Source organism: Actinophytocola xinjiangensis (assembly GCF_001921215.1).
GTDB classification, from domain to species: Bacteria; Actinomycetota; Actinomycetes; order Mycobacteriales; family Pseudonocardiaceae; genus Actinophytocola; species Actinophytocola xinjiangensis.
Window position 1 is genome coordinate 57,672 of the sequence record NZ_MSIF01000016.1, and the last position, 115,343, is coordinate 173,014.

Genomic DNA, 115,343 nt, shown 5'->3' on the forward strand with positions numbered 1-115,343 from the left:
CGACGACGACCGCCCGGTGCTCCATCGAGGTCCGGCCGGCGAGCGAGAACGCCACGTCCGCGACCTCGTCGGGCGAGTCGCGCAACCGGTCGCGCAGTTGGGCCGCCCGCGCACGCAACGCATCCTCGGTGTGGCCGGACAACACGAAGGGCACCGCGGCCGGCGTCGGCGGGCCGTCCTGGGGGAGTTCGTCGGTTTGGGCAGGCTCCTCGGCCTGTTCGAGGATGACGTGGGCGTTGGTACCACTCACCCCGAACGCCGACACCGCACCCCGCCTCGGCCGATCCACCACCGGCCACTCCCGCGACTCCGCCAACAACGACACCGCACCCGACGACCAGTCCACATGCGACGACGGCTCGTCCACATGCAGAGTCCGCGGCATAACTCCGTGCCGCAACGCCATCACCGTCTTGATCACCCCACCAACACCAGCAGCCGCCTGCGCATGTCCAATATTCGACTTCAACGACCCCAGCCACACCGGCCCAACCCGATCCTGCCCATACGTCGCCAACAACGCCTGCGCCTCAATCGGATCACCCAACGACGTACCGGTACCGTGCCCCTCCAACAAATCAACATCCACTGTGGACAACCGAGCGTTCGCCAACGCGCGCAGCACGAGTCGTTGCTGGGACGGCCCGTTCGGCGCGGTCAGACCGTTCGACGCGCCATCCTGGTTGACCGCCGACCCCCGCACCACCGCCAACACCCGATGACCGTTGCGCCGCGCGTCCGACAGCCGCTCCAACACCAGCATCCCGACACCCTCGGACCACCCCGTGCCATCCGCACCCGCCCCAAAAGCCTTGCAACGACCATCAACCGACAACCCTCGCTGCCGCGAGAACTCCACAAAGACATCCGGTGTCGACATCACCGTCACCCCACCGGCCAACGCCAAACCACAATCACCCGACCGCAACGACTGCGCCGCCAGATGCAGCGTCACCAACGACGACGAACACGCCGTGTCCACGGTGACGGCCGGTCCTTCGAAGCCGAAGGTGTAGGCGAGCCGGCCGGTGGCGACGCTGCCCGCGCTGCCGCTGCCGAGATATCCCTCCAGCTCGGCGGGAATGGTGGGGAGCCGTCCGGCGTAGTCGTGGTACATCACCCCGGCGAACACCCCGGTCCGCGAGCCCTTCAACGCCAACGGATCCAGACCGGCGTCCTCCAACGCCTCCCACGACGACTCCAACAACAACCGCTGCTGCGGATCCATCGCCAACGCCTCACGACGACTGATCCCGAACAGGTCGGCGTCGAAGTCGAGGGCGTCCGCGAGGAACCCGCCGTTGCGCGTGTAGCAGGTACCCGCCCGATCCGGATCCGGGTCGTAGAGCGCGTCGAGATCCCAACCCCGGTCGGTCGGGAACTCACCGATCGCGTCCGTCTCCTCCATGACCAACCGCCACAGGTCCTCCGGCGAACGCACCCCACCCGGGTACCGGCACGCCATGCCCACGATCGCGATCGGCTCGGTGTAGTGCTCCTCGACGTCGTGCAGCCGCCGACGGGCCTCCTGTGCCTCGCCGATCGCGCGCCTCAGGTACTCGCGCAGCTTGTCGTGGTCACTCATGTCGGTCCACTTCCCCCTCGTACCGCTCCGATGCCCACGTTCGTTCTCACTCCGCGCCCAGGTTCTCGACAAGGTCGAACAGCTCGTCGTCGGAGGCCGAGCCGAGGTCGCCGGCCGGTGCGTCGCCGCCGCTGTCGGTGTGGTGGAGCGACAGCAGAGTTCGTAACCGGGACACCAGGCGCCCCCTGGTGATCTCGTCCAGTTCGTCGCGTCGCAGTTCCGCCTCCACGCGGTCGACGGCGTCGAACACCGACGGCTGCGCGCCGTCCACCGCGAGCTCGCCGAGCAGGTGACGGGCCAGTATCCGGGGGGTCGGGTGGTCGAACACCGCGGTCGCCGGGAGGCGAAGACCGGTCGCGCGCTTCAGCGTGTTGCGCAGCTCGACCGCCAGCAACGAGTCGAACCCGAGCAGGCGGAACGCCCGCTCCGGCTCGACGGCCGACGGCCCCGGCGCGCCGAGCACGGCCGCCACGTGGCCGCGGACGAACTCCACGACCGCTTCCTCGCGAGCGGTCTCCGGAAGTGCGGCCAGTCGCGCACGAATGTCGACCTCCGCCTCCTGGTCGGCGCTCCCGCGGCGCGGCGACTGGCGCAGCAGCGCCGGCACCAGCACCGGGTCGGCGTCGGCGGGCACCACACCGATCCCCAGCGCCGCGTCGAACAGCGAGAGCCCCTGCTCCGCGGACAACGGCACCACGCCGGCGCGGGAGATCCGGTGGCGGTCGGCGTCGGTGAGGTGTCCGGTCATGTCACCGGACTGCTCCCACAGACCCCACGCCAGCGACAGCCCCGGCAACCCGGCCGCCGCCCGTCGGCGCGCCAGGGCGTCCAGCACGGCGTTGGCCGAGGCGTAGTTGGCCTGGCCGGCCGACCCCAGTGTCCCGGCGAGCGACGAGAACAGCACGAACGCGGACAGACCGCTGTCGCGGGTCAGCTCGTCGAGGTGCGTCGCGGCGTCGACCTTGACGCGGAACACCGCGCGCAGCCGTTGCGGGGTGAGCGCGGTGAGCACGCCGTCGTCGAGCACCCCGGCCGCGTGCACGACCGCGCCGATGTCGTGCCGGGACAGCAGGTCGGCGAGCGCGGCGCGGTCGGCGACATCACACGAGGCGATCGTGACGTCCGCGCCGAGCCCGGTGAGCTCCGCGTGCAGTTCGCGGGCGCCTGGCGCGTCCAGGCCGCGACGGCTCACCAGCAGCAGGCTGCGGGCGCCGTGCTCGCGCACGAGGTGACCGGCGAGCAGGGTGCCCAGAGCGCCGGTCGCACCGGTGATCAGCACTGTTCTGTCCGGCTTCCACCCGGCCGGGCCGCCCGGCGTGACCGGGGTCAGGCGCGGAACCAGGACAGCGCCGGCGCGCAGCACGAGCCGGGACTCACCGGTGGCCAGCGCGGCGGGCAGCGCCGCGAGGGACTCGGCGCGACCATCGAGCTCGACCAGCACGAAACGATCGGGGTGTTCGACCTGCGCGGCGCGGACCAACCCGGCCACGGCGGCGTCGGCCGGCTCGTACGGGGCTGTCGCGGCGTCCCGCACGAGGAACACCAGCCGTGTCTCGTCCTGGCGGTCCTCGGCCAGCCAGTCCTGGGTCAGGCGCAGCGCCCGCGACGCCGACTCCACCGCCGCGTCGTGCGCGGTGCCCTCGCGCACCGCCGGCGCGGTGAGCACGACATCGCTGCCGGCGGTACCGGCGAGGTCCTCGTGAGCGGGCAGGCCGAGGCCGAACTCGTCGGCGCCGAGGATGGCCCACGCCCCACGCGCCGCCGTGGTCACCGCCAACTCGGTCCAGTCAGGACGGAACAGCGCGTCGGGGGTCAACCGTGCCGCCGCCAACGGGCGTACGACCAACTCGTCCACCGACGCGACCAGCCGATCGGCCTGGTCGGTCACGGTGATCGCGATGGTGTTCTCGGCGACCACACGCAGCCGCACCCGCAGCACGTCAGCGGTGGACGCGGTCGTGGACGCGGTCACCGTGGCGCCGCGCCAGCTGAACGGCAACCGACTCTGGCTGACCAGCCCGAGCGGGTGCAGTGCGGCGTCGAGTATCGCGGGGTGCACGGCGAACCCGCCGGCGGCCAGCCCGTCCGGTCGAGCCAGTTCGGCGAACAGCTCGTCGCCGTTGCGCCACAGCGCGCGCACCCCACGGTAGGCCGGTCCGTAGTCGATGCCCTGCTCGGCGAACCGGTCATACAGGTCGGCAACCGACTCCTGCCGGGCGCCCGCCGGTGGCCACTGGCCCTCGGGCACCGGCCCGGCCGGGGCGAGTGGAGCGAGCACGCCGTCGGCGTTGAGGGTCCAGCCGCCGTCGGTGGACGAACGCAGGCGCACGGCGCACCGGCCGTCCGGGTCGGGCGCGGCCACGATCAACTGGATCGCCACCCCACCCCGCTCCGGCAGCACGAGCGGGCTGTGCATGGTCAGCTCCTCGACCAGCGCGCGGCCGACCCGTGCTCCGGCGTGCGCGGCCAACTCCACCATGCCGGTCCCGGGCACCAGTACCGTGCCGAGGACGGCGTGGTCGGCCAGCCACGGGTGGGTGGCCACCGAGATCCTGCCGGTGAACAGCAGCGCGTCGGTGCCGTCCAACTCGACGCCGGCGCCGAGCAGCGGGTGGTGCGTCTCGTCCATGCCGAACGCGGTGACGTCGCCGGTGCGGCCGGGGACCGACTCCGGCCAGTACCGGCGGTGTTCGAAGGGATAGGTCGGCAGATCGACCGGACGAGGCGTGACCGTGGCGAACAGCCGGGACCAGTCGACCGGCACGCCCCTGGTGTGCAGTTCGGCGGCGGAGAGCAGGAACCGCGCCAGACCACCGTCGTCCCGGCGCGACGTACCCGTCACCACCACCGTGTCGTGACCGACCGCGGCGACCGTCTCCTCCACACCCATCACCAACACCGGATGCGGACTCACCTCGACGAACACCTCATGTCCGGCGCCCAACAACGCCCGAGTCGCGGCCTCGAACTCGACCGGCTCCCGAACGTTGCGGAACCAGTAACCGGCGTCCATCAACCCACCATCGAGAACGTCACCGGTCACCGTCGAGTACAACGGCACCCGCGACGCCACCGGCCGCAGCCCGGCAAGCCTGTCCGACAGCGGACCCTCGATCACATCCACCGCCTGCGAGTGAGCGACGAAGTTGGCGCCAGGAACCCACCACCGCATCACGCCCGCCCGCGACAACGCCCGCTCCAGCCCCTCCAACGCCTCGACCCCACCAGCCACCGCGACCGAACGCGGCCCGTTCACCGCCGCGACGGACAACCCCTCGAAACCCGCGATCCGCTCCCGAACGGACTCCACACCATCAACAACGGACAACATCCCCCCGTCCGCACCATCGAGACAGTCGGCCAACAACCGCGACCGCACCACCACGACCCGTGCCGCGTCCTCGAGCGACAACGCCCCAGCGACACACGCGGCGGCGATCTCGCCCTGCGAATGCCCCACCACCGCGGCCGGCACAACCCCCAACGACCGCCACAACTCCGCCAACGACACCATCATCGCGAACAACACCGGCTGCAACACGTCAACACGAGAAACATCCGGCGCGCCCGAATCTCCCCGCAGCACCCCCAACACCGACCAGCCGGTCAACCCCGCCACCACCACATCACACTCACCCATCCGCTCCGCGAAGACCGCCGACTCGGACAGCAGGTCCCGACCCATCCCCACCCACTGCGAACCCTGCCCAGGAAAGACAAGAACGACCTTGCCGTCGGTCCGACGACCGTCGCCGAGCACGACGTTCGGCGAGGCGACGTCGTTGGCGAGCACGTCGAGTCCGGACCGGACCGCGTCCGGGTCGCGCGCCACGATCACCGCGCGGTGGTCCAACGCGGCGCGCGAGGTGACCAGCGCCCGCGCGACGTCGGCGGTGGCCACGTCCGGATGGGCCAGCAGCCGCCGAGCCTGCTCGCGCAGCGCCGCCGCGCTCGCGGCGGACACCAGCCACGGCAACGGCCCGGCGACCTCGGCGCGACCGTCCTGTTCGGACTGGTCGCCTTGTTCGAGGATGACGTGGGCGTTGGTACCACTCACCCCGAACGCCGACACCGCACCCCGCCGAGGCCGACCCACCACCGGCCACTCCCGCGACTCCGCCAACAACGACACCGCACCCAACGACCAATCAACATGACCCGACACCTCACCAACATGCAACGTCCTCGGCATCACCCCATACCGCAACGCCTGCACAACCTTGATCACCCCACCAACACCAGCAGCCGCCTGCGCATGACCAATATTCGACTTCAACGAACCCAACCACACCGACCCCACCCGATCCTGCCCATACGTCGCCAACAACGCCTGCGCCTCAATCGGATCACCCAACGACGTACCAGTACCATGCCCCTCCACCAAATCAACATCCCCCGTGGACAGACGCGCGTTCGCCAGCGCCTGGCGGATGACCTCCTGTTGGGCGAGCCCGTTCGGCGCGGTCAGGCCGTTCGACGCGCCGTCGGAGTTCATCGCGGAGCCACGGACCACGGCCAACACCCGGTGCCCGTTGCGCCGCGCGTCCGACAACCGCTCCAACACCAGCATCCCGACGCCCTCGGACCATCCCGTGCCATCCGCGTCGGCCGAGAACGACCGGCACCGACCGTCGACCGACAACGCCCGCTGCCGCGAGAACTCCACGAAGGTGTCCGGTGTCGACATCACCGTCACCCCACCGGCCAACGCCAACCCACAGTCACCCGACCGCAACGACTGCGCCGCCAGATGCAGCGTCACCAACGACGACGAACACGCCGTGTCCACGGTCATCGCCGGACCTCGGGTGCCGAACACGTAGGCGATCCGTCCTGAGTGGACGCTTCCGCTGTTGGCGATCCCCCGCATGCCCTCCAGCTCCGCCGCTCCGGACAGCAGCGGGGCGTAGTCGTGGTACATCACCCCGGTGAACACCCCGGTCCGCGAACCCTTCAACGCCAACGGATCCAACCCCGCGTGCTCCAACGCCTCCCACGACGACTCCAACAACAACCGCTGCTGCGGATCCATCGCCAACGCCTCACGCGGCGACACCCCGAAAAACTCGGCATCGAACTCCGCCGCCCCGTACAGGAACCCACCCGACCGGGTGTAGGTCCTGCCAGGACGCTCCGGATCCGGGTCGTAGATCCCCTCGACGTCCCAACCACGATCCGTCGGGAAATCACCGATCGCGTCGGTCCCGTCCATGACCAACCGCCACAGGTCCTCCGGCGAACGCACCCCACCCGGATACCGGCACGCCATGCCCACGATCGCGATCGGCTCGTCCGAGCCGACCGCCGTCCCGGTCGCCACCGCCCGCGTCCGGCCCTGCCGCAGGTCGCCGAGGTGCTCGGCCAGCGCCACCACCGACGGGTGCTCGAACACGACCGTGGCCGACAGCCGCAGGCCGGTCGCCGCGCCGAGCCGGTTGCGCAGCTCCAGCGCGGTCAGCGAGTCGAAACCCAGCTCGCGCAGTGCCCGACCGGTACCGACCTCCCTCGGCGAGGCCAGCCCCAGCACACTGGCGACCTCCGCGCGGACCAGGTCGAGCAGATCCGCCTGCCCGGCGACGACCATGGCCGGCGCGGCCGCCCTGGCGGTGACCGCGACCGGCGGCGCGGTGAGCGCACGGCGGGCCGGCGCGGTCAGCCGGACCGGCACCACGGCCGCCGCGTCGCCGCGCAGCGCGGCGTCGAACAGCCCCAGCGCCCGGTCGGCCGGCAACGGCAGGATGCCCTGGTCCTGGATCCTCCGATCGTCGAGCCCAGCGGTCATGCCGGTCGCCGGCTCCCACAGGCCCCAGGCCAGCGACACCGCGGGCCGCCCGGCCCGCACCCGCTCGTGGGCCACCGCGTCGAGCGCGGCGTTCGCCGCGGCGTAGTTGGCCTGACCGGGATTGCCCAACACGCCGGAGACCGACGAGAACAGGACCAGCGGGACAGCGCCGAGCAGCTCGTCCAGATTCCGCGCGCCACGGACCTTCGGCGCCAGCACCGCCTCGACGTCGGCGGCCGACAGCGAGGTGGCCATGCCGTCGGCGAGGACGCCGGCGGCGTGCACGGCCGCGGTCACCGGGTGCGCGTCGAGCACCGAGGCCAGCGCGTCGCGGTCGGCCACGTCGCAGGCCACCACGTGCACCCGCGCTCCGGCGGCGGTCAGGTCGGCGACCAGCGGCGCCGCGCCGTCCGGTCCGGTCCGGTTCACCAGCACCAGCTCGCGCACGCCGTGGGCGTCGACCAGGTGCCGGGCCAGCAGCGCGCCGAGGCCGCCGGTGCCGCCGGTGACCAGCACGGTCTCGCCGAGGTGCAACGGCTCTCCACCCGGGTCCGCCGGCCGCAGCCGGGGCGCGAACAGCGCACCGTCGCGGACGGCGACGCCCGGCAGACCGGTCGCGACGGCCGAGGCGACACCGGCGCCGGCCGGGTCGTCGGTGTCGATCAGCGTGATCCGGTCGGGATGCTCGGCCTGCGCCGTGCGGAGCAGCCCCCACAACGCGGCCGAGGCCGGGGAGACCTCCTCGTCGGGTGCCACGGCCACCCCCCGCCGGGTGAGCAGCACCAACGGCTCGTCGGAGTCGAGCCGCTCGCGCAGCACCGCGAGGGCGTGGTGCACCGCCTCGGCCACGTCGCCGTCGGCCGGCAGCTCGATCGGCCGGGCACCGGGCGGCTCGGTGGCCGCCGGCACCGCGTCGGCGGCCGGCACCGGGGACCACGCGACGCGGTACAGGTCGGCCGTGCCGACCGGTGCCGGCCGCAGCGTCACCGAGTCCACCGACAGCACCGGTCGACCGACCTCGTCGGTGACGAACAGGGCGAGCGACTCGTCGGCGAGCCGCCGCACCCGCGCCCGCAGCGTCGCGGCACCGCGCGCGTGCCAGGTGACCCCGGTGAACACGAACGGCATGACCGCGCGCTCGACGCCGAACACGTGCATCGCCGCGTCGAGCAGGGCCGGGTGCAGGCCGTGGCGCGCGGCGTCGGCGCGGTGCTCGGCGGGCAGCTCGACCTCGGCGAACAGGTCGTCGCCACGACGCCACGCCGCGGTCAGGCCGCGGAAGGCGGGGCCGTACTCGATGCCGACCTCGGCGAAGGCCGCGTAGGTGCCCGCCAGGTCGACGGGTTCGGCGGCGGCCGGCGGCCACTCGGTCATCGCGTCGGGTGCCGGCCCGGCGGGCGCCAGCGTGGCGGTGGCGTGCCGGGTCCACGCACCACCGGTGCGGGCGTGCACCTCGACCCGCTCCCCCGCCACGGTCACCCGCAGCACCGCGGTGCTCTCGACCGCCAACGGCTCCTCGATGGCCAGCTCGGCGACGGCGGCACCACCGGCGGCACCACCGGCGGCCCGACCGACCAGCTCGACGAACCCTGTGCCGGGGAACATCACCCGGCCGGCGACGACGTGGTCAGCGAGCCAGGGCTGGGTCTCGGTGGAGAGCCGGCCGGTCAGCACGAGGCCGTCCGAGCCGGGCAGGGCGACCGCGGCGCGCAGCAGCGGGTGGTCCACCGACTCGATCCCGGCGGCGCCGAGGTCCTTGGCCCATTCTCCTGGCCGCAGCCAGAACCTCTTGCCCTGGAACGGATAGGTCGGGAGGTCGACCCGGTGCGCGCCGCTGCCGGCGAACACCGCCGGCCAGTCGACCGTGGCGCCCGCCGCGTGCAGCTGGGCGACCGCGCGCACGGCGAGGTCCGCCTCGTCGAGGCGGGCGTCCCGGCCGACGAGTGGCACGGCGTCCGCGACCAGCGGGGACAGCGCCGCGCTCGGCCCCAGTTCGAGGAACGTGGTCGCGCCCCGGTCGAGCAGGGTGCGAACGCCGTCGTGGAACCGCACCGTGCGCCGCACGTGCTCCACCCAGTAGTCCGGCGAGGTGAGTTCGGTGGCGGCGAGCCGGCCGGTCACGTTCGACACCACGGGCAGCGCCGGCGACTGGTAGGTCAGCGACCCGGCGACGGTCCGGAACTCGGCCAGCATGGCGTCCATGTGCCGGGAGTGGAACGCGTGGCTGACCCGCAGCCGACGGGTGCCCCGCCGGTCCGCCGACCACCGCCGCTCGAACCGGTCCACGGCCGCGGTGTCCCCGGACACCACCACCGACTCCGGGCCGTTCACCGCGGCGATGTCCAGCTCCGGGTCCGGGCCGAGCGCGGCACGAACCTCCTGCTCGGTGCCGGACACGGCGAGCATGGCGCCGCCCGGCAGCGCCTGCATCAGCCGCGCCCGCGCCGCGACCAGCGCGGCGGCGTCCGCGAGGGACAGCACCCCGGCCACGTGGGCCGCGACCAACTCGCCGATCGAGTGGCCGGCCAGCAGCGCCGGGGTGACACCCCAGGAACGGACGAGGTGGTACATCGCGACCTCGACGGCGAACAGCGCCACCTGGGCGTTGCCGGTGCGGTTCAGCTCGTCGGCCGGGCCGTCCACGACGGCGCGGACAGGTCTGTCCAGCAGCGGGTCCAGCTCGGCGCACACCGCGTCGAACGCCTCGGCGAAGGCGGGGAACCTGGCGGCCAGCCGGGTGCCCATGCCGGTGCGCTGGGCGCCCTGCCCGGAGAACAGGAACGCGACACGGCCGTCGCGGGCGACCTGGCCGCCGGGCAACTCGCGCAGCAGCCGGACGACCTCGGCACGATCGGCGCCGAGGACCACGGCCCGGTGGTCGAGCGCGGCGCGGCCGGTCGCAACCGAGTACGCCACGTCCGGCACACCGAGCTCGGCACGCTCGGCCACGTGGTCGGCCAGCCGCGCGGCCTGCGCGCGCAGCGCCGCGTCACTCTTGCCGGACACCAGGATCGGGACCGGCCAGAACGGGGTCGGCCTGACCGGCTCCGGCTCGTCGGCCTGCGCGAGGATGACGTGCGCGTTGGTGCCGCTGATGCCGAACGCCGACACTCCCGCCCGCCGTGGCCGGTCCCCGACGACCGGCCACGGCACGGGCTCGGTCAGCAACTCGACGGCGCCGGCCGCCCAGTCGATGCGCGAGGACGGTCGGTCGGCGTGCAGGGTGGCGGGGAGCACGCCATGGCGCATCGCCTGCACGGTCTTGATCAGGCCGGCCACCCCGGACGCGGCGAGCGTGTGGCCGATGTTGGACTTCACCGCGCCCAGGTACAGCGGGCGCTCCCGCCGCCGCCCGTAGGTGGCCAGCAGGGCGTGCGCCTCGATGGGGTCGCCGAGCGCGGTGCCGGTGCCGTGCGCCTCGACCGCGTCGACCTCCGCCGCGGACAGTCCGGCGTTGGTCAGCGCCGCCTCGATCACCCGCTGTTGGGCCGGCCCGTTCGGGGCGGTCAGACCGTTGGACGCACCGTCGGAGTTGATCGCGGACCCGACGACGAGGGCGTGCACCGGGTAGCCGAGCCGGCGGGCGTCGGACAGGCGGGCCAGCAGCACGACGCCGACGCCCTCGGCCATGCCCATGCCGTCCGCGCCGTCGGCGAACGCCTTGCACCGGCCGTCCGGGGCGAGCACCCGCTGCCGGGAGAACTCGACGAACGTGCCGGGCGTCGCCAGCACGGTCACGCCACCGGCGACGGCCAGCTCGCAGTCGCCGGCACGCAGCGACTGGGCCGCGAGGTGCACCGCGACCAGCGAGGTGGAGCACGCGGTGTCCAGCGTGACGGCGGGTCCTTCGAGGCCGAGCGAGTACGCGATCCGGCCGGAGGCGATGCTGGGCACCACGCCGGTGACGAGGTGTCCCTCGATGGTGGTCGGCGCGTGCTCGAACGCGGGACCGTACTGCTGGAAGTTGTGCCCGACGTAGACGCCGGTGCGGCTGCCGCGCAGGGCCAGCGGGTCGATCCCGGCGCGCTCGACGGCCTCCCAGCTCGTCTCCAGCAGCAGGCGCTGCTGGGGATCCATGGCCAACGCCTCGCGCGGCGAGATGCCGAACAGGTCGGCGTCGAAGGACTGCGCGTCGGCGAGGAAGCCGCCGCGGCGCACGTAGGACGTGCCGGAGCGGGTCGGTTCCGGGTCGTAGAGCGCCTCGATGTCCCAGCCTCGGTCGGTGGGGAACTCCGAGGTCACGTCGCGGCCCGCGGTGACGACGTCCCACAGGTCCTCGGGACTCGCGATGTCGCCGGGGTAGCGGCAGGCCATCCCGACGACCGCGATCGGCTCGTCGGCGTGCTCCTCCAGCTCCCGCAGCCGCCGAGTGGTCCAGCGCAGGTCCGTGGTGACCCGTCGGAGATACTCGCGGAGCTTGTCCTCGTCCGTCACGGACGCCACCTCTCTGTCAGGTCTCCCCGAACTCGCGTTCGATCAGGTCGAAAATCTCTTCGTCGGTGGCCCCGCCGAGATCGTCGTCGACGTCGGTGTCAGTGCCGGTCGGGCCGGCCCGACCTGGCCGCAGCTCGGCGAGCATCTCCGTCAACCGCCGCGCCGCCTCGGCGCGTTCGGCGTCGGTGATCCGTGCGAGCGTGGCGTGCAGCCGGTCGAGCTCGACATCGACCTGGTCGGCCTCCTCGGTCAGCTCGCCGACCAGGAACCCCGCCACCGCGGTCACCGTGGGGTAGTCGAACACCACACTCGCCGGCAGCCGCAGACCCGTGGCGGCGGCGAGCCGGTTGCGCAGCTCGACGGCCAGCAGCGAGTCGAACCCGAGCTCCGTGAACGCCCGGCCGACGCCGACCAGCTCGGCCGAGCCGTGGCCGAGCACCGCCGCGGTCTGCTGGCGAACCAGGTCGGCCACCGACTGCTCACGCTCGACCGGGGAGAGCCCGGCGAGCCGCTCGGACAGCGACGCCCCCGCCGATCCGTCCGCCGGTCCGTCAGCGCCGACCGCGTCGGTGTCCTCGACCAACTCGGCGAACAGCGGCCGGGACCGGGCGGAGGCGAACAGCTCGATGAACGTCGACCAGTCCACGTCGGCCACCGACACCGCGCCCTCGCCGTGGTCGAGCACCTGGCCAAGCGCGGTGAGCGCCGTGGTGGGGTCGATCAGCGGCAGCCCCTGCCGGCGCAGCAGGTCCTCGTCGATCGCGTCGGGCAGCACGTCGCTGCCCCACACGCCCCACGACACCGACGTCGCGCGCCGACCCTGCCCGCGCCAGTGCTCGGCGGTGGTGTCGAGGAAGGCGTTCGCCGCGGCGTAGGCACCGTGGTTGGCCGGGCCCCACACCGCCGCGATGGAGGAGAAGAACACCACCGCGTCCAGCGAGTCGTGATCGAGCAGTTCGTCCAGGTGCGCGGTGCCGAGCACCTTGGCCGCCACCACGTCGGCGAACTCGTCGAGGGTCGTGTCCCGCAGCGCGGACAGCTCCATCAGCGCCGCCGCGTGGATCACGGTGCGCACCTCGTGGCCGTCGGCCCGCAACCCGTCGAGCAGGCCGGCCACCGCGGCGCGGTCGGCGACGTCGCAGGCCGCCACGGTCACCGTGACGCCACGGGCGCGGAGCCGTTCGGCGTGCTCGGCGATGCCCGGCGTGTCCAGGCCACGCCGGCCGGTCAGCACCAGGTGCTCGGCGCCGGCGTCGGCCAGCCACTCGGCGATGTGCGGGCCGACCGCCCCGGTGCCGCCGGTGATCAGCACCGTCCCCCTGGCCCGCCACTGGCCGCCAGGACCGGCGGCGGCCAGCGGCGCGCGCACGAGCCGGCGCACGTACACGCCGGACTCGCGGATCGCCAGCTGGTCCTCGACACCGACGCCGGCGAGCACCGCCCGCAACCGGGTGCCGCCGGGCTCGTCGAGGTGCGCCGGCAGGTCGACCAGCCCGCCCCACTCGCCGGGGTGCTCAAGGGCGGCGACCCTGGCCAGCCCCGAGGTCTGGGCCTGCACCGGGTTGGGCGGCTCGCCGGCCACCGACACCGCGCCGCGGGTCACCGTCCACACCGGAATCCCGGCCTGGAGGTCACCCAACGCCTGCCACAGCAGCACGCTCGCGGCGAGCCCGTCCACCAGTGCCGGGTGCGTCCTGCTCGGTGTCTCGTCCAGCGCCAGCAGCGACAGCACGCCGGTCATCGGCCGGTCGGCCAACGCCGCGCGCAACCGGGCGGCGACGGTGGCCCGGTCCTGCGTGGGGTCGAGCACGAAGGGCACCACCGGCCCGACGTCGGGTACCGGCTCGTCGGCCAGGCCCGGGGTGGTGACGACCAGCCAGGTGCCCCGCGCCGGCACCGGGTCGGTGTCCACCTGGCGCCACTGGACCCGGTACCGCCACGAGTCCGCGGTGCCGGCGGTGGCCCGGCGCCGCCGCCACGCCGACAGCGCCGGCAGCAGGTCGGTCAGCGACGTGCCGCCGTCCACGCGCAGGCTGGCCGCCAGCTCGTTCGGGTCGGCGCGCTCGACGAGGTTCCAGAACTCCGCGTCGTCGCCGCCGGTCGACGGCGGCGCGTCCAGCCAGTAGCGGGTGCGCTGGAACGGGTAGGTCGGCAGGTCGAGGAGCCGGCCGTCGACCGCCAGGCGCACCGGCACGCCCTGGGTCCACGCGGTGGCCGCGGAACGCAGGAACCGGCGCGCACCGCCGTCGTCGCGGCGCAGCGTGCCGATTCCGACGGCCTCGGCCACGCTGTCCACCACGCCGGGGGCGAGCACCGCGTGCGGGCTGGCCTCGACGAAGGTGCGGGCGCCGAGGGCGCCGACGACGTCGTGGAACAGCACGGGCTCCCGCAGGTTGCGGTACCAGTAGGTCGCGTCGAGGGTGGCCGTGTCGATCGGGCCGCCGCTGACCGTGGACCACATGGTGGCGCCCGTGGCGGACCGCGGTTCGATGCCGGCGAGTCCGGCGAGCAGCGGCTCCCGGATCCGCTCCACCACCGGGGAGTGCGAGGCGTAGTCCACCGCGATCCGGCGCGCCCACACGCCGTCGCGATCGCAGGTCGCGACCAGGTCGGCGACGGCCTCCGCCGGTCCGGAGACCACCGTGGTGGCCGGCCCGTTGTGCGCGGCGACCCAGACGCCCGGGAAGCGGGTGGCGACCGCCTCGGCCGGGAGCCCGACCGAGGCCATCCCGCCCGTGCCGGCCATCGACTCCGCGACCAGGCGGCTGCGGGTGACGACGACCAGCGCGGCGTCGGCGAGCGAGAGTCCGCCGGCGACCACGGCGGCGGCGACCTCCCCCTGCGAGTGGCCGACCACCACGTCCGGCACCACCCCGACCGACTCCCACACCGCGGCCAGCGACACCATCACCGCCCAGGACGCCGGCTGAACCACGTCCACCCGCGCCAACGCCGCGTCATCGGTCAGCACGTCGACCAGGTTCCATGGCACGAGGCCGGACAGGGCGTCCGCGCACTCCCCCATCCGCGCGGCGAACACCGGTGACTCGTCGAGCAGTTCCTTGGCCATCCCGACCCACTGCGCGCCCTGGCCGGGGAAGACGAACACCGCGCCCCGACTCGCCGCCGCTCGCACCTGCCCGAACACCACGTCCGCGGTCTCGGTGCCGGCGACGACGGCGCGCAGCCCGTCCCGCAGCCCGTCGACATCGTCGGCCAGCAGCACCGCGCGGTGGTCGAACGCGGAGCGCGTGGCGAGCGTGGCGGCCACGTCGACGACGCGTTCGGTGCCGTCCAGGGTGGTGAGCAGCCGGGCGGCGTGGTCGGCCAACGCCCGGGGCGAGCGCGCCGACAGCGTTACCGGCACCGGGGTGGCGGGCGGCTCGACGCCGGTCGGGTCGGTGCCCGGTCCCTGTTCGAGGATGATGTGCGCGTTGGTGCCGCTGATGCCGAACGCCGACACCGCCGCCCGGCGGGGTCCCCGCGCCGGCCAGGGCCGCGACTCGGTCAGCAGCCGTACCGCGCCGTCCGCCCAGTCCACGTTCGATGTCGGCTCGTCCACGTGCAGCGTGCGCGGCAACACCCCGTGCCGCATCGCCTGCACCATCTTGATCACCCCGGCCACCCCGGCCGCCGCCTGCGTGTGACCGATGTTCGACTTCACCGAACCGAGCCACAACGGCGTCTCCCGGTCCCGACCGTAGGTCGCCAGCAGCGCCTGCGCCTCGATCGGGTCACCGAGCCTGGTCCCGGTGCCGTGCGCCTCGACCAGCTCGACGTCCGTTGTGGACAGTCCGGCGTCGCGCAGCGCCGCGCGGATCACCCGCTGCTGGGACGGACCGTTCGGCGCGGTCAACCCGTTCGACGCGCCGTCGGAGTTGACCGCGGAGCCGCGCACCACGGCCAACACCCGGTGCCCGTTGCGCCGCGCGTCGGACAGCCGCTCCAGCACCAGCATCCCGACGCCCTCGGACCACCCGGTGCCGTCCGCCGCCTCGGCGAACGGCTTGCAGCGGCCGTCGACGGCCAGACCCTGCTGGCGGGAGAACTCGACGAAGGTGTCCGGAGTGGACATCACGGTCGCGCCGCCGGCGAGCGCGTAGTCGCACTCCCCGTCCCGCAACGACTTCGCCGCCAGATGCACCGTCACCAACGACGACGAGCACGCCGTGTCCACGGTCAGCGCCGGGCCCTCGACGCCCAGCGCGTAGGCGACGCGGCCGGAGACCACACTGGAGAGGTTGCCGGTCAACACGAAGCCCGCCACCTCGTCGGGTACCGCGGCGAGCCGGGCGGCGTAGTCGCGGTACATCACCCCGGTGAACACCCCGGTCCGCGAACCCTTCAACGCCAACGGATCCAACCCCGCGTGCTCCAACGCCTCCCACGACGACTCCAACAACAACCGCTGCTGCGGATCCATCGCCAACGCCTCACGCGGCGACACCCCGAAAAACTCGGCGTCGAACTCCGCCGCCCCGTACAGGAACCCACCCGACCGGGTGACGCTGCGCGCGAGCTGGTCGGCGGTCCAGCCACGGTCGGTCGGGAACGGCGAGATGGCGTCGACCTCACCGGTCACGAGTGACCAGAGCTCGTCCGGCGTCTCGACCCCTCCCGGGTAGCGGCACGCCATGCCGACGATGGCGATCGGCTCGTCGACCGCCGTCGCGACGCCCGGGCGCTCGGGCGCCTCCGCCGGCGCGGCGGACAGCCGCTCGACCAGGAACGCGGCGACGGCCATGGGGGTGGGGTGGTCGTAGACCACGGTGGTGGGCAGTCGCAGACCGGTGGCCTCGCTGAGCCGGTTGCGCAGTGCCACGCCGGTCAGCGAGTCGAAACCGAGCTGCTGGAACGCGCGGTCCGGCTCGACGTCCTCGGCGTGGTCGAGGCCGATCACCGCCGCGGTCTCGGCGCGAACGAACTCCAGCATGCCGGCCGGCGACAGGTCCAGGCCCGGCTCGGCGGTGTCGGCGGCGGGCCGGGTCCGTGGGTCGACCAGGCCGCGCAACAACGCCGGCACCTCGGCGGCGGCCGACACGTCGAGGTCGAGCCGGACCGGCACGGTGAGCGCCGAGTCGGCCCCGACGCCGAGGTCGAACAACCGGGTGCCGTCCGCTTCGGACAGCGCGAGCATCCCGCCGCGCGCCATCCTGGCGACGTGCTCGTCGGCGAGGTGGCCGGTCAGGTCGCCGCGCGACTCCCACAGCCCCCACGCCAGCGACGTGGCCGGCAGGCCATGCTCGCGCCGGTGGCGGGCGAGCCCGTCCAGGAAGCCGTTCGCCGCCGCGTAGTTGGCCTGGCCGGCCGCGCCGAGCAGGCCGTTGACCGAGGAGAAGAGCACGAACGCCCTCAGCTCGCCGGCCAGCTCGTGCAGATGCCAGGCCGCGTCCACCTTGGGGCGCAGCACGGCCGCCAACCGCTCGGGGTCCAGCCGCTCGACCACGCCGTCGTCGAGTACCCCGGCCGCGTGCACCACGACGGTCACCGGGTGCTCGGCGAGCAGCGCGGCCACCTGGTCGCGGTCGGAGACGTCGCAGCTGACCACGGTCGCGGTGGCACCCTCGGCGGCCAGGTCCTCGACCAGCTCCGCGCCGCCGCCTCGGCGGCCGACCAGCACGAGCCGCCGCACGCCGTGCGTGGCGACCAGGTGTCTGGCCAGCGCCGCGCCGAGGGCACCGAGCCCACCGGTGATCAGCACCGTGTCCTCGGCGCCGAGCTCGACCGGGCGCGCCGAGGTGCGTGCCAGGCGGGGCACCCGCACCTCGTCGCCGCGCACGGCCACCCAGGGCTCGCCGGTCGCCACCGCGGCGTCGAGCAGTTGCCGCGAACGCGGGTCGTCGTCCAGCTCGGCGAGCACGAACCGGTTCGGGTGCTCGGTCTGCGCCGAGCGCACCAGCCCGCCGACCGCGGCGCCGGGCAGGTCCGGCCGGGTCGCGAACACGAGTCGGCCCGGTCGGTCCCGCGCCAGCCAGCTCTGGACCACGGCCAGCGCGTCCCGCACCGCGGCGTGGGTGGCCGCCACCGGGTCGTCGCCGGTCGCGGTCACGTCGTACACCTCGTACTCGACGGGCTCGCCGGCGTGCCGCGCGACCTCTCGCCACCGCAGGCCGAACAGCGCCTCGTGGGTGGCCAGCCGCTCGCCGACGGGACGCAACGTCAGGGACTCGATCGACAACACCGGGCGACCCCTGGCGTCGCTCACCTCGACGGCCACGGTGTCGGTGCCGACCGGGGTGATCCTGGCGCGCACCGCGACCGCGTCCGTGGCGTGCACCGTGATCCCGGCGAACGCGAACGGCACCACGGGCCGCCGCGCCTCGCCCGGCAGCACCGCGTGCAGTGCCGCGTGCAGCACCGAGTCGAGCAGCACGGGGTTGACGTGGAACCGACCGGGTATCGGCTCCGGCAGCGCCGCCTCGGCGTAGCGGTCCTCGCCAGCTCGTCGCAGTGCCCGCAACCCCCGGAACCGCGGCCCGTACCGGTAACCCTGCCTGGCGAGCGCGGCGTAGTGCGCCGCCACGTCGACCGGTTCGGTGTCCTCGGGTGGCGTCCAGGTGGTCGCCGGCGTCCCGGTGGTCGCGAGCGTGCCGGTGGCGTGCCTGACCCAGTCCCGCGCCTCGGTTCTCGAGTGCACCGCGAGCTCGTCGCCGGTGACCACGACACGGACCTCCACCCCGTCCCGCTCGTCGAACTCGACCGGCACGTGCAGCACCAGCTCGGCCACCCCGGGCCGGCCGACGTGGTCGGCGGCCTGGAGCGCCAGGTCGACGATGGCGGTACCGGGCAGCAGCACCGCGTCGAGCACGACGTGGTCGGCCAGCCACGGGTGGGAGCGCCGCGACAGCGTTCCGGACAGCACCGCACCGTCCGCGGTGTCCACCGTGGTGTCCAGCAGTGGTCGGGTGTCGTCGAGCCAGTAGCGCTGGCGCTGGAAGGCGTAGGTCGGCAGGTCGACCCGCCGGCCGGTGAACAGCGCGGGCCAGTCGACGTCGAGGCCGGTGGCGTACAACCGCGCCGCGGCGACCCCGAACGCCGCCAGGCCGTCCCCGTCGTCCGGCGGGCCGGTCACCACGACGTCATCGGCGGCGGTGTCCTCGACGATCGCGGTGACGCTCGCGCTCAGCACCGGCCGGGCGCCGACCTCGACGACGGTGCGGTGACCGTCGGCGAGCAGGGCGCGCACGGCGGCGGCGAAGTCGACGGTGTGCACCAGGTTGCGGTACCAGTGGTCGGCGTCCAACTCGGCGCCGTCGAGTCGCCCCCCGGTGACCGTCGAGTAGAACGGTATGTCCGATGTGGACGAACTGAGGCCGGCCAACCGGGCGGTGAGCAGCGGCCCGATCGGTGCCACGTGGGCGGAGTGCGGCGCGTGGTCGACGAGCAGGCGGCTGCCGGAGGTGACCTCGGTGAGCAGCTCGTCGAGCGCCTCGGCGTCTCCCGCCACGACCGTCGAGCGCGGGTCGTCGACGGCGGCGACGGACAGCCGCCCGTCCCAGCGCCGGATCCTCGTCCGCGTCTGTTGTTCGGTCAGCGGCAGCCGGGCCATGCCGCCGGGACCGCCGCGCTTGACCAGCTCGGCGAGGGCGCGGCCGCGCAGCACCACCACCCGCGCCGCGTCGGCGAGCGAGAGCGCACCGGCGACGCACGCGGCGGCGATCTCGCCCTGACCGTGCCCGACGACCGCCGCCGGCCGCACCCCGGCGGACCGCCACAGCTCCGCGAGCGACACCGTGACCGCGAACAGAACGGGCTGGATCACCTCGACGCGGTCGAGTGCGGCGGGGTCGGTCAGCGCCGCCAGCGGTGACCAGCCGGCGATCGACTCGACCGCCTCCGCGCACTCGCGCAGCCGACGCGCGAACACCGGCGCCGTGTCCAGCAACGCGGTCACGCTCTCGACCCACCGCTCGCCGAGGTCGCCGGGGAAGACGAACACCACGTCGCCGCCGCCACCGGCCCGCCCGGTGACCAGCCAAGGGGCCGGCCGCCCGGCGGCGAGCCCGGCGAGCCCGTCGAGCGCGCCGGCGCGGTCCGGTGCGCACACCGCCGCCCGGTGCTCCAACGCGGCGCGGGTGGTGGCCAGTGACCAGCCGACGTCGCGCAGCGCCAGGTGCTGGCGGTCGGTGAGGTGGGTGTGCAGTTGGGCAGCCGCGGCGCGCAACGCGGCGGGGGTGCGGCCGGACACCAGCAGCGGCATGACCGGCCCGGCGTCGGACGCCGCCTCGGACGGCGCGTCGGACGACGGGTCGGACCACTGCGGAACCTGCTCGACGATCACGTGCGCGTTGGTGCCGCTGACGCCGAACGAGGACACTCCGGCCCGCCTCGGCCGGTCGAGGTCCGGCCACGGGGTGTCCTCGGTCAACAGGGACACCGCGCCGGCCGACCAGTCCACATGCGACGACGGCGCGTCCACGTGCAGCGTGCGCGGCAGCACGCCGTGCCGCATCGCCATGATCATCTTGATCACGCCGGCCACGCCGGCGGCGGCCTGCGTGTGGCCGACGTTGGATTTGAGCGAGCCGAGCAACAGCGGCGTCTCGCGGTCACGCCCGTAGGTGGCCAGCAGCGCGGTCGCCTCGATGGGGTCGCCGAGCGTGGTGCCGGTGCCGTGCGCCTCCACCGCGTCGACGTCCGAAGCGGACAGTGCGGCGTCGCGGAGCGCGGCTCGGATCACCCGTTGCTGGGCCAGTCCGTTGGGCGCGGTCAGACCGTTGGAGGCGCCGTCGGAGTTGATCGCCGACCCGCGCAGGACGCCGAGCACGGGGTGCCCGTTACGGCGCGCGACCGACAGCCGCTCCAGCACCAGCACCCCGGCGCCCTCGGCCCAGCCGGTGCCGTCCGCGGCGTCGGCGAAGGCCTTGCAGCGCCCGTCCGGGGCCAGCCCGCTCTGCCTGGCGAACTCGACGAACATGCCCGGTGTGGCGTGCACGCTGACCCCGCCTGCCAGCGCGAGCCCGCACTCGCCGCGGCGCAGCGACTGGCTGGCCAGGTGCAGGGCCACCAGCGACGACGAGCAGGCGGTGTCCACCGTGACGGCCGGGCCCTCCAGGCCGAGCACGTAGGCGACCCGGCCGGAGATGATGCTCGGCGTGGTGCCGGTGAGCACGTGACCGCCGGCCTCCGACGGGTCGGCCAACCTCGGCCCGTACTCGCCGGCGGTCGCGCCGACGAACACGCCGGTGCGGCTGCCACGCAGCGAGGTCGGGTCGAGGCCGGCCCGTTCCAGCGCCTCCCACGACGTCTCGAGCAGCACCCGCTGCTGCGGGTCCATGGCCAGCGCCTCGCGGCGGCTGATCCCGAACAGCTCGGGGTCGAAGTCGGTCGCGCCGTCGATGAAGCCACCGGCCGACGGCGCGTCGGCGGCGGTGCGCCAGCCACGGTCGGTCGGGAACGGCGTGATCGCGTCCCGGCCCCGTGCGACCAGCTCCCACAGCTGTTCCGGCGAGCCGACCCCGCCGGGCAGCCGACAGCCGATCCCGACGACCGCGATCGGCTCGTCCGCGCCCGTCCCGGCCCCCGGCGCCGCGTCCGGCGACTCGGCGGCGACGACGACCCGCTCGTCGGCTCCGGCCCGGTCCGCGCGTCCCCGCAACCGGACCGAGAGGTGCTCGGCGAGCGCGGCCGGGGTCGGGTGGTCGAAGAGCAGCGTGGTGTCGAGGTCGAGCCCGGTGCTGGCCGCCAGTCGGGTCCGCAGCTCGACGGTCAGGTACGAGTCGAAACCCAGCTCCCTGAACGGCACCGTCGTCGCCGCCGGGTCCACTGTGGACCGGCCGAGCGCGACGGCGACCTCGGCGAGCACCAGACCCGTCACGTCGGCGGCGGCGAGGTCCGCCTCGCGTGGCGCCGCGGCCGGCACGTCGTCGTGCCAGTAGCGCTGGCGCTGGAAGACATAGGTCGGCAGGCCGACCCGCCGCCCGTGGGGCAGCACCGCGCGCCAGTCCGGGCCGTGGCCGTTGGCGTCCAGTTCGGCGACCGCGGCGAGCAGGGTGCGGTGGTCGTCGCGGTCGGCGCGCAGGGTGGCCAGCACCGCGACGTCGGGTGCGCACTCCCGCGCCATCGGGATGAGCGTGGTGTCCGGGCCGACCTCGAGCATGGTGCGCACACCGTGCGCGGCCAGGGTCGCGACGCCGTCGGCGAACCGGACGGTCTGCCGCACGTTGCGCACCCAGTACTCGGCGTGGCCCATGTCCGCACCGACATCGCGACCGGTGACCGTGGAGACCACCGGAAGGCGCGGGGGGTGGAAGGTCAGCCGCTCGGCGACGGCACGGAACGGCGCCAGCACCGGGTCCATGAGCGGGGAGTGCGCGGCGATGCTGACGCGCAGCCGGCGCGTTCGCCGGCCGAGCGCGGTGAAGTGCGCGGCGAACGCGGTCACCGCGGTGTCCGTGCCGGACACGACGACGGCCGCGGGCCCGTTGACCGCGGCGAGCGCGGCACCGTCGGTGAGCACGGCCGCCGCCTCGGCCTCGGTCGCCTCGACGGCGATCATCGCCCCGCCCGAGGGCAGCGCGCCCATCAGTCGTCCGCGAGCGGCGACCAGCGTGGCGGCGTCGGCCAGGTCGAGCACGCCGGCGACGTGCGCGGCGGCCACTTCACCGAAGGAGTGGCCGAGCAGGTGATCCGGCCGGATCCCCCACGCCTCCAGCTGGCGGTACAGCGCCACCTCGATCGCGAACAGGGCCGGCTGGGTGTTCTCGGTCCGGTCCAGGTCGACGCCGGCGTCGCCGAACACGGCGTCCCGGACCGAGCCGTCCAGCTGGGCGAAGACCTCGTCGATGGCGGCGGTGAACTCCGGCAACCGGCCGTACAGCCGCCGGCCCATCCCTGGCCGCTGGCCGCCCTGGCCGGGGAACAGCACCGCGAGGCCGCCGCCCCCGGCCCGGCCGCGCCGGGGGCCGGCCACCGACACCGACGGGGTGCCGGCCGACAGCGCGGCCAGCCCGTCGAGCAGTTCGGCGCGTCCGTCGGCGAGCACGGCGGCGCGCTGGGCGAGTCGGGTCCTGGTGGTCGCCGCCGACCAGGCGACGTCCACAGTGGACAAGTCGGGGTTCGCGGTCAGGTGTGCGTGCAACGCACCGGCCTGCGCCCGCAGGGCGGTCTCGGTGTGCCCGGACAACGGCACCGCGACCAGCGACTCCTGCTCGACGGCCGGCCGCGCCGCCTCGACCGGCTCCTGCTCGGCCGTGGCCAGCACGACGTGGCAGTTGGTGCCGCCCATGCCGAACGCGCTCACGCCGGCCGTCAGCGGGCCGGCGGGCAGCGCCGTCGTCGCCGTGTTGACCGCGAGACCCAGCTCGGCCAGCGGGATGTCCGGGTTGGGCGTGTCGAAGTGCAGGCTCGCCGCGAGGGCCCGGTGGTGCAGACACAGCACCGCCTTGAGCAGGCCCGTGATGCCGGCGGCGCCCTCGAGGTGGCCGACGTTGGTCTTGACCGAGCCGACCAGCAGCGGGTGCTCCGCCGGCCGGCCAGCGCCGAGCACCGAGCCAAGCGCCGCCGCCTCGATCGGGTCCCCGGCCTGCGTGGCCGCACCGTGCAGCTCGACGAAGCTGACGCCGGCCGGATCCACCCCGGACCCGGCGTAGGCACTGGCGAGGACCGCCCGCTGCGCGTCGACACTCGGCGCGGTCAGCGTGTCGCCGCCGCCGTCGTTGTTGACCGCGCTGCCGCGCACCAGGCACAGCACCTCGTCGCCGTCGCGCTCAGCGTCGGCGAGCCGCTTGAGGAGCACGAACCCGCCGCCCTCGCCGCGCACGTAGCCGTTGGCGCGGGCGTCGAACGCCCGGCAGCGGCCGTCCGGCGACAGCGCGCCGAGCTGCTCCATCATCCGGAACCCGTCCGGTGCCAGGTTCAGCTGCACACCGCCGGCGAGCGCCAGGTCGCACTCGCCGCGGCGCAGGCTCTCCCCCGCCAGGTGCACGGCGACGAGCGAGGAGGACTGGGCCGAGTCGATGGACATGCTCGGCCCGGTCAGGCCGAGCAGATAGGACACCCGGTTGGCGATGACGCCGCGGCTCAGCGCCGTCGCGGTGTGCGGACCGGTCGCCGGCCGTAATCGCGCGTAGTCGTCGGTGATGGCGCCGACGAACACGCCGGTCGGTCCACCCGGGACGATGCCGGCACGCTCCAGCGCCTCCCAGGCCAACTCGAGCGCGAGCCGCTGCTGCGGGTCCATCGCCGCGGCTTCCCGCGGCGAGATCGCGAAGAACGCCGGGTCGAACTGGTCCACGGCGGTCAGGAACCCGGCGCGGCCCCTGGTCAGGCCCGACCGGTCCGGCGGCGGCGTCGACGTCGCGTCGACGCCGCTGGCCAACAGTTCCCACAGCTGCGCCGGGTCGGCCGCGCCGGGCAGCCGGCAGGCCATCCCGATCACGGCGATGGCGTCGGCCGACCGACCAGACCTGATGTCAACCATCACTCCCCCTGGAGATGAGCGTCGAGGACTCAGCGGTCCCGCACGGTCACCGGCAACTCCGCCACGCCCCGGATGGTGATGCTCTCCCCGGCGCGCACGGCGTCCGGGACCAGCCGCAGGTCGTGCTTGACCAGCTCGCCGACCACGACGTTGGTGACCATCCTGGCCAGGGGCGCACCGATGCAGAAATGAATTCCGCCGCCGAAGCCGAGGTTGCGGCGGCCGGAGCGGGACAGGTCGAGTTCGTCCGCGTTCTCGTAGGCCGCCGGGTCGTGGTTGGCCGCGCCGAGCATCAGCAGAACCGTTTCGCCCTTGGCGATCGGCTGACCGCCCAGCTCGGTGTCCTCCAGGGCCACCCGGCCGACCAGCTGCGTCGGCCCGTCGTAGCGCAGCAGCTCCTCGATCGCGTCGTCGAGCCGGTCGGGGTTGGCGCGCAACCAGTCGAGCTGTTCGGGGTTGCGCAGCAGGGCCAGCATCCCGTTGCCGATCAGGTTCTCCGTCGTCACATAGCCGGCCGACAGCAGCAGCGTGCAGGTGACACACAGCTCGGCCATGGTCAGCTTGTCGCCGGCCTCCTCGACGGAGACGAGTTCGCTGACCAGGTCGGCGCGCGGCTCGACGCGCCGCTTCTCGGCCAGCTCACCGAAGTAGGCGATGAGCTCGTGCCGCCCGCTGTCCCGGCGGGCGATCTGCTCCGGGGTGAGGAACACCGCGAGGTCGAGGCCGCGCCCGATGTCCGCGCACAGCGACTGGAACCGCGCGACGTCCTCGTCGGCCACGCCGAGCAGCGTGCCGAGCACGAGGGCCGGGACCGGTCGGGCGATCGTCGACATCAGGTCGATCGGACCGTCGCCCGCCTCGGCGCGCGCCTTCGCGAGCAGGTCGGCCACCAGGCTCTCGGTCTGCTCGAGCAACGTCCTGACCCGCGCCGGGGTGAACGCCTTGTTGACCAGCTTGCGCAGGCGCGTGTGGTCCGGCGGGTCGAGGAAGATGAACGGGCGTACCTGGGTACCGTCGGGGTTGGTGGTGAAGCGCGTCGTGGTGGTGGTGTCCTCGTCGGGCGCGCTGTCGCCCCAGCCGAACGCGGCGTTGCGCAGCACCGACGCGCACTCGTCGTAGTGGGTCACCACCCACAGCCCGAGCGGACTGCGCACCACCGCACCGAGCTCTCGCGCCTGGCGGTACGCCGCGTGGGGATTCGCGCGGTACTCCGGGGTGGTCGGGTCGAACGTCAGCATCGCCCTGGCCACGTCCGCCGGCGATGGCGCCGCTGCCTCCGTCATGGGATGACTCTCTTCCTGATCGTGTGGTGGGACCACCAGTCCGGTCGCGACCGGCGGTGCGGCGCCGGCTTCCCGGGACGACCCCGTCCGTTTCGTTCGACGGCCGCAGGCACCGGTCGGCCGGTCATGCCGGTTCTTCGGTCAGCTCCCGTGCCGGTGTGAGCTCGACGGGCAGCCGCGTGATCACGGTGTGCTTGTTGGTCGCCGCCCACACCGGGTCGCCGACCACGGTCAACTCCGCGACGCGGTCCAGGAGCTCGTTGAGCAGCACCCGCATCTCCAGGCGCGCCAACCGCGGGCCGAGGCAGGAGTGGATGCCGTGACCGAACGCCAGGTGCGGGTTGGGGCCGCGGCGGATGTCGAACGTGTCGGGGTCGGTGAAGACCGACTCGTCGCGGTTCCCCGAGGCCCACCACAGGGTGACCTTCTGGCCGGCCTTGATCTCGGTGTCACGGAACACGATGTCCTCCGTGGCCGTCCGCCGGTTGTACGGCGTCGGCGAGGACCAGCGCAGCATCTCCTCGACCGCGCCGTCGACGAGGGAGCGGTCCGCGCGCAGCCGCGCCCACTGGTCGGGATGCTGTGTCATGGCGTGCAGACCGATCGCCATCGCGTTCCGCGCCGGCTCGCTGCCGGCGGCGATCACCAGGCAGAAGAAGGCGGCCCGCTCGTACTCGGACAGCGGCCCCTCGGTCTCGTGGTCGGCGAGGTCCTGCCGCGACACGATCGACATCAGGTCGTCGGTCGGCTCGGTCGCGCGTTTGAGGGCGATGAGCTCCAGGCTGTACTCGTACAGGGCGTAGACCGTCGCCGCGGCCACGTCGTCATGGTCACCGGACTCGCGGTTGTCCAGTCCGGCGACCGTCTGCGCCCAGTCCACCAGCCGTGGCCAGTCCCGCTCCGGCGCGCCGAGCAGCAGCGCCATCGTCTGGATCGCGAACGGCGCGGTCAGCTCCGGCTGCAGGTCCACTCGCCCCTTGGCGACGGCCGCATCGACGAACTCGCGCGCCATCGCCCGAATTCGTGGCAGTCGCGCGTCCAACACGGCCTTCGCGAGCCCCGGTGAGACCAGGTCGCGCAGCAGCCGGTGCCGGGGGTCGTCGAGCATGTTGAGCAGGACGCCGGCGTGCACTCCGGCTTCCAGGTCGTCGATGTGCGTGCCGCCACCGGCCCGACCGCCACCGCCCTTCGACGACAGCGTCGGCAGTTCGGCCGCCGCCACGAGGTCCGCGTGCCGGCTGATCACCCAGAAGCCCTCGCCGTCCTTGGTGTGCACGCCGGGGTGCCACAGCACCGGCGCCGCCTGCCGCAGCCGTGCGAAGACGTCGTAGGGAAACCCGGTGCGGAAGGCGCTCTGGTCGGTCAGGGCGAATCCGTCGAGAACTCCGGGAAGACCGGTTTCGGACATCGGTGAACTTCTCCTCTTGAGAACTATTCGCAATCCCCCGCGCCGCAGGAAAGGTTGCCCGACGACGCGACATACCCCAGTGCCCAGTGACACAACGGTCACTATGCGCGACGATTACCCACCTACTCCGATGGGGTCACGGAGCCGGGTGGCGCCATTGTGGACTCGACGCGACGACCGCCGGGTCGGCCACGGACGGTCCTCAGCGGACCAGCCGACGTGACCTGGACCACCATTCCTCACGCTGAGTGTTCCCCTGGCCACACAAGGAACCCATAGCTGCCCCCCAGTGTTCGACTCCTCACGTTGCCGTGACAGTAGCACTGCCCGAGTCGTGCGCAGACCCCTTCGAGACAAGCGCGAGGGGTGCTCGATCAGGCGCCCCATCGGCCCCGGCAGAATAACGACGACACCCACGAATTCCGCCGCCAAGCGCTACCACCATTTCGAGAGCGCACGCAATCACGGCGAGTAGCCAGATCGCCATACAGGTATACGCGGCGTGAAATTGCGGGTATTGACCACCAGTGGGCGCCGCATAGCGTACCGTACACGGTCAAAATCCCGACGAGGAGATATTCATGCCTGTAGCCACGCCGCCCGGCCCGTCGGGGTTGGAGTCACTCAAGCTCACGCAACGCTTTCAGCAGGACCCCATCTCGGTGTTCCGCGACCTCGCGGCGACCTACGGCGAGGTCGTGCGGTTCAACCTCGGCGGGCAGACGGTGTACTTCCTGTCCGGTGCCGAGACCGCCGCGCACGTACTGGTCTCGAAGCAGGAGAACTACGGGCGGGTCAACTATCCGTCGGTCGACGACATGATCGGGGTCGCGCTGTTCACCGCGAGCGGGGAGACGTGGGCCCGCAGCCGGTCGCTCGCGCAACCGATGTTCGCGGCACGGCAACTGCCGAACTACGCCGACCAGTTGGTGCAGGTCGCGGCGCGGACGGCGCAGACGTGGGCCGACGGGCCGCTGCCCCGCGAGATCGGCATGGTGCCCGCGATGCGGGAGATGGCGCTCGACGGGGTTTCGCGCGCGCTGTTCGGCCCGGACACGAGCGGCCACATGGACGCGATGACCGCGGCCATCAGGACGTCGGAGACGGTGACGGGCAAGGTGCTGCGGTCGCCGCTGGTGCTGGTCCTCAACCAGCTGCCCGGTGTCGGCCCGGCCAGGGCGTGGCGGATGCAGTTCCGCCGCCGGGCGAAGGTGCAGGGCGCCGCCCGCGAGTTCGACCGCATCATCGACGAGATCCGCGCCAAGCGAGAGGCTCAGCAGGACCCCGGCGAGGACCTGCTCGGCCAGCTGCTCACCAGCCGCGACGAGACGACCGGTGAGCCCCTGTCCCGCCAGAAGATTCGTGACGAGGCCACCGGTTACCTGTTCGCCGCACAGGACACGACGGGCCTGACGCTGTCGTGGCTGTGGTACCGGCTGGCGGCCCATCCCGAGGCGAGGGAGAAGCTGGAGGCCGAGGTCGACGAGGTGCTCGGCGACCGGATGCCGACGGCGGCCGACGCCGACCGCCTGCAGTGGACCCGGGCGGTCGTCAGCGAGACCCTGCGCCTGCACCCCATCGTGTGGGCGCTCGACCGCACGGCGATGGCTGACGACGAGGTGCAGGGCTACCGGATCCCGGCGGGCTCCCGCGTCATGGTGATCCCCCCGGTGAACCACCGGGACACGAAGTGGTGGCCGGACCCCGACCGCTTCGACCCGACACGGTTCCTGCCCGGCAACGACAAGGGCCGACCGCGCACGGCCTACCTGCCGTTCGGCGGCGGCCGACGAATCTGCATCGGCATGAGCTTCGCGATGATGGAGATCACCCTGGCGACGGCCGTCCTGGCCCGTCGGTTCCGGGCGGACCTGTTGCCGGGCGCCGAGGTGGGCACACATCTCGGCGTCGTCATGGCCCCGGCCGGCGAGCTGCCGATGACGATCTCGGCCCGGTAGGCGGCCCCGAGCAGTAGGTGCTCAGGTCTGGTCCACGCCGGTGGGCCAGCCACACCGACGCCGCGGGAGTCAGCCTCGGGGTGTGCCGGGCGGCCCGGTTTCTACCGGTTCGCCTGGCGCACAGGTGTGATCAGAAAGGGTTCTTCGGGATTGGGTCTGTAACGTCCGACCCTGCACATCGAAGGATGTAACGATCTTCTTCGATATCGATCGAAGCCGATTCCTTGTCATCACCGAAAGCAATGACCCACAGCAAGTTCGGCACACGACAGGACTGGGTAATCAGACCCCTGAGTGCGATGTCGACGTGCGTACCTTGCCCACGCGAGTCATCCAGATAAGTGACGGTTACCGGTCGGGCATCTTCGGCTACGTCGCGCGGACTCAGGGAACCCGTTGGCCAACCCGGAAAGCGGCCATCGTCGACCGGTCGCCCATCTCCAGGGTGCCGCAACTCTCGCACAGTTTCGGCGAACGCGATCTTGGCGTATCCCTCATTCCTGACATCCGTTGCCAGATCACATGAGCAAGGACCACCGCCGCGTGCGTGCGGTGAAACCGGACACGCCGGGTCTGGCACACCCACGTCCGGCACTCACCGGCCATCGGCGCGATCCAGGGCACCGCCACAATCCCGGGTACGACACCGACGGCCGAATCATGCCCTGCCCGAGACCGGAGTCGGGCTGCCGGACTGCTCACGCCGCCTCGGTCTTGCGCTCAACACCGTCAAGCGATACGCCCGCGCAACGTCACCGAAAGTGCGCCAGAGCCGCTCGTGGCTGGTTGACGACCCAGCACCACTACTATGCATTGCGTGGTACTGTTCATTGCCGGTTACCGATGAGCGGGGAACGCATGGATGTCAGTCAGCTGTTGAAAGGTGTGCTCGACCTCGCCGTTCTCGCGGTGCTGGACAAGGAGGACGGCTATGGCTACGACGTCGTCCGCCGTCTTCGGCTGGCAGGGCTGGACGGTGTCGGCGACGCTTCGGTCTACGGGACGCTGCGCCGCCTCTACAACCAGGGCGCCCTCACCTCGTACGTGGTGCCGAGCGACGAGGGCCCGCATCGCAAGTACTACGGCCTGAACGACGCCGGCCGCCGCCGGCTCGCCGAGTCCGGGGCCACCTGGCGTGGCTTCGCCGCCACGATGACCGACCTGTTGGGAGCGAACGCGTGAACACGAGCGACAGCAAGAAGGATAGCCACGATGCCTACATCGCCGAGCTGAGGCACGCGCTCGCCGATCTCCCGCGCGCCGAGGTCGACGCGATCGTCGAGGACGTCACACCGCAGCTCGCGGACGCGGCGGTGGCCGAGGAACTCGGCACCCCGGCCGAGCTGGCCGCCGAGCTGCGGGCCGCTGCGGGTTTCCCGACCGGCAGCACTCGACGGACGCTCACCGCGCGGATCGCGTTGTGGGTGCTCGTGCTCGCCACGGGCACCGCGGCATACGGCGGCTTCATCTCCAACCAGCTCCTCAGCAACGACGCACGATACTCGATGCCGGTCATCGCACTGGTCCTTGTCGCCTCCTGGTTCGTGGTCGGCCAACTCGGCCGCGACGTCGCGGCCGTCGAGGAGCTGCCCGAGGTCCGGACGGCACGGAAGCTCCTGTTCGGCGCCGCGTCGTCCCGAATGCTCGGTACCCTACGGCTGGTCGAGCTTGGCTGGCTCCTCGCACGCTTCCCACTGATCCTCATCGGCACGCTGCTGCTCGCCGTCCAGTTCGGCTGGAACTCGGGAATGGCGGGGGTGTTCGCCGTCGCCGTCGCGGTCGTGACCACCGCGGCCGGCTACCGCTCGCTCACCGACCGGCGCTGGCTGTGGCTCAGCGTCCCAGCCGGAGCCTGGGCGATCGGCGTGAGCCTGCGACTGGCGGTCTATCTGTCACTGGTCGTCGAAGGGCACATCGGCTACGTCAACGTCTGAGGCGCGAACCGCCGGATGTCAGGGGCGTTCCGGCGATTGAGGGACGAGCAACCCTCTCGGTTGAACGCCTCGGTGGCGGCGAACAGACGAAGTGCACTCACACGCCCGGGCATCGGGCGCCACGGGGTCCAGTCCTACACGCGGTCGTTCGGCAGAGCCGGCATCGCTCTCCTGCGACACCGCCTCCTGTCACCGTCCGACTGCCCGGTAACGCCAGACCGCGAGTGGCATGAAGATCACCACCAGCAGAATCGACCAGGCGACGGTCATCGCGATCGGGTGCGCCATCGGGAAGCTCGGATCGGCCGCGACCGGGCCCGTGTTGCCGAACAACTGTCGGCAGGCGGCCACCAGCGAGCTGACCGGGTTCCATTCGGTGACCGTGCGCAGCCAGTCCGGCATTCCAGTGGTCGGCACGAAACTGTTGGAGAGCATGGTGATGGGGAAGATCAGCGGCACCAGGCTGTCCGCTGTCTCCGGCTTCACCGACAGTCCGATGAGGACACCCACCCAGGTGGCCGCGAAACGCAGTAGCAGGATCAGTCCGAACGCGGCGAGCGCGGGGCCGACGCCGTTGCGAACGTGCCAGCCGACGAGCAACCCGAAGCCGGCCATGACGGCCACGCCCAGCGCGCTGGTCAGCAGGTCGGCCACCACGCGACCGAGCGGCACCGCCGAGCGGGCGGTGGGCATCGAGCGGAAGCGGTCCATGACACCTTCGCCGATGTCCTTGGAGATCAGCGCCGCGCTGGTCATCACACCGATGAGCGAGGTCATCGCGAACATGCCGGGGATGAGGTACTCGCGGTAGTTGCCGCCGGGAACGCTGATCGCGCTGCCGAACACATAGCCGAACAGCAGCACCATCAACCCGGGGAACAACAGGGCAACGGCAATCTGGGCGGGCTGTCGGCGTAACTGGCTGAGCTCGCGGCGCGTCAGGGTCCAGCCGTCGCGCAGGGTCCAACCGACACGTCCGAACACACCCGTTGGCGGGGCGGGGATTTCCAGGGCGGTGATCATGTGGCGAACTCGCTCTTGGTCTCGGTGTGGTCCTGGGAGGCGGTGTGGCCGGTGAGCCGGAGGAAGACATCGTCGAGAGTGGACCGGCGCAGTCCGATGTCGGCTGTGACGAGTCCAAGCCGGTCAAGGTCACGCAGCACAGCGGACAGGATCCGTGCGCCGTCCCGCACCGGTGCGCTGATCCGGTGCGAGGCGGACACGTGGGGCTCGGTGCCCGTGACGGCGGCGACCACGTCGACCGCCGCGGGCATCGCGGCGATGTCGCGCATCTCGACTTCGAGACGATCACCACCGGTCTGGGCCTTGAGCTCGGCCGGTGTGCCTGAGGCGATCACCCGACCGGTGTCCAGCACCACGATCTGGTCGGCGAGTTGGTCGGCCTCGTCGAGGTACTGGGTGGTCAGCAGCACGGTGGTGCCGTCGGCCACGAGCTTGCGAACCGCGTCCCAGACATCGCCGCGCGCCCTGGGGTCCAGCCCGGTGGTCGGTTCGTCGAGGAACAGAACTTCTGGCGAGATGATCAGACTTGCCGCCAGGTCGAGACGGCGGCGCATACCGCCGGAGTAGGTCTTCACCGGACGGTCAGCGGCCTCGGTCAGGTCGAACTGCTCGAGCAGTTCGACCGCCCGACGGCGCCCGACCCGTCCCGGCAGGTGGTAGAGACGGGCGAACATCCGCAGGTTGTCGCGGGCGGTGAGGATCTCGTCCACCGCCGCATACTGGCCAGTGAGGCCGATCCGGTAGCGCGCCTGTTCCGCCTGGCGCACCACGTCGTAGCCGGCGACGCTGGCGTGACCGGAATCGGGTGTGGCGAGTGTGGCGAGGATCCGCACGGCGGTCGTCTTGCCAGCGCCATTGGGACCCAGCAGTCCGCAGACCGTGCCGGGTGGGACCGTCAGATCGATGCCGCGTAAGGCCTCGGCGCGGCCGAAGCGCTTACGCAGTCCGCTCACGCGGATGCCGCCGACCATCTCAAGCTCCCTCGTCCGCGTACACTGTACTTGGCTCGCGTACAACGTACGTCTGCGCGTACAGTGTGCGCAAGACCCGCCGATCGAGGAGAGATAGAGAATGGCCAGGGAGGAAAAGGTGACGGAGGTGATCTGGTCGCGAATCGATGCGACCGGCAGGCGAGCCCAGCCCTTCCTTGACTACGGCCAGATCGTCGAGGCCGCGGTGGAGATCGCCGACGCCGACGGCATCGACGCCCTGTCCATGCGCAAGGTCGCCACACGACTCGGCACCGGCACGATGACGCTCTACCGGTACGTCTCCACGAAGGACGAGCTCATCGACCTGATGACCGACTCGGTCCTCGGCGAGGTCAACCCACCAGCAGAACCAACCTCGGACTGGCGCGGGGAGTTGGCCGACTACGCCCGCCGCACCCGCCGTATGGCCTTCCGGCATCCGTGGGCGATCTGGTGCCTCGGCCGCGCGAATCTCGGCCCCAACCTGTGCCAGCAGATCGAGCACATGATGACCTGTCTGGACGGGCTCGAGATCGACATCGACGAGATGCTGGACATGTCGTTCACCGTCAACGCGTTCACGATCGGATTCGTGCAGATCGAACTGTCCGAACAGGAAGCCCGACGACGCACCGGACTGTCCGAACAGGAATGGCGTGAACGAATGGCGCCGTACATCACAGGACTGCTGTCCACCGGTAAATACCCGTGGCTTGAGCGAATCGTCCACGACGCCGAGGACTTCCCCGACCCGGACGAGACGTTCGAACGGCGGCTGGCCCACGTCCTCGACGGACTCACATCGGGTCTTCCCACATGACACTGAGCCTTTCCACCTGGTGTACCTCCCGCGAGCCGGTCACCGGTCCACGTCGTGGACGGCCAGGTCACGGAACGGTCAGTGGCCCCGGGGAGAACTCTCCCGGGGCCCGTCGAACAACCGTCAGCACATGGTTGTCGCCATCACGTCGGTGGGGCTGGCCCACGACGCGCAACCGTTGTACGAATGCCCGTACCAGTTGTGGCCGAACTCGTGCGCGGCCAGCAACGCCGGGTCGTTGACCGCACCCGGGTACAGTTTGATCAATTGGCCCATGCCGTAGTTGCAGCCGACCACGATCAGGTTGCCGTGCACGTCCGTCGTCTCGACGCCCTCGGCGAAGAACCCGCAGTCCGTGATCGCCGAGTTCTGGCACCGCACCGGAGTGCCGCCGCCCTCACTGGCGCCGCCCCAGTAGTTGGCGCCCTGACGGATCACGCCTTCCCAACCGGCACAGGACGATTCGATCGTGTACGACCAGGCCGCCTCGAACTCGGTCTCGGCCGGCGCCTCCTGTGCGGACGCGAGCGGCACCGCGACGAAACCGAACGCGAGCGCGGCGAACAGCGCGGTCGCGACCCTCATGACAAATTTCGACATCGCATATTCCTTTTCTTGGCAGGGTGAAGAAACTCAATGCGATGGAAAACGAGATTCGAGGATTCGACTACCCCGACAAGTACTCAAACCTACTTACCCCGTGAAATACCCCACAACCTACGAAAGTAGGGGTCGCGTCGTCCGGTAACTGGCAACGGCCGCCGTGAGTGATCCCGGGAGTTTCCTGACAGATCGACACCGAACGCCCAGGACCGGGCCACTGCCCTGCCACGCCCGACGCGCACCGTCGGAGCGCTCGCGCACCCGGGCCGCACGGCGGCGAGCCATCCGATGAGCGAGATGGCATTGACCGCGCAGATTTGATCATTCATGGTGAACCCGTCGCGGGGCGTGTCGGTGACGGGCACGCGCGAAATGCTGTGCTGCTCGGCCAACCGCCCGACGCAAACAACCGCCCGGATTCGCAATTGGGCGACGATGTCATCGCAGCAGTGGCGAACCGTAGTGGACGCGGCGTTGACGGCGTTGGCGCAGGGGAGATCCGGTGGCGGCACCGCGCCGCCCGCACCAGGGCGTGCGCGCGCCGGTTAGCTGACCAGCCACACGCTCAGGGTCGCCCGCCCGCCGGCGACGCCGTCGACACCGACACCGAGCCTGTCGTTCAACGTCAGCTCGCCCTTCGGTCCGCTGCTCCACGCCGCGTTCCCGCCGAACACCGTTATCGAGCCTCCGGTCGAGTTGAACGACGAGATCTGCCCGCCGATCGCGACGGTCACCGAACCGCCACCGACGCCGGACACCAGCACCTGGTACGGACCGCCGGGACCGTTGATCGTGAGCAGGTTGCCCGGCGTGACACGGACCTGGCACCGCCCGTCGCGGCAGGCGCCGAGATTCGCGCCGTCAGCCGGCTTGCCGGCGCGTGCGATGGCCCGGTCACGGGCCTGCCTGTGCTGGATGGCGCCGACGACCTCGTCGCGTCCCTTCCTGGCGTCCTGCGCCCCCGGCTGGTCGGCATACTCGGTGAGGTACTCGTCGTACATCGTCCGGGCCTGCCCCCACGACGTCATGTCGCCCAGGGCGGCTGTCGCGTTCGCGCAGGCCAGCAACCACTCGTCGGCCAGGTCCTCGGTCGCCGCGATCGGCTCGGCCATCTCCGGCCGGGTCCAGTCGCCGGCGTGCAGCCAGGTGAACTCGTCACGGTCCGCGCAGACACGGGCCGCCGCCTCAGGATCGGCCGACCCGTACTCGTCCTCGACCGGGCGGGCGTACCCCGACTCTCCGAAGCGCTCGACATAGGCCTCCACCAGTTCACGCACCGCGGCCGACATCCCCGGGTAGGCGGCGAGCGTCTCGTTCAGCCGCTTCATCGCGCTCTTCGGATCACGCCCGACATCTCCGTCGGTGTCTCCCGCGGTGTCTCCGTCGGTGCCACCGTCGGAGTCCAGTCCGAGGAGCAGTTGGGAGAGCTCGACCCCGGCGTTCGGCCAGCGGGCACCCGGGTGGTCGACGTACTCGGCGAGCAGCCGGGGGTCGTAGCGCCCCTGCTCACCCGTCGCCTTGTCGAGCAGTCGACACGCCTGACGACCCGGCTCCGCCGAGCGAACGATGTCGCCGGCGGCAAGACGGTGGAACGATCCGAATCCGTCGAGCGTCGCGACCGATTCGGCACAGTCGCCCCGCCGGTGCGCGGCCTCGGCATCGTCGACGATTCCCGACGCCTGCAGTCGCACCGTGACCACGACAACACCGACGGCGACCAGCAGGACCGCCACGGCCGCGAGGACGACGTTCCTGCGGCGCCGGAACAGCGTCCGCACCCCCCGTCGCGGCCTGGCCCCAGCCGGTCCGCCGTCCGGCATCGGATTGGGCGCCGGCCACGCGGCTGCCGGCCCGGTCGGGAGATCCTGCGGGTCTGTCATCCGGCAAGTCGACCACCACCTGACCGGGACCCCTCCCCGACCGGCGCGGCAGCCACGGACCCACCCGGTCGGTCAGCGACGGCTACGGCTGGTTCCCGAGGTCGCACGCCAACCGGATGAGGTCGGCGTCCGTGCCGGGGCGGCCCACCAGTTGCACGGCGATCGGGGCGCCGTGTTCGGCACCGGTCGCGGCCGGGACGGTGATCGCGGGCAGGCCGGCGAAGCTGGCCACCGGCGTGTAGCCGATCCTGGACTCGTAGTCCGGCTCGCCCGGGCCGGGGATCGTCGTACCGGAGCGGACGAACGAGCCGATCGGGCGGGGGACGTCGGGATCCATGGGCAACAGCCAGAAGTCGGCGTTGTGCGCGTCGAACAACGCGGGTACGGCGGCGCGCTGGGCGACCAGCCGCGCGCTGATCTCCGCGTGCCGCTCCGCGCTGACCTCGGCGCCCGAGCGCAACGCCGCCCAGGTCGACTCGAGCAGGTCGTCGTTCACCCAGTCGCCCCACACCTGGTGACCGCGCCAGGCGTCGGCCGAGCACAGCTCCCAGGCGATCGCCCGGCAGTCCCACAGTTCCCCGAGTCGCGCGCGGCCGACCTCGTGCCCCGCGTCCTTCAGCGCCGAGGCCACCGCCTCCACCACCGCCAGGATCTCGTCGGCACAGCCACCGTCGAAGACCTCCTCCACGACCGCGATCCGGCGGCGGCCCGGCCTGGGTACCTGCCCGAGGCCCAGGTACTCCCAGGCGAAGGCGAGGTCGTCGGCGGTCCTCGCCACCCAGCCCGCGGCGTCCATCTGCGGGGACAGCGGAAAGACACCCTCGAGGGCGGCCGGGTCGTGGGTGGTGCGCAGACCCACCACCCCGCAGTGCGCGGCGGGCCAACGCACCGAGCCGAGGACGTCGGTGCCCAACGACACGTCGCAGATGTTCGCCGCGACCGACACCCCGGAGCCGGTGGACGAGCCGGCCGGGTCGATGTGCGGGAAGTTCGGGTTCACACAACCGGAGCCGACACCGATGTTCAGCTCGGTCGTGACCACCTTCGCGGTGACCTCGACGCCAACGCCCCGCAGCGGCGCTGCCGAGCGGGTCGGGTGGTGCCGGTACCGGCGCAGGCCCAGCCTGGTCGGGAAACCCGCCACGTCCACGGTGTCCTTGACGCCCAGCCGAACCGGGCCGGTCGCGGGACGCAGGTCCGCGCACGCGCGGTAACGAGCGTCGGCGGCGAAGCCCCAGTCGTTCGCGGCCGCGAGCCAGTCGGCCAGGTCCAGCTCACCACGCTCGATCAGCCGGACGCGTTCGGCCAGCGGCAGATCCAGCAACTCGTCGGACATGTGCCCTACCTCCGTTGTGCCCTGAAGTCGCGGAGCGTCTCCGCGGTGGTCGGCGGTGTGCCGGTGCCGGACCAGCGGGCCGCCTCCCAGACGAACGGGTTGGTGGTGCTCTCGGTGGCCAGGTCGCTGTCCTGCTCGTGCGCGGTGTACAGGACGGTCTCGCGTGGTTTGTCCAGCAGCGACCGCAGCGAGCGCAGGCAGTCGCCGCGGTCGCCGGTCGGCTGGTCCGTGCGGCCGATGGTGCCCGCGTAGAGCGTGTCGCCGACAAGGCAGTAGCCGGGCACGCGGAGGTCGCCCGGCAGGTTGAACATGACCGAGCCTTTGGTGTGTCCCGGGGTGTGGTCGACCCGCACGAGCACCCCGCCCAGCTCCAGCACGTCGCCGTGCGCCAACGTGTCGACATCGGACGGTTCGCGCCACGTCCAGTCCCGGCCCAGGAACTCCTCGAACTTGGGGGCGACCTCCTCCCCGAGTCCGCCGAGCGGGTCGGACAGCATCCAGTGGTCGTCGGGATGCAGGTACAGGGGAATCCCGTACCGCTCGGACACCTCGGTCACCGATCCGGTGTGGTCGAGGTGTCCGTGGGTGAGCAGCACCGCCCTGGGCCGCAGCCCGTACGCGGCCAGCGCGTCCGGCAGCTTGGCGGCCACCCCGAGACCGGGGTCCACCAGCACACAGTCACTGTCGCGTTCCTCGGCCACGAGGTAGCACTTGGTGCCGAACGCGTCGGCCTCCAGGGTCCTGACGAGCATCAGACCGTCACCGCCCCGACCGGCTCGACCGACATCGTCACCGCCGCGCGCACCCGGCGTTCCAGGTCGTCCAACTCGGTTTCGGTGTCGGCATCGATGAACACCGTCACCACCCGGTCGTCGGAGGAGGTCAGCTCGCCGAGCGGAGCGCCACGTTCCTTGAGCACCAGCACCATCCGCAGCGTGGGCGGGTCACCGGCACGGCCGGGCTCCGCGGCCGGCCACAGGTCGGTGTCGGCGAGCCAGACCGGTTCCACACCAGGCCAGTCCACCGTCACGTCGTGCAGCACGCCGGCCCCGTGGAGGTAGATCTGCCGGGCGTGGCGGCGGGGCGGCGGGTAGTCGACGTCCTCGCCGAGCGCGATCCGGACGATCTGCTCCTCGATGGGCCGGCCACAGGCGTATTCGTAGAGCAGCGTCAGGCCGTCGCCCGGCGTCCGCGACGCGATCTCCATCAGGTACGGCTCGCCATCGTCGGTCACCCGCCACTCCGAGTGCGCCACCCCGTCCGCGAAGTCCAGTGCCCGCAGCACCTCCGCGTCCACGGCCAGCAACAGCTCGACCACGTCCCGGCCCGCGGTCCTGACCGGGCCACACGGCACGCTGTGGACCAGCTCGACGAACGTGCGTCCGGTGGTGTCGGTCGTCTCCTTCCTGGTCACCGACGCGAACCGGACCTCACCGCCGCGCACCAGCGACTCGACGGAGTACTCGTGCCCGACCACCTTCTGCTCCACCAGGACGGTCTCGTGCGTGGGATAGGTCCGCAGCAGGGCGGCGACCTCCTCGGCGTCCGCACAGGCCAGGACACCCGAGCTGGCATGGCGGGTCGCCGGCTTGACGACCACCGGGTACTGCTGCGCGGTCAGGTCGACCGCGTGCCGCCGGCCGGGAGGCAGGACCACGGACCGTGGGCTGAACCGGGCGAGGTAGCCGCGCTGCAGGTACTTGCTGCGGCACACCCGACTGGCCCGCAGACCGGGAGCCGGGACGCCGAGCAGGTCGCAGACCAACCCGGTCGGCTCGACCAGCGTCTCCTCCATCGCGTAGACGCCGACGATCCGGTAACGGTCGCGCCAGTCCTGGACGACCGCCAGGACGTCGGGGGTGAACGAGCCCTCGCGGTCCAGGTCGCCGGCGGCGTAGGCCACCTCGGCGATCACCCGCAGCGGGTCGGGCAGGGCGCGCCGCATCGCCTCGACCTGTGCCCGCGACGACTCCGGGCACAGGACGAGCACGCGCAGGCCGCGCCGCGCGAGCGCGGTCAGGTACTTGTGGTTACGACACACCACCCGGAACGCGCCGGTGAGGACGAAGGCCGCGGTGCGGTGGTCGGGAGCCGGTGCGGGTGGCACGCCCCCTCCTTTCCCTACGATGTGGACGGTCACGACGCCTCGGGCATGGTCTTGAGCTTCGCGATCGGCGAGAGCACGAGCCACAGCGCGGACAGGCAGAACGCGATCGCGATGAGGAACAGCGTCGGCCGGATCCCGATCAGCGCGCCCAGCGCGCCGCCGAGCAGCGCGCCGAGCGGCTGGCTCCCCCAGGTGACCGTGCGCATCGCGGCGACGACCCGGCCCAGCTGCTCCCGGGGGATGAGCATCTGCTGGAGCGTGGCGACGTTGGTGTTGCCGATGGTCATGAACGTTCCGCCGACGAAGAACATCGACATCATGATCGCCATCGCCAGCCAGGACGGGCCCATGGCCAGGGGCAACAACAGCTGCACGGCCGACGCCACCCCGTACCCGACGACGATGACCCGGCCTGGCCCGAGTCGCACGGCCAGTCGTTTGGCCACCATCGAGCCGATCAACGCGCCGATCGCGCCGACGCCGAGCACGAATCCCAGCGCGGAGGCGCTCAGCCCGAGGGTCTGGAGGACGAACAGCGGCAGCATGGTGTTGCGGGCCAGGAAGCACAGGTTGACCAGGCCGGAGCGGATGGTGAGGAACCGCAGGTTCCGGTCGTGCGCGATGAACCGCAGCGACTCGCCGATCTCGCGCAGGGCACGGCGTTCCCTCGGTTCCGGTGGTTGCTCCTGGCGCCTGATCCCGCGCAGGCACACCAGCGAGACCAGTGCGCTGACCGCGCTCGTCAGCAGCGCGACGGGCAGCGTGACCAGTTGCACCAGGAGTCCGGCCACCGCGGGTCCGCCGGAACCGGTGACGACGATCGTCGCCTGCAGCTTGCTGTTCCCGTCGAGGAGCTGGTCCCGGTCGACCAGCGACGGCAGGTACGCCGTACCTGAGACGTCGAACAGGACGGCGCAGCACCCCAGTAGGAACGCGACGACGAACAGGTGCCACAACGCGACCGAGCCGAACAGCGCGATCAGCGGAATGACGGCCAGCACCACGACCCGGCCCAGCTCCGAGAGCACGAGCAGGCCGCGTTTGCGGCTGCGGTCGATCCACACGCCCGCCGCCAGGGTGAGCAGCAGGTAGGGGGTGAAGGCCAGCGCGTTCACCACCCCGAGCTCGACCGGGGTGGCGTCCACGAGCAAAATCGCGGCCAGCGGCAGCACGAGCTCGGCGACCTGCACGCCCAGGCGCGAGAAGCTCTGGCTCACCCAGTACCGGAGGAAGTCGCCGTGTCGCCACAGGGAGGCCGGTGTCGCCGGGGTGTCCCGGATGTCGGTGCTCATCGCCCTCGCCCCGTGCCGCTCAGGTGGGCGTCGAGCCGGCGCGCGTAGGCGCGGAACCGGCCGCCGACGATCCGGTCCACCGCGTCCCGGTCGTCGAACAGGCCGGCCACCGCACCGTCGGTCTCCAGCTCGGAGAACCACAGTCCGCCGTCGGCGGTGCGGAGCAGGTCGACGCACACGTAGGGCAGGTCGAAGCGGCGGTGCACCAAGTCGACCAGCTCGTGGACCGAAGCGTCCACTTCGGATCGCGTGTCGGCGTGGCCGCCCCGGCTGATGTTGGCGACGTGCGAGCCCGGCGAGCCCACCCGGTCGTACACCGCGACGATCTCCCCTTCGACGGCGACGACCCGGGTGTCGGCGACGACCTCACCGACCGACGGCTGCACGAGCATCGTCGCGCCACTGCCCGAGGCCAGGCCCAGCAGCGCGTCCAACGTGGGCCGGTCGGGGCAGCGCACGCCGCCAAGCCCGCGCCCCCAGGACGCCGGTTTGACGAAGGCCGGGAACCACTCGTCCGGGATCATCTCCTGGTAGGACAACAGGTTCAGGTCCCGCCCGGTGATCACCCGCACCGACGGGATCACCGGCACCGGTGAGCCGTCCAGCGCCTCGGCGGTGGCGAACTTGTCGTTGCACAGCAGCGCGGTCGACAGCGGGATCGCCAACCAGAAACCCTGTGCCGCCAACGAGTGCACCAGCGTCAGGCTCGCGAGGAGGTCGGCTTCGTGCAACGGCTCCGACCGGACGTCGTAGACCACGATGTCCCGGTCGGGCCGCAGCCGCTCGCCCTGCCAGCAGGCCGCGCCGTCGCGGAGCACCACGTGCTCGGGGACGGCGACGGCGAAGTCCAGCCCGTTGGCGTTGGCGACCCGTTCGTAGACGGGCCAGAACTCGTCCCGCTCCCAGGTCGCCAGGGTCGCCGAGGAACGATCCGGGAACAGGTAGAGGATCCGCCGGCCGGTCGCCTGGAACGCCGCCGGGATTCGGTCAGCGACCGAGGAGTGCGCCACCGTTGACTCCGATCACTTGTCCGGTCAGCCACGACGCGTCCTCGGACGCCAGGAAACGCACCACTCCGGCGATGTCGGCCGGGCGCCCGGACCGGCCGAGCAGGGTCTGCGCGACGAGGATGTCGTGCCGTGCGGAACGGCCGGTCTCGTTGAAGAACTCGGTGTCCTGGACGTAGCCGGGGGACACGACGTTGACCGTGATTCCGTCCCTGCCACCCACCTTGGCGAGGTCGAACGCCCAGCCGGTGAGGCCGGCCTTGGCCGCCCCGTAGGCGTCACCGCCACCGCGCTGGCCCGCGATCGAGCCGATGCCGACCACCCGGCCGCCCGGTCTGCGCAGCGCCGGCCACAGCGCCTCGGTCACGTTCATCGTCGTCAACAGGTTCAGCTCGACCGTCCTGCGGAAGTCCTCGAACTTCCCGGTCAGGCCGGGTGCCACGTCCTTGACCGTCCCGCCGGCGTTGTTGACCAGCACGTCCACCGTCACGCCCGCGAACAGTTCACCCAGTCGCCGGACGTCGGTGGTGTCGGTCAGGTCCGCCACATGCGGGTGGATCGCGAGGTCCGGGTTCTCCTCGACCACCCTGGCGAGGGGTTGCGCACGGCGCCCGACGATGTGCACCTGGGCGCCCTCGGCGGCCAACCGCTCCGCGACCGCGCGCCCGATTCCCGTCCCGCCGCCGGTCACGACCGCTGTCCTCCTGTCCACGGTGGTCACCGCGTGATCACCAGCAGCGGGGTCTTGGCCGTCCGGTCGTTGCTCGCCAGCTCGTCCACCACACCGACCTCGAACGCCGCCGGTGCGTCGGAAACCACGTAACCCAGCCCCAGGTGACCGGCGAGGACGTGGGAGCGCACGCGGTCGGGCAGGCCGGGCCGGGAGTCCGATGTGGACCTCACGTTGAGCACGAGCCGTTCCGCGGTGGTTCCCGGCGCGAGCAGTGCCAGCTGGGCGTCGAGGACGTCGTCGATCCCGCACGCGAGCCCGACCAGTTCCTCCGGCGAGATCAGCTGGTTGAGGAACTTGAAGTACGAGTCCACCCGGCCGAGGACCCGCAACGCCGCGGCCGGTCGGCCGCACGGGCAGTCGACGAACTCGCCGACGTCGCCGACCTGGTAGCGCAGCAACGGGTTCACGCACCTTTCGTGCGTGTTGGTGATCAGGATCGCGCCGTCGCGCAGCTCCACGTACTGGTAGGGCAGCGGGTGCACGGTGTCCGGCCGGCACAGTGGGGTGTTCCAGCCGATCACCCAGGTCTCGGTCGAGCCGTAGAGGCCCCAGACCTCGGCCTCCGGCAGGTGCTTGGCCACCAGCGCCGAGGTCGCGTCGTCGAACTTCTCCCCCACCCACAGGAGTTTGCGCAGGGCCGGCCAGGTCCGGCCGCTGTGCCCGAGGTGCAGGAGCAGGCGCTTGAGGGTGGTCGGTGTGGCCGCCAGTGCCGTGCACCCCTGGGCCTGGAAGAAGTCGATCCACGAGTCCAGCTCGTCGTCGGCGAGACCGCCGAACGGGACCACCGCCGCGCCGGAGGCCGCGGCGACGGCGTTGTAGAAGTAGTGCGCCGACCACAGCCGTCCCGGGGTGAACAGGTTGACCACCACGTCGTGCGGGTCGAGCGGCTGCCAGTGGGCGAGGATGTCCGGCACGAACATGTCGCCGGGGATGAGGCTCAGCCTCGGTTCGGAGATCGTGCCGCCGCTGGCGTACACGTAGGCACCGCCCCGCCCGTCCGGCTCGCCGGAGAGCAGCTCCTCGATCGCGGTGTTCAGCTCGTCCTTCGACAGCACCGGAACATCTGCCCATTCCGTGGCCGGGCCGTACTTGGCCCGCAGCGACGGCATCCGGGCCGCTCTGGCCAGCAGTGGGCCGGCGGCCGGCGGCGCGCTGACACTTTCGGTGGTCTCCAAGGGAATCCTCGCCTTCACAGTGGGGTCGGGGGTCACCGCCGCGAGCGCGTCCTCGACGATGTCGAGCGCGGTGTCCAGTACGTCTTCGGTCACCACCAGGGGTGGCAGCAGCCGCAGCACGGCACCCGCCCGCCCGCCGGTCTCCAGGATGAGACCCCGGTCGAGGCAGCGGCGCTGCGCCTCACGGGCCAGGTCGCCACGTGGCTCGCCGGTGCGGGGGTCGGCCAGCTCGATCCCCCACATCAGGCCGGTGCCCCGGACGTCGAACACGTGGCGGTGGCGGGCCGGCAGTCCGGACAGCCGCCGCCGCACCTGTTCCCCACGCGCGCGCACGTCGTCGAGAACCCCGTCGCGCTCGATGATCCGGATCGCCTCGACCCCGGTGGCGAACGCCAACTGGTTGCCGCGAAAGGTCCCGCTGTGCGCGCCGGGCGCCCAGACGTCGAGCCGCTCGTCGTAGATGATCACCGCGGCGGGCAGTCCCACGCCGGAGAGCGCCTTGGACGCGACCACGACGTCGGGCTCGATGCCGTACCGCTCGAAGGCGAACCAGTCGCCGGTCCGTCCGCAGCCGGTCTGCACCTCGTCGACCACCAGCGGGATGTCCAGTTCCCTGGTGAGCTCCCGGATCCTGGTCACGAACTCCGGCCGGGCGGGAATGACGCCGCCCTCGCCCTGCACCAGTTCGAGGACGACGGCCGCGGGGGTCGCGATCCCACCGTGCGTGTCGCGCAACTGGTTCTCCAGCACCGCGACACAGTTCGTCGCGCAGGTGTCCGGGTCCAGGCTCAGCGGGCACCGTGCGCAGTAGGAGTAGGGGAAGAAGTGCACGCCCGGCATGGGATTGGCGATGCGCTCCTTCTGCCCCACCCAGCCGGTCATGGACAGGGCGGCGGTGGAGCTGCCGTGGAACGCACCGGAGAACACGACGACGTCGCCCCGGCCGGTCGCGGTCTTGCACAGCTTGATCGCGGCGTCGACCGCGTTCGCGCCGGTGGGACCGCAGAACTGGATGCGCATGTGGTCCCGCATACCGGCCGGGAGCATGCGCAGCTGCGCGGAGACGAACTCGTCCTTCGCCTCGGTCGGCAGGTCCAGCCCGTGCACGAACTCGTCCAGCTGCGCCTTCGCCGTCGCCACCAGTTCGGGGTGGCTGTGGCCGAGGGAGACCACGCCGGCGCCGCTCAGGAAGTCGACGAAGACGTTCCCGTCGACGTCCTCGACGAAGCACCCCCGCGCGCGGGCGACCGCGATGGGCAGGTTTCTCGGGTAGGCACGCGCGTTGGACTCACGCTGCGACTGGGACGCGAGGAGCGCCGCGCCGCGCGGGCCGGGAATCGCGGTCCGGACCATCGGGCCTCGTGGGTTCATGCGGTGCTCCCCGTCTCGGAGTCGCCGGCCACGGTCGCGCCCCAGCCGGCGTCCAGTGCGGTGGCGACGACGACGGCGGCCTGTTCGGCGTTGAGCCGGGCGTCGCACACGGTGGTGTAGTGGTCAAGCCGGCGGTCCAGGTCCGGCGCGGAGCCGACGCACTCGACCACCGGCTCCGGCGTCGTCTCCAGGTGCAGCCCCGCGAGCGCCAGGCCGTGGTCGCGCAGCACGGCACAGCAGGCCGCCACCTCGGCGACGACGTCGTCCACGACCCGGGTCTTCTGCCCGTGCCGGTTGCGGAGGTTGTTGCCGTGCAGGGGATCGCACAGCCACAGCACGTCGCGGGCCAGCGGGCCCAACTCGTCCAGCAGCCGGGGCAGCGTCTGCCCGAGTCGCGGGCCCAGCCGCGTGATCAGGCTCAGCCGTCCCGGCGCGTGGCCGTGTGCGAGGCGGGTGACGAGCGTGGCCACGTCCGCCGCGGTCGCGTCCGGGCCGATCTTCACCCCGACCGGGTTGGTGATGGCCTCGGCGAACGCGATGTGCGCGCCGTCGACGGCGCGCGTGCGCTCGCCGATCCAGAGGAGGTGGCCGGAGGAGCCGTAGTCGCCGCCCTGGAGGTCGTCCTCCCGGACCAGGGCGTGCTCGTAGTCCAGCAGGAGCGCCTCGTGGCTGGCGTAGGTGACCGAGTGGGGGTGGTCGGTACCACCGAAGGGGGGCAGCAGGTCCCGCAGGAACAGTGCGTCCAGCGCCGTCGCGGAGTGGTCGTAGGCGGCCAGCAGGCGCCGGGCGTCGGCGACCCTGGCCTCGGGGTGCTCGTCGGGCGAGTTCACCGCGTCGCCGCGATACACCGGCAGCGGTCCGTGCGCGGTGGTCTCCGTCGACTCGGAGCGCGGTTTCGCGTACTGCCCGGCGAACCTGCCGACGCGGACCACGGGGACGCCGGTCGCCACCTCCACCTGGTCGGCCAGGGCGGTCAACAGGTCGAGCTTGCCGGCCATCGTGTCGGTGAACCGTTCCGCGCAGTCGCCGGCCTGGATGACCAGCGCCGCGCCGGCGGCCACCGCGGCCAGCTCCCGTTGCAGCGAGTAGCACGACGACGGGGTGACCAGGGCGGGGCGCCGGCGCAGTTCGGCGACCACCGCGGCCAGTTCCGTGCCCCAGTCGGGTTGCTGTACGGCCGGGAGCCGGGTCCTCTCCGCCATCAGGACACCTCCTGGTCGCCGAAGATCTCCTCGAGCCGGGCGGCGAGGTCCACGACCGCGTCCGCCATCGGCCGGTCGGTGGTGAGGTCGGGCGTGTCGTCGGCGAGGTCGGCCCACAGCGGCGTGCTGTCCCGTGGTCGCAGGCGATGGGTCCAGGCCAGTGCGTGGCCGAGCGACGCCGCGATCCACCACGCCCGGTCGAGCATCTCCGCGACGGTGTTGGCCCCGTTCAGGGCCATCGGCACGTGGTCCTGGTTGTCCAGGTTCGTGGGCACCGGCGTGCACGACGCCGGGTAGGCGCGCTGGCGGATGGCGGCGAGGTGGGAGGTAGCGGCGATCTGCACACCGGCGAACCCGCTCGTCCGCCCGGCGTCGTGGGCCAGCAGGGGCGACAGACCACCGTTGCGGTGGGGGTTGAGCACCATGGCGAGTTGGCGTTCCACCAGGAAGGCCACCTGCTGCACGCACACCGCGTGCACCTCGCTCACGAGCGCCACCGGGGCGGCGTGGAAGTTGCCGCCGTGGTGGACGCGGCCGTCGACCACGACCGGGTTGTCCGTACAGCCCGCGGCCTCGGTCACCAGCACGCCCTCCTGCAGCCGAACCTGGTCGAGCACCGCACCGATGACCTGCGGCGCGCACCGCAGCGAGTACGCCTCCTGGAACGGCCGTCCACCTGGCTCGGCCGGCTCGACGTGTTCGGCCCGGATCAGGTCGGCCGCCACCCGGTGCCCGTCGTGCCCCCGGACGGTGGCGATCTCCGCGCGGAACGGGGCGCCCACGCTGCCGAGCAGGGTCGCGAGCCGCCCGGTCGCGGCCGCCGCGAACCGCGCCAACGCGGTCAGTCGGGAGTGGTTGACCAGTGCCCTGGCCAGGGCGGCGGACGTGCCGTTGACGAACGCGAGCGCCGAGCGCGTCTCCCAGCACACCGGGGTCAGCCCCAGCTCACGGAGCACGTCGGCGGCCGGTTCGGGACGCCACTGGTCGCCTGTCCGTGTCCAGGCCTGCCGCTGGCCCGCCGCGGCCTGTGCCGCGTGCGCCAGTGGCACGAGGTCGCCGCTCGCACTGAGGCTGCCGTCCCGAGGGACCACGGGCGTGAACCCCGCGTTCCACTGTTCGGCGAGCAGCTCCCACGTTCTCAGGTCGACGCCGGAGTGCCCGAGACGCATGCCGCGCAGCCGCAGCCACACGGCCAGCCGGGTCACCACGGGCGGCAGCGGCGGCCCCTGACCGACGGTGAGGTGGTTGATCAGCCCGGTGCCCTGGGTCCACGCGTCCGGGTCGGCGGCGTACTCGGCGAGCGGGCCGAAGCCCCTGCTGATCCCGTAGACCGGTCGGTGGGCCGCGATCTCGGCCAGGTCGGCACGGCCGCGGGACATCGCGGCCCGCTCCCGCGCGCTCAGCGAGAGATGGCCCTTCCAGCCAGCCTCGGCGATGACCTCGGCGACGCTGTCACAGCGCATTCTCGACCGCCCCACGGGCCGCCGCGAGCAGCCGATCGATACGCACCTTGCCGGTGGCGCTGCGGGGCACCGCCGCGACCCGGACGACCCGACGGGGCACCGGCACCCCCTGGAACGCCTTCGCCAGCGCGGCCTGGACGTCCTGGCCGGTCACCAGGCCGGTGTCGTCGGCGTAGAACAGTTCGTAGTGCTCGGCCCGCACCTCGTCCCGCCTGGGCAGGCACACCAGGTCCACGCCCGGGAAGCGCACCCGCACCTCGTGCTCGACGTCGTCCAGACGCAGCCGACGACCATTGATCTTGATCAGCCGGGTGGCCCGGCCGAGCAGTTCGAACTGGCGCTTCCCGACGGGACGCACGAGGTCCTCCAGCGACACGGGTTCGGCCGGCCGGTCCTGGCCCGCCAGGCGGGCGTTGCGTGGACCACGGACCCGCAACGGTTGTTCCGTGGGGGAAACCGGGTCGGTCACCAGGTCGGTCACCAGGTCGACGTCGGGGAACAGCGTCCACACCGACGCGCGCGCCGGGCGGGGCGACAGTGTCCGGTGGGCGACCGCGCCGGTCTCGGTCGAGCCGAGGATCTCCACGGCCCGGAACCCGCTTCCGGCGAGTCTGGTCAGCGTCTGCCGCGTGGCCGGTGTGACGGGGCCCGTGCTGTGCACCGCGATCACGCCCCCCAGGTCGCCGGCGAGGCTGCGCAGCATGAGCCAGGTGGACGGCAGGCAGACCAGCAGGACGCGCTCACCCGGCGTGCGGTCCGGCACCTGCCACGGGGTGTCCCAGAGGTGCCTCACCGGCACGTTCAGGTGCGCCGGCAGCAGGTCACCGAGCAGTCGGCCGTACAGGTGCGTGGTGGGCGCGTAGTTCACCACGCGGTCGACCGGGCCGAGGACCTCGGCCAGCAGCGTCACCTCGGAGAACAGCTGGTCCCTTGTCCGGGTCCACACGACGGACTCGCCACAGGTGCCGGAGGTCGCGAACTCCTCGTCCGTCGAGGTCACCGCTCGCTCCGCAGCAGGGCACGGTCTTCCAGCCGGTCGCCAACGAACCGGGCCATCCGGGCGACCGTGGCGAACCAGTGCCGCACGTCGTGCGCCACGAAGTCGACCTCGATGTCGAACTCGCCCTCGATCGCGGTGATGCACTCCATCGCGGTGAGGCTGTCGTAGCGCTCGCCGAGGGCCTGCGCGAGATCGGCGTCCTGAGCGAGGTGGTCGACCGCGTCACCGAGGGTTCGGCCCAGCACGGACCGGATCCGCGTGACGATCTCGGTGTCGGTCAGCTGTGTCATCGGTTCTGGTTCCCTTGCTTCTGCGGGGATCCCGGCTGGTCGGCACGGACCAGCCGGCCGCGCCGGGCGAAGTACACGAGGCTCGGCGCGGTCGGACGGAATTCGAGGTGGACGAAAGGGGTTTGCTCGGTGACCCGCAACGCGGCGGCGATCTCGTCCGCGAGGTCCGCGCGGAACCACTCGTCACGGTCGGGCCCGACGCAACAGGTCACCGAGGCGAACGGCAGCGCGTCCGCGTCCCGGACCAACGCGTCGACCGGCACCGCACCGGTGAAGACCGTGTCCGCGCCGGTGTCGACGAAGCGGATGACCACGTGCGCCGGGTCGACGCCCCGGTCGGCGAACCACCGGGTCAGCCGCACCGCGATCGCACGCCGGCGCGCCGGCCGTGGAGCCGGGGTGTCGATGGTGATGGTCGGCATGGCGCACCTCAGGACAGGGTCAGGGCGGGCAGTTCGCACGACGGATCCACGAACCGCTTCCGGAGCAGTCGATGCAGGCATCCGGCGAGGGGGTCGCTGTCGCCGGGGTCCAGCGGGCTCCACGAGGCACCCGCCGGCGTCGCGGTCCTGGCCAGGAACGCGTCCACGCCCTCGACCGGGATCCCGAACCGGTCGGCGGTGGCGACCGCCTCGTAGGTGGACAGCAGGTCCGGCAGCCGGTTGCCCTGGTTCGCCCACCCACCGCCACGGACCCGGTGACGGGCAAGCAGTTCGGCGACCACGCGCGGGGTCGGTCCACCGAGGACGCGGGCCGCGTGCAGCCCGGCGCGCAGCGTCGCGGGGGCGCCGGGCACGTTGCCGTGCCCGTCGTCGGTCGCACACCGCCGCACGAACGCGGCGAGCCGCCCGGTGTCCACCGTCCCGTCCAGCAACCTGGCGATCTCGACGGCCGACGCGGTCGACACGAGGTCGGAGCCGCGGCCGTGCCAGTACCCGAAGCCACCGTCCGGGTTCTGCAGTCGCGCCAACCAGTCCCGGATCGCCTGCCGGGAAGGTCCGTCGTCCGGGAAGGCGCCCGCTGCCAGCGCCCACAGCGTGCAGCGGATCTCGGCACCCCGACCCGGCATGTACATCAGCCCGCCCTCGTTGGGCAGTTGGCAGGCCTCAAGCCAGCGCCGCATCCGTGGCAACCCGGGGTCGTCGGGAGCCGACGACAGGGCACCCGCGGCCACCCGCAACGCGTCGGCCGCCAGTTCCGGCTCCCGGTAGGTGTATCCGCCGCCGGGACAGGCCATCCCGGCCAGCGCCGCCACCACCGCGTCCGCGACGTCGTGGGGGACGCCGCCGAGGTCCCTCAGGGCGCCGACCGCGCTGAACGCGGCCCACACGTCCGCGACCGGATAGCCGTCCCAGCGCGTGAAACCACCGTCGCCCAAGCGTCCGAGGATCCAGGTCACGCAGTCCCCGGCCGGCGCCGCGCCCAGCATCGCCAGCGCGCCGACCGCGCGGTAGGTCGCCCACAGACAGGGCACCTGCGCGTCCGGACCGAACCGGAACCCACCACCCGCGACCTGCTGGCGCCGCAGCCAGGCCACCAGGGCCGGCACGTCCCACGGGAGTTCGGTGTTCAGCGCCCGCCAGGCCGCCACTCCGTAGTAGCAGGCGCGGACGTCCGCGTCACCGTGTTCCGGCGACCAGCTCAGGCCACCGTCGGCGGTCTGCAGGGCGGCCAGCCACGCCAGGAGCCGGTCGCGGTCGGGCACGTCGTCGCCGCACAGTTCGATCGCGGTCCTGGTCGAGAAGTGCGTGGCCCACACGTCGGGCGCCTGGCCGGGCATCATGGCGTAGGCGGCGCCGGCGGAACTGTCCGACCAGGTGCCGCGCACCCACGCCGCGGTCCGGTCGCTGTCCGGCAGCGTCTCGCCGAGGGCGGCGAGGGAGGCCGCGCAGTAGAACGTCGCCCAAGCGTCCGAGGGCATGCCCCGGCTCCAGGCGTAGCCGCCGTCCGCGTTGCGCCGGGCGCGCAGGTAGTCCGCGCTGTCGGCCCGTCCCGGCGCGTCGTCGAGGCGCCCCAGCCAGGTCAGGGTGCGGATCGCCGCGTAGGTACACCACAGGTCGGCGGTGCCGGTGATCGCCACCGAGGGGAACGCCTCGGTCCTCACCACGTGTCCACGACCCGGAAGTTCGAGCGCTTCCAGTTCTTGAGCGAGCCACCGCTCTTCGTGGTGCTGGGCAGCGCGTTGACGAACAGGACCTGGTCGCAGTCGAGCCCGGCCCGGTCGCGGAACGCGGCGCGCACCGCGCTCACCGACGCCTCCTCACCGGCGCGGTCGGCCTCCGGTGACCGTTCCAGCAACAGCCGGAACCCCGTCCCCGCCCGGTCGATCTCCACCAGGTAGCCCAGCGCCGTGGTCGCGCCGTAGACGATCTCCTCGACCAGGTGCGGCGAGAGTGTCCCGTTCCGCACCCGTTGACCGTCCGAGCTGCGCCCGAGCACCGTCACGACCGGACTCACCCGGCCGCAGTCGCAGCCGGTGGACAGCGAGACCTCGTCGCCGGTGTCGTACCGCAGCAGCGGCCGCGCGTGCAGGTTCAACGGGGTGACGACGAGCCGGCCCGTGCCGGGCGCCGTCCACGGTCGCGGGCCCCCGTCGCCGGCCAGCTCGAAGTGGTTGGCGGCGGTCAGCAGGTGCAGACCACCGGCCTGGCAGGTCGCCGCCAGGGTTCCGGTCTCGGTACTGCCGTAGCTGGCGTCGAGCGCCGTGGCGCCCCACCACTGGCCGAGCCGGGTGCGCAGCGCCGGTACGCACACCTCGCCGAGCAGCATGATCGACCGCACCGACCGGCTCAACTCCGCCAGTTGCCCGCGCCTGAGGTACAGACCGGTGGCCTGCAGCGCGACCCCGGGCGAGAGGAACAGGACCGTCGGCTCGAAGTTCGCGACCAGGGTGGCCAGGCGGTCCCAGTCCGAGATACCGGTGGCGAAGGGGTAGGCCCGGGCGACGGGCACGTCCAGGTACTCGCACACCGACGTCACCAGGTCGCCCGCCGGGACGACGTCCGACGGGAGCAGGTTGATCACCCGGTCCCCCGCGCCGATGACCTCGCCCCACGCGCTCGCCACGGACACGGTGTTCCAGATGATGTCGGCCGCGAGCCGGGGCGTCGGTGTCGACCGGCCGGTCGTGCCGCTGGTCTCGTAGTACTTCGTGCTCTCGTCGAGCCGCGCGGCGCCGAACCGCCAGGGGTCCGCCTTGAGCTGGTCCTTCGTCGTGACGGGAAGGGCGGTCAGCGACGCCCACGAGTAGTCGCCGATGTCCCGGTAGGCAGGTGTCGCCCGTGCCCGGGTCCAGCAGGCGGCTGTCTTCTCCCGGTAGAACTGCTCGGTCACCGGTCGCCCGTGAAGCGCGCGGAACTCCCGCTGCGCGTCGAGAACGGTTTCCAGCCGTTCCTTCGAGTTGATGATCACACCGTGTCCTTCAGGTGGTGGAGTGGAAGACGCAGCCCACGTGCGACCCGTCCCCGAGGTAGCGGACGTCCTGCGCCCGGTCGAGCAGCCCCTTGACGAAACCGCCGGCGAGGCCACCGCCGGTGACGAACATTCCCCAGTGAAGGAAGCACGCGGAGTGCGGATCACCCGGCGCCGCACCGGGAAACCGCTCGGCCACCGACCGGGCCCTGCGCTGCACGACGAACTCGCCACGCAGCGCCGTCCGCACGTCCACCGCCCATTCCTCGGGTGTGCGCAGCCAGCCGGCGACCACGCCCAGGCCGGCGTGGCCGATGCTCGGCTTCAGCACCAACTCCTCGCGATGGGCCAGCACGTACTCGGTGATCGCCGGGTCCGCCATCGACCGGGTCCACGGGAGCACCCGGTCGATGATCTCCAGCTCGCCGGGCGTGAACCGCTGCCGGTTGCGCTCGTCACTGACCAGCGCCATGCACGTCTTGGTCCCGTAGAGGTCGGCGTTGACCGGGGAGAACAGCCCGACGGCGCCGGCGCGGACCGCTTCGATGAGCGTCGCCAGCACCTCGGGCGCCGCCGGATCGTCGGCGATCGCCTTGAGCAGGAACACCCGGTAGACGATGTCGATCCGGACGTCGCCGAGGAACAACCCGTCCCCGGTCAGCGACAGCTCGTCGAGGGTGCCCGCCACGACCCGGAAGCCCAGGTCCACCATCAGGTCGACGAACAGCGAGGAGTTGACCGAGATGGGCGTGGTCGGCCACTCGACCAGGGCGATGACCGGGCGGTCCGCCGGCCCGTGGCCGGTCGTGCTCAGCAGGGTGTCGACCATCGACGCGAGCGGGTCCACGTGGTAGAGCCCCGCGCTCTCGGCGAACGGTCCGAACGCGTCGTCGGTCAGGACCGCGCGGCACAGCTCACCGAACTCGAACGATCCGAGGGAGCTGGAGGTGTTGTACTCGACCATCTGGAACCCCGACGGCGTGTTCACGAGGTCGGCGCGGCCCAGTGGGACCGGTGGTCCCGACAGGTGTTCCAGGGCATGGGCAACGCTGCGCTGGGTCCACCCGATGGCGCGGGCGAAGGCCAGCTGGTCGCCGTCGAAGAGTCGTTGCGGGAGCGACTGGAGAATGGACAACATCGCCGGCAGGTCCGTGCCGAGCTGCCGGGTCTGCGCGTCGTCGAGAATGGTGGGGCGGGCCAGCAACGGCCGGGTGAACCACTCCCGAAAACGGGCGTACCCAGACAGGTCGGTGTTCAAAGGGCGGCATTCAGACCGATCGAAGAACGCCTTTGTCTGGTCGTTCTCCACAATGTGCGCGGCAGGCGCCAAGGCCAACCCAGACATGATTCATCATCCCCAGAGGAAGGATTTTCCGGCGGTTTCGGAGAATTCATCGCCGCGTCTCGTCGATCGTAAGCAATCGGCCGACGAACGTCCACCGGCCGCGCGTCGGGATTTCGGTTGTACCGCCGGCGGTACAACCCGACCGGCACGATCCCTGGCGGGACCGGACGGTCGCCTGGCAGGCTGTCCGGGCCCACAATTCGGGGAGACACCATTTCGCGCACCACGGATCCGCATCGGATGTCCCAACTGAACGACACGCTCACCCGTCTCGGACTCGGCACCCTCGCCGGTGACGCCGTCACGACCTGTGCGGGCCGCAACCCGAACTGGGCCGGCACGACCAGTGCCGGTGTCCGTGTCTTCGTCAAACAGATCGGCGGCGACGAGCGGGTCGCGACGAACCGCTTCCGCCGTGCCATCGCGGTCGAGACCGAACGGCTCGCCGGCCGGTTCGACCTCGTTTCACCACGGTGCCTCGGTTGGGACCCGCACGCCCGGCTGATCGTGTTCGAACTGCTCACGCCCTCCCGCAGCGGCGCGGACCTGGCCGCCGACGGCGACTTCGATGACCGCAGGGCCGAACAGGCCGGCCGGCTGCTCGCGACCCTGCACTCGGCGCGCCTGGCCCCTGGCCCGCCCGCGCCGCCGTTCCCGCACCCACCGGCGGCGTTGACCTGGCCCGAGTTCGCCGCCGCGACGGCCGCCGAGCTGGAGCTGTGGCGGCTCGTGCAGAACGACCGGGAGCTGCCCGAGGCGATCCGCGCCCTGCGTCGGGCCCAGGACCGTGCCGCCCCCGCGCCGGCGCACTGCGATCTGCGACTTGACCAGTTCGTGGACCACGACGGCCGGCTGTACCTGACCGACTGGGAGGAACTGCGGCTGGCCGACCCGGCCAGGGACGTCGGCGCCTACGTTGGCGAGTGGCTCCACCGCGCGATCGCCCGGCTCGACGCCGCCGACACCGACCTGACCCACGACGAGGTCGTGACCCGTGCGGCCACCGGGTTCGCCGAGGTCCGCCCGCTCATCCGCACGTTCTGGCGGTCGTACACCCACGCGACCGACCGCACCGACCCGGACCTGGCCGCGCGCGCGGTCGCCTTCGCGGGCTGGCACCAGTTCACCCGCGCGTTCGCCCACGCGCACACCCGTGCCCGGTTGTCGGCCATCGACCGGGCCGCCGCCGGTGTCGGCCGGACCGCTGTGCTCGCACCGCACCGGTTCGTCGCGGAGCTGGGTCTGGGGAGCGACTCGTGAGGCGTCTGCTCGACCACCTGCGTCAGGTGCGGGTGGACCTCGCCACGCTGACGGCCCGGGTCGGGGACCACGAGCTGACGGCGACCTCACCGGACGAGCTGCGCAGGCTGCTGTCCGGGGCGCTCTACGACCGGCTGCACGCCGGGCGGAGCGGGGGGCAGCCCGCCACCTCCCGGGATCTCACCGACGAGGACCTCGAGGAACGGCTGCGGGCCGTGGTGCCCCACACCCGGACGCGTGTGACCACGTCGGTCACCGGGACGGCCGGCGACACCGTGGTCGTCACGCTCGACGGTGTCCTGGTGCGACTGCCGGTCTCCGGCGCGGCCGGCCTGGCCACCGGTGCGCACGTCGAACTGCTCGTGGACTGTGTGCGGCCACGGTTGTCACCGGGTTTCCTGCTGGTCGACGGGTCGGCCGGGCACGGCCTCGACAACGGTCCCGTGCTACGGGTCTACCTCAACGTGCGGTCGTCGTGCGCCGCGCCGGCGGTGCTGGGGGCGACGTTGACCGTGTTGGAGGGCCTCGGCGTGCCGTACCGGGCGAAGATGACCTCCGTGCGCGTCAACCTGCCGAGGCGGGACGCGGCGGTCGTCTACCTCGGTCGGCACGCCTGGCACGCCGCGGCGAGAATCGCGGCCGCTGTCGGGCCCGTCGGAGGCCGTGGCGAGGAGGTGTCGCCCTACACCGAACCGCTGGGCAGTGGGGTGTCCGTGGCCTGGGAACCGACCGACCGCCGGCCCGGCTACCGGGGACTGAGTTTCGGCGAGCACCGTTCCCTGGTCGTTTCCACCGCACTGGTGGAATACTCGAGAAATCCAACCGGCTCACTGGAGAGGATGCTCACCAATGAATTCGACACAGCCGGGACAGATCCAAGAGCACCGTTCCGGGAGATGACATCACCCGAGCTCGGGAATATACTTCACCTATGACTCTGCGAAATCTCATGACCGGCTACACGGCCTATACCGACGCCCAGGAGTTGACGACCACGCGCGGCTCCCACCAGAACGGAGCGGTCACCACGATTGCACATCCGACGACCACCGTGGTGCTGTTGTGCCACGATCCCGCCACCTCGGGAACGGTACCGATCTCAGTGCGCCGGGTCGACTGAGGAAAGCAGTCTCCGGTATTCGGCGATCTCCGGCGTCGTTCCGGTCTCCGGTAACGACGTCAGCGCCTGCCGCCAGGCCCGGCGTGCCGCCCCGGCGTCGTCCCGCGCCCGGTGGGCGAGTCCCAGGACGTGCAGGGCTCTGGCGTGGTCGAGGCGACCTCCGGTGCGCTGGTGGATCTCGGCCGCCCGCCAGGCGTGCTCGGCAGCCACGGCGAACTCACGCAGGTCGAACCGGATCCAGCCGAGCAGCGTCTCGGTCTGCCCTTCCAGGGTCTGGAATCCCGCCGACCGGCTCCGCTCCAGCGCGGTCCTGGCATGAGCGACCGCCGCCCCCGGATCGCCGGACTTCCTGCTGTGCTCGGCGAAGCCGTGCAGGGCGACGATCTCGGCCCGGACGTGCCCGATCCGTCTGGCGAGTGCCAGGGCGGTGTCGAACGTGGTCAGAGCCCGGGCGTCGTGACCGAGGCGCAGGTAGATCGAGCCGAGGATGGCGAGGGCGTCCGCCTCCTCGTCGTGCGCGCTGGACCGGTTGGCCATGGAGGCCGCCGCCTCCGCGTACCGGCAGCCCGCCGGGTAGTCGCCCAGCTCGCGGTGGGCCAGTGCGAGCAACCCCAACACGTCGGCCTCGTAGTGACGAACGGCGTTTCTCAGGTACAGGAAGCGGGCCTTGCCGAACTCGGCGATCGCCTCGGTGCACCGGCCGCGCCGCAGCAGCAGTTCACCGAGGATGGCGCGGCACTCCCCCTCCGCGATCCGGCCGCCTTCGTCGTCGCACAACGGCACCGCCTGCCTGGCCGCGTGCTCCGCGGCATCCAGGTTGCCGCGCTGCAACTCCACGAAACCCAGGTTCATCCAGGCCAGACAGGACACCGACCGGCTGCCGTTCTCCTCGGCCAGCCGCAGGCCGTCCCGGATGTGCCGCGCGCCCTCGTCCAGATCGCCCATCGCCTGGCTGATGTTGCCGATGGCGACCAGCGCCCGCGCCTGGCCGACGGCGAACCCGTCGGCCCGGTGGGCACGCAGTTCCTCGCGGTAGTGCCGCATCGCACGCGGGTACTCGGCGTGCCGGTTGTACACGGCGCCGAGCGTGTTGTTCATGGCCGCGACCGCACGGTGGTTGCCCGCCTCGGTGGCCGCGTCCAGCACGGCGTGACAGGCCGACAGCCCTTCCGCGCGGTAGCGGCCCTGCGTGACCAGGTACGGGCGCAACAACTCCGCCATTGCCCACGCCAGCTGGGTCGGCCCCGTCACGCAGGCGTGCGTGATCGCCGCGGTGATGTTCAGGAACTCCTGGTCCATCCAGGCCAGCGCGCGCGACGAGTGCGTGAACCGGGCGCCCGGACCGGTCCGCTCCGGGCGCAACAGGGTGAGCCACACCGGGTACAGCAGGCGCGCCGCAGCGTCCACGCGCACGAGGTAGAAGCGGTAGAGCCGATCCGTGGCCTGGGCGATCGACACCTCGTCCTCCTCGAGGCGGCACCGCTCGACGGCGTAGAGCCGGAGCAGGTCGTGGAGGTGGAAGCGGGTGCTCGCCGACCGACCGACGAGGTTGGCGGCGGTGAGCTGGTCGAGCAGGCGCGCGGCCTGTTCCACCGGCACGTCCCCGAGTGCGGCGACCGCGTCGACGTCGAAGGCGGACCCCGGCACCAGGCCGAGTAATCGGAACAGCCGCGCGACCGGCGCCGACAGGGTGGTGTAGGACAGCTCGAACGCGCCCCGGACGGCGGCCTCGTCGTCGCCGTCGATCGCGAGCCTGGCCAACAGGTTGCCCTGCCGCAGTTCCTCCGCGAACTCGCCGACGCTGCTTCTGGGACGCGCGAGAAGGTTCGCCGCCGCGATGCGCAGTGCCAGCGGCAGGTGGCCGCACTGCGCGGCGATGTCCGCCGTGGCGTCGGGTTCCGCGCCGACGCGGTCCGCGCCGACGATCGCGGCGAGCACCGCGTAGGACTGGGCCGGCGGCAGGACGTCCAGGTTCACCGGCCGCGAGCCCTGCAGTGCGGTCAGGCCGCGAAGCTCGTTGCGACTGGTGACCAGCACCGCGCAGCCGGGCGCGCTGGGCAGCAGCGGGCGGACCTGGGTCGGCACGGCCGCGTTGTCCAGCAGCACGAGCACCCGGCGGTTCGCGAGCAACGTCCGGTACAGCGTGGTCACCTCGTCCAGGTCCGACGGCACGGCCAGACCGGGGACACCGAGCGAGACCAGGAACCGGGAGATGACCTGCTGCGGCGTCAGCGCGGGGGTGACTGAATATCCACGCAGGTCGGCGTAGAGCTGGCCGTCCGGGAACTTCGCGGCCAACTCGTGCGCGACCCGGACCGCCAGCGCGGTCTTGCCGGCACCCGGGGGTCCGGTGATCACGACCAGCGGCACGCCGGCCGTCGCGTCCGGTTCGAGGATGCTGGCGATCTGTCCGATCAGCTCGTCCCGGCCGACGAAGTCACGCAGGTCCGGTGGCAGCTGGCGGGGTGAGGCGTGGTGGTGCGCGCCGGCGGCGGCGACCACCTCGACGGGCTGCGGTGCCGCGACCGACGGATCACCGGTCAGGATCGCCTGGTGCAGCGTACGGAGCTCCTCTCCGGGGTCCACACCGAGCTGCTCGGCCAGCGCCCGCGCGACCTTGTGGAACACGGCGAACGCCTCGGCCTGCCGACCGGACCGGTAGAGCGCCAGCATCAGCTGACCGGAGAACCGTTCACGCAGCGGGTGTTCCTCGCTGACCGCCTGGAGCTGGCGGATCAGCTCGGCGTGCCTGCCGAGCCGCAACTCGACGTCGAAGGACCGCTCCAGCACCTCGAGCCGCTCCGCCTCGAGGTGTGGGACGTCCTGTGACTGCACGCTCTCGGACGGCACGTCCACCAGCGGCCTGCCCCGCCACTGCTCCAGCGCGCCCTGGAGCAGTCCGGACCGCTCGGCGAGATCGCTGGTGGTCGAGGCGCGTGCCACGTGCTCACGGAACCGCGCGAGGTCCAGTTCGTCCGGCCCGACGAGGACCTGGTAACCGGTCCGCGAGGTGACCACTCGTTCCGGGGTTCCGAGGGTCTGCCGCAGCCGCTGCACGTAGGTCTGCACGGTCGGCCGGGGACTGCGGGGCGGGTTCGTGCCCCACAACCGGTCGACCAGGTCGTCGACAGGGACGATCTCGTTGGCACGCAGCAACAACGACGCGAGCAACACCCGTTGCCGACCTGCCACGACGGTGACCTGCTGGTCCTGGACGAGAACCTCCAGACGCCCCAGGATCCGGAAATCCACTGTGGTGCTCGCGCGTTGGGTCACCGTCTGCCTCTCTGTCCCCGGCTCAGCGGCGCGTCACAAACTACACTGTCGCGGTTAGACGGCCGCTGACGGTGAGACGTCTGACGGATGTCTACGACGGCTGGCAGGGTGAACACCACTGCCCGGTCAGCGACGAAGGCAACGAGGAATCCTGATGCGACGACAGGAAGTGTTGACCAGCCCTGGACCCGCGCCAGGAATGGTCAGGGAGAATCACCCGGAAGTACCACCACCACGTGACCAGATTCTCACCACGAAGGTCGGGCTTCGGTTCCCGGCGGACGTCAGTTTCGACTCGTGGCAACAGGCCGGCCGGCAGATCTCCCACGTCGTCGACTCCTTCGCCTGGTGCCTCGGCGACTGGTTGGTGTACGGCCAACGGCGCTACACCAACAGGTACAAGCAGGCGATCGACGCCATCGGCCTGGACTACCAGACGCTGCGCAACTACGCGTCCGTCGCCAGGCGCGTCACGCTCCCCCGCAGACGGCCTTCGCTGAGTTTTCAGCACCACGCCGAGGTCGCGGCCCTCTCGGAGACGGAACAGGATTCCTGGCTGCACCGTGCCGAGCAGGGCGGTTGGTCCCGGAACCAGCTACGACAGCATCTGCGGGGCATTCGGTACGGCCGATCGAAAGAGACAACGGCGCTGCCCAAAATGGTCGTCCAGGACGAGCGGATCGCGCGGTGGCGGCTCGCCGCGACCCAATCGAACAGCCAATTCGAGCAGTGGGTCATCACCGCGCTGGACCAGGCGGCCACGAGTGAGCTCGGCACGTAGGCAAGCGGAGGCGGTGACGACCCGGCGGTGGTGGTCCGCCTGGTACCCCCGCTGACAGGAACGTCCTACGGTCCGCTGTCACACCGGTCCGGGCACGCTCCTGTTCACCGAGCACTGGCCGACGCGGCGAACGCGGGGCCTTCCCGTGATCAGCCTGGAGGCCACCAGGGGCAATCCCGCGCGACGACGCCCACGAGAGCGCCTCAGGGTGCGGGATCGGCCTCGGTTCGGTCCTACTGGGACTGTTGGGGGACGTGTCGGTTGACGCGGACGACGTCACGCCGTCGACGGTGTTCGGCAAGGTCGTGTTCTGGTTCGTCTTCGTCATCACCTTCACGATGTTCACCTCGGCGTCGGGGGTACCCCGGTCTCCGGGTTCCTCGACCAACTGCCACACCATCGCCGGACACCGTTCGAGATCCACGGAATCCGTCCCGACGTCCCACACTTCGTGGTTTCATGGACCGGCGGGACCATCGGTTCCGACCAAGGAGGGACGCGGAACGGGGGTTCGCGGTGGGGGACGTGAGCGCTGGTGCGGCCGAGGGCGGCACAGACGACCCACCGTCACCGGAGGGTGTCGCCACGGTGGACGAACTGGCCGCACGGCTGTGTGACCTGCGGGCGTGGGCCGGCAGTCCGTCGTTCACGCGGTTGGCCAAGGGCGTCGGCGCCGTGCGCGCGGCACGCGGCGCCCCGCCCGAGGAGCGTCCTGGCCGGGTGACCGTCTACGAGTGTTTCCGCCCCGGGCGACGGCGGATCGACGTCGAGTTGCTGGTCGACATCGTCGCCGCGCTCGGTGTGGATCAGGTCGGGCGCGACGCCTGGCGGCGGGCGCACCGCGCCGTGTCCCGCCCGACGGCCAGCCCGGCGGCGCCCGCCTCGCCGTCGGTGCCGCCGGAGGTCAGCGCGGCGCTGGACTCCCTGCGCCGGGGTGGGTCCCACCGCGTCGCCAACCTGATCTGCCCCGCCGGCACCGGGAGGTCGGCCATGCTGGCGTCGTTGCCGGTCGACGCGGTGCGGGTCGACCTGGCGGCCGACGACGAGGACGTGCTGCTCGCGGCGCTGGACGACACGCCCGGCCTGGTCATCGTGGACAACGTGGACTCACCGGCCGCGCTCGCCACGGTGGGTGCCGCGCTCGACCGGCACGGACAGGTCCGGGCGATCGTGGCGAGCACCCGGCCGCTGTCCGGTTCGCTCGCCTCACTGACACCGGAGATCGCGGCCGTGGTCATCCCGCCACCGCACACCCACGCGCCCGCCGAGCTACCGCCCGACATCAGCGAGTTCACCGGGCGGGACCGCGAGTTGACCGAACTGGCGGACGCGCTCGGCTCCCCCGGCACGGCCCGCGCGGTCGCCGTGCGGATCATCTGCGGCATGGGCGGCTCCGGCAAGACGGCGCTCGCCGTGCACGTGGCGCATCTGCTGGCGCCCCGGTACCCGGCCGGGCAGCTGTTCGCGGACCTCACCAACGCGACCGCGGCGGAGGTGCTGGCCCAGTTCCTGGTCGGCCTGGGGGTCGACCGTTCCGTGGTGCCGGACGGGCTGAACGAACGAACCGCCATGTACCGCAGCAGAACCGCGGGCCGGCGGGTGCTGGTGGTCCTGGACAACGCGACCTCGGAGGAGGTGGTCCGGTGGCTGGTGCCGGGGGCCGCGTCGTGCGGGGTGCTCGTGACGAGCCGATCCCGGCTGTCGACACTGTCCGGTGCGACCCGACTCGACCTCGGTCAGCTGCCCGGCACGGACGCGGTGGCGTTGCTCCGCACGATCGCGGCCGTCAACCCAGGAGACTGGGACGGCGAGTCCGCGCGGGCCGTGGTCGGACTGTGCGACCGGCTACCGCTCGCCATCAGGATCGCGGGTGCCAGGATCGCCCGCCGCCAGGGCGTCCCGCTCACCCGGTTCGCCAGCAGACTCGCCGACGAGAAGGCCCGACTCGACATCCTGTCCACGCCGGACCTCGGGGTTCGCGCGTGCTTCGACGTGACCTACGCCGACCTCGGCGCCCACGCCCGGCACACCTTCCTGTGCTTCGGCCTGGTGACGACGGACACCGTGGCGAGTTGGGTGCTGCGGGTGGCCACCGGCCTGTCCCAGCAGGAGACGGAGCTCGCGCTCGACGAGCTGACCGAGGCCCAGCTGTTCACGACCACCGGCACCGACCTGACCGGTGAGCCCCGCTACCGGATGCACGACCTGGTGCGGCTGTACGCGACGGAACGCGCGCGGGCCGATCTCGGCGAGGACCAACGGCGGTCCGCGCCGCGACGGGTGTTCGAGAGCTGGCTGGCGCTCGCGGCGGCGGCCGACCGACGTCTGCCGTACCGGACACTGCCCCGCGCCGAGCACGTGAGCGCCACCGCACCGCCGTCGTCGGAGTTGGTCACCGACCCACTGGCGTGGTTCACCTCGGAGCGCGACCAGCTCCGCGCGGTCGTGCTCCAGGCGTCCGGATCGGGTCTGCCGGAGCTCGCGTGGCGGATCGCCGACGCGTGCGCCGGGTTCTACGAGACCCGCGATCTCTACGACGACTGGCGCGAGACCCACCTGGCCTGCCTCGACGCCTGCGAGCCAGCGGGCGTGGGCGCGTTCACGATGGCCCGCAACCTCGCCCACCTGTACAGCCTGCCGGTGGTGCGCGGCGAGACGATGACCGCGTACGCCATGCGGGCACTGGAGATCGCCCGGGCGGCCGGGCTCACCGACGGCGTCGCACAGGCACAGGTCCTGCTCGCGGTGGCCGCGATCGCACGCGCCGCGTTCGACGAGGCGTTCGAGCTGGTGACCTCGGCACGCGACCACGCGGAACCAGGCAGCCCGGTCGACCTGGCCGGCTTGGGCGTTCTGGGAGTCCTGCACCGCCTGCGCGGCGAGGACGACGTCGCGGCCGAACACTTCGCCCGGGTGCTGGAGCGGGTCACCGGCCGTGGGCACAACGGGTACGAGCTGGTCGCGATGCGCACGCTGGCGATCATCTGGCGTGCCGGGAAGCGGTACGCGGAGGCCACAGCGATCCTGAACGAGGGCGTCGCCCTCACCCGGCGCCTGGGCGTCCGGGCCAGCGAGCTGCTCATGCTGATCGAACTGGGCGAGGTGTCGGCCCTGGCCGGACGTACCACCGCCGACGACGAACTGGCCGCCGCGAACAGCCTGGCGGAGGCCATGTCCAGCGAGATCGGCGCCGCACTGACCTGGCGTGCGATGTCCACACTGGACATCGCACGCGGGGACCTGGGGAGTGCGCGGGACCGGCTCACCCGCTCACTCGCCGTGCAGCACCGGCACGGCCTCCCGCACGTGGAGGCACACACCCTACGTGCGCTCGGCACCGTCCAGGCCAAGCTGCGGGATCCGGTCGCCGCCGCACGGTCCTGGCGGCAGGCGCGGGACATCTACTCGGTGCTGGGCAATGCCCACGAAGTAGAGGCCCTCGACCACGACCTGGACGCGCTCGCGCCGGACGGTCCGTAGCGCGTGGTCAGCACCACGGTGCGGACGAGTCCATACCGCCGTAGCCCTCGATGGTGAGCACGGAGTCGGTGTAGAAGTTCATCGGCTGCACCTTGACGACCGTGCCGCTCGGGATCGTCGCCAGCGCCTGGAGCGACACCGACGACTGGCTGCGCGGTGACACCTGGACCAGCGCGGAATCGGACACCGCCCGGAACGTGTACGGACTGGGGACGCGGTTGGTGCTCACCACCCACGAACTGCCAGCGGGAATCCCGCCATCGGAGATGATCACGAACTTCTCCACGTTTCCGAACGAGCCTTCACAGATGTGGCCGAGCACCGCGCCCTGGACACCGACCGTCCCGGCGTTCGCGGCAGGCGCGGCGTTCGCGACCCCGGCCGACAACACCAGCCCAACCGTGGCGAACACACCAGCGACCAGCCGGCGGATGTTCGAACCATTACCCATGATTCCCCAGCCCCTCCCACGCGGAAACAGTTGATCGAATACTGGTCACGAACTCCCGGCCACACCATGATTCCGAACGAATCCGAACGAATCCGGATGGCTCCCCACTATCGACGTGTTCGAACTCAGCCACCTGTTGCGGATCGCATCCCGGAAACGATAATGTCGGCCTTGCCGCTCACTTCTTCCTTTCCAGCTGCCATTGATTGTTCCTGGGGGCATCACATGCCGAACGAGACGTCGCCGACCGAGGACCCGGACACCACCCCGGAGGACGGCACGACACACCCGGCGGGTCAGATCCGCCTGTCACCGGCCAGAGCCATCGGCCTCCGCGCCAGCGCACTCGGCGCCCTCGCCGTCGGCGCCGCCATCACCGCCGTGCCGTTGGTGACGGCCGTCCACACGACCAGCGGCCCCTGAACGACGCCCGACCTACCGGCGGCGCGAACCGGCACCCGCACCGGACGCGACCGTGTCCCTCTCGCCGGTGTGCCAGCCGTTCGCGACACGGTCCGCAGTGGATACCGCCGCCGCGTCCTCGTGAGCCCGCCGGCAGCGAGCCTGACGACCCGTTCAACGGCGCCGCGCAGGACCTTGGCCGGTCAACGGACCATCCACTGCGCCACCGCCTCCTCGTCGGCGGCCCGGTCCACGCGTCGTGCACGCCGTTCGGCGATCACGCCGGCTCCGGCGAGCCCACCATCGGCCACCCGCTGAGCGACACCGAGAGTCACGTGCCTCCAACCGCTGCCCGTGATCGCGCTCTGGCCCAAGCTCACCTGGCTCAGCCGACGTTGCCGAACGACTCGACGTGCCACAGTCGTTGGTCAGCGAGCACAAGGCCGACGATCGGCGGCTGGAGACGCGTGGGCCGCGTCATGAGGGCCGTGTCGCTCCCGTTCCCACGACGTGGGGTCGTGGTGACTCGGTCGCCTGCTTTCCGCCTCTTCGCGCGGCGGGCGGGTACCTGCCGTTCAGTAGGTGTGGAGCGGGTCGTCGCCGGACCGCTGGGCCTGATCAATCCATGTCTGCGCGACGCGGTGGAACGTGGGGTTCTGGGGGGCGTGCCGCATGAGCGCGTTGAGCGCCCAGGTCGCCTGCCCGGGCGTCCAGCCGGTGCTGTTCAACGCGAGCCATGCCGTGCCGAGGTCGCCCGCGCCGAGGTGCTCCTCGAAGACCGCCTGCTTGTCCGACTCCCTGTCCAGCCAGGGCGGCACCTCGTCGAGGCCCGTGAGGTCGTCGGGCCCGTACTCGAACAAGCAGGTGTGCGGTCGCGGACCGCCCAGCGGGAACTGGCCGTCGTAGACCGCCGCGGCGTTGTCGTGCTGATCCTTGGCCAGTACCAGTTCGCGGGGGATCTCGTTCTGGAACTCGCGTAGTTCGCCGAGCATGTCGGGGTCGTCGCCGTGCTGGATGGTGTGCTCGTCGAAGCGTCGCAGATCGTCCGTTCCGACCCCCAACCGTGTCGCGATGGTGGAGATGGTGTCGTCGATGCCGTCGTTGCCCACGATGGCATCCACGATGGTCCTGGCGACGAGCTGGTCCTCGGTGCGGCACGTCTCGCTCGCGAGGTCGCCGTCCTCGCGGGAGGTGGTGACGAACACCGGAGAGCGCGGGACGAACCAGTGCATCCACAGGCCGTCGTACGACCAGCCGGAGTCGTTCGACCTGTAGGGGATCATCGCTGGCGGATACCCGTACCAGACCGGGCCCAGATCCTCCGCTCGCGGATAGAAACCATCCGAGGCCTCAACCATCGCCGGCACGATCGCCGCGGCACGGGGGTACCCCAGATCGGCGATCAGAGCGTGGTACTCCAGCATGAGCTTCGTCGACATCGCGGGTGTCCTCCGGTCGGGTGCCCCGCATTCTAGGGATGAGGACCTGAACGGCAGAGGTGTGTTGGACCACTGAGGAGAAACCGCTCTCGTCGACGGTACATGCCGCACCTCGATACAGGCCCCCGCGGTTCCAGTGACTCATGAACCCCAATCTGGTCATGTGCCAACCAGTGGGGCACGGTCACTCAGTCGCGGCGCAGCCAGCCGCGGGTGAGGGCTTCGGTGACGGCGGCGGTGCGGTCGTTGACGTCGAACTTGGTGAACACGTGGAGCAGGTGGCTTTTCACGGTGGCTTCGCTGATGTGCAGTGCCTGGCCGATGTCGGCGTTGGACAGGCCGCGGGCGACGAGTTCGAGGACCGCGAGTTCGCGGCGGCTGGGGGTTGGGGCCTGGATCGCGGTGACCAGGCGGGTGGCGATCGGGGCCGGCAGGACGGTTCGGCCTCGGGCGGTGGCTCGGACGGCGGCGACGACCTCGGGGCCGGGTGTGTCCTTGAGCAGGTAGCCGGTGGCTCCGGCCTCGACGGCGCGGAGGATGTCGCCGTCGGTTTCGAAGGTGGTGAGGACCAGTACCTTGGCGCGGGTGGACGCGACGACCTGGGCGGTCGCGGTGACGCCGTCCATGCCGGGCATCTTCAGGTCCATCAGGACGACGTCGGGCGCGAGGTCGGTGGCGAGCCGGACGGCGTCCTCGCCGTTGGCGCAGTCGGCGGTGACCTCGATGTCGGGTTCGGCGGACAGCAGGGCGCGCAGTCCCATGCGCACGACGGGGTGGTCGTCGGTGATGGCGACGCGGATGGCGGTCATCGCGGGCACCCGCCGGTGAGGCGGACGAGCACCGTGACGCCGGCGCCGGGTGCCGTCCTGACGGTCAGCTCGCCGGCGACGCGCTGCACCCGTTCGCGGAGTCCGTCGAGGCCGAAGCCGGTGGGTCGGTTCGCCGGGTCGTAGCCCCTGCCGTCGTCGGTGATGCGCAGCGTGATGTGGTCGTCGGCGTAGGTGAGGGTCACGGTGGCCGTGGTGGCGCCGGAGTGCCGTCGGATGTTGGACAGCAGTTCCTGGGTGGCGCGCAGCAGCGTGACCTCGCAGGGGGTCGGCAGTTCGCGGTGGGTGCCGGAGACGGCCGTCGTGGCGGCGATGCCGGTTTCGGTGTGGAGACGTTCGGTCAGGCGGGTCAGCGCGGCGGGCAGGGACGACCCGTCGAGCTGGGCCGGGGTCAGTTCGGCGACCAGGGTGCGCAGTTCGGTGAGGTTCTCCCGCGTGGTCCGCTCGGCGAGGTCGAGGTGCCGCCCGGCCTCGGCCGGGTCCTGGCGCAGCGCCGACCTGGCGGAGGCGAGCAGGAACAGGACGCTGGTCGAACCCTGCGCCAGGGTGTCGTGCAGGTCCCTGGCGAGGCGCTCGCGCTCGGCGAGCACGCCGGCCTCGTGGCTGACCTGGGCGAGTTCGGTCCTGGTGGCGGCGAGTTCGGCGACCACCCTGGCCCGCTCCTGGCTCTGCTCGATGATCTTCGAGATCCACAGGCCGAGCACCGGGGCGACCACCAGCCCGACAGCGACACTGATCGCCGCGACGCCGAACTCGCCCATGACCGCCACCACCACACCCACCGCGACGGTGACCGCCGAGGTCGCCCAGGCGGCGCGCCGGGCGGGCACCATGGACCAGATCTGCGGGTAGAGCGCGAACAGCATCACCGAGGCCACCGGGGTCAACACGAACATCGCCACCGTCACCGGACCCGCGACCGCGAGATAGCCCCAGCTGCGCGGCGAGTCCGCCACCGTGTGCAGTACCCGCGCCCCGACCGAGGCGTACGCCCCGCACAACGTCGCCAGCAGCGCCAACGCGAGCCAATGCTGGGTCCCCGTCGTCGTACCGTCGGCGACCAGCACCACCGCCGTGATGGCGACGAACACCCCGAAGACCACGTGCCAGCCGGCCCGCGTCCGCTCCCACACATCGGCCGATGCCCCCGCGTCCCGCATGGGCCCACCCTGCCAGGCCGCGCGCAGCGGCACAGCGAAACGCGGCGGTGGCCGCCGATCGGTCCAGCCGGTATCAGTCGATCGACTGATACCGCGACCCGTCGTCGCACCGATTCGGCCCGCCTGTCCACACGGCACCATTCGGCGCATGGATCGCAAGCGTCTCAACGCAGTCATGCTCGTCGCCTCCCTGGTCTTCGGGCTCACCATCGGTGTCCTCGCGGTAACCGGCTCCGACGCGGTCGGCCTGGTCTCGATGATCGGCGGCGGACTCCTCGGCATCTGCTGGGCCACCAGCGGCCTGTTCACCAGCCGCGATCGCGCACAGTAGGGCCCCGGCCAAGGAACTAGGGTCAGGTGCATGGCGCGCCTGATCCACCTCAACGGCCCTTCACGCGTGGGGAAGTCGACCCTCGCCCGCCGTTACGCCGACGACCACCCGGGGACGCTCGTCCTGGATCTGGATGTGCTGACGGGGCTGATCGGCGGGTGGAGGGAGGACTTCTACGTCGCGTTGGAGACGGCTCGCGGGCACGGACGGGAGTTGGCCACGCGGCACCTGCGCCACGGACACGACGTGATTCTCCCGCAACTGGTGACCGTCCACGACCGCGACCCGGATCCGGCCTTCGAGGCCGCCGCCCGCGCGGTTGGTGCAAGCTACGTCGAAGTGGCCCTCACCGTCGACGAACGCGAACATCGTCGGCGCCTGCACGGGAAGCGCCCGACCAACGATGTCGAGGACCGGATCCAGGCGGCGTTGGCGGATCCCGACTCCGACCTGTTCGTCAGGATCCGCCGTCACCTCGACGAGTACCTGGCCAGGCGTCCGCACGCGATCCGGATCGACACGACCGGCGTCGGGGAGAACACGTCCTACCAGCGTCTCCTCGACGCACTCGACACCACGTTGTCCCTGGGCTGAGATCCCGCCGTCGGTGGCGTCGGCCCCGGTGACCAGCGACACGGCCGACGACGAGCGCGCCTGGACCGCGCTCGGCCGCTACGGCAGGCCGGAGGAGATCGCCGCCACGGTCGCGTACCTGGCCGGCCAGGCATCCGCCAACACGACCGGCGCCGTGTTCACTGTGGACGGAGGCGCGAACGCCTGACCGAGGTGGCACGGTGCCCGCATGACGTGGCCGGCGGGCGGTGACGGGCACGGCCGGCCGGACGGCTGATGGGTGCGGGGTCGAACCTGGGTGAACGGCCGCCGGTGTCCGGTGGGCCGGGGCGGGACGGGATGGCGCGGCGACTGAGGTGGGGGGACTCGGCGTTCCGGGCGTGGTTGGAGACCTCGGCCTCGGTGAGGCGGAGTTGGTGGCGGCGGTGGGTGAGTCGCCGGCAGGGTCGATCGGCCTGGGCGGGTCAGGTCGGAGCGGGTTGTGCTTCTGGCGCGGTCGAGGCGGTCCGTGGGCTCGGGTGGCGGGACGCGTTCGCGGTGCCGTTGGGCGTCCGCCGGGCGACCGGGCGGCTCGGCCGACAGATCGGCGGGCATGACCGTCCTCGGACACGTTCACCAACCACACGCGGTGAGGCCGACACATACACGGCCTGTTCCTGGGGTTCGTACCGGAGCTGCAACCGCAAACTCTCGTAAAGCCTGATCAGACCGTCCGGCGTGCGGCCCTTCAGGGTCGCGCCGACGTCGCCGAGTGAATCGATCATCGCGTACACCTCGGCATCGGTGAGCGCGTCAGTCCGGCCCACGGTCGCCAAGGTCGCCCGCACTGCTTCCCGTTCTGCTTGCGCGGCGTTGATCACCTCAAGGAGAGCCGCCGGGTCAACACCCGCTGCGATGTCCTTGCCAGCTCGACGGAACCGCACCACGTGACCCGCCCCGACGTCCTCGGGGTCAAGCAACGTCTCGTGTTTCGTCCAGCGACCGAAGAACGCGTACCCGGTGTATCGCGGGTTGTCCAAGATCGCCCGAACAGTGCTGCCCTGCCAACCATCCGCCAGTCGGTGCCTGTTCTGCTCCGGCAGCCGAGCCGACCAGTTGAAGCGGGGCCGCGGGGGCGCACCAGGACGGTCAACGCGACGTGTGCGTTCATTTGCCGCTCAAGTGGGGTAAGCGCGCGCTCACTACCTGCGACTGATGTCTAGTCGTCCTGTGCTGGGTAGAGAATCGGGTTGATCTCGGCAAGTGCGGCGATCAGCTGTTCCGCGCCGCGGCGCACCTGCTCGTCAGGATCCCGGGCCAGCACCTCGCACACCCGCACGGCCGCGTCCCGGTCGCGGGAGAACACCATGAACACGTCGTGTACAGCGGTGTGAATCCAGTCAATCTGGCTGGGACTGTGATGGTCAGGGCCGATAGCGGCGAGCGCTGAGGCGACCACCGCGAACCCGGCCGAGTCTTGACGCCGGAGCAGGGCCTCCGCCGTCACACGGGTAACGGACGTGTCGCGGTCGTCGAGCACGAGCTCCAACAACGGTCCCCGGGCCTCAGGCATCTCGGCGAAGCTCACCAGGCCCCGGCCTGCGTCCGCCCTGTCGCGATAGTCAGGGCTTCCCGCAAGCTCGATCAGCGTCGACACCACAGCATGCCTTGCCTCGTAGTTCATGGACACAGTCTTCCGTGACCAACACGAAGGCGGCCAGACCATGCAGAAGCGGTCAATCACCCCAAAGGTAAGTCAAGTCGTGTGGTTAGTGCGCAACTCCGTCCGCGGATACGCGCGGGACTGCTGACCGGGCGCCGGCCGGCGGGGTGCGCCGGCGCCCGGTCACGGGCACGCCCGGTCAGCTCGCGGCCAGTGCGGTGTCGACCAGCGCGGACAGCTGGCCGACGTCGGACACCGCGAAGTAGGTCCGCAGGTCCAGGCGGACCCCGAACTCGTCCTCGATGTCGGCCAGCAGCCGCAGGGCGGACAGGCTGACCCAGTTGGGCAGCCCCTCGAACCTGGTGTGCTCGGTGACGTCCGGGTTCTCGGTCACCCGTTCGACCAGGTCCACCAGGGTGGCGGTGATCTCAGACATGGGCGGTCTGCTCCTTTCGACACAACTCGATCCAGGCGGGTGCCGGCGGCACGTCGGCGACCGCGACGCGGTACCGGGTGGCGCCCTCGTGCTCGTCAACCGGCTGGAAGCCGGTCAGCAGGCCCGACGCCGCCCGGTTGCGCTCCCCCGGCCGGTACAGCGCGTGCAGCGCGGACACGCCCGAGGCCGCCGCACGTTCGGCGAGGTCGGCCAGGACCGCGTGCTCCACGCCTCGGGAGAACACCCGGCAGCTCATGACCATGTTCGTCACGGTCCACTCGGCACCGGTGCGCAGCCACACCGCCGACACCACACCCTCCCGGCCGAAGCGGTCCTCCACCTCGACGCCCAGCAGCAGCCGGTCGGGGTCGGCGGCATAGGCGAGGGTGTCGGCCTCGGTGTGCGCGCGCGGGTTGAGGTTGAACTGGTTGGTGCGCAGCCCCAGCTGCACCAGCCGGGGCAGGCTGTACTCGTCGGCCTCGGACACCGTGACCCGCAGCCCCAGGCTCGCCAGGTAGTCCGCCGGCGAGGACATCGACGCGGCGAACTCCTCACGCCGGGCCCGCGCCTGGTACAGAGCGGTGCGGTCGCGGTCGGTGGCCGTGGTGGCCAGGGTCGCGAACAACCCCGGCTCCAGCACCGCCAGCGCGTGTCCGGAGGGGTCGCCGGCGACCTGGACCACGGCCACCTCGGGCAGTTGCTCGCGCACCAGCGCGCACTCGAAGGAGCTGTCGTCGACGAAGACCACCGAGTCCAGTCCGAGGTTCAGCGATGCCACGATCTGGCGGATGTTCTCGTCCTTGCGGCCCCAGTTCGCCACCGTGGTGACGAAGTCCTCCGGCTGGACGGTCAGCTCGGGATGGGTGGCCAGGACCTGTTCGACCAGCGCCGGTTCGTTCTTGCTGCACACCGCCAACAGCACGCCCTGGCGCCGCAACGCCACCAGCGCCCGCTGCAACTCGGTGAAGCAGTTGCCGGGGTAGCGGCCACCGACCTCGATGCCGTGCGGCCCGTCGTCGCCGAGGACACCGCCCCACAACGTGTTGTCGAGGTCGACGACGACGAGCTTGCGGGCCCTGCCGGCCACCGCCCGGCACAACGCGGCGGCCTCCCGCACGTACTCCCGTTCCACGCCGGGGGTCCAGGCCATGGACGCGAACCGGTACAGCCGTTCGTCGCGCAGGGCCGCGTCGTGGTCGGTGAGCAGTGCCTCCAGGTCGAGCACGTGCACCGACGGTGAGGTGTCGGCCAGCCCCAGCAGCCGCACGTTCAGGTCCCGCCACAGCGCGCCCAGCCGCGCGCGCTCGGCGAACCCGACCACCTTGCGGCGTTCGCCGCGCGGCAGGGCGACGGTGTTGAGCACCACGGCGCCCGCCGAACGGGAACCGAACTCCGCGACGGCGCCGGCCAGCGCCGAAAGCCTGCTGCCGGCGAGGTCCGCGAGCCCGGCCAGCTCGGTCGGGTCCCAGGTCATGGGCATCAGGGCGCCGTCGTGGAGCAGGCACAGGGTCACGTCCGGCCCGAACCGCGCCAGTTCGGAGTCGGGGTCGGTCAACTGGGTCATCAGCTGGTCGAACCCGGTGACCAGCACCGTCGGGTCGATCCCGGCGCGCACCAGCTCGACGCGCAGCAGCGGGGCGACGTTCTCGGCGGTGAACGTGCCGACCACGGCGACCCGCAGCGGACGGGCCCGGTGCCCGGGCGGCGCGATCCGTGACAGCGCCAGCCCGTCGAGCAGCCGGCCGGCGTCGCGGGTCTCGGCGAACCCGACCAGGTCGTCCAGGGCGGCGAGCACCCCCGGGTCGGCGTTCTCGCGCGCCGCCCGGATCCGCGCCGTGACGGGGTTGTCCTTGCTCATCTCTCTCCTTACTCACACCCGCACCAGCGTGCAGATCCAGTGCATGCCGCTGCTCGTGCTGGTCAACGCCACCAGGTCGCCCGGCGACAGCTCACCGGCGGCCGTCAGCCGCCTCAACGCGAGCAGCTGGTCGGCGCAGCCGACGTGTCCGTGGTCGAGCGCGGTCTCGATGTTCGTGTCCGCCAGCGGCACCCCGAGATCCTTCGCGAGGTCGGCGAGCTGGCGCATGTTGTCGTTGAAGTGCAACACCTTCCGCAGGTCCGAACGGGACACCCCGGCCCGGGCGCACGCCCGGTCGACGACCTCGCGGCCGCGTTCGCGGATCATCGACACGAACGCGAACATCCGCCGCACGTCGCCGGCGAAGAAGGCGTCCAGGCGGTCCTGCGGGTTGCCGACGACGGGCTGGTCCGCCTCGCCGGCCAGGAACGGCCGGGCGCCCGCGCCGACCTCCATCCGCATGAAGTCGGCGTACTCGCCGTCGGTGAGCACCTCGGTCACCAGCCACCGGCAGGTGCCGTGGTCGCGGCGCACCACGGCGGCGGCGGCGCCGTCGGAGTACACGCTGGTGTTCATCGCCATCCGGTTCCAGTACGGGTCGACGACGCGGTTGGCGCCGATCACCACCGCCGTGTGGTACTCGGGGTGCACGGCGAACTTGCCGGCCACGAGGTCGAACGCGGCCACCCCGCCGCCGCAGGCCTGGTTCACCAGCAGCGCCTCGGCGTTACGGGCGCCGAGCCGGGCCTGGGTGGCCGCCGCCGGATCCCAGTACAGATACTCGGCGAGGTCGGCGATCGCGAGCACCACCAGGTCGACCTCGGCGGGGTCGACACCGGCGTCGGCCAGTGCCCGCTCCCCCGCCTCGACGGCCAGGTCGGTGAGCCCGACGCCCTCGGGCGCGCGGTGGAAGCGGCGGTAGCCCCAGCCGTTCACGCGGTCGAGCTCGTCGGTGTAGGTGGGGGCGTGCTCGGCGACCTCCGACGGTTCGGGCAGGGCGGCGCCGAACGCGACGATGCCCAGGTCGACCGCCGGACCGTTCTCGGCCCGTGCCGGGGCCGGGGCGGGTTGGTCCCAGGTCAGCACGTGGATCCCGGTGTGCTGGGCCGCCGCGTCGCGCAGGAACGTGCGGGCGACGGAGTTGTGCCTGGTCTCGGTGAGGCGGAACACGAGGCCGGGGCACCCGTGTTCCGCGCCGCGCCGACGCAGCTCGGTGAGCACCGCGTCCTCGACGCGCCGGCCCAGGACCGGGCAGGACAGCGAGAACACCTCCACCGTGCCGTACCCGTCCGCCCAGGTGACCGCGACCGCGCCGCTGACCCCGTGGTCGCCGAACCGGTCCCGGACCGAGACCGCGACCAGCTCACCGCCGTGGCCGGCGAGCTGGTCGGCCGTGCGGTCGTTGCCGAGGGTGAAGTCCTTGGCACGGCTGACGGTCTCGGCCACGGCCGCGAGGTGGTCGGTTCCCGGCGCGAAGGTCACCTCGACGTCGAGGCTCGCGACGAAGTCGTCCAGGGCGACCGACTCCGGCACGGCGACCAGCGGCCGTGGTGCCCGTTCCGTTCGCCGCTGCCGGGCCGGCGGGGGCCGGTCGAACAACGCGGTGTCGAGGAGTTCGGTCTCCCACAGCTCGGGGCGTTCGCCGAGTAGCACGCCGCCGTGGCGCTGGTGGCGCGCGGGGTCGGTGGTGACCACCGCCACCGACGCCGGTGGCAGCCCGAGCGCGACGGCCGGGTGCTCGCCTCCGTCGTGGACGGTCAGCTCGCTGTGGGCGACCAGCTCCGGGCAGTCGGCCGCGAGCCGGCCCCACAGCTCGCCCGGGTCCCCGGCCGCCAGGACCGCGAGCCTGGTGCCGCCCTCGTGCCAACCGCGGACCGCCGGCCGCAGCGCGGCGGCTCCGGCGGCGCCCAGGGCGGCGCCGTCGACCACCACCGCGCGGCAGGCGGCACCGAGGCGGGTCAGGACCAGCCGGGCGAGGCGGGTGCCGAGCAGACTGAACAGCTGCTCGGTGTAGGGCACCCTGGCGAGGGCGAACATGGTCGGGTGGTGGGCGGCGCCCTCGCCCAGCGCGCGGACCGGCTCGTCGAGGTCGGCGAGCAGCACGTTGGGCAGGCCGGTCAGCCGCTCCCGCACGGCCTGTCTGGCACGGGCGGCCTCGGCGGCCTCACCGGCGCCGAAGGTCCGCCTCGGTGTGGCCGGCAGGACGAAGACCAGCGCACCCGCCCACCGGTCGACCGTCGCCGCCGCCGCGTCGGCGAGGTCGAGCAGGTCGTTCGTCCACTGTGGATTGTCTGCCAGTTCCTCGAAGCGGGGCGAGACCACCAGCACGTCGGGCCGGAAGGCGGCCGTCCGGGCGGAGTCGTCCAGGCACTGGCGCATGATCTGGTCGATCGGGCCGACCAGGTGGTGCGACGGAAGGCCGGCGTCGTGCAGGGCGATGCCCAGGTAGGGCAGGAGCGGGTCGGCGGTGTAGCTGGCGAGCACGGCGACGGCCAGCCCGTCGGACCGGTCCCGGTCCGACACCGCCCGCCACGCGGTCCGCGCCTCCAACGGGGTGCGGGGGGTCATCGCGCGCACCCCTTCGTGGCGAGCACCGCGCGCAACGCGCCGACGGTCGGCACGGACCGCACCTCCTCGAACGCGAACGACACGCCGTAGGCCTCCTCCAGGGTCACCACCAGCTCCAGGTGGCGCAGGCTGGTCCACTCCGGCAGGGTGGCCGGCCCGTCCTCGTCGGTGACGCTGGTGACCGGCACCGCGAGCACGGCGGCGACCAGTTCGTTGAGCTGGGCCGACGCACTCATCGCCGCACCCCGGCCGGCACGGCCGCGTCCTCGTCGGTGTCCACGTCCGTCGGCACGGTCGACGCCTCCGCCGGCGGTTCGGTGTCCTGGTCGGGCAGCAGGGTCTCCACCCGGCGGACCGACGGCGAGAGGAACGCGGCCACGGCGAGCGCGGTGCCCAGCACACCGATGACCACGAACATCAGCCCGATCGCACCGGCCTGCCCGGTGCCCACGAGCCAGCCCAGCGACTCGGCGCCGCCACTGCCCGGCGTCATCCACGGGGTGATCACCGACTCGATCAGCGGGCCGGCCATCACCGTGGCGATCGGGATGGACATCTCCTCGACGAACTGGCGGGCCGCGAACACCCGGCCCTGCATGTGCGGCTCCACCTTCTCCTGCCACACGGTGTTGGTGTACCCGTCGATGATCGGGATGCACAGGTGCACGACGATCAGCGCGACGCCCAGGAACAGGATCATGTCGGTGACGCCGTAGAGCACGCGGCCGACGAGGCTGAACGCGACGGTCGCCCACAGCACGCGGACCATCTTGTCCTTGGGGGACTTCAGCACGCCGATGAGCAGGGCGCCCGCGACCCCGCCGATCGCGCCGGTGGCCAGGACCAGCGCGAGCGAGCCGGCGTCGTCGCCGGTACGGGCCAGGGCCATCGGGCGCAGCAGCAGGTAGCCGACGGAGGCCAGGACGTTGATGCCGATCAGGAACAGCTCCACGTTGCGCAGCGACTTGTTGCGCAGGATGTAGCGGAAGCCGGTCAGGCAGTCCTGCCAGAACTTCGGGCGCTGCTCACCCTCCGGTGCCTTCGGTGTGGGCGGCAGGGTCACCAGCATCACCGTGCCCACGGCGAACAGGAACGTCACCAGGTCGATCAGCAGCACGGTCTCCAGGCTGGCGACGGTCAACAGCATCGCGGCCACCAGCGGTGCGAACAGCTCGGGGGTGGAGCGCACCGCGAACATCATCGCGTTGCCCCGGGTGTAGTTGGCCTTCGCGAGCATCGTGGTGATGGTCGCCTGGAACACCGGGACCTGGAACGCCATGAACGAGCCGGACACGAAGTTGATCAGGTACAGGTGCCACATGGCGGTGGAGTCGGTGGCGAACAGCACGACCATGGTCACCGTCGCGAGCCCGGAACCGAGATCGGACAACAACATCGTGAGTTTTCGGTTCCACCGGTCGATGAACGTGCCGGCGACCGGGCTGAAGATCACCGTGCCGGCGAAGGCGAAGAACATGGTGAGGGCGAACTCGGTCGTGCTCCCGGTCGCGTCCCACACCCAGATACTGATGGCGAAGTTCGTCATCCTGGTGCCGATGACCGACAGGAACTGTCCGCACCAGAGGACGAAGAACGCGGCGAAACCGCTTGGTCGCAACATGATCGTGCATTCCTTCCGTAAGGTTCTAGCGGTTGCGCAGGCGCAGGAGCGCGGCCTGGACGTCCCTCCGGAAACCGTCGGCGGTCTCCCGGTCGTAGACCTCGGCGTTGTAGCCGATGTCCAGCCGAAGCCGGCCGCCGACGATGACCCCGCCGACGTCCAGGTCGTAGGGCCACACACCGGTGCCGTCGTCGGTCGGGCCGTAGTCGGCCTGGCACACGGCGAACAGGTCGTCGGTCCCGGTGACCTCGTCGAAGCCGAAGTCGCCCATGTAGTTGACGGCGAGCCGGGGGGCCCGCACCTCGGCGAGCCGCGCGCGGGACTCGCTGCCCGGCCCGGCGAAACGCAGGTGCCCGTAGCCGATCCCGTTGCGGGGCACCGCGGCCAGCTGCGCGGCCACCTCCGCGACGCCGGCCTCGTCGCCGGTCCCGGGAGTGAGGCGGACCAGCACCGGGTACAGCACCTGGAACCAGCCGACCGTGCGGGAGGGATCCAGGTCGGCGAACAGGTCCTCCCGGCCGTGCCCGGTGGTCGCGAGCAGACAGCTGTCGCCGCCGGTTCGCGCGGCGACGGCGCCGGCCACCGCCCAGACGATCAGGTCACGCACGCCGACCCGAAGCCGCCGGGTGAGGTCGTGCAGCCCGACGGTCTGCTCGACGGTCAGGGTGCCGCTGACCGCCGCGTCGGCGGCGAGCCGGGCCACCGCGTCCGGGCGGTCCCTGGGCACCGAGGCGTCCTCGGCGCAGGTCTGGGCGAGCCAGTACGGCAGCTCCGCCGAGGCATCCCAGGTGGACAGTCGGGTGGCCCAGGCGCCGTAGGAGGCGGGCAGGGCCGCGAGATCGGGCCGCTCCCCTCCCGCGCACAGCGCCTGGAGGTCGCCGAGCAGCACGTCGCGGGAGATCGCGTCGGTGACCAGGTGGTGGGCCACGACCAGCAGACGGTCGGGCCGGTCCGCGCCGGTCGCGAAGTGCTCCACCCGGCAGGTCGGTCCCTCGGCGAGGTCGAGCGATCCCTGTGCCGAGGCGGCGAGCCTCGCCGCCTCGGCGTCCAGCTCGGCACCGCGCAGCCCGCTCAGGTCGTGGCTGGTGAACGGGACCGCGTCGGCACCCTCGGCGCGGAACTGGGTGACGGTGCCCTCGGCGTCCCGGCGGAACCGCAGGCCCAGGGCGGCATGCCGGCCGGCCAGCGCGGTCACCGCCTCGGCCAGCGTGGACACCGGCAGGGGACGCCGGACCTCCAGGTAGTAGGGATGGTTGAACCACGCCGGGTCGGTCATGCTCGGCGCGACGCACTCGAACCACCACCGCTGCGCGGGGGTCAGCGGGACCTCACCGCCGGGCTCCTCGTGGCACACCGGCGCCACCGGAACATCCTGGGCCCTCGCGTCGAGGTCGAGCGCGGCGATGGTGCGCCGCTCGGTCAGCTCCCGCGCCGAGAGCCGCAGCCCGGCGTCGACCGCGTGGAAGGCCACCGCGATGGCCTGCAGGGAGTCGCCGCCCAACTCGTAGAAGTCGTCGTGGATCCCGACGACCGGCACCCGGAGGACCTCGCGGAGGATCGCGGCCAGGGTGCGTTCCCGTTCGGTGCGGGGCTCGTTGTCGCCGCGTCCCGGGGAGAACCCGGTGGCCACGGCGTCGGCGATCCGCGCCGCGGTGGTCAGCTCGCCGGCGACGTCGAGCGCGAGAGGGTTCGGCTGACCGGGGGTGCCGGTGGGAGGCGCGTCCAACGTCCAGAGACGCTGCGCGTAGCCGAGCGGGGTGTCCCGGGGCAGCTCGACGGCACCCTCGGGAACCGCGCCCACCCGGGCGGCGCCGACGGCGACCAGTGCCGCCAGCTCGGGGTCGGTGGGCGTCGAGCTGAACACCACCGCCCGCCCGGCGGCGGCCTGGGCACGCACCAGCCGGGCCGTCTCCCCCGCGCCCGAGCCGGCGGGATCGAGCGCGAGCGCCGGCACCGGGCCGTGCGTGTCCCGGTAGGCCGTCCTGGCGACCCAGGTGGCGACGGCCGTCGCGACCTGGGCGGGATCGTGCTCGTCCACGCCGTAGCGACGCGTCCAGCCGGCCAGGTCGATCACCTCGGCGACCTCGCCGAGGCGTGCGGTGAGTCCGGCGAGGACACCTGCCCACGACTGGCCGGCGAGGGCCGGCGACGGTGGACAGAGCCCGACGACGAGCCCGGCGGCGGTGCGTTCGCGGTAGCCGGCCACGGCGTCGAGCAGGTCCGCCAGCGCCCGTTCCAGGACCGCGACCCCGGCCACCAGGTCGGTCGTGCCGGCCAGCAGGTCCTCCCAGCGCAGCAACAGCACGTGCAGCGCGGCCGGATCGTCGCCGAACGGGCCGTCCTGGTCCAGCAGCGGACGCAGAACCTGGCCGGGGGTCGAGCGGCGCACCGACAGGCCGGGGGCGCCGAGCAGGTCCGACCAGAACCGCAGCGTGGGCGCCAGGTCGTCCGGCCCGAACGGCGACCCGAACGCCGACCGGAACGACGATGCGAGCACGACCGGGCGGCCGGGGCCGGCGGCGGTCGCGGCGGCTCCGACGGCCGAGTCCGGCGCGGCGGTGAGCCGGTCCACCAGGTCGCAGTAGGCGGCGACCAACCGGCCCGCCTCGTCCGGCCCGTACTGGTCGAGCGGGTGGCTCAGATCGACCTCCAGCTCGTCGCCCTGCCAGTTCAGGGTGAGCAGCGCGTCGAAGTCCGCGACGGCCGACCCGATCGGCAGCGCCGTCACGTCGAGGCCGGCGAAGTCCGGGTCCTCGTCGGGGAGGTCGGCGTAGTTCAGCACGCACCGCAGCGGGTTGCGCGCCGTCGCCGGTGACACGCGCATCGGCAGGGGGAACGGCAGTTGGTGCGCCTGCGCCTGGGTCACCACCTGGTGCACGCGCCGGGCCAGGCCACGGAAACTGGGGCGGCCGGCGACGTCGAGCCGCAGCGGCACCAGGTCGGCGAAGCAGCCCGGCACGTCCCGCGACTCCGGGGCGTCCCGGCCGAGCACCGGCATGCCGACCACGAGGTCGGACTCGCCGGTCTCGGCATGCAGCAGCGTCGCGAACACCGCGAGCAGCACCGCGTGCGGGGTCACGCCCTCCCCGCGGGCCAGCTCACGCACGGCCAGGCCGGTGGCGGCCGGCAACCGCCGGGTGACCCGCCCGCCGACCCCACCGGCCGCCGGCGCGCTCCCGGCCGGCAGGGCGACCGGCGCCGGCGCGTCGCGCAGCGCCGTACGCCAGAAGTCGAGCGTGGTGTCGAGCTCCGGGCCGGACAGGCGCCGCTGCTGGTGATGGGCGAAGTCCCGGTACCGCAGCACCGGCTCGGCCAGCGGACTCGGCGCACCGGCGGCGAACGCGTCGTACAGTGTGGACAGTTCGGTGAGCAGGATCCCCCACGAGGCGGCGTCGCACACGATGTGGTGCATGCCGACCAGCAGGTAGTGGTCGGTGTCGGTGGCCCGCAACAACTCCACCCGCAGCAGCGGCCCCTCATCGAGCGGGTACCGGTACTCCGCGTGGGCCGACACGTGCGCCGCGACCTCACGGTCCACGTCCGCGCCGAGCGCGCGCACCCCGCACCACACCGGCAGCGCGTCCCGCACGACCGGGACGGGCACGCCGTCGCGCTCGGCGAAGGTCGTGCGCAACACCTCGTGCCGGCGGGCCACCTCCACGACGGCGGCCTCGAACGCGGCCACGTCCAGCGGGCCGCGCAGGCGTGCGGCGAACGTCGTGTTGCCGCCGGTCCCGTCCTCGCCGAGCCGGCCCGCCGCCCACAGCCGTCGCTGCACGGCCGAGGCGACCGGCTCGGCGTCCACCCTGGACAGGGCCGGGGTCGACGCCGGGGGCGCGTCGGCCGCACCGTCGAGCACGGCGGCGAGGCCGGCGACGGTGGGATGGGTGAACAGGTCGTGGAGCGTCACCTCGGTGCCGAACTCGCCGCGCACGCGCGAAAGCAGTTGGGTGGCGAGCAGGGAGTGGCCGCCGAGCGCGAAGAAGTCCGAGTTCGCCGCCACGTCCGCGACGCCGAGCACCTCGCACCACACCGCCGCGAGGCGGCGCTGGGTCTCCGTGGCCGGGGCGACCGCCTCGCCGGTCTGGCCGGTCCCGCTCAACCGGGGCCGGCTCCGCGCCGCCACCACGGCTGGGTCGGCGACCTGCTCGGCGAGGAACGCGGCCCGTTCGGGATCCGGTTCGGGCAGCGGCAGCCGGCCGGTCACGATCACGGCGAGGGCGGCGAAGTACTCCGGCGTGTACGGGATGTGCGCGAGCGCGTCGGTGGCCTGGTCGAAACCGGCCGGCGCCGGGTGGTCCTCCGCCCAGTCGACCGTCACGCCCGTGACCCGTGCCCGCAGCACCGCGAGCCGGTCGTCGAGCCGGGCGAACAGCCCCTCCCAGCCGCGGGACGCCGCCTCCGGCGAGGCCGGGCAGCGCACCAGCGCCAGCGGCGCCGTGCCGCGCGCGCGGAACGCGGTGACCGCCTGGGCGAGGTCGGTGAACGCCGCGTCGAGCACGGCCGCCACCTCCTGGTCCCCGGCCTCGTCACCGAGGTGGCGCAACCAGTCCTCCCAGCGCAGCAACGCGATCGTCGTCTCGTCGGAGGTCAGCAGGTGCTGGACCAGCTGGCCGTACGGGGCGGCGACGACGTCCGTGGCGTGGCGGCGCAGGTCGAGCACGAACCGCAGCGGGTCCAGCAGCGGGGCGGCCGTGAACGTCGCGGCCACCGCGACCCGGTCACGGCGGACCGACGGGAGCGTCACGAGCGCGACGTCGGGGGCGGCGGTCAGCTCGGTGAGGGTGGCCAGCACCCGGTCGGCGAGCCCGGCGGCGGTGCCGTCCAGGTACAGGTCGGCGTCGTGGTCGAGGACCAGCTCGAACCGGTCGCCGTCGCGGACCAGGGTGACGAACAGGTCGAAGTCGGTGAGCTGGTTGTCGACCAGGGCTGGGGCGAACCGCACCCCGGCCGCGCTCCCCGGCTCCCCGCCGGCGTCCGCGACGGTGAACATGACCTGGAACAACGGGTTCACGCCGGGGTCGCGGACGGGCGCGAGCTCCTCCACGACCCGCGCGTAGGGCGCGGCCTGGTGGCGGAACGCGTCGCCGACCGTGCGGTGCGCGCGCCGGGCGAGGTCACGCCCGGTCGGTTCCCCGGACAGGTCCAGGCGCAGCACGAGCATGTTCGCGAACGAGCCGATCAGCGGCTCCAGCGCCACCTCGGTCCGGCCGGCCGACGGCATGCCGATCACGAGGTCGTCCTGGCCGGTGGCCTGCCACAGCGCCGAGGTCAGCCCGGCGAGGGCCACGGCGTTCACCGTCACCCCGGATTCCCTGGCGAACGCCAGCACCGCCGAGCACAGCGCGGCCGGCAGCGGCCGGACGGTACGACCGCCCCGGTGTCCCTGGACGACCGGCCGGGGACGGTCGGGCCGAAGGGTGGAGGTCGCGGGCGCGCCGGCGAGCACGTCGCGCCAGTGGTCCAGGTGGGAGCGCAGCTCCGCCCGCACCCCCGGGCGGGCCTGGCGGGCGGCGAACGCGGTGAAGCTGTCCCGCGGCTCGGGCAGCCGGGCGGGTGCGCCGGCGGCGTGCTGTCCGTACAGCGCGACGAGGTCGGTGGTGAACACGCCGCCGGACCAGGCGTCGAACACGATGTGGTGCGCGGTGCCGAGCAGCAGGTGCTCCTCGGTGTCGAGCACCAGCAGCCGGGTCACCAGCAGCGGGCCGGTCCGCAGGTCCAGCGGGGTGGCGCCGAGGTCGGCGGCCTCGCGGTCCTCGGCCTCGGCCCGCTCCCGGGTGGACAGTCCGGTCAGGTCGACCACCGGCAGCTCGACGGCGACGTGGTCCCGCACGGTCTGGAAGGGACCGTCGGCGTCCTCGCCGAACACCAGCCGCAGCGACTCCTGCCGGCCGACCAGCGCGGTCAGCGCGGCTCGCAGCGCGGTGACGTCGAGGGGGCCGGTGAGCCGCAGGGCGAACGGGATGTTGTAGGCGGCGCGGTCCGGGGCGAGTTGGTCGAGGAACCACAGCTGCGCCTGGGTGAACGACAGGGGTAGGCGGTGCGGGGCGGGAAGGGCGGCGCCGAGCCGGCGCGACAGCAGCTCACGCTGGTCGGGGCGTAACTCTGCCAGCTCGGCCGACAGATCGGCGAGATCGGTGAGGTCGGTCATCTCGTTCCCTGGTCAGCGGACGCTGCGCGGCCGGAGGTCGGTCCACACCTGCTCGATGTGGTCGAGGCAGTCGGCGCGCGGGCCGGTGAACCCCGCGTCGCGCCACCCCTCGGGGATCTCGCGCTCGACCGGCCAGAGCGAGTACTGGTCCTCGTGGTTGCGCACCACGCGGAAGCCGGGCTCGGCCGCGGTGGCCGGAACTGACGTGTTCATCGGGGTTCCTCTCCGTGGGTGTCGACGAGGTGACCACGCACCTCGGTCGGGGACATCGCCCTGATCTCGGCGAGCAGGCCGGCGATCCGGTCGGCGGTGGGCGCCGGGTCGGGCGGGGGCGGCGGGGCGGTGAGCAGGGACTCGACGGTCGCGACGAGACCGGCGATCGTGGGGGTGTCGAACAGGGCACTGGTCGGCAGGTCAACGTCGAACGCCTCACGGAGTCGGGCGACGACCTTGGTGGCGAGCAGGGAATGCCCGCCCAGGGCGAAGAAGTCGTCGTCGGGGCCGACGTCGGGGATGCCGAGCAGGTCCGACCAGATCCGGCGCACCGCCTCGGACACCGGCACCGATTCCACGGTGTCGCCGGTGACCGGTTCGCTGTCCGGCTCGTGGCCCGGCGGGTCGACCCAGTGCCGGTCGCGGGCGAACGGGTAGCCCGGCAGCGGCACCCGCCGCCGGTCGCCGGTGGCACCCAGCCGCGTCCAGTCGACGGCCACGCCGGCGAGCCAGAGCCGGCCGGCGGCCCCGGCCAGCGCGAGCCGGTCGTCACCGGCCCCGGCCGGGCCGGGCAGCGACGGGGTGCCCCGGCCGATCGCCTCGGGGCGCTGGCGGGTCAGGGTGGTGAGCGTGTCGCCGGGGCCGACCTCCAGCAGGGCGTGGCGGGCGTCGAGCAACCGGCGCACGCCGTCGTCGAACCGGACCGGCGCGCGCAGCTGGCGTGCCCAGTAGGCCGGGTCGGTGGCGTCCCGTGCGGACAGCCAGTCGCCGGTGACGTTGGACAGCACCGGGATTCTCGGTGCGCGCAACGGGATCCCGGCGGCGTGGTCGGCGAACCCCTCGGCCGCCCCGGTCATCATCGCCGAGTGGAAGGCGTGCGAGGTGTGCAGTTCCCGGCACCGCACGCCCTCGGCGCGCAACGTCCCCGCCAGGGCCGCGACGGCGTCGCGCGGGCCGGCGACCGTGCACAGCCGGGGCGCGTTCACCGCGGCGATCTCCACCCCGGCCGGCAGCCGGGAGGCCAGCTCCGCCGAGGGCAGCGCGACCGACACCATCGCGCCCGGCGGCATGGCCTCCATCAACTCGCCGCGCGCGGCGACCAGCGCCAGCGCGTCCGGCAGGGTCAGCACGTCCGCCAGACAGGCCGCCACGAACTCGCCGACGCTGTGCCCGACCAGCGCCGCCGGCTCGATCCCCCGGTCCTGCCACCACCGGGCCAGCGCGTACTCGACGGTGAACAACGCGGGCTGCGCGATGCGGGTCCGCCGCAGCAGCGCGTCGTCCCGGTCGCGGTGGAGCACGTGCCGCAGGTCGAGGTCCAGGTGCTCGCCGAGCAGTTCGGCGCAGGTGTCCACCTCGGACCGGAACACCGGGTCGTGGCGGTACAGACCCTCGCCCATGCCGGCGTACTGCGTGCCCTGCCCGGGGAACAGGAACGCGACGGTGCCGCCGGTCAGCTCACCGTTCGCGGTGTCGGCCGCCGGGCCGCCGGTGAGGGCGGCGACCGCCTCGTCGTGGTCCCGGCAGGCGACCGCGAACCGGTGGTCGAACCGGCGCCGGGTGCGTTGCAGGGTGGCGGCGACGTCGGCCAGATCCGACGCGGCCCCGGCGCGGTCGAGGTGGGCGGCCAGGTCGGCACGGGCCGTGGCGAGGGCCGGCGCCGTCCGCGCGGACAGCACGAGCACGTGCTCGGTGTCGTCCGCCGGGGCGGCGGGACGGTCCGGCGGCTGCCCGACCACGACGTGCGCGTTGGTCCCGCCGATGCCGAACGAGCTGACCCCGGCCAGGCGCGGGCCGTCGGTGACCGGCCACGGCGCCACGGCGGTCGGCACGAAGAACGCGCTGGCGGCCAGGCCGAGGTCGGGGTGCGGCGCGGTGAAGTACGGGCTGGGCGGCACGACCCCGTCGCGCACCGCGAGACACGCCTTGACGAACCCGGTGACGCCCGCGGCGGCGTCCAGGTGCCCGGTGACCGCCTTCACCGAGCCCAGCGCACACCGCCCCCGGGGCCCGAACACCGACCGCAGCGCGGCGAACTCGATCTGGTCGCCCAGCGCGGTGCCGGTGCCGTGGGTCTCGACGTAGCCGATCGACGAGGTGGCCACGTCGGCGGCGGCGTGCGCGGTGCGGATCACCGCGACCTGCCCGTCGACGCTGGGCGCGGTGTAGCCGGGCTTGGCCGCACCGTCGTTGTTGACCGCCGAACCCCGGACCACCGCGTGGATCGTGTCGCCGTCGGCCAGTGCGTCGGCCAGCCGCCGCAGCGCGACCACCGCGACGCCACTGCCGCCGACGGCGCCGTCGGCGGCGGCGTCGAACGGGCGGCACACCCCGGTGCGCGACATGATCCCGCCCGGCTCGTACCGGTATCCGGCGCGCAGCGGCAGCCGGACGTGCGCGGCACCGGCGAGCGCGAGGTCGCACTCCCCCGCGAGTAGCGCCTGCCCCGCCTGGTGCACGGCGACCAGCGACGACGAGCACGCCGTCTGCACGGCGATCGCGGGCCCGCGCAGGCCGAGGTGGTAGGCCGTGCGGGTGGCCACCGCGTCCTTCTCGTTGGCGATGGTGACCTCGTAGTCGGAGCCGGCGGCGTCGGCGGCGGGCAGCAGGTTGCGCACGAGGTAGCCGGCGGTGCCCACGGCCGCGTACACGCCGACCACGAGCCGGTCGACGTCGGCGACGTGCCCGGCGCCCTCCAGGGCGTGCCAGGCGCTCTCCAGGAACAGCCGCTGCTGCGGGTCGAGCAACCGCGCGTCCCTCGGCGTGTAGCCGAAGAAGCCGGCGTCGAACCTGTCCACGTCGGACACGTCGCCGAACACCGGCACGTAGTCGGGCCGGGTTCGCTCCGACTCCGGCACGCCGGCCGCGGCGAGCTCGTCGGCGGAGAAGCGGCGCACGGTCGGCTCACCGCGCAGCACCCGGCTCCAGAACTCGTCGATGTCCGCCGCGCCGGGGAACCGTCCGGCCAGGCCGACCACGGCGAGGTCGAACTCGCCGCCGGTGAGGTGCTCGGTGCTCATCGCGGCCCCGCCTCCCCGGCGATCCGCCGCGCGCGGGCCGCCATCGCCCGCCGGCCGGCCCCGGAGGACGCGGGAACGGGTTGCTGGTCCCGTTCGCCGCGCTCGATGAACTCCGCGAGCCGCGCGACCGTCGGGTACCGGAACAGCTCCACCGCCGCCACGGCCACGCCCAGCGCCGCCTTCAGTCCGGAGTGGACCTGGACGAGCAGCATCGAGTTGCCGCCGAGGTCGAAGAAGTTGTCGTCGGCACCGACCTCGTCGAGCGCGAGCGTCGCCCGCCACACGCCCGCGATGGTCTGCTCCACGGGACCGCGCGGCGCGCGGAACGCGGTACTGAGCGCGGGCCGTTCCACGGTCGGCGCGGGCAGGCGCCGGTGGTCGAGCTTGCCGTTGGCCGTGGTCGGCAGGTCCGCCAGCGTGACGAACGCGGACGGCACGAGGTAGTCCGGCAGGACCCGCGACAGCTGGGCGCGCACCGCGTCCGCCGCCACCTCCGCACCCGCCTCCGGCACGACGTAGCCGACGAGGCGCCTGTCCCCCGGCCGGTCCTCGCGCACCACCACCGCGCAGCGCGCCACCCCGGCGCAGTCACCGAGCCTGGCCTGCGCCTCGCCCGGCTCGACCCGGTTGCCCCGGATCTTCACCTGGCCGTCGGAGCGCCCGAGGAACTCCAGGGTCCCGTCGGGCCGCCACCGGGCGAGGTCGCCGGTGCGGTACATCCGCGCGCCGGGTTCGGGCGCGTACGGGTCGGGGACGAACGCGGCGGCCGTGGCCCCCGGCCGGTCCAGGTACCCGCGACCGACCGGGGCGCCGCCGACACACAGCTCGCCGGCGATCCCGTCCGGCACCGGGCGCAGCCACTCGTCGAGCACGTGGATCCGGGCGCCGGTCATCGGCTCGCCGAGGGGGACGACCGGGCCGCCGGGATACCGCCCGGCGACGACCATGACCGCCGTCTCGGTGGGGCCGTAGGTGTTGCGGAACTCCCGGCCGGCCGACCACGCGGCGGCGACGTCGGCCGGGCAGGTCTCCCCGCCCACGGTCACCATCCGCAGCTCCGGCAGCTCGGCGGGGTCCATGGCCTGCAACGCGACCGGCGGCACGTCAAGGAAGGTGATCCGCCGCTGCCGCAGTGTGCGGGTCAGGTCGGGGCCGGGGACCCGGTCGTGCCGGCCCACCACGTGCAGTTGCGCGCCGGCCGCCAGCGCGGTCACGAAGTCGGACACGACGGCGTCGAAGCCCGGCGAGTGGAACTGGAGCACCCGGTCGTCCGGTCCCACCGGCAGCAGGTCGCCGATCGCGGCGCTCACCCCCGCCAGGCCCCGGTGGGTACTCACCACGCCCTTGGGCCGGCCGGTCGAGCCGGAGGTGTAGATGACGTACGCGGCCTGGTCGGGGTGGACGGGTACGGCGGGGGGCGGCGCCGGGGCGGGAGCGAGGGTGTCGAGGCGGTGCGTGTCCAGTCCCCCGGGCAGGCGCGTCCCGGTCGCGGTGTGCGCCAGCACGGTCGACACGCCCGCGTCCGCGATCAGCAGGCCGATCCGCTCCTCGGGCAGGTCCGGGTCGATCGGCACGTACACCGCGCCGGCGCGCAGCACTCCCAGGAAGGCGGCGACGGCGTCAGCGCACGCCGGCAGGCACACCCCGACCGGTGTCTCACGCCCCGCCCCGCCGGCGAGCAGCAGCGCGGCGAGCTGGTCGGCGCGGGCCATCAGCTCCCCGTAGGTGAGCCGTTCGGTGTCGGTCACCACCGCGATCCGGTCCGGTGCGCCGGCGGCGACCTCCGCGACCAGATCGGCCACCGGGCGGAACGGCGGTGCCGCCCGGCCCGCGCCCCGGCCTGCCGGCTCCCCAGGGGCGAGCAGCGGCAGGTCGGCGACCCGACGGTCCGGGTCAGCCAGCGCGGCGGTCAGCAGGGTGCGGACGTGGCCGGCGACCCGCCGCGCGGTGGCCTCGTCGAACAGCGAGGTCCGGTACTCCAGGCGACCGTCGATGCCGTCGGGGCCGGGCACGAGGGTCAGGGTCAGGTCGAACACCGACGTGCCGGTGGCCACCTCGCGGCCGGTGACGGTGACCCCGGGCAGCACCAGCTGCCGGGTCCAGGCGCTCTCCACGGCGAACATCACCTGCGCGAGCGGGGTGTTGCCGGGGTCGCGGTCGGGTCGCAGCCGGTGCACGAGCGTGTCGTAGGGCAGTTGCTGGTGGGTGATCGCCGCCAGCGTGGTGTCCCTGGCCCTGGCCAGCAGCTCCCGGAAGGTGGTGGTGTCGTCCATGGTGGCGCGCAGCGGCACGGTGTTGACGAACAGGCCGACCGCGTCCTCGGACGAGCGGGTGGTGCGCCCGGCGACCGGCGTCGCCACCACCACGTCGCGGTCGCGGCCGTACCGCAGCAGGGTGGCCTGCCACGCCGTGAGCAGCACCATGAACGGTGTGGCGTCGCACGCGGCGGCCAGGCGCCCGGCGCCGGTGGCCAGGTCGGCCGGCCACCGGAACTCCAGCTCGGCGCCGGACTCGTCGAGGGTGAGCGGGCGGGGACGGTCCAGGGGCAGGTCGGTGGTGACCGGCGCGCCGGCCAGTTCGGCCCGCCAGAACGCCTCCAGCGCCGGGTCGTCGGACTCGGTCGCCACGTCGACGTGCCGTGGCGCCGGGTCGGGGACCGCACCGGCGTAGCAGCGGGACAGGTCGTCGAAGATCAGGCCCATGGTCCAGCCGTCACACGCGATGTGGTGCAGCCGCAGGTGGAACCGCCACCGCCCCGGCCCCTCTGGCACCAGGGTCGCGCGCACCGGCGGGCCGGCGGTGAGGTCGAAGACCTCGTCGGCACCGGTCTCCTCGTCGGCGACGGTGAGCCGGGTCCTCGGGGACGCCTCGGGCAGCACGAGCTGCCACTGCTCGCCGTCGATCTCGGCGTAGAGCGTGCGCAGCGCCTGGTGTCGGGCCAGCACCAGGTCGAAGGCGCGCACCAGCGCGGCCACGTCGAGGTCACCGGTCAGGGTCAGGTCGAAGTGCACCAGGCACATCGGGCTGCCGGGGTAGAGCTTGTCGTGCAACCACATCCGGCGCTGCGCGGAGGTGAGCGGGTGCAGGTCGTAGCGCGCGGGATCGTGGCGCAGGGCGCGCAGCAGCGCGATCCGCCGGCGCTCGGGCAACGCGTGCAACCGGTCGAGCAGGTCGGGTGTGGTCATAACGGCAGGTCCTCGTTCTCGAACTCGGCGAGCAGGTCGGCGATCCCGCTCGGGTCGGCCGGCGCGGGGACGACCGTCAACGTGACCGGGGCGGGCCGCGCCAGGCGGCCCAGCGCCTCGGCCTGCCCGGCGACGGTCGGGTGGTCGAACACCAGCCGCACCGGAACGTCCACTCCGGACAGTGCGGTCAGTCGCGTGCGCACCCGCGCCGCGGCCAGGGAGTTGCCGCCCAGCTCGAAGAAGCTGGCCCCGGCGCCGGGCACCGCGACACCCAGCACCTCCTGCCAGACCAGGCGCACCCGCTCCTGGTCCCCGGTCAGCTCCTGGCTCGGCGCGCTCCGCTCCGGCGGCGCGGGCAGGGCCGCGCCGTCCACCTTGCCGTTGGCGTTCAACGGAATCCGGTCGATCTCGACGAACACGGCGGGCACCAGGTAGGCCGGAACGCGGTCCGCCAGCCGCGCGCGGACGTCCAGGGCGCAGACCCGCTCGCCGAGCACCACGTAGGCCAGCAACCGCGCGTCGCCGTGGGCATCCCGGTCGGCCACGACCACCACGTCGCGTACGTCCCCGTCGCCCCGCAGCGCCTCCTCGACCTCGCCCGGCTCGACCCGGTGTCCCCGCACCTTCACCTGCCGGTCGACCCGGCCGAGGAACACCAGCGCGCCGTCGGGGCGGCGGCGGACCAGATCGCCGGTGCGGTACATCCGCGCCCCCGGCTCCCCGGCGTACGGGTCGGGCAGGAAGCGGGCCGCGGTGTCCGCCGCCCGGCCCAGATAGCCCCGGGCGACACCGTCGCCGCCGACGAACAGCTCACCGGGCGTGTCGCCCTCGACCGGCCGCAGGTGCTCGTCGAGCACGTAGGCTCCGCTGTTGGTCCTCGGCACGCCGATCGGCACCACCGCCGACGCGTCGGTGGTCCCGTCGCAGCGGTGCGCGGTGGCGTAGGTGGTGATCTCGGTGGGGCCGTAGACGTTGAGCAGTTCGGTGTCCGGGCAGTGCTCGGCCAGGCCGGTGACGGTCCGGCCGTCGACCTGCTCACCGCCGAAGGACAGGTGGCGCACCGCGCGGAACACCGTGGGGTCCTCGGCGGTGAGCTGACGCAGCAACGCGGTCGGCAGGAACAGGACGTCGACGCCGTGCTCGGCGAGCACGTTCCGCAGCCGGTCCGGCACGAGCATGGCGTCCGGGTCGACACCGGTGACCACGCTCGCGCCGTTGAGCAGGGCGCCCCACAGCTCCAGCGTCGCCGCGTCGAACGACACGGTGGCCGCCTGCAACGCGACGTCGCCGGGCCGCACGACGATCGAGTCACCGCTGCGCACCAACCGCACGATGTTGCGGTGCCCCACGGCGACCGCCTTGGGCCGGCCGGTGGACCCGGAGGTGAACATGACGTAGGCCAGCGACAGCGGGCCGGCGGTCACCACCGGACGGGTGTCGGGCTCGTCGAGCGTGTCGGTGTCCGGGAAGTCCAGCCACCCCGGCCGGCCGGCGCCGAGGACGACCTCCGCGCCGGCCTCGGCACACATGTGATCGAGCCGCTCGACCGGGTAGGCGGGGTCCAGCGGCACGTAGGCGCCACCGGCCTTCAGCACCGCCAGCGCGCCGATCACCCAGCGGCTGTCCCGCACGCACAACCCGACCCGGCTCTCCCGGCCGACGCCGAGTCGGCGCAGCCGGTGAGCCAGCCGGTTCGCGCGCCGGTCCAGTTCGCCGTAGTCGAGGGTGCGGTCACCGGTCCGCAACGCCGGTGCCGTCGGGGTCCGGTCCGCCCATTCCTCGAACAGGCCGTGCACCGTGCTCTCGCGTGGGTAGGGCGTGCGGTGCACCCGTTGGTCGTGTTCGCCTCTCACCGTGGTCCTCCCTGCGTCATCGCGTCCAGGGAGGAGTCTCGGCACGCTGCCTTCGATTACCTGCCGGCAGCGTTTCGCCGATGTTGCGGTTTCGTTCGACCGGTGCCGATGACCAGCGGTGTCAACGAGTTCCGAGCTGTTCGCGGCGGACGGCCGGGGAGACACCGATCTCGCGCATGCTGGCGAGGTAGAGGTCGTAACGCCGGCGGGCCTCGCCGTGGCGGCCGGCGCGGCGCAGCTCGGTGACCAGTTCCAGGTGCGCGCCCTCGTCGTAGGGGTCGCGCGCGAGGATCCGCCGCAGGCAGGAGGTGCGGTGGTCGAAGTCGGGGACCGACGCCGCCCGCGCCCGCAGCACCTCGCCGTAGACCGCGTCCACCTCGTCGCGCAGCTCGTAGGTCCAGGTGGCGTAGGGCTCGTCGGGCATGAACTCGCCGGTGTGCAGGTCCTCGGCGAGCGCGAGCAGGTCCGGTGTGTTCGCCGCGCCCCCACGGAAGGCGACCAGCGCCTCCCGGGCCGCCCCGAGGAACCGCTCGGCGTCGATGGCCACCACGTCGGTGTTGAGCGACACCGTCCTGCGGTCGGCGACCAGCGGATCCACGGTTCTGCCGGGGCCGGTGACCGCGAGCGCCCGGCGCAGGACCGAGAGCTGGACCGACAGCCGCCGCCCGCCGGCCGCCGAGGGCAGGCCCGGCCACAGCAGCTCCATCAGCCTGGCTCTTGGCACCGGCCCGCCGCGCGAGCAGACGAGGATGCGCAGCAGGTCCCTGGCCTTTCTGGACTGCCACTCGTGTGCCTTGACCTCCTCGTCGTCGCGGACGACCCGGAACCCCCCGAGCGCCTGGACAACGATCCGCGGTCCCCGGCCCAGCACGACCGTCAACGCGTCCGCCACGCCCCGACCGGCCAGGATCCCGTGACCACGCAGGAGTTCGTGGTCGGCGGGGGTGAGCTGGTGGCCGGGCCCCCGGCGCAGCGCCGTGCCGACGACCCGCGCCACGGCCTCGCCCGCGACGTCGGGCACCTGCCGGTAGGCCATGACGGCCTCCCGCAGCCCCTCGCGGGTGGCGCCCTCGCTTCCCGCCGCGAGCGCCTGCAGTTCCCACGCCTCGCCGGTGCTCGCCGGACAGCTGTCCGACCGCGCGGCCGCGCGGACCGCCGCCGCGTCGGCTGCCGCGGTGACGAGGTCACCCGCCGCGAGCGCAACCCATCCCCGGGCCAGCAGCGCGGCCCGCCGCCCGCCGCCGGTCGCCGTCGCGACCGACCGGTCGGCATACCCCCTGGCGACCGCCGCGTCGTCCCGCGCGCACGTCCTGGCCAGTTCGGCCAGCACCGCCGGCGCCAGCGCCGCCCGCTCCACGTCGCCGGGCAGGAACTTCAGCGCCGCGTCGAGGGCTGCCCGCGCACCGGCCCCGTCCCGGCGGCGGCGGTGCACCGTGCCGAGGGTGAGCAGGCCGTACACCCGGTCGGCGGTGCCCTGCCCGCGTTCGGCGAGCAGGGCGTCCAGCAGGGCGTCGTCGAGCCGGCCGAGCCCGGCCAGGGCGCGGGCCCGCAGGGACAGGGCGTAGGGCCCGAACCCGCGTAACCCGGCCGTCCCGCACAGATCCACCGCGGTCTCCGCCCGGTCGAGGGCCACGTCGACGCTCTCGCGGTCCAGCGCGCAGCGGGCGCCGTGGAGCACCGCGATCACGGTCGCGACCGTGGTGTCCCGGTCGGCCGCCGGCGCGCGCCCCGGCACCCCGAACAGCGCGGCGGCGGGCCCGAACTCCGGCAGCCCGGCGGCGACGTCGACGGCCCGTGCGACGCGCTCGGTGGCGCCGTCGCAGTCGCCGGACGCCCGCACCAACACCGCCTCGGTGAACGACAGCCGCGCCACGTCCGGCGGCGCACCGGCGTTCGCCCGCCGGACCGCGACGCGCGCGATGGTGTCCTCGAATCCGTCGCGGATGGTGGCCTGGAGAACCCGCTGCCACCCACCCGGCTCCCGAGTACCCGCGCCGCCCCCGCCGGCGAGCATCAGCTCGGTGGCCAACCGGTCTCCCCGGGACACCGGATCGGTGGACACCGTCCGGACCTCGGAGTCACACACAAGATCATGAGTACTGGACATGAAATCGCATCCCCCCGTCGAACCGTGAAACAGACCGTTCGTACGGAACAGCACACGATCACATGCGACAGAGCCGACACATGGGTGACCAGTACCCAGATTCCACACCCGGCGGACCGGCACGCGGTTCGATCACCGATACCGACCAGTTTGCCGGAATTGGCCTCACCGCGTCGGCGAGCTCAGTGCTCCCGTTCGAACGCGATGACCGCCGTCAGGGTGCCGCGCAGGGTCGCCGGAATCGGCGCGGCCTTCGAGAAACCTGTGGGGGACAACGAGAGCGTGGCCACCATCGCCAGCCTGACGGTCGGCGGGCTGGTCGTCGTGCTCGGTGTCGCGCTCATGTGCCGGCTCGACGCGGCCCGCCGGATCCTCGGCGGCACCGGCACGCTGCTCACCCTGCACTACGTCCTGGCCCTGGTCATCGCTCTGCTCGACGACCGGACCTCCGAGTACGCCGTCATGCAGATCATCTGCCTGGTGTCCTGGCCCCTGGCCACGCTGCTGGTGCTGCTCCCCCCGGCCGGCCGGACCATGCGCGGCGCCCGCCGCCGCCAGACGACCACGACACCGCACGGGATCACCCCACCAGGACACGTCAGACCCTGGTGACGACCACGCACCCCGTCACAGGGTGGCCACACCCTGCCGGGTGAACGGTTTCAAGCCGTTCGGGGCTGGTGAGCGCATCCCAGACGTCCTCGATCGGCACGTCGTAGCGGCGCCGCGGCTCGACGGTGTACGCGTCGCCGGCGGGCAGGCTGCCCGTGCCCATCGCGCGGCGGCCAGTTCGTCGGCACGATCCCCTCGCAGGTGGATCAGCCCCGGGCCAGTTCGGTTCCAGGGCGCCACAGCGTTGTACCGGCCGCCGCACAGAAAAGTCACCATGCGCATATTCGGTCAGGCCGCTACGGCTGGGATCACTCGGACGGGTGATCTGTGGTGCTCGGCGGCAACGGGTCGACGGGAGTGCGCGATGGGGGTGGTGACTGTGGGAGGTAGTTGTGCGGACTGTGGCATCGATCGTCGTCGGGGTTGCCGTCGTGGTGGCGGTGTCCGGGTGTGGTGGGGCGTCGCGGGCGGATCAGGACGAGGTGGCAACACCGGTCGAGACGCGGGAGTCGCCGGCAGCACCGGCAGGTGAGCAGCCGGCCCAGCAGTGGGTCATGCCGAACCTCGTCGGCGCGGTTCTGCAGGATGCCCAGGACCAGATCCAGGGACTGACCGGGAGCGCGATCCACTTCACCGGCTCCCATGACCTCGGCGGGCAGGACCGCAACCAGGTGCTCGACGCGAACTGGCAGGTGTGCACCCAGAACATCGCGCCGGGAGCGGCGCTGACCCCCGGGTCACGGGTCGACTTCGGGGTCGTCAAGCTCGACGAGGTCTGTCCCTGACCGAGGCACCGTGCCGGTCCGCAACGGCCGGACCGGCACGGTGTTTGCCCAGCGCGGGGCGTAGGCGTGGGTTCGGGGCCGCCCAGGGCCTCGTACATTTGCAGGACGGAAGGTGTGGCCGTGGACCCGGCCGAAGAAGACTTCGGCCACGAGTTCGCGGGGCTTTTCCGTGGCGTAGCCGCTCATGAACACAAGATCTGCTACAGGTTCCGGGGCGCGGTGCCGCCGAACCTCCTGAGCGAACTCACCAACGCCGCCGAGGCCGCCACCCACCTCGACGAGACGACGGAAGGCCTGCACCGGCTCGTCGACCACACCAGCGACCCCGACGAGGTCAGCTGACCAGCAGCCGCGGGCCGATACCTGTGGCGGTGGTCCGGGAGTCCGCCACCACGACCGGCACCTGGGCGGACCTGCCCACCAGGACGAAGCTGACCGTCCGTCGCCCCGCCGCCAGCTCCGCGCGCACCCAACCGGTCACGTCCCACTCGAACGCGGCCGCCGGGCCAGCGACCGGGTTGCTGCTCAACAGCCGCGCGTCCGGGGCGGGCCTGGTGTCCCAGGTGATGGCGGACTCCGACCACCCGGTGTCCGGCACGCCGTGGACGCCGACCCACAGCGCCGTGGTCCCCGACGTCATGCCCGCGTTCAGCCGCAGCCGGGCGACGCGCACCGAGGTCTCCCCGGCCAGGGTGAACTTCAGGTAGACCTGCCGGCGCACGTCCGCCGACTCGGACTCCTTGATCAGCAGCTCACCCGCACCGCCGAAGTTCCGCGTGCGGTACGCGCCGCCACGGACGTACGCGTCGGCCATGCACCCGTGGTGCCGGTAGGGGGTGCCGACGCGGTACTCCCGCTGCGCCCGGTACAGCGACACCGGCGTGAGGTCCGCCTGGTTCGCGCCCTCGATCCGGCCCGCCGGCTGGTCGAACGGACCGTCACCGGTCACCGTGCCGGCACAGCCGATCGCCCAGTTCTGGGCGGTCGGCGGTTTCTGCACGACGATGTGGTGACCGACCGGTGTCGCACAGTTCCAGGCGACCGAGTGCACGGCGCCCCACCCGTGGCTGGTGCCGTAGTTCCCCCGGTTGTGCAGACCCAGGACCGCCTCGCGGTCGGGTGACGGCTCACGGAAGCCGTCGAAGAGCAGGCCCTGGCTCCACCGCCGGTGGCCCTCGCTCGCGGCCAGGTTGTGCTGGGACACGCAATCCAGGAACACCACCCCGGACACCGTGCTCGTCCCGTTCGACACGTAGGCGTGCCGCCCGTGGCTGGCGACGCAGTCGACGAACAGGAGTTGCTGGGAATGGGGCCAGCAGCCGAAGTTGTACCGCTTCCCCCCTTCCACCACCGAGACCGGGTCCAACGCCTTGCAGTTCTGGATGGTGGACCGGGTCGTGCCGTCGGTCTGGATTCCGGACAGCGAGAAGTGCAGCGTCGTGCAGTCCCTGACCCAGCAGTCCTGCGCGTTGCCGAGCCGGATCGCGTTCCGCGCGTGGTTCTCGTCCTGGGGGTTGCCGGTGTCGTGGGCGATGTCGACGCGCAGCGACTCGATCCCGGACTCGGTGATCAGACCGGCCCGGTCCCACCGGTACACGAAGCTCTGCGCGAGACCACGGTCGAGGTGGTTGAACACGGGCGCGTCGATCGACACCACGTCGCCGGTGACAGCGGTGACGAACCGGTTGTACCGCAGGGGGTGCGCGCCGGGCTGCCACGGCGGGGACCCCGCTGTGCCGCCACCGTCGACGGCGTCGAGCCACGCCTGCGTGCACGGGTGCTCGATGACGATGTTGTGCCCCACCGCCAGTCCACTCGCGTCAATGACCCGGAAGGTCCGGGCGCCCACCGGCACGAAGTCGGTCGTGACGTCCACCCGCTCGCCGATCCGGCCCGACCACGGGTTGGCCGTGTACGCGCCGAGCCGGACCACCGTCCGCTCCGGGTCGGTGCCGGTGGCCCGCAGCACGGTGTTCGTGGCCGGGTCGGCGCCGTCGCCCGCGCCGCGCAGGACCACGCCGCTGGCGCGGATGTCGAGCACGCCGCGCACCTCGTAGGTGCCGGGCGCGAGCAGCACGCACCCGCGTTCGGCCCTGGGGAGCGCGCTGACCTCGTCGATCGCGTCCTGGATGCGCGCGGTGTTGTCCCCGGCGACCGGACCGACCCGGCGCACGACCGGCCGCACCGGCAGCGGGGCGCCGTAGCGGTAGCCGGCGTAGCCGAAGTCGGGGATCCGGTTGCCCTCCAGGTCCGACCGGTAGACGAGCGCGCCGCTCGCGTCCCGCCACAGCCAGGCCGAACTCCACGCCTCCCGTGGCTGCGCCGCGACGTCACCGACCGCCCCGGCCACCGCGACGGCGGCCAGCCCGCCGCCGGCTCCCCACAGAAAGACCCGCCGTCGCACACCCCGACCCACAGCGATCACCACTCCCCGATCCGGAAACGCGACGAACCTAACAGCGCGGGACGGGCGGCGGGACGGTATGCCGGCCGCGCGGGCGGGCCGCGCTGGGCAGCGGCGGACGTCGTTGGGACGCAACGAAAGGGCCAGTGCCCTGAGCACGGCCACGACGCCTATCATGGCGCCACCTCCCCCACGAAGTCGTCGCTCACGCAAAGGGGTTCACCGATCATGTCCGAGACCGTCAGCAGCTTCTTAGGCCACGTCACGCCCGTCCCGACCGACGACACCCCCGACACCCCCGACACCACTGACGCCACGCCCACCGACGACGCCGAACCCGGCGACGGTCCCGCCGCCGACGCGGACGCCGCCGGGGAGCCCGCGCCGGCGCATGCCCGGCCCGCGCCGGGTCTGCGCGGCACCACCACCGTGGCCGACGCCGTGACCTCCAAGGTCGTGACCTTCGTCGCCGCCGGCATCGACGGCGTGCACAACCTCGACGACCTCACGATCGACGTGGCCGACGAGGTCGCCTCGATCACCGTGCCGCTCGTGGTCGAGTACGGGCGCCCGGTCAAGGCACTGGCCGAGCAGGTCCGGGTCGCCGTGATCGAGGCCGTCGAGCAGATCCTCGGCCTGGACGTCGCGACCGTGGACGTCCACGTCACCGACATCCACCTGGCGGCCTGACCGACGCGGCCGCGTCAGGCCAGCGCGTCGATGGCGGCCATCGCCCGGTCGCGGATCCGTTCCGGCAGCTGGCTGTGGCCCAGCCTGGACGCCGCCCGTTGACCGTCCTCCCCCGCCGCGTACCGCAGGAACGCCTTCACCAGATCGAGCGACTTCGATCGGGTGCCCCGCTCACACACCACCTCGTAGGCCACCGGCACGATCGGATACGCCCCCGGCCCGACGAACTCGCCGACAACCACCTCGGGGGCAGGGCGCGCCCTGCCCCCGAGGCATGCCTCAGCGTCGACCGAGAACACGGCCCTATCCTCCGCGACGTCGAGCTTCAGGACGTTCACGCTGGGGTAGCCCAGAACCCCGAGGCCACGGCCGCCGGTGTCCTCCTCGACCAGTGCCCGGACGCGGTCCTCGGACAGACCGGCCACCCGAGCGACCCGAGACCCGCTCGGGCATGCCCGGCATCATCGGCAGAACCGGCTGAGAACGGTCCATCGCCTGTATCTGACTCGCCGTCAGAAATGATCTCCGCGACCGCACCTCCTGCGCGGGTTCAGCCGCGGCGCTCTCGCCGTAGTGGCGGGCATGTCCTCCGATGTCCAACCCAGCAACAGCATCAGGTTGCCCGTGTCACCGCCGGCCCGTTCCACCGCGGGCCCGGTGGGCGATCCGCGGGGCGGGTGGGGTTACGGACGGACGACTCAGTCCCAGCGCCACAGCGAAGGCGGGCGCCCGCCCTTCGGCAGCGCGGCCGCGTGCTCGGCCGTCCGCCGCAACCCCGGGACGCGTTCCATGGTCCGGCCCAGGTTCGCCGGGTACGGCCGTTCCCCGGTCAGCGCCTCGGTCACGTCCAGTGCCTGTGCCGTGGTGAACCCGTTCCCCATCAGGCCCGCGGTGAACTCGACGTCGCGCCACAGCCGGTTCGCCAGCAGCGGGCGACAGTCCGCCACGATCCGGTCGTGGTCGAAGGCCAGCGGGGGCACGGCGTCCAGCCGGTACCACCGCACGCCCTCACCCGAGGACGTGGCGGTCGCCCACAACGCGATGGACAGGGTAGGGCCGCGCGGGTCGCGGGACGGTTCGTCGAAGGTGGTCAGCTGGCCGGTGCCGGACAGCGCCTCCGACGACAGCCCCAACTTGGTGACGACCGCCCTGGTGCTCGCCTCCCGCAACCGTTCCCCGACCCTGAGCAGCACCCCGGGCAGCGCGAGCTTCCCCTGGAACGGTGCGGCGGCCCGTGGCGCGACCCCGAGCAGCACCGTCCGCTCCCCCGGGTCGAACCGCACGACCAGCACATCCACGGACACCGGCGTCGACTCGATCACACGCCGATTGTGACCGGTGTCCGGTAGTCCGCGCGGTCCGGGCCGTACCCGGCGAGCGCGACCGGCCGCCGGGCACCGAACCACGCCAGCGGGTCGTCCAGTTCGACCGCGGGTGAGCCGTGCTCAAGCACCACGCGCGGCCGGTCGGCGTCGAGGTGGGTCACCGCGAGCGCGTCCACGCCGTCGCAGGCCGCGATCGCGTAGTCCAGCAGCGTCGCGTCGAGGTGCCCCGCCCGCCACGCGCCCTGGTACCTCCCGGTGCCGTTGTGGCGTTCGGGGTGGCGCGCGAGCACGGCCGAGTCCTCGGTCGGGAACGGTCCCGCGCCGTGGCGCGTGTGGTAGGTCCGCACAACCCCCAGTACCGTGTGCGGACGCCCGTCCAGCAGCTCACGTGCGTTGTGCGGCGTGGTGGTCGACCAGGTCGTGTGCGGGTGGAAGCCATGATGCTCGTCGAGGAGAACCCCCTGCGCTCCCTCGAAGACCACCCGGCCGCGATCGGTCAGCCGCCCGGTCTCACCGCCATCGGTGAACCGGACCGCGTCGGCGAAATCGAGGTACAGCGACACCAGTTCGTCGACGCTGTGCGGCGGTGGGGTGAGCGGATCGTAGAATCGGGCCAGAGCGTCGAGCTTGCGCGTCAGCACGGCCGGCCGAGCGCAGTCGGCGACGGTGGGGGCGTCCGTCCGCGCTCGCAGCGAGTACCGGACGGTCTCGCCGATGCCCTTGCCACACGACCCGTGCCGCGCGTCTCCTCGGGCGTCCTCGCGGGCCCGGTTGGCGTGAATGTGGAACGGCGTGGTGAGCAGCGCCCGGTCGTCCACGCTCAGCAGCGCCAGTGGGTCGCGAATCCCGACGGCTTCGAGTTGTCTGGCTTCGGTGGCCAGCGCGAACGGCTCGACCAGCATGAATCGCGACAGGTGGGTGGGCACCCCGGCGAAGGTGCCCGCCCCGAACTGGCTGAACGTGTGGTGCCGTCCGTCGACGACCACATTGTGCGCGGCCTGCGCACCGCCGTTGAACCGGATGACCGCGGTGGTGGGCCGGGCCGCGCACAGGGCGTCGACCACGGCGCCCTTGCCCTCGTCGCCGAACCCGAGCCCGACCACCACCACGTGCCCGTCGAGGTTCACCGCAGCACCACATCGTCGGGACCGCCGGGGTCGGGCACCGCCGAGGTGACCACCGATCGCCCGCCCAGTCTGGTCAGCGCCTTGCCGACCGCCTCGCCCTCGGCGGCCGAGCCGACGTCGGCGAGGTCAGCCAGCGCCTGGTCGACGTCGACCACCTGTTCCTCCAGCCCGATCGTGGCCGCGATCAGCTCGCACACCGCGCCGGGGTCGTCGAGTTTGAGGAAGTTCTGGCCGAGCAGGCCGCTCCAGTGCTCCCCGATGTCCGGGTCGTCGTAGTACGACGACTGGTTGGGCAGCACGAAGTAGACGTGCCACCTGCGCGCCAGTTCCCGGTACACCGAGGCGGGATCGATGTTCTCGTGGATGTCGTCGCCGATGATCCGGCGAATGTGCTTCGCCTCCAGCGATGGCTTGTTCAGCTCGTCGCCGATGACGAACAGGTAGCCCTTGCGACCGCGCTTGTGCCACGCGTCGGTGACCACGTGCCGCGCCATGAAGTAGGCGGCCAGCTCGTAGGACTCGCTCTTCTGCCCACCGCCCCCGCCTTCGAGGAAGATCGTGCGCAACTGCTCGTCCATCCTGTTGTCCGACTCGAACTGCCCGATCTGCAACGGGACCCGATCGCTGTCGGCGTCGCCGATGGCGCCGAAGAGCACCTGCGGATCGGCCAGGTAGCCCCGGCGCTTGATCAGACCGTGCAGCTTGCCGAGCTTGCCCTGCATGATCCGCGGCACCCGGCGCATCGAGCCGGTGACGTCGAACAACACGGCGATCGGCGTCGAATCGCTGTGGTCGGCCGAGTCACGGCACTCGCGGATCGCGTTCGCCGGGTCGAGCGCGGGTGCGACCTTCCAGTCGCTCGACGGCCGACCACGGAGGTCGGCGGTGTAGCCGAAATCGTCCTCGCCCCTTGCCGCGCGGAAGGTCTTCGCCGCGGCGTAGGCGTTGTCGTCCCAGTGTCCGTGTCCCATGGTCAGGCTCCTGTCTCGGGAAGAGTGAATGGTCTGAAGGTGCGCGGGCCGTACAGCTCGTCGAGCAGTTGGTCGTACTCGTCAAGCAGGTCGGCCGCGGCGGGCCGTTGTGCCGGGGAGTCCTGAGTGCACCAGGTGGCGAACGTGCGTTGCCGCTTTTCGCCCGGTGCCAGCAGATCCGCCATCATCGTGTGGAGCATGTGGACGTCAGTGGCCGTGGTCACTGGTTGTCCCCTGTGGACCTCCGGCGGGTAGTTGACGGCGTTGTCCACCGCGACCGGGAGTTCACCGTCGCCGACCGCGAACGACCAGCCGACGAGCACGATCCCGTGTTGTTCCGGCTGTACCAGAACGTTGTCCGCGGTGAGGTGCCCGTGGACGATGCCCGCGCGGTGCGCTCCGGCCACCGCACGCAGGAGACGGCGGTGCATCCAGGCGTAGTCGCGCCCGTCGAGGCCCCCGGGGAACGCCGTGCGGATCTCGGCGAGCGTGGTGAACCCGTCGACGAGTGGGTTGAGCACGGTGAACGCGTGATCACCACGCGCCACCGGGCCGGAGGTGTCGATCAGGCGCGGGAAGTACGGGCGCAGCCAGCGGTGCCGCTCGGTCAGATCGTCGAGAGCGCGCAACGCGGCCCATTCGGCGTGGAGCAGCGTGTTGAACACCGGGTTCCGGACGAGTTTGACCAGGCAAGGACCGGTGGTGCGGTAGGTCGTGGCAATGCTGCCGACCGCGTGTGGCGGACGGGTCAGCGTGTAGCTGGAGGTCGCCGTGGTCACGGTCAGGTGGCGCGGTCGCTTCCAGTCGTCGTAGAGGCGGTTGAGCGTGACGACGGCCCGGTGTGCGCGCTCGTTGCCGGGGTTCCGATCGGGGTGCAGCGCGGCCGCCAGTTCACGGTAGCGGCGGTGAGCGCGTGCGGTATCGGCGCCGAACAGCGCGGTGGCGCCCTCGGCCTTCTCGATGACCGCGATGGCGTCGTCCCAGGTGAGCATGGTTTGAGTCTATAAGACTCTTACCTGAGGAGCAAGGGGTGGCCGAGGCGATAGCGACACCAACCACGGAGGCCACCGAGTCGGTCCAGTGGCCCGAGCACGACCGACCACGCCGGGTGACCTTGACCCCGTTCACCGGACGGGGCAATGCCACCCTGTCCAAATTCAGGGGAACTCAAGCAGCTCAGCGGGGTCGAGGTGTCACCCTGGTCGGGTCTGTGCGGTAGTAATGGGTCATGGTCCACGACCCGGAGCAGTCACCGGACGCGGTGAACAACGTCGTGGCGGGCACCGTGTACGGACCTGTGGTCCAGGCGGGCAACATCGCTGGTGGCGTCCAGATCAACTGTGGGGCCCGCCGCCACGTCATCGAGCCGGTCCACGAGCCGGATCGGCCTGACGCGACCTGGCTGATGGACCAGCCGAGCAGGCTGCTGGACGCCCGCAGCCAGGTCGTTCCGTTCACCGGCCGGGACACCGAACTCCACGCGCTGCGGGACTGGCGGGACCGCCAGGACGCGCGGTGTGCGGTTCGGCTGCTCCACGCGCCGGGTGGGCAGGGCAAGACCCGGCTCGCCGCCGAGTTCGCCAAGCGGTCCCGCGACGGGTGGACCGTCGCGCAGGCGAGAGTCCCCGACGTCGTGTCGGGAGCCGGGGACGCGCCGGACCTCGCGGGCGGAGCTGGGCTGCTGCTGATCGTCGACTACGCCGACCGGTGGGCGCACAGCGAGCTGACCCGCCTGCTGACCGACCCCGTCCTGCACCAGCGGCAGGCCGTCAGAGTCCTCCTGATCGGCCGGACCGTCCGCTGGTACGCGGCCATCCGCGCGGAGCTCGCCGAGCTCCGCGCCGCCACCGACGACCTGCCGCTGCCGCCGCTGGCCGACGACCGGTCCGTGATGTTTGCCGCGGCCCGCGACCGCTATGCCCAGCCGGACCTGTACGACGTGCCCGACGCGAGCGGCATTCAACCGCCCACGGAACTGGGCCACGACGACTTCGGGCTGACCCTGACCCTGCACATGGCCGCCCTGGTCGCCGTCGACGCCCGCAAACGCGGCCAGCGGACGCCCTCAGCGCCGCACGAGCTGTCCGCCTACCTCCTCGACCGCGAGTACCAGGCGTGGCAGCAACTGCACGACGCGGGCGACCACGGCCAGGACTACCGGACCCGGCCCGCTGTCATGGCCAGGACCGTGTTCACCGCCGCCCTCGTCGGCGCGGTCAGCCACGACACCGGAACCCGCACCCTGCAAGCGGTCGACCTGCCGGGACATCCCCAGGACCTGCTCCTCGACCACCGCTTCTGCTACCCGCCCGCAGACCGCACCCTGGTCCTGGAGCCTCTCTACCCCGACCGCCTAGCCGAGGACTTCCTCGGCCTGCTCACCCCCGGCCACGACCTCACCGCCTACGACCCCGACCCCTGGACGGGCACTGTCCCGGCCACGCTGCTCACCACAGACGGACTCCGTCAAGCCACCGTCAACCGGGCCGTCACCTTCCTGGCCTCCGCCGCCGCGCGCTGGCCGCACCTGGCCGACGCGGTCCTGTACCCCCTGCTGCGCCAGGATCCCGGTCTGGCCATCGAAGCGGGTGGCAACGCCCTCGCCACGCTCGCCGACCTCGACCTCCCGATCGATGTCCTCGATCCGGTCTACGTCGCCCTGCCCGCAGGGTCGCGGATCGACATCGACGTCGGCGCCGCGGCGATCACCGGCGCCTACGTGACCCGCATGCTCAAGGTCGCCGACGACCTCGAGCACCGAGCCGAGCTCCACATCGACTACAGCAACCGCCTCAGCTCCGCCGGGCAACGGCAACAGTCACTGGACCACTCATGGCGTGCCGTCGAGTGCTACCGCGAACTGTGCGCGAGCGACCCGACCCACGAGTTCAACCTCGCCAGGGCGGCGCACAACCACGCGGAGGGCTTGGCAGCGGTCGGATTGCGCGACGACGCCCTGACGTACTCACGGCAGGCCGTCTCCATCCGCGAGCGCCTGGCAGCGAGCGACCGCACCGCGCACCTCCAGGATCTCGCGCGGTCGGTCAGCAGCCACGCTGTACGGCTGGCGGAGAACGGGCAACGCGCGCTGGCGCTGGAGTACTCCCGACGCTCGGTCGACCTCAACCTCGAGTTGGCCGAGGGTGACCACCCGGAACACCGCCGTGGCCTGGCCAGATCATCCGACAGCCACGCGGCGCGGCTGGCGGAGGTCGGACGCTCCGCCGAGGCTCTTGAGCACTCAGAGCGCGCCGTCACGCTCTACCGTCAACTGGCCGCGAGTGACCCCGACGCCGATCTCAAGCCCCTGGCCCAAGCGCATGACCACCACTCGTGGTGGCTGGCGGAGGCGGGAAGGCAGGAGGAGGCACTGGACCACTCCCGGCAGGCGGTCGAGATCTTCGAGAAGCTGACCAACGTCAACCGTGTGGCCTTCCTCGCCGATCTCGCCGCGGCGGTGGCCAACCTCGCGAACCGGCTGGCGGAGGCGGGACAGCGGGACGAGGCGTTGGCTCGCTCCGGGGAGGCCGTCGACCTGGGCGAGGAACTCGTCGAGGGCAACCGCATTGCCCACCTCCCGCGCCTGGCGATGTTCGTGAGCAACCACGCGGTCCGGCTGCCGGACCGCGCGAAAGCGCTGGAGTGGTGCTGGCGCGCGGTCGAACTGCGCGAGGAACTGGTCAACGACCACCGCGCCGCCCACCTGCCCGACCTTGCCGCGTCGGTCGGCAACTACGCCCAGACACTGGTGAAGGCGGGCAGGCTCACGGAGGCTCTGGGGCACTCCAGGCGCGCGACGGAGTTGTGGGAAGAACTGGCAGGCGATCACCGGTCCGCGCACCTCGCCGCGCTCATGGCCGCGACCCACAACCACGGCGTCTGGCTGTCCCTGGCCGACCACCAGGATGAAGCCTGGCACTACACCCAACGCGCCATGCGGTTGCGGGCCGAGCTGGCCAGAGACCACCGCGCCGCCCGCCCACCCGACCCCGCGGCGCCGACGCCCGGCCTCGCGCCGCGCCTGAACGACCACGCGGACCAGCTCGCATGGGCCGGACACAACGCCGAGGCGCTGGAGCTCTCCAGCCAGACAGTCGAGCAGTACCGCGCACTGGCCGGAGCAGACCCGCACACCTACCTGGTCGACCTGGCCACCGCCCTCGCGGGATACGCCCAGCTCCGCCTCCAGCTGAAAGCCGACCTCGACGCCGCGCTATCCGCCTCCGACGAGGCGTTGCGTACCTACCGGCAGCTCGCCGCCCACGACCCCGACTCCTTCACTGATGACACCCTCGACGCCGCCCATACCCTCGCCGCGGTGTTGAAGGCGCTCGGTCGCCCAGAACAGGCCGAGCGAGTCCACCGCGACATGACCGCCGAGTTCGGAGGATCTGATGCGAGCCGCTGACGAGCCCGCCAACCCGCACTGGGTCCACACGCTCGCCTACCTCTTCGCCGCCGAGAATGGCGGCGACATCACCGATCCCGTCGTGAACAACGCTGCCCTGGCCGCGCTGAGCAGGTGCGAATCCCTGCTGGCCGACCTGCGCCGCTCGGCGCGCCTGCACTCCGCCACCCACACCACCGTTGTCTCGCACCTGGCCACCGTCACCCAGGCTCTGGCCGCGGCGTCGCGTCCCGGCGTCCTGCGACAAGCCCACACCTGCGCTTGTGGAGCGTTCAGGGGGCAGCCGCCCGCTCAGGCGGACGCCCCGAAGTCGCCCGACTACGAGTTGCAGGAGATGGTGCGCGACGCAGGCGTGCTGGCCGCCGAAGGAGATCCAGCGGCGGATGAGTGCATCAGCAACGGTCTGACCTGGACCACTATCACGCCGAACCAGCTGATCTACTTCGCCGCAGCCATGCTGGCGGCGAAGAACGCACCCGCCACCGACCGGCACGCCGACCACCCAGACAGCGACGAGCGCCTCGCGACCAGCATCCTCGCCACCTTGCTGCCCGCCGCCCGAGACCGAGCTACCGGCACCGCGGAACACGCCCTCGCCGCACTCCACCACCCCGATCCGGTCCGACTCCGCCGACGTCAGCACATCCTGTTGCGACGAATCCTCACCACGCTGGGCGGTCTCGTTCTCGACCAGGCAGCCGCGGTCGAACGCGGTTTCCGCGAAGCCGGAGGTGGACAACTCACTGATCCGGCCGTACGGCAGGCAGCCGTGGCCGCGCTGAAGACCTTCGACAAGTTCATCTACGCCAACTGCCGCGTCACCGGCGTGCTGGACGAGGACACCTACCTGCTCATCGTCACCCAGTCGCTCACCGCGGAGCACGACTTCGAACAGGCCTCGCGATACGCATCACGTCACGACCTCTGACTGGTCCCGCGCCCTCGTCCACCTCGTCACGACAACATCCCGGGGTGGAAGTGAACTGCCGGGACCGGGCCGGACCCTATGCCGAAGGCGCGCGATCGGGTGAGCCAGACGGGATCCAAGTCGCGGATCGATCCCACTTGTGGAAGAACCTCGGCGAAGCCGTTGACGCCACCGTCGTCACACACCGCACCCGCCTGCGAGAGCCCGAGGCTGAGTTACCCGACGTCGAGACCACGGCTCCGATTTCTTCCTTCATTTCTCGTCGGTTGTGTCCAGCGCCGCTGGCGCGGCTTCTGGGTTGGGTCCGGTGTAGACGGGTTTGATGTCCCGTTTCAACGCGTCCCAGTCCAGGCGGGCGACCAGCCGGAACGTGTTCCGGATGAGGTGAACAACGCAGGTCTGGACAACAGTTTGTGGCCACACGTTCGCCACGACTTCGGGGAGACCTCTCAGCCCGTCGCAGACGAGGAAGAACACGTCGGCGACGCCGCGGTTCTTGAGGTCGACCAGCACGCTCACCCAGAACTTCGCGCCTTCGCCGCCGGTGCCCATCCACAGCCCCAGGACGTCCTTGTGACCGTCCACGGTGACTCCGATGGCGGCGTAGACAGGCCGGTTGGCGACCTGGCCGTCGCGGACCTTGACGTGGATCGCATCGATGAACACCGCCGACTCCGTAAGATCCACCACTGGCGCAAACCCAGTGAGGTATTCACCGGACTCCTCGACTCAGATGCTTCCACCCCCTGAACTCCCCCCCATCTTCTGAAGCGCATCAAAGACCGCCCACCCAACAGCCTGCACGTTTTCACTGTAGAAGCCGTATCTATTATGAAACGCTTCCTCCGAGGAGTGATTCAGGAAAGCGAACGCCAAGGAGCCACACAAGGCCCGAAGATCGGAGTGACTTAACGTCAATTCAACGCCACCTCGTGACTGAAAGTCCACTTCTCGACCCCTCAACTCGAGGAGCCCTTCTGAGGCATCTCCAGCCACCACGGAAACTACTTCTGCAGAATGACTGCCACCGTAGAGATTGACAAGAACTCTTCTGACCAGCTCGAACTGAGCCGGAGTGAGCGTGAGGACATAACCATCACCCGCACTCCTGAGGTCAACTCTTCGATACATGTGACGTCACTTTACTGGATTGAAGATCCCGTTGGACTCGCCCAGCGACTGATGGTAGACGTGAACCATGTAGGAGTTTTGGACAATCATCACACCTCTACCCTTGGAGGCGAGCCCGGATCGCCTGGCACAGAACGAAGACTGGCCCGGTCACGAGCAAAGCTCGTGACCGGGCCGGTCGTTCATGACTCGATCGCGGAGTCCGTCGTTCAGACGGTCTTGATGGTGCCGCCGTCGAGGACGTAGTCGGCACCGGTGATGTTGGCCGCCTGGGAGGACGCGAGGAACAGCGCCAGGGACGCCACCTCCTCCGCCTCGCTGAACCGGCCGGTGAGAATGCCCAGCGCCTGCGGCACGACGTCGTCCACCGCCTGCTCCGGCGTGGTGCCGGCCGCGCCGGCCACCACGTGGGCGAAGCCGCCCGGCGCGGTCCAGAACGGCGTGCGCACCGGACCGGGTGAGATCTGGTTGACACGCACCTTGTGCGGCGCGAGCTCGATGGCGAGCGACTTGTTCAGATTGGACAATGCCGCCTTCGCCGCGCTGTAGTGCGCGATCGCCGGGTCGGGCAACCGGGCGTTGATCGACCCGATGTTCACGATCGCGCCTTCACGGGCGATCAGCGAGGGCAACGCGGCACGGGAGGTCCGCACGGTACTGAAGAACGTCACGTCGAAAATCCGCTGCCAAGCGTCGTCGTCGATATCGGCGAACGTCGGGCCGGGCTCGCTGGCGCCGACGTTGTTGATGAGGATGTCGAGTCCGCCGTGCGCGTCCACCGCCGCCGAGATCAGCTCGCCCGGCCCCTGGGCGGTGGCCAGGTCGACGGGAACGACCGAGACGCCCTGGTCGTCACGAACGGCGGCGAGCTCGTCGGACACCGAGCGGGAACCGACCACGACGATGGCACCCTCGGCTGCCAGCCGGCTCGCGATCGCCAGCCCAATCCCCTTGCTGCCGCCGGTGACGACCGCGACCTTGTCTTTGAGGTTGAGATCCATGCATCCCATTCTGACGCGCGGCGGTAGACAGCACTGGCGAGAATCGGCCACGTAGATCGGCGACACCCGAGTCATTCCCACCACACCGTCGCCGGCATACTGACCAGTCCTCATAGGCCGCCCGATACCGGTCCTCCGCCTCGGTTCACACATCTGGGTGATCAATTGGACCGATCGGAATTTCCACAGTTGACCGCGCCCACCGTGAGCACCGCAGATGAGGAATTCCGTGTCGGCCATGCTCCGGCGCCACCACACGAGCAGCAGCCGCGCGTAGCGCCCCTCATCCTCGCCACATGCCTTTCCGTACCTGACCAAGTGCGGGTGTCAGGCTCGGCTACGAGGAGGAGACTGATCGAGTTCGCCAATGGGTCTGTTCCCAATCCGAACGCACCATGTGTCGTAAGGCTCATGGGATCGAGCCACGGCGGCCGGGATGCGTCGACTCGCCTGGCGGAGCCCATGGGGTGATCCCTGGAAGTCATGGGTATCGTGCCGGCGGACTACCCCGATCACGCTCCAGTCAGGACTCCAGCAGGTCGGGGCGCCGACACGGCCTTCACACCGCCAGACTCGCATCGAGGTTCCGAACTCTCCGCCTTAGCTGCTCGTCACCCAACTACGTAGGGCACCGACGCCGCCCGGCAGGTCCGCGACGCCCTGCGCGGGGTGCGGCGTGAGCCTGATGGAGCAGAAGGACAGGCCGAGCGTGAATGGGTTGGATGTCGTGGACGTGGGATCGGCCGGTGCTGTGGGATCACGGTCAGTGACTGCGGTCGAGAAGGGTAGGTCCTGCCGGCTCTGCCGGCCGTCGTGTACACAGTGCGTGGTCGCTCAGTGAACCGGCGCGGGCCTGTGGCGGCGGCTGCACCAAGTGGTCTGGACGAACTCGGGACCCGGGGTGAGATCCACTGGTCCAGAGCGATCCTGGACGCTGCGTCGGTGCGGGCGAAAAGGGGGGCGGTCTGACCGGTCCGAGCCCGGTCGACCGCGCCAACCCGGTTCGAAGATCCATGTGGTGTCCGACCAGGTGGTGTGCCGCTCGTGGTCGGGTGTCCGCGGCGAACCTGCACGACAGCCAGGCGTTCACACCGATGCTGATGGCGATCCCCCGTGTCCGCTCACGACGTGGACCGCGACGGTCCCGGCCAGTGAAAGTCCACGCGAACAAGGCCTACGACACCGACCAGCACCGCCGCTGGCTACGTCGCCGCGGCATCATGCCGCGGATCGCCCGCAAAGGCATTGAGCTGCCTCGGCCGGCACCGATGGGTCATCGAACGCACCATCTCCTGACTGAACCGGCTACCGCCGCCTGTCCATCCGCCACGAACGCCACCCCGACAACGATTGCGGCTTCCTCACCCTCGCCGCAGCCCTGACCTGCTCCAAACGACTCACCAAGATCACCACATGAGACACGGTCCTGGTACGGCAACGGCACTTGTCTGACGTAGTGGATCATGTTGTGTGTGGTGACTGATCTCGAGATCGTCGAGCCGGACCAGTTGCTGGACACCGCCCTTGCGCCACGCCGGAGCGCTGAGCCAGGCCCCGGGCGAGGTGTACGCGCTGGCCAGCGGCGACCGGCACACGAACGCGTCGACGCGCACGAGGCGACCGACGACCCGCTGGTCGCCGAGATCTGGGGTGACGTGCGCACCGCCGAGGCGCGGCTGTCTGGCGTCACTCGCCGGAACTGAGTCGGGTTCCACTCAGTACAACTCTCGTTCCATTTCATCTACGCTGTCGCCATGGGCTACCTCGCGCTGACCAACGGGCTCGTGTACCCGGCGACGGACGGAGCGGTCGCGGCGCCCGGCACCCTGCTCGTCGGCGACGGGCGGGTCGCCGGGATCCACGACACGCTGGCCGACGCCCAGCGGGCCGCCGACGGCACCGCCGAGGTGATCGACATCAGCGGGCGGACCGTGCTGCCCGGACTGTTCGACTGCCACGTGCACCTGTTCCTGTCCGGCGGACTCGACGCGATGGTCAACCGCGACGCGGACCTCGCCGGCGCGGCCGAACGCGCCACGGCCCACCTGCGCGCCGGGGTGACGACGGTGCGCGACCTCGGTGGGCCGACACCGCAGATCTTCCGGTTGCGCGACGAGATCGCCGCCGGCGAGCGGACCGGCCCTCGGGTCGTCGCGGCCGGACCCATCGTGACCGTCCCGGACGGACACGGCTGGTTCCTGGGCGAGATCGTCCGGGACGAACGGGAACTCGGGCAGGCGATCCGCCGGCTCGCCGGGCTCGGCGTCGACTGCGTCAAGATCGCGGTCAGCGGTGGGGTCAGCACGCCGACCTCGGACCTGTTCGCCGTGCAGTTCACCGAATCCCGGTTGCGCGCGGGCGTGGCCGTCGCCCACGAACTCGGCCTGCGGGTGGCCGCGCACGCGAGCAACCCCGAGGCCATCCGGATCGCGGCGACCGCCGGGGTGGACTCCGTCGAGCACGCCGTCATCCTCGACGACGCGGCGCTCGACGCGCTCGCGCACGGCACCACGGTGGTGGTGCCCACGCTGACGGCGACCAACAAGCCGCCGGAGTTCCTCGACGACGAGCGCATTCCCGCGTTCATCCGGGAGAAGGCGCGGATCACCGTGCCCGCCCACCGGGTCAGCATCCGCGAGGCGGTCGCGGCCGGCGTGCCGATGGCCGGCGGCACCGACGCCGGCACCACCGACGTCCCGCACGGCCAGGCCGCCACCGAGGCCGCCCAACTGGTGGCCTGTGGACTGTCCACGACCGACGCCATCGCCGCGGTGACCAGGAACTCGGCGGCACTGCTCGGGCTCGGCGACCGGCTGGGCACGCTCGCGCCCGGCATGATCGCCGACGCGGTCGTCGTCGACGGTGACCCCACGACCGACATCGACCGGCTGCGCGACGTGCGGCTGGTGCTGCGCGGCGGTGCCGTCGTGCACCGCGCCTGAGGGCTCAGCCCCGGTGCAGCACCGGGGCGGCGGCCAGCAGCGTCTTCGTGTAGTCGTGCCGGGGCGCGGTGTAGACCTCCTCGGTCGGACCTTCCTCGACGACGCGGCCCTGGTACATCACCGCCGTGCGGTCGGCGAGGAACCTGATCACCCGCATGTCGTGCGACACGACCAGCAGCGCCAGGTTCCTGGTCGACCGGATCTGCCGCAACAGGTTGAGGATCTGCGCCTGCACCGACACGTCCAGCGCGGAGGTCGGCTCGTCGGCCACGATCAGGCTGGGTTCCACGGCCAGCGCCCTGGCCAGGGCCACCCGTTGCAGCTGTCCACCTGACAGCGCCCGAACCGGCCGGCGGGCCAGCGCAGCCGGCAGTCCGACGCTCTCCAGCAGTTCGGCCACGGCGACCCGCTGCGCCTCGCGGTCGCCGATCCGCTGCACGTGCAACGGATCGCGGACCACCGCGCCCACCGACAGCCGGGGATTCAACGAGCTGCGCGGATCCTGGAAGACCATCGCGGTGTCCCGGCCGAGCAGCCGGTGACGCGCGGTGGCGCCCAGTGCGTAGACGTCGCGGTCGCGGTAACGCACCTCACCGGCCGTCGGTGGCACGAGCCCGAGCAGCGTCCGGGCGAGCGTCGACTTCCCCGACCCGGACTCACCGATCAGCCCGACGGTCTCCCCTGGCTCGACCGACAGCGACACCTGGTCCAGCGCCCGGGTGTGGTGGCCACGGGAGTGGTAGTCGACGACGACCGCCCGCGCCTCGACCACCGGGGTCGTCGCCGGTGCGTCCACTGTGGTCATGGGGTTTCCTCTTCCTTGGCCACCGGGTGGAAGCAGGCGAGCAGGCGGCCGGGACCGTCGGGGGCCAGTTCCGGCCGGTTCGCGCAGTCGTCGCGGGCGTTGCCGCACCGCTCCCGGAACCGGCAGCCGGCGACGAACTCGCCGGGCTGGCGCACGTGCCCGGGGATCGGGGTGAGCGTCTCCCGCCGCTCCTCCAGGCTGACGCTCGCGGCGAGCAGGCCGGCGGTGTAGGGGTGGCGCGGCCGGGCGAGGATCTCGGTCGTCGGGCCGCTCTCGACGACCTGTCCCGCGTACATCACCGTGGTCCGGCTGGCGAGTTCGGACACCAGCGCGAGGTCGTGGCTGACGAACAGCAGCGCGAAGTGGTGCTGTTCCTGCAGCTCCCGCAGCAACGCCACCACCTGGGCCTGGACGGTGACGTCCAGGGCCGTCGTCGGCTCGTCGGCGATGACCAGGTCGGGGTCCCTGGCCAGCGCGAGCGCGATCAGCACGCGTTGGCGCTGGCCGCCGGAGAGCTGGTGGGGCTTGGCGCGCAGCACCCGCCCGGTGTCGGTGAGCCCGACGTCGACCAGCAGTCGCTCCGGTGTGGACGACGAGCCCAGCCGGCACACCTGCCGCAGCTGCGCGCCGACCGTCATCCCGGGGTTGAGGCTGGTGAGCGCGTCCTGGTAGACGACGCCGATGCCCGCGCCGCGCAGGGCGAACCGTTCGCGGCGCCCCATGGTGCGGACGTCCTTGCCACGGAAGGAGATCTGGCCGGTGACCTGTGCGGTGGGCGGCAGCAGGTCGGCGGCGGCGAGGCCGAGCAGCGACTTCCCGCAACCGGACTCCCCCACGACGGCGACCCGCTCACCGGGTCCGATGTCGAGCGCGATGTTGTCGAGCACGTCGATCGCGCCGTACCGCTTCGGAAAACGCACGCTCAGGTTCGCGACGGACAGGACGGGAGTGGTCATCGGGACCTCAGGTGAGCGCCGAGAGCCTCGGAGAACCGGTTCATCGCCAGGACGGCGAGCACGATGGCGAGGCCGGGGAACAGGGAGATCCACCACGCGCCGGCCTCGATCACCGTCTGGCCGTCCTTGATGATGTTGCCCCACGACGGCGCCGGCGGCCTGATCCCGGCCCCGAGGAAGGACAACGCGGCCTCGGCGACGATGGCGTCGGCCATGATCAACGTGGTGTACACGAGCACGGGCAGGGCCGCGTTGACCCCGATGTGGTAGCCGACCAGCCGGACCCGGCTGGTGCCCAGCAGCCGCGCGGCGGTCACGTAGTCCGTGCCGTACTCGGCGAAGACCGCGGCGCGCACCACGCGGGCCATGGACGGCGCGTAGATCACCGACAGCACGATCACCGTGGTGGTGAGGCTGGGACCGATCGCCGCCGCCAGCACGATCGCGAGCAGGATGCCGGGGAAGGCGAGCACGACGTCCAGCACGCGCATGATCACCTCGCCGAGCACGCCGCGCGAGCTGGCCGCGAGCGCGCCGAGCAGCCCGCCGACGATCAGCGCCGCGGCGGCGGACCCGGCCGCCACCAGCATGCTCAGCCGGGCGCCGTGCAGGACCCTGGCGGCCACGTCCCGGCCCAACTGGTCGGTGCCGAACCAGTGTTCGCCGCTGGGCGGCGCCAGCGGCGGCCCGGCGTTCAGCGCGGTCGGCGAGCCGGGAACCAGCAGCGGCAGCACGACGAGGACCGCGAAAAGCACCACGACCACGCCGGTGACCCAGCGCACCATCGGTTCGGCGGCGAACGCCCGCGCGTACCTGACCGGCAGGGCCGGTGGCGCGGCGGTCATCGGGCGGCCTCCGCGCTACGGGGGTTCAGCGCGAGGTAGGCGAGGTCGACGAGCAGGTTGACCACGACGAACGCGACGGCGCCGACGATCGCCACCCCGCGCACCACCCCGAGGTCGCCCTGGTTCACGCCGGTGATCAGCAGGCTGCCCATGCCCGGCAGGTTGAACACGGTCTCGACAAGGATCGCGCCGGACATCAGCGCGCCGACGTGCACGCCGAGCACGGTCACCGGGGTGATCAGGGCGTTGCGCAGCACGTTGCGCAGCAGCACCGCGCGCCACGGCACGCCGGCGCCGACGGCGGTGCGCACGTAGTCCTTGGCGAGTTCGTCGGCGACCGAGGCGCGCACGACCCTGGTCATCGCCGCCGCGAACGGCAGCGCGAGCACGATCGCCGGTCCGACGATCGAGGAGAACCAGAACGAGAACCCGGCCGATGGCGGCTGGTACCCGCCGGAGGGCAGGACCCCGAGTCCGACGGCGAACAACTGGATGAACAGCAAGCCGATCCAGAACTGCGGCGCTGACTGGAACACCGCCGCGACCGTGCTGATCGCCCGGTCCGGCCAGCGGCCCTCGGTGCGGGCCGCGACGATGCCGAGCACCAGCGACAGCGCCACCGCGAGCACGGTGGCCAGCACCAGCAGCTGGACGGTGAGCGGCAGCGCCATCCCGACCAGGTGGCCGACCGACTCCGGCCGCACCACCGAGTCACCGAGGTCGAACCGGACGAGGTCGCCGAGGAACCGCACGAACCGCACCAGCAGTGGGTCGTCCAGGCCGTTCTCGGCGGCGAACGCGGCCCGGGACTGGGCGTCGGCGAAC

74 protein-coding genes and 3 pseudogenes (2 of these 77 cut by a window edge) are annotated in these 115,343 nt (G+C 72.1%); 22 read left to right on the plus strand and 55 right to left on the minus strand.

Features of this window, described 5'->3' with window-relative positions; all coding sequences use genetic code 11:
- The 5 genes and pseudogenes from BLA60_RS27595 to BLA60_RS27615 all read right to left on the minus strand — a co-directional run.
- A pseudogene (locus BLA60_RS27595) lies at window positions 1–1,573 on the minus strand (SDR family NAD(P)-dependent oxidoreductase) (its annotated part extends 13,475 nt beyond the left edge of the window); the annotation flags it as partial.
- A 58-nt stretch (window positions 1,574–1,631) separates the two neighbouring features.
- Entirely contained in the window at window positions 1,632–11,801 is a 10,170-nt protein-coding gene (locus tag BLA60_RS27600; RefSeq protein WP_075135931.1) for a type I polyketide synthase, read from the minus strand.
- Between the two features lie 16 nt (window positions 11,802–11,817).
- Entirely contained in the window at window positions 11,818–24,222 is a 12,405-nt protein-coding gene (locus BLA60_RS27605; RefSeq protein WP_075135932.1) for a type I polyketide synthase, read from the minus strand.
- Window positions 24,223–24,251: 29 nt separating this feature from the next.
- Window positions 24,252–25,505 carry a cytochrome P450 gene (locus BLA60_RS27610; RefSeq protein WP_075135933.1) on the minus strand — a complete coding sequence of 418 codons (1,254 nt, stop codon included), beginning with the start codon at window positions 25,503–25,505 and terminating at the stop codon, window positions 24,252–24,254.
- Window positions 25,506–25,629: 124 nt separating this feature from the next.
- Window positions 25,630–26,913, minus strand: coding sequence for a cytochrome P450 (locus BLA60_RS27615; protein ID WP_084735316.1), 1,284 nt, complete (start codon window positions 26,911–26,913; stop codon window positions 25,630–25,632).
- 581 nt (window positions 26,914–27,494) lie between these two features.
- Here BLA60_RS27615 and BLA60_RS27620 point away from each other — a divergent pair.
- The 3 genes from BLA60_RS27620 (at window position 27,495) to BLA60_RS44315 (ending at window position 30,805) form a co-directional block, all read left to right on the plus strand.
- On the plus strand, window positions 27,495–28,871 hold the full coding sequence (locus tag BLA60_RS27620; protein ID WP_084735317.1) for a cytochrome P450: 1,377 nt from the start codon (window positions 27,495–27,497) through the stop codon (window positions 28,869–28,871).
- Window positions 28,872–29,729: 858 nt separating this feature from the next.
- A complete protein-coding gene (locus BLA60_RS27625; RefSeq protein ID WP_075135935.1) occupies window positions 29,730–30,053 on the plus strand; it encodes a PadR family transcriptional regulator in 324 nt (107 codons plus the stop codon).
- Complete coding sequence (locus BLA60_RS44315; RefSeq protein WP_075135936.1) at window positions 30,050–30,805, plus strand: HAAS signaling domain-containing protein; 756 nt, start codon at window positions 30,050–30,052, stop codon at window positions 30,803–30,805. The genes BLA60_RS27625 and BLA60_RS44315 overlap by 4 nt, the downstream gene beginning before the upstream one ends.
- A 189-nt stretch (window positions 30,806–30,994) precedes the next feature.
- On the opposite strand, the gene BLA60_RS27635 is transcribed toward BLA60_RS44315, so the two are convergent.
- Window positions 30,995–31,828, minus strand: a complete 834-nt coding sequence (locus BLA60_RS27635; RefSeq protein WP_075135937.1) for an ABC transporter permease — start codon at window positions 31,826–31,828, stop codon at window positions 30,995–30,997.
- On the minus strand, window positions 31,825–32,799 hold the full coding sequence (locus tag BLA60_RS27640) for an ATP-binding cassette domain-containing protein (protein WP_075135938.1): 975 nt from the start codon (window positions 32,797–32,799) through the stop codon (window positions 31,825–31,827). Before BLA60_RS27640 ends, BLA60_RS27635 begins: the two co-directional genes overlap by 4 nt.
- Window positions 32,800–32,926: 127 nt before the next feature.
- On the opposite strand from BLA60_RS27640, the gene BLA60_RS27645 reads away from it, so the two are divergent.
- Window positions 32,927–33,619, plus strand: a complete 693-nt coding sequence (locus tag BLA60_RS27645) for a TetR/AcrR family transcriptional regulator (protein ID WP_162293019.1) — start codon at window positions 32,927–32,929, stop codon at window positions 33,617–33,619.
- 123 nt (window positions 33,620–33,742) lie between these two features.
- On the opposite strand, the gene BLA60_RS27650 is transcribed toward BLA60_RS27645, so the two are convergent.
- From BLA60_RS27650 to BLA60_RS27730, 17 genes are all read right to left on the minus strand, one after another.
- Window positions 33,743–34,204 (minus strand): hypothetical protein, encoded by a 462-nt coding sequence (locus BLA60_RS27650; protein ID WP_154814651.1) that lies wholly within the window; start codon window positions 34,202–34,204, stop codon window positions 33,743–33,745.
- Between the two features lie 563 nt (window positions 34,205–34,767).
- Entirely contained in the window at window positions 34,768–36,000 is a 1,233-nt protein-coding gene (locus tag BLA60_RS27655) for a hypothetical protein (RefSeq protein WP_075135941.1), read from the minus strand.
- A 184-nt stretch (window positions 36,001–36,184) separates the two neighbouring features.
- Window positions 36,185–37,438, minus strand: a complete 1,254-nt coding sequence (locus BLA60_RS27660; protein WP_075135942.1) for an amidase — start codon at window positions 37,436–37,438, stop codon at window positions 36,185–36,187.
- A gap of 5 nt (window positions 37,439–37,443) precedes the next feature.
- Entirely contained in the window at window positions 37,444–38,190 is a 747-nt protein-coding gene (locus tag BLA60_RS27665; protein WP_075135943.1) for an MBL fold metallo-hydrolase, read from the minus strand.
- Entirely contained in the window at window positions 38,190–39,545 is a 1,356-nt protein-coding gene (locus BLA60_RS27670) for an ATP-grasp domain-containing protein (RefSeq protein WP_075135944.1), read from the minus strand. The genes BLA60_RS27665 and BLA60_RS27670 overlap by 1 nt, the downstream gene beginning before the upstream one ends.
- A gap of 29 nt (window positions 39,546–39,574) precedes the next feature.
- Window positions 39,575–40,837 (minus strand): MFS transporter, encoded by a 1,263-nt coding sequence (locus tag BLA60_RS27675; RefSeq protein WP_075135945.1) that lies wholly within the window; start codon window positions 40,835–40,837, stop codon window positions 39,575–39,577.
- Window positions 40,834–41,847: an ATP-grasp domain-containing protein gene (locus BLA60_RS27680; protein WP_075135946.1), complete on the minus strand. Its 1,014-nt coding sequence runs from the start codon at window positions 41,845–41,847 to the stop codon at window positions 40,834–40,836. The genes BLA60_RS27675 and BLA60_RS27680 overlap by 4 nt, the downstream gene beginning before the upstream one ends.
- Window positions 41,825–42,556, minus strand: a complete 732-nt coding sequence (locus tag BLA60_RS43655; RefSeq protein WP_075136015.1) for an SDR family NAD(P)-dependent oxidoreductase — start codon at window positions 42,554–42,556, stop codon at window positions 41,825–41,827. Before BLA60_RS43655 ends, BLA60_RS27680 begins: the two co-directional genes overlap by 23 nt.
- A gap of 5 nt (window positions 42,557–42,561) precedes the next feature.
- A complete protein-coding gene (locus BLA60_RS27690) occupies window positions 42,562–45,123 on the minus strand; it encodes a diaminobutyrate--2-oxoglutarate transaminase family protein (protein WP_084735319.1) in 2,562 nt (853 codons plus the stop codon).
- Window positions 45,120–46,325 carry a 3-deoxy-7-phosphoheptulonate synthase gene (locus BLA60_RS27695; protein WP_075135948.1) on the minus strand — a complete coding sequence of 402 codons (1,206 nt, stop codon included), beginning with the start codon at window positions 46,323–46,325 and terminating at the stop codon, window positions 45,120–45,122. The genes BLA60_RS27690 and BLA60_RS27695 overlap by 4 nt, the downstream gene beginning before the upstream one ends.
- Entirely contained in the window at window positions 46,325–47,788 is a 1,464-nt protein-coding gene (locus tag BLA60_RS27700; RefSeq protein WP_075135949.1) for an aromatic amino acid ammonia-lyase, read from the minus strand. The genes BLA60_RS27695 and BLA60_RS27700 overlap by 1 nt, the downstream gene beginning before the upstream one ends.
- Entirely contained in the window at window positions 47,778–48,788 is a 1,011-nt protein-coding gene (locus BLA60_RS27705; RefSeq protein WP_075135950.1) for a class I adenylate-forming enzyme family protein, read from the minus strand. The genes BLA60_RS27700 and BLA60_RS27705 overlap by 11 nt, the downstream gene beginning before the upstream one ends.
- Window positions 48,785–49,078 (minus strand): acyl carrier protein, encoded by a 294-nt coding sequence (locus BLA60_RS27710; RefSeq protein ID WP_075135951.1) that lies wholly within the window; start codon window positions 49,076–49,078, stop codon window positions 48,785–48,787. The genes BLA60_RS27705 and BLA60_RS27710 overlap by 4 nt, the downstream gene beginning before the upstream one ends.
- On the minus strand, window positions 49,075–49,500 hold the full coding sequence (locus BLA60_RS27715; protein WP_075135952.1) for a hypothetical protein: 426 nt from the start codon (window positions 49,498–49,500) through the stop codon (window positions 49,075–49,077). Before BLA60_RS27715 ends, BLA60_RS27710 begins: the two co-directional genes overlap by 4 nt.
- 8 nt (window positions 49,501–49,508) lie before the next feature.
- Window positions 49,509–51,182 carry a prenyltransferase/squalene oxidase repeat-containing protein gene (locus BLA60_RS27720; protein WP_245812179.1) on the minus strand — a complete coding sequence of 558 codons (1,674 nt, stop codon included), beginning with the start codon at window positions 51,180–51,182 and terminating at the stop codon, window positions 49,509–49,511.
- Window positions 51,179–52,489, minus strand: a complete 1,311-nt coding sequence (locus BLA60_RS27725) for a phenylacetate--CoA ligase family protein (protein ID WP_075135954.1) — start codon at window positions 52,487–52,489, stop codon at window positions 51,179–51,181. Before BLA60_RS27725 ends, BLA60_RS27720 begins: the two co-directional genes overlap by 4 nt.
- Window positions 52,490–52,499: 10 nt before the next feature.
- The gene (locus BLA60_RS27730) at window positions 52,500–53,747 is read right to left on the minus strand and encodes a hypothetical protein (protein WP_154814652.1); all 1,248 of its coding nucleotides are present in this window, start codon (window positions 53,745–53,747) and stop codon (window positions 52,500–52,502) included.
- Between the two features lie 327 nt (window positions 53,748–54,074).
- Between BLA60_RS27730 and lxmK the strand changes: the two genes are divergently transcribed.
- Genes lxmK through BLA60_RS43660 form a run of 3 tightly spaced genes read left to right on the plus strand, consistent with a single transcriptional unit; the run spans window position 54,075 to window position 56,214 of the window.
- Complete coding sequence (gene lxmK, locus BLA60_RS27735) at window positions 54,075–55,094, plus strand: class V lanthionine synthetase subunit LxmK (protein ID WP_084735320.1); 1,020 nt, start codon at window positions 54,075–54,077, stop codon at window positions 55,092–55,094.
- A complete protein-coding gene (locus BLA60_RS27740; RefSeq protein ID WP_075135956.1) occupies window positions 55,091–56,029 on the plus strand; it encodes a T3SS effector HopA1 family protein in 939 nt (312 codons plus the stop codon). The genes lxmK and BLA60_RS27740 overlap by 4 nt, the downstream gene beginning before the upstream one ends.
- A complete protein-coding gene (locus BLA60_RS43660; RefSeq protein WP_154814653.1) occupies window positions 56,026–56,214 on the plus strand; it encodes an LxmA leader domain family RiPP in 189 nt (62 codons plus the stop codon). Before BLA60_RS27740 ends, BLA60_RS43660 begins: the two co-directional genes overlap by 4 nt.
- Here the strand turns inward: BLA60_RS43660 and BLA60_RS27745 are convergent.
- Complete coding sequence (locus BLA60_RS27745; protein ID WP_084735321.1) at window positions 56,194–59,490, minus strand: AfsR/SARP family transcriptional regulator; 3,297 nt, start codon at window positions 59,488–59,490, stop codon at window positions 56,194–56,196. The genes BLA60_RS43660 and BLA60_RS27745 overlap by 21 nt on opposite strands.
- Window positions 59,491–59,644: 154 nt before the next feature.
- Here BLA60_RS27745 and BLA60_RS27750 point away from each other — a divergent pair, with 154 nt between their 5' ends.
- Both BLA60_RS27750 and BLA60_RS27755 read left to right on the plus strand, forming a co-directional pair.
- On the plus strand, window positions 59,645–60,271 hold the full coding sequence (locus BLA60_RS27750; RefSeq protein WP_245812181.1) for an LmbU family transcriptional regulator: 627 nt from the start codon (window positions 59,645–59,647) through the stop codon (window positions 60,269–60,271).
- Window positions 60,272–60,796: 525 nt separating this feature from the next.
- Window positions 60,797–63,751 (plus strand): ATP-binding protein, encoded by a 2,955-nt coding sequence (locus BLA60_RS27755; RefSeq protein WP_154814654.1) that lies wholly within the window; start codon window positions 60,797–60,799, stop codon window positions 63,749–63,751.
- Between the two features lie 7 nt (window positions 63,752–63,758).
- Here BLA60_RS27755 and BLA60_RS27760 read toward each other — a convergent pair whose 3' ends face one another.
- Window positions 63,759–64,202: a hypothetical protein gene (locus tag BLA60_RS27760; protein WP_154814655.1), complete on the minus strand. Its 444-nt coding sequence runs from the start codon at window positions 64,200–64,202 to the stop codon at window positions 63,759–63,761.
- Between the two features lie 225 nt (window positions 64,203–64,427).
- Here BLA60_RS27760 and BLA60_RS27765 point away from each other — a divergent pair, with 225 nt between their 5' ends.
- Entirely contained in the window at window positions 64,428–64,625 is a 198-nt protein-coding gene (locus BLA60_RS27765) for a hypothetical protein (protein WP_075135960.1), read from the plus strand.
- 182 nt (window positions 64,626–64,807) lie between these two features.
- Here BLA60_RS27765 and BLA60_RS46295 read toward each other — a convergent pair whose 3' ends face one another.
- The 4 genes from BLA60_RS46295 to BLA60_RS27780 all read right to left on the minus strand — a co-directional run bounded on the left by BLA60_RS46295 (window position 64,808) and on the right by BLA60_RS27780 (window position 68,030).
- Window positions 64,808–64,939, minus strand: a complete 132-nt coding sequence (locus tag BLA60_RS46295; RefSeq protein WP_281257483.1) for a hypothetical protein — start codon at window positions 64,937–64,939, stop codon at window positions 64,808–64,810.
- A gap of 240 nt (window positions 64,940–65,179) precedes the next feature.
- Window positions 65,180–66,043, minus strand: a complete 864-nt coding sequence (locus tag BLA60_RS27770) for a hypothetical protein (RefSeq protein ID WP_075135961.1) — start codon at window positions 66,041–66,043, stop codon at window positions 65,180–65,182.
- Window positions 66,044–66,231: 188 nt separating this feature from the next.
- On the minus strand, window positions 66,232–66,852 hold the full coding sequence (locus BLA60_RS27775) for a response regulator (RefSeq protein ID WP_075136018.1): 621 nt from the start codon (window positions 66,850–66,852) through the stop codon (window positions 66,232–66,234).
- Window positions 66,849–68,030: a sensor histidine kinase gene (locus BLA60_RS27780; protein WP_075136019.1), complete on the minus strand. Its 1,182-nt coding sequence runs from the start codon at window positions 68,028–68,030 to the stop codon at window positions 66,849–66,851. Before BLA60_RS27780 ends, BLA60_RS27775 begins: the two co-directional genes overlap by 4 nt.
- A gap of 148 nt (window positions 68,031–68,178) precedes the next feature.
- On the opposite strand from BLA60_RS27780, the gene BLA60_RS44320 reads away from it, so the two are divergent.
- The 3 genes from BLA60_RS44320 to BLA60_RS45745 are packed head-to-tail and all read left to right on the plus strand — an operon-like array spanning window position 68,179 to window position 69,142.
- Window positions 68,179–68,361: a hypothetical protein gene (locus tag BLA60_RS44320; protein WP_162293020.1), complete on the plus strand. Its 183-nt coding sequence runs from the start codon at window positions 68,179–68,181 to the stop codon at window positions 68,359–68,361.
- Window positions 68,362–68,391: 30 nt separating this feature from the next.
- Window positions 68,392–68,955: a P-loop nucleotide/nucleoside kinase family protein gene (locus BLA60_RS45740; RefSeq protein ID WP_075135962.1), complete on the plus strand. Its 564-nt coding sequence runs from the start codon at window positions 68,392–68,394 to the stop codon at window positions 68,953–68,955.
- Between the two features lie 28 nt (window positions 68,956–68,983).
- Window positions 68,984–69,142, plus strand: coding sequence for an SDR family oxidoreductase (locus BLA60_RS45745; protein WP_245812183.1), 159 nt, complete (start codon window positions 68,984–68,986; stop codon window positions 69,140–69,142).
- Window positions 69,143–69,398: 256 nt separating this feature from the next.
- On the opposite strand, the gene BLA60_RS43665 is transcribed toward BLA60_RS45745, so the two are convergent.
- The 13 genes from BLA60_RS43665 to BLA60_RS27850 all read right to left on the minus strand — a co-directional run bounded on the left by BLA60_RS43665 (window position 69,399) and on the right by BLA60_RS27850 (window position 93,543).
- Window positions 69,399–70,016 carry a recombinase family protein gene (locus BLA60_RS43665; RefSeq protein WP_281257485.1) on the minus strand — a complete coding sequence of 206 codons (618 nt, stop codon included), beginning with the start codon at window positions 70,014–70,016 and terminating at the stop codon, window positions 69,399–69,401.
- A 116-nt stretch (window positions 70,017–70,132) separates the two neighbouring features.
- Window positions 70,133–70,597 (minus strand): hypothetical protein, encoded by a 465-nt coding sequence (locus tag BLA60_RS27795; protein ID WP_075136020.1) that lies wholly within the window; start codon window positions 70,595–70,597, stop codon window positions 70,133–70,135.
- A 178-nt stretch (window positions 70,598–70,775) separates the two neighbouring features.
- Complete coding sequence (locus BLA60_RS27800; RefSeq protein WP_075135963.1) at window positions 70,776–71,012, minus strand: acyl carrier protein; 237 nt, start codon at window positions 71,010–71,012, stop codon at window positions 70,776–70,778.
- On the minus strand, window positions 71,005–72,870 hold the full coding sequence (locus tag BLA60_RS27805; protein WP_075135964.1) for an HAD-IIIC family phosphatase: 1,866 nt from the start codon (window positions 72,868–72,870) through the stop codon (window positions 71,005–71,007). The genes BLA60_RS27800 and BLA60_RS27805 overlap by 8 nt, the downstream gene beginning before the upstream one ends.
- Before the next feature lie 12 nt (window positions 72,871–72,882).
- A complete protein-coding gene (locus BLA60_RS44925; RefSeq protein WP_211288867.1) occupies window positions 72,883–75,438 on the minus strand; it encodes a 3-oxoacyl-[acyl-carrier-protein] synthase III C-terminal domain-containing protein in 2,556 nt (851 codons plus the stop codon).
- Complete coding sequence (locus BLA60_RS27815) at window positions 75,435–75,674, minus strand: acyl carrier protein (protein ID WP_075135965.1); 240 nt, start codon at window positions 75,672–75,674, stop codon at window positions 75,435–75,437. Before BLA60_RS27815 ends, BLA60_RS44925 begins: the two co-directional genes overlap by 4 nt.
- Window positions 75,671–77,059 carry an MFS transporter gene (locus tag BLA60_RS27820; RefSeq protein ID WP_075135966.1) on the minus strand — a complete coding sequence of 463 codons (1,389 nt, stop codon included), beginning with the start codon at window positions 77,057–77,059 and terminating at the stop codon, window positions 75,671–75,673. Before BLA60_RS27820 ends, BLA60_RS27815 begins: the two co-directional genes overlap by 4 nt.
- A 25-nt stretch (window positions 77,060–77,084) precedes the next feature.
- Window positions 77,085–83,210: a condensation domain-containing protein gene (locus BLA60_RS27825; protein WP_075135967.1), complete on the minus strand. Its 6,126-nt coding sequence runs from the start codon at window positions 83,208–83,210 to the stop codon at window positions 77,085–77,087.
- 12 nt (window positions 83,211–83,222) lie between these two features.
- The gene (locus BLA60_RS27830; protein WP_075135968.1) at window positions 83,223–83,423 is read right to left on the minus strand and encodes an MbtH family protein; all 201 of its coding nucleotides are present in this window, start codon (window positions 83,421–83,423) and stop codon (window positions 83,223–83,225) included.
- Window positions 83,420–86,443, minus strand: a complete 3,024-nt coding sequence (locus BLA60_RS27835; protein ID WP_075135969.1) for a type I polyketide synthase — start codon at window positions 86,441–86,443, stop codon at window positions 83,420–83,422. The genes BLA60_RS27830 and BLA60_RS27835 overlap by 4 nt, the downstream gene beginning before the upstream one ends.
- On the minus strand, window positions 86,440–89,628 hold the full coding sequence (locus tag BLA60_RS27840) for a non-ribosomal peptide synthetase (RefSeq protein WP_075135970.1): 3,189 nt from the start codon (window positions 89,626–89,628) through the stop codon (window positions 86,440–86,442). The genes BLA60_RS27835 and BLA60_RS27840 overlap by 4 nt, the downstream gene beginning before the upstream one ends.
- Window positions 89,625–91,481 (minus strand): non-ribosomal peptide synthetase, encoded by a 1,857-nt coding sequence (locus BLA60_RS27845; RefSeq protein WP_075135971.1) that lies wholly within the window; start codon window positions 91,479–91,481, stop codon window positions 89,625–89,627. Before BLA60_RS27845 ends, BLA60_RS27840 begins: the two co-directional genes overlap by 4 nt.
- 121 nt (window positions 91,482–91,602) lie before the next feature.
- The gene (locus BLA60_RS27850; RefSeq protein WP_154814657.1) at window positions 91,603–93,543 is read right to left on the minus strand and encodes an AfsR/SARP family transcriptional regulator; all 1,941 of its coding nucleotides are present in this window, start codon (window positions 93,541–93,543) and stop codon (window positions 91,603–91,605) included.
- Window positions 93,544–93,792: 249 nt separating this feature from the next.
- On the opposite strand from BLA60_RS27850, the gene BLA60_RS27855 reads away from it, so the two are divergent.
- The 3 genes from BLA60_RS27855 (at window position 93,793) to BLA60_RS43670 (ending at window position 95,327) form a co-directional block, all read left to right on the plus strand.
- Window positions 93,793–94,200: a hypothetical protein gene (locus BLA60_RS27855; protein WP_154814658.1), complete on the plus strand. Its 408-nt coding sequence runs from the start codon at window positions 93,793–93,795 to the stop codon at window positions 94,198–94,200.
- A 392-nt stretch (window positions 94,201–94,592) separates the two neighbouring features.
- A complete protein-coding gene (locus BLA60_RS44930) occupies window positions 94,593–94,985 on the plus strand; it encodes a hypothetical protein (protein WP_211288868.1) in 393 nt (130 codons plus the stop codon).
- Window positions 94,986–95,105: 120 nt separating this feature from the next.
- A complete protein-coding gene (locus tag BLA60_RS43670; protein ID WP_154814659.1) occupies window positions 95,106–95,327 on the plus strand; it encodes a hypothetical protein in 222 nt (73 codons plus the stop codon).
- Here the strand turns inward: BLA60_RS43670 and BLA60_RS43675 are convergent.
- On the minus strand, window positions 95,320–97,389 hold the full coding sequence (locus BLA60_RS43675; RefSeq protein ID WP_154814660.1) for a CBM96 family carbohydrate-binding protein: 2,070 nt from the start codon (window positions 97,387–97,389) through the stop codon (window positions 95,320–95,322). The genes BLA60_RS43670 and BLA60_RS43675 overlap by 8 nt on opposite strands.
- Window positions 97,390–97,617: 228 nt before the next feature.
- Between BLA60_RS43675 and BLA60_RS27875 the strand changes: the two genes are divergently transcribed.
- A complete protein-coding gene (locus tag BLA60_RS27875; RefSeq protein WP_075135977.1) occupies window positions 97,618–98,079 on the plus strand; it encodes an Asp23/Gls24 family envelope stress response protein in 462 nt (153 codons plus the stop codon).
- A gap of 14 nt (window positions 98,080–98,093) precedes the next feature.
- Here BLA60_RS27875 and BLA60_RS27880 read toward each other — a convergent pair whose 3' ends face one another.
- The 5 genes from BLA60_RS27880 to BLA60_RS27900 form a co-directional block, all read right to left on the minus strand.
- Window positions 98,094–98,504 (minus strand): potassium-transporting ATPase subunit C, encoded by a 411-nt coding sequence (locus BLA60_RS27880; protein ID WP_075135978.1) that lies wholly within the window; start codon window positions 98,502–98,504, stop codon window positions 98,094–98,096.
- A gap of 273 nt (window positions 98,505–98,777) precedes the next feature.
- Window positions 98,778–99,401, minus strand: a complete 624-nt coding sequence (locus BLA60_RS27885) for an NUDIX hydrolase (RefSeq protein WP_075135979.1) — start codon at window positions 99,399–99,401, stop codon at window positions 98,778–98,780.
- The gene (locus BLA60_RS27890) at window positions 99,398–100,531 is read right to left on the minus strand and encodes an adenylosuccinate synthetase (RefSeq protein ID WP_075135980.1); all 1,134 of its coding nucleotides are present in this window, start codon (window positions 100,529–100,531) and stop codon (window positions 99,398–99,400) included. Before BLA60_RS27890 ends, BLA60_RS27885 begins: the two co-directional genes overlap by 4 nt.
- On the minus strand, window positions 100,528–101,502 hold the full coding sequence (locus BLA60_RS27895) for a hypothetical protein (protein ID WP_075135981.1): 975 nt from the start codon (window positions 101,500–101,502) through the stop codon (window positions 100,528–100,530). The genes BLA60_RS27890 and BLA60_RS27895 overlap by 4 nt, the downstream gene beginning before the upstream one ends.
- 2 nt (window positions 101,503–101,504) lie before the next feature.
- Window positions 101,505–102,494 carry an adenylate cyclase gene (locus BLA60_RS27900; RefSeq protein WP_075135982.1) on the minus strand — a complete coding sequence of 330 codons (990 nt, stop codon included), beginning with the start codon at window positions 102,492–102,494 and terminating at the stop codon, window positions 101,505–101,507.
- 236 nt (window positions 102,495–102,730) lie between these two features.
- Between BLA60_RS27900 and BLA60_RS27905 the strand changes: the two genes are divergently transcribed.
- On the plus strand, window positions 102,731–105,910 hold the full coding sequence (locus tag BLA60_RS27905) for a tetratricopeptide repeat protein (RefSeq protein WP_075135983.1): 3,180 nt from the start codon (window positions 102,731–102,733) through the stop codon (window positions 105,908–105,910).
- Complete coding sequence (locus BLA60_RS27910) at window positions 105,897–106,838, plus strand: hypothetical protein (protein WP_075135984.1); 942 nt, start codon at window positions 105,897–105,899, stop codon at window positions 106,836–106,838. The genes BLA60_RS27905 and BLA60_RS27910 overlap by 14 nt, the downstream gene beginning before the upstream one ends.
- Window positions 106,839–107,093: 255 nt before the next feature.
- On the opposite strand, the pseudogene BLA60_RS27915 reads toward BLA60_RS27910, so the two are convergent.
- A pseudogene (locus tag BLA60_RS27915) lies at window positions 107,094–107,507 on the minus strand (IS256 family transposase); the annotation flags it as partial.
- A gap of 671 nt (window positions 107,508–108,178) precedes the next feature.
- Window positions 108,179–109,036 carry an SDR family NAD(P)-dependent oxidoreductase gene (locus tag BLA60_RS27920; protein WP_245812185.1) on the minus strand — a complete coding sequence of 286 codons (858 nt, stop codon included), beginning with the start codon at window positions 109,034–109,036 and terminating at the stop codon, window positions 108,179–108,181.
- Between the two features lie 775 nt (window positions 109,037–109,811).
- Here BLA60_RS27920 and BLA60_RS45750 point away from each other — a divergent pair.
- The 3 genes and pseudogenes from BLA60_RS45750 to BLA60_RS27940 all read left to right on the plus strand — a co-directional run.
- Window positions 109,812–110,387: pseudogene (locus BLA60_RS45750) on the plus strand (IS5 family transposase); the annotation flags it as partial.
- Window positions 110,388–110,445: 58 nt separating this feature from the next.
- Entirely contained in the window at window positions 110,446–110,673 is a 228-nt protein-coding gene (locus tag BLA60_RS27935) for a hypothetical protein (RefSeq protein ID WP_154814661.1), read from the plus strand.
- Between the two features lie 51 nt (window positions 110,674–110,724).
- Window positions 110,725–111,912 (plus strand): metal-dependent hydrolase family protein, encoded by a 1,188-nt coding sequence (locus BLA60_RS27940; protein ID WP_075135987.1) that lies wholly within the window; start codon window positions 110,725–110,727, stop codon window positions 111,910–111,912.
- Between the two features lie 4 nt (window positions 111,913–111,916).
- Here the strand turns inward: BLA60_RS27940 and BLA60_RS27945 are convergent, their stop codons facing one another.
- The 4 genes in view from BLA60_RS27945 to BLA60_RS27955 are tightly spaced (each overlapping or abutting the next) and all read right to left on the minus strand, a layout consistent with a single transcriptional unit that may run on beyond the window.
- On the minus strand, window positions 111,917–112,717 hold the full coding sequence (locus BLA60_RS27945; RefSeq protein ID WP_075135988.1) for an ABC transporter ATP-binding protein: 801 nt from the start codon (window positions 112,715–112,717) through the stop codon (window positions 111,917–111,919).
- Window positions 112,714–113,673 carry an ABC transporter ATP-binding protein gene (locus tag BLA60_RS43680; RefSeq protein WP_154814662.1) on the minus strand — a complete coding sequence of 320 codons (960 nt, stop codon included), beginning with the start codon at window positions 113,671–113,673 and terminating at the stop codon, window positions 112,714–112,716. The genes BLA60_RS27945 and BLA60_RS43680 overlap by 4 nt, the downstream gene beginning before the upstream one ends.
- Window positions 113,670–114,518, minus strand: a complete 849-nt coding sequence (locus BLA60_RS43685; RefSeq protein WP_154814663.1) for an ABC transporter permease — start codon at window positions 114,516–114,518, stop codon at window positions 113,670–113,672. The genes BLA60_RS43680 and BLA60_RS43685 overlap by 4 nt, the downstream gene beginning before the upstream one ends.
- Window positions 114,515–115,343, minus strand: partial view of an ABC transporter permease gene (locus BLA60_RS27955; RefSeq protein WP_211288869.1) — the 3' portion only. The gene runs 179 nt beyond the window's last position; only the last 829 of its 1,008 coding nucleotides appear in the window; its start codon lies off the right edge, out of view — the gene reads right to left on this strand; it ends in the stop codon at window positions 114,515–114,517. The genes BLA60_RS43685 and BLA60_RS27955 overlap by 4 nt, the downstream gene beginning before the upstream one ends.

What these genes read in the sequence shown, in the direction of transcription:
- BLA60_RS27605 (WP_075135932.1), bottom strand. Translation starts at nt 24,222, where the DNA reads ATGGTTGACATCAGGTCTGGTCGGTCGGCCGACGCCATCGCCGTGATC.
- BLA60_RS27610 (WP_075135933.1), bottom strand. Translation starts at nt 25,505, where the DNA reads ATGACGGAGGCAGCGGCGCCATCGCCGGCGGACGTGGCCAGGGCGATG.
- BLA60_RS27615 (WP_084735316.1), bottom strand. Translation starts at nt 26,913, where the DNA reads ATGTCCGAAACCGGTCTTCCCGGAGTTCTCGACGGATTCGCCCTGACC.
- BLA60_RS27620 (WP_084735317.1), top strand. Translation starts at nt 27,495, where the DNA reads ATGCCTGTAGCCACGCCGCCCGGCCCGTCGGGGTTGGAGTCACTCAAG.
- BLA60_RS27625 (WP_075135935.1), top strand. Translation starts at nt 29,730, where the DNA reads ATGGATGTCAGTCAGCTGTTGAAAGGTGTGCTCGACCTCGCCGTTCTC.
- BLA60_RS27635 (WP_075135937.1), bottom strand. Translation starts at nt 31,828, where the DNA reads ATGATCACCGCCCTGGAAATCCCCGCCCCGCCAACGGGTGTGTTCGGA.
- BLA60_RS27640 (WP_075135938.1), bottom strand. Translation starts at nt 32,799, where the DNA reads ATGGTCGGCGGCATCCGCGTGAGCGGACTGCGTAAGCGCTTCGGCCGC.
- BLA60_RS27650 (WP_154814651.1), bottom strand. Translation starts at nt 34,204, where the DNA reads ATGAGGGTCGCGACCGCGCTGTTCGCCGCGCTCGCGTTCGGTTTCGTC.
- BLA60_RS27660 (WP_075135942.1), bottom strand. Translation starts at nt 37,438, where the DNA reads ATGTCCGACGAGTTGCTGGATCTGCCGCTGGCCGAACGCGTCCGGCTG.
- BLA60_RS27665 (WP_075135943.1), bottom strand. Translation starts at nt 38,190, where the DNA reads ATGCTCGTCAGGACCCTGGAGGCCGACGCGTTCGGCACCAAGTGCTAC.
- BLA60_RS27675 (WP_075135945.1), bottom strand. Translation starts at nt 40,837, where the DNA reads ATGAGCACCGACATCCGGGACACCCCGGCGACACCGGCCTCCCTGTGG.
- BLA60_RS27690 (WP_084735319.1), bottom strand. Translation starts at nt 45,123, where the DNA reads ATGAACCCACGAGGCCCGATGGTCCGGACCGCGATTCCCGGCCCGCGC.
- BLA60_RS27695 (WP_075135948.1), bottom strand. Translation starts at nt 46,325, where the DNA reads ATGGCGGAGAGGACCCGGCTCCCGGCCGTACAGCAACCCGACTGGGGC.
- BLA60_RS27700 (WP_075135949.1), bottom strand. Translation starts at nt 47,788, where the DNA reads ATGCGCTGTGACAGCGTCGCCGAGGTCATCGCCGAGGCTGGCTGGAAG.
- BLA60_RS27710 (WP_075135951.1), bottom strand. Translation starts at nt 49,078, where the DNA reads ATGACACAGCTGACCGACACCGAGATCGTCACGCGGATCCGGTCCGTG.
- BLA60_RS27715 (WP_075135952.1), bottom strand. Translation starts at nt 49,500, where the DNA reads ATGCCGACCATCACCATCGACACCCCGGCTCCACGGCCGGCGCGCCGG.
- lxmK (WP_084735320.1), top strand. Translation starts at nt 54,075, where the DNA reads ATGTCCCAACTGAACGACACGCTCACCCGTCTCGGACTCGGCACCCTC.
- BLA60_RS43660 (WP_154814653.1), top strand. Translation starts at nt 56,026, where the DNA reads ATGACTCTGCGAAATCTCATGACCGGCTACACGGCCTATACCGACGCC.
- BLA60_RS27750 (WP_245812181.1), top strand. Translation starts at nt 59,645, where the DNA reads ATGCGACGACAGGAAGTGTTGACCAGCCCTGGACCCGCGCCAGGAATG.
- BLA60_RS27760 (WP_154814655.1), bottom strand. Translation starts at nt 64,202, where the DNA reads ATGGGTAATGGTTCGAACATCCGCCGGCTGGTCGCTGGTGTGTTCGCC.
- BLA60_RS27765 (WP_075135960.1), top strand. Translation starts at nt 64,428, where the DNA reads ATGCCGAACGAGACGTCGCCGACCGAGGACCCGGACACCACCCCGGAG.
- BLA60_RS27770 (WP_075135961.1), bottom strand. Translation starts at nt 66,043, where the DNA reads ATGTCGACGAAGCTCATGCTGGAGTACCACGCTCTGATCGCCGATCTG.
- BLA60_RS27775 (WP_075136018.1), bottom strand. Translation starts at nt 66,852, where the DNA reads ATGACCGCCATCCGCGTCGCCATCACCGACGACCACCCCGTCGTGCGC.
- BLA60_RS27780 (WP_075136019.1), bottom strand. Translation starts at nt 68,030, where the DNA reads ATGCGGGACGCGGGGGCATCGGCCGATGTGTGGGAGCGGACGCGGGCC.
- BLA60_RS44320 (WP_162293020.1), top strand. Translation starts at nt 68,179, where the DNA reads ATGGATCGCAAGCGTCTCAACGCAGTCATGCTCGTCGCCTCCCTGGTC.
- BLA60_RS45740 (WP_075135962.1), top strand. Translation starts at nt 68,392, where the DNA reads ATGGCGCGCCTGATCCACCTCAACGGCCCTTCACGCGTGGGGAAGTCG.
- BLA60_RS27795 (WP_075136020.1), bottom strand. Translation starts at nt 70,597, where the DNA reads ATGAACTACGAGGCAAGGCATGCTGTGGTGTCGACGCTGATCGAGCTT.
- BLA60_RS27800 (WP_075135963.1), bottom strand. Translation starts at nt 71,012, where the DNA reads ATGTCTGAGATCACCGCCACCCTGGTGGACCTGGTCGAACGGGTGACC.
- BLA60_RS27805 (WP_075135964.1), bottom strand. Translation starts at nt 72,870, where the DNA reads ATGAGCAAGGACAACCCCGTCACGGCGCGGATCCGGGCGGCGCGCGAG.
- BLA60_RS44925 (WP_211288867.1), bottom strand. Translation starts at nt 75,438, where the DNA reads ATGACCCCCCGCACCCCGTTGGAGGCGCGGACCGCGTGGCGGGCGGTG.
- BLA60_RS27815 (WP_075135965.1), bottom strand. Translation starts at nt 75,674, where the DNA reads ATGAGTGCGTCGGCCCAGCTCAACGAACTGGTCGCCGCCGTGCTCGCG.
- BLA60_RS27820 (WP_075135966.1), bottom strand. Translation starts at nt 77,059, where the DNA reads ATGTTGCGACCAAGCGGTTTCGCCGCGTTCTTCGTCCTCTGGTGCGGA.
- BLA60_RS27825 (WP_075135967.1), bottom strand. Translation starts at nt 83,210, where the DNA reads ATGACCGACCTCACCGATCTCGCCGATCTGTCGGCCGAGCTGGCAGAG.
- BLA60_RS27830 (WP_075135968.1), bottom strand. Translation starts at nt 83,423, where the DNA reads ATGAACACGTCAGTTCCGGCCACCGCGGCCGAGCCCGGCTTCCGCGTG.
- BLA60_RS27835 (WP_075135969.1), bottom strand. Translation starts at nt 86,443, where the DNA reads ATGAGCACCGAGCACCTCACCGGCGGCGAGTTCGACCTCGCCGTGGTC.
- BLA60_RS27840 (WP_075135970.1), bottom strand. Translation starts at nt 89,628, where the DNA reads ATGACCACACCCGACCTGCTCGACCGGTTGCACGCGTTGCCCGAGCGC.
- BLA60_RS27855 (WP_154814658.1), top strand. Translation starts at nt 93,793, where the DNA reads ATGACCGCCGTCAGGGTGCCGCGCAGGGTCGCCGGAATCGGCGCGGCC.
- BLA60_RS27875 (WP_075135977.1), top strand. Translation starts at nt 97,618, where the DNA reads ATGTCCGAGACCGTCAGCAGCTTCTTAGGCCACGTCACGCCCGTCCCG.
- BLA60_RS27895 (WP_075135981.1), bottom strand. Translation starts at nt 101,502, where the DNA reads ATGGGACACGGACACTGGGACGACAACGCCTACGCCGCGGCGAAGACC.
- BLA60_RS27900 (WP_075135982.1), bottom strand. Translation starts at nt 102,494, where the DNA reads ATGCTCACCTGGGACGACGCCATCGCGGTCATCGAGAAGGCCGAGGGC.
- BLA60_RS27905 (WP_075135983.1), top strand. Translation starts at nt 102,731, where the DNA reads ATGGTCCACGACCCGGAGCAGTCACCGGACGCGGTGAACAACGTCGTG.
- BLA60_RS27910 (WP_075135984.1), top strand. Translation starts at nt 105,897, where the DNA reads ATGCGAGCCGCTGACGAGCCCGCCAACCCGCACTGGGTCCACACGCTC.
- BLA60_RS27940 (WP_075135987.1), top strand. Translation starts at nt 110,725, where the DNA reads ATGGGCTACCTCGCGCTGACCAACGGGCTCGTGTACCCGGCGACGGAC.
- BLA60_RS27945 (WP_075135988.1), bottom strand. Translation starts at nt 112,717, where the DNA reads ATGACCACAGTGGACGCACCGGCGACGACCCCGGTGGTCGAGGCGCGG.
- BLA60_RS43680 (WP_154814662.1), bottom strand. Translation starts at nt 113,673, where the DNA reads ATGACCACTCCCGTCCTGTCCGTCGCGAACCTGAGCGTGCGTTTTCCG.
- BLA60_RS43685 (WP_154814663.1), bottom strand. Translation starts at nt 114,518, where the DNA reads ATGACCGCCGCGCCACCGGCCCTGCCGGTCAGGTACGCGCGGGCGTTC.